Annotated in this window: 110 protein-coding genes (1 of these 110 only partly in view); 50 read left to right on the forward strand and 60 right to left on the reverse strand. The window is 67.3% G+C overall.

Going from position 1 to position 113,535, the window contains the following annotated elements; translation table 11 throughout:
* The 5 genes from SBI67_RS27565 to SBI67_RS27585 form a co-directional block, all read left to right on the forward strand.
* The coding region (locus SBI67_RS27565) for an MMPL family transporter (protein WP_318983626.1) at positions 1-429 on the forward strand (429 nt) is incomplete at its 5' end.
* Between the two features lie 104 nt (positions 430-533).
* Entirely contained in the window at positions 534-896 is a 363-nt protein-coding gene (locus SBI67_RS27570) for a DUF732 domain-containing protein (RefSeq protein ID WP_318983731.1), read from the forward strand.
* A 15-nt stretch (positions 897-911) separates the two neighbouring features.
* Entirely contained in the window at positions 912-1,358 is a 447-nt protein-coding gene (locus SBI67_RS27575; protein ID WP_318983732.1) for a DUF5078 domain-containing protein, read from the forward strand.
* A gap of 58 nt (positions 1,359-1,416) precedes the next feature.
* Positions 1,417-3,426 carry an SDR family oxidoreductase gene (locus SBI67_RS27580; protein ID WP_318983627.1) on the forward strand — a complete coding sequence of 670 codons (2,010 nt, stop codon included), beginning with the start codon at positions 1,417-1,419 and terminating at the stop codon, positions 3,424-3,426.
* Positions 3,427-3,450: 24 nt separating this feature from the next.
* Positions 3,451-4,500, forward strand: coding sequence for a nucleoside hydrolase (locus SBI67_RS27585; RefSeq protein WP_318983628.1), 1,050 nt, complete (start codon positions 3,451-3,453; stop codon positions 4,498-4,500).
* A gap of 34 nt (positions 4,501-4,534) precedes the next feature.
* Here the strand turns inward: SBI67_RS27585 and SBI67_RS27590 are convergent, their stop codons facing one another.
* On the reverse strand, positions 4,535-5,260 hold the full coding sequence (locus SBI67_RS27590; protein ID WP_318983629.1) for a glucosamine-6-phosphate deaminase: 726 nt from the start codon (positions 5,258-5,260) through the stop codon (positions 4,535-4,537).
* A 112-nt stretch (positions 5,261-5,372) separates the two neighbouring features.
* Between SBI67_RS27590 and SBI67_RS27595 the strand changes: the two genes are divergently transcribed.
* Complete coding sequence (locus SBI67_RS27595; protein WP_318983630.1) at positions 5,373-6,227, forward strand: GntR family transcriptional regulator; 855 nt, start codon at positions 5,373-5,375, stop codon at positions 6,225-6,227.
* A gap of 13 nt (positions 6,228-6,240) precedes the next feature.
* Here SBI67_RS27595 and SBI67_RS27600 read toward each other — a convergent pair whose 3' ends face one another.
* Genes SBI67_RS27600 through SBI67_RS27610 form a run of 3 tightly spaced genes read right to left on the reverse strand, consistent with a single transcriptional unit; the run spans position 6,241 to position 9,820 of the window.
* The gene (locus tag SBI67_RS27600; RefSeq protein WP_318983631.1) at positions 6,241-7,920 is read right to left on the reverse strand and encodes a dipeptide ABC transporter ATP-binding protein; all 1,680 of its coding nucleotides are present in this window, start codon (positions 7,918-7,920) and stop codon (positions 6,241-6,243) included.
* Positions 7,917-8,867, reverse strand: coding sequence for an ABC transporter permease (locus SBI67_RS27605; protein ID WP_318983632.1), 951 nt, complete (start codon positions 8,865-8,867; stop codon positions 7,917-7,919). The genes SBI67_RS27600 and SBI67_RS27605 overlap by 4 nt, the downstream gene beginning before the upstream one ends.
* Positions 8,864-9,820, reverse strand: a complete 957-nt coding sequence (locus SBI67_RS27610) for an ABC transporter permease (RefSeq protein WP_318983633.1) — start codon at positions 9,818-9,820, stop codon at positions 8,864-8,866. The genes SBI67_RS27605 and SBI67_RS27610 overlap by 4 nt, the downstream gene beginning before the upstream one ends.
* A 157-nt stretch (positions 9,821-9,977) precedes the next feature.
* On the opposite strand from SBI67_RS27610, the gene SBI67_RS27615 reads away from it, so the two are divergent.
* Genes SBI67_RS27615 through SBI67_RS27640 form a run of 6 tightly spaced genes read left to right on the forward strand, consistent with a single transcriptional unit; the run spans position 9,978 to position 18,922 of the window.
* A complete protein-coding gene (locus SBI67_RS27615) occupies positions 9,978-11,630 on the forward strand; it encodes an ABC transporter substrate-binding protein (protein WP_318983634.1) in 1,653 nt (550 codons plus the stop codon).
* On the forward strand, positions 11,627-13,117 hold the full coding sequence (locus tag SBI67_RS27620) for a leucyl aminopeptidase family protein (RefSeq protein ID WP_318983635.1): 1,491 nt from the start codon (positions 11,627-11,629) through the stop codon (positions 13,115-13,117). Before SBI67_RS27615 ends, SBI67_RS27620 begins: the two co-directional genes overlap by 4 nt.
* 56 nt (positions 13,118-13,173) lie before the next feature.
* Complete coding sequence (locus SBI67_RS27625; protein ID WP_318983636.1) at positions 13,174-14,523, forward strand: aspartate aminotransferase family protein; 1,350 nt, start codon at positions 13,174-13,176, stop codon at positions 14,521-14,523.
* Entirely contained in the window at positions 14,513-15,985 is a 1,473-nt protein-coding gene (locus tag SBI67_RS27630) for a xylulokinase (protein WP_318983637.1), read from the forward strand. Before SBI67_RS27625 ends, SBI67_RS27630 begins: the two co-directional genes overlap by 11 nt.
* Before the next feature lie 2 nt (positions 15,986-15,987).
* Complete coding sequence (lysA, locus tag SBI67_RS27635) at positions 15,988-17,274, forward strand: diaminopimelate decarboxylase (RefSeq protein WP_318983638.1); 1,287 nt, start codon at positions 15,988-15,990, stop codon at positions 17,272-17,274.
* Positions 17,267-18,922 carry a serine hydrolase domain-containing protein gene (locus SBI67_RS27640; protein ID WP_318983639.1) on the forward strand — a complete coding sequence of 552 codons (1,656 nt, stop codon included), beginning with the start codon at positions 17,267-17,269 and terminating at the stop codon, positions 18,920-18,922. Before lysA ends, SBI67_RS27640 begins: the two co-directional genes overlap by 8 nt.
* A 20-nt stretch (positions 18,923-18,942) precedes the next feature.
* Here SBI67_RS27640 and SBI67_RS27645 read toward each other — a convergent pair whose 3' ends face one another.
* Positions 18,943-20,490 carry a DNA polymerase Y family protein gene (locus tag SBI67_RS27645; protein WP_318983733.1) on the reverse strand — a complete coding sequence of 516 codons (1,548 nt, stop codon included), beginning with the start codon at positions 20,488-20,490 and terminating at the stop codon, positions 18,943-18,945.
* Between the two features lie 28 nt (positions 20,491-20,518).
* Positions 20,519-21,214, reverse strand: coding sequence for a DnaE2-dependent mutagenesis accessory factor ImuA' (locus SBI67_RS27650; protein WP_318983640.1), 696 nt, complete (start codon positions 21,212-21,214; stop codon positions 20,519-20,521).
* 348 nt (positions 21,215-21,562) lie between these two features.
* Here SBI67_RS27650 and SBI67_RS27655 point away from each other — a divergent pair, with 348 nt between their 5' ends.
* From SBI67_RS27655 to SBI67_RS27665, 3 genes are read left to right on the forward strand one after another with little or no spacing between them, the layout of a single operon-like run.
* A complete protein-coding gene (locus tag SBI67_RS27655) occupies positions 21,563-21,817 on the forward strand; it encodes a hypothetical protein (protein ID WP_266046455.1) in 255 nt (84 codons plus the stop codon).
* Between the two features lie 53 nt (positions 21,818-21,870).
* Positions 21,871-23,481, forward strand: a complete 1,611-nt coding sequence (locus SBI67_RS27660) for a S53 family peptidase (protein ID WP_413232580.1) — start codon at positions 21,871-21,873, stop codon at positions 23,479-23,481.
* Positions 23,481-25,430, forward strand: a complete 1,950-nt coding sequence (locus SBI67_RS27665) for a zinc ribbon domain-containing protein (RefSeq protein ID WP_318983641.1) — start codon at positions 23,481-23,483, stop codon at positions 25,428-25,430. Before SBI67_RS27660 ends, SBI67_RS27665 begins: the two co-directional genes overlap by 1 nt.
* Positions 25,431-25,442: 12 nt before the next feature.
* On the opposite strand, the gene guaA is transcribed toward SBI67_RS27665, so the two are convergent.
* Both guaA and SBI67_RS27675 read right to left on the reverse strand, forming a co-directional pair.
* On the reverse strand, positions 25,443-27,035 hold the full coding sequence (guaA, locus tag SBI67_RS27670; protein ID WP_318983642.1) for a glutamine-hydrolyzing GMP synthase: 1,593 nt from the start codon (positions 27,033-27,035) through the stop codon (positions 25,443-25,445).
* A 9-nt stretch (positions 27,036-27,044) separates the two neighbouring features.
* Positions 27,045-27,629 (reverse strand): TetR family transcriptional regulator, encoded by a 585-nt coding sequence (locus SBI67_RS27675; RefSeq protein ID WP_318983643.1) that lies wholly within the window; start codon positions 27,627-27,629, stop codon positions 27,045-27,047.
* A 63-nt stretch (positions 27,630-27,692) separates the two neighbouring features.
* On the opposite strand from SBI67_RS27675, the gene SBI67_RS27680 reads away from it, so the two are divergent.
* From SBI67_RS27680 to SBI67_RS27690, 3 genes are all read left to right on the forward strand, one after another.
* Positions 27,693-28,568 carry a TauD/TfdA dioxygenase family protein gene (locus SBI67_RS27680; RefSeq protein WP_318983644.1) on the forward strand — a complete coding sequence of 292 codons (876 nt, stop codon included), beginning with the start codon at positions 27,693-27,695 and terminating at the stop codon, positions 28,566-28,568.
* 83 nt (positions 28,569-28,651) lie between these two features.
* Positions 28,652-29,389 carry a beta-phosphoglucomutase family hydrolase gene (locus SBI67_RS27685; protein WP_318983645.1) on the forward strand — a complete coding sequence of 246 codons (738 nt, stop codon included), beginning with the start codon at positions 28,652-28,654 and terminating at the stop codon, positions 29,387-29,389.
* A complete protein-coding gene (locus SBI67_RS27690; RefSeq protein ID WP_318983646.1) occupies positions 29,386-31,746 on the forward strand; it encodes a glycoside hydrolase family 65 protein in 2,361 nt (786 codons plus the stop codon). The genes SBI67_RS27685 and SBI67_RS27690 overlap by 4 nt, the downstream gene beginning before the upstream one ends.
* A gap of 24 nt (positions 31,747-31,770) precedes the next feature.
* Here SBI67_RS27690 and SBI67_RS27695 read toward each other — a convergent pair whose 3' ends face one another.
* The 3 genes from SBI67_RS27695 to guaB form a co-directional block, all read right to left on the reverse strand.
* A complete protein-coding gene (locus SBI67_RS27695) occupies positions 31,771-33,507 on the reverse strand; it encodes a GMC oxidoreductase (RefSeq protein WP_318983647.1) in 1,737 nt (578 codons plus the stop codon).
* Between the two features lie 82 nt (positions 33,508-33,589).
* Positions 33,590-34,726: a GuaB3 family IMP dehydrogenase-related protein gene (locus SBI67_RS27700; RefSeq protein ID WP_318983648.1), complete on the reverse strand. Its 1,137-nt coding sequence runs from the start codon at positions 34,724-34,726 to the stop codon at positions 33,590-33,592.
* A 21-nt stretch (positions 34,727-34,747) separates the two neighbouring features.
* Positions 34,748-36,292, reverse strand: coding sequence for an IMP dehydrogenase (gene guaB, locus SBI67_RS27705; RefSeq protein ID WP_266046465.1), 1,545 nt, complete (start codon positions 36,290-36,292; stop codon positions 34,748-34,750).
* Positions 36,293-36,436: 144 nt separating this feature from the next.
* Here guaB and SBI67_RS27710 point away from each other — a divergent pair, with 144 nt between their 5' ends.
* Positions 36,437-36,841 (forward strand): DUF5319 domain-containing protein, encoded by a 405-nt coding sequence (locus SBI67_RS27710; protein ID WP_024455162.1) that lies wholly within the window; start codon positions 36,437-36,439, stop codon positions 36,839-36,841.
* A 57-nt stretch (positions 36,842-36,898) separates the two neighbouring features.
* Here SBI67_RS27710 and SBI67_RS27715 read toward each other — a convergent pair whose 3' ends face one another.
* The 3 genes from SBI67_RS27715 to SBI67_RS27725 form a co-directional block, all read right to left on the reverse strand.
* Positions 36,899-38,182, reverse strand: coding sequence for an anti-sigma-D factor RsdA (locus SBI67_RS27715; RefSeq protein ID WP_318983649.1), 1,284 nt, complete (start codon positions 38,180-38,182; stop codon positions 36,899-36,901).
* Positions 38,175-38,753: a sigma-70 family RNA polymerase sigma factor gene (locus SBI67_RS27720; protein ID WP_266046467.1), complete on the reverse strand. Its 579-nt coding sequence runs from the start codon at positions 38,751-38,753 to the stop codon at positions 38,175-38,177. The genes SBI67_RS27715 and SBI67_RS27720 overlap by 8 nt, the downstream gene beginning before the upstream one ends.
* A gap of 91 nt (positions 38,754-38,844) precedes the next feature.
* A complete protein-coding gene (locus tag SBI67_RS27725) occupies positions 38,845-39,648 on the reverse strand; it encodes a hypothetical protein (protein ID WP_318983650.1) in 804 nt (267 codons plus the stop codon).
* A 411-nt stretch (positions 39,649-40,059) separates the two neighbouring features.
* On the opposite strand from SBI67_RS27725, the gene SBI67_RS27730 reads away from it, so the two are divergent.
* Both SBI67_RS27730 and SBI67_RS27735 read left to right on the forward strand, forming a co-directional pair.
* On the forward strand, positions 40,060-40,350 hold the full coding sequence (locus SBI67_RS27730) for a WhiB family transcriptional regulator (RefSeq protein WP_036404241.1): 291 nt from the start codon (positions 40,060-40,062) through the stop codon (positions 40,348-40,350).
* A gap of 120 nt (positions 40,351-40,470) precedes the next feature.
* Positions 40,471-40,914, forward strand: a complete 444-nt coding sequence (locus SBI67_RS27735) for an OsmC family protein (RefSeq protein WP_318983651.1) — start codon at positions 40,471-40,473, stop codon at positions 40,912-40,914.
* Between the two features lie 17 nt (positions 40,915-40,931).
* Here the strand turns inward: SBI67_RS27735 and SBI67_RS27740 are convergent, their stop codons facing one another.
* Positions 40,932-41,330: a VOC family protein gene (locus tag SBI67_RS27740; protein WP_318983652.1), complete on the reverse strand. Its 399-nt coding sequence runs from the start codon at positions 41,328-41,330 to the stop codon at positions 40,932-40,934.
* A 188-nt stretch (positions 41,331-41,518) separates the two neighbouring features.
* On the opposite strand from SBI67_RS27740, the gene SBI67_RS27745 reads away from it, so the two are divergent.
* Entirely contained in the window at positions 41,519-42,841 is a 1,323-nt protein-coding gene (locus tag SBI67_RS27745) for a S1C family serine protease (protein ID WP_413232581.1), read from the forward strand.
* Positions 42,842-42,912: 71 nt separating this feature from the next.
* Here SBI67_RS27745 and SBI67_RS27750 read toward each other — a convergent pair whose 3' ends face one another.
* The gene (locus tag SBI67_RS27750) at positions 42,913-43,626 is read right to left on the reverse strand and encodes a cutinase family protein (RefSeq protein WP_318983653.1); all 714 of its coding nucleotides are present in this window, start codon (positions 43,624-43,626) and stop codon (positions 42,913-42,915) included.
* Between the two features lie 214 nt (positions 43,627-43,840).
* On the opposite strand from SBI67_RS27750, the gene SBI67_RS27755 reads away from it, so the two are divergent.
* The 5 genes from SBI67_RS27755 to SBI67_RS27775 all read left to right on the forward strand — a co-directional run bounded on the left by SBI67_RS27755 (position 43,841) and on the right by SBI67_RS27775 (position 46,778).
* The gene (locus SBI67_RS27755; RefSeq protein ID WP_318983654.1) at positions 43,841-44,050 is read left to right on the forward strand and encodes a hypothetical protein; all 210 of its coding nucleotides are present in this window, start codon (positions 43,841-43,843) and stop codon (positions 44,048-44,050) included.
* Between the two features lie 108 nt (positions 44,051-44,158).
* Positions 44,159-44,323: a hypothetical protein gene (locus tag SBI67_RS27760; RefSeq protein ID WP_318983655.1), complete on the forward strand. Its 165-nt coding sequence runs from the start codon at positions 44,159-44,161 to the stop codon at positions 44,321-44,323.
* A 58-nt stretch (positions 44,324-44,381) separates the two neighbouring features.
* Complete coding sequence (locus SBI67_RS27765; protein WP_318983656.1) at positions 44,382-45,692, forward strand: carboxylesterase family protein; 1,311 nt, start codon at positions 44,382-44,384, stop codon at positions 45,690-45,692.
* A gap of 187 nt (positions 45,693-45,879) precedes the next feature.
* The gene (locus SBI67_RS27770; RefSeq protein ID WP_318983657.1) at positions 45,880-46,374 is read left to right on the forward strand and encodes a hypothetical protein; all 495 of its coding nucleotides are present in this window, start codon (positions 45,880-45,882) and stop codon (positions 46,372-46,374) included.
* Between the two features lie 107 nt (positions 46,375-46,481).
* On the forward strand, positions 46,482-46,778 hold the full coding sequence (locus SBI67_RS27775) for a DUF732 domain-containing protein (RefSeq protein WP_318983658.1): 297 nt from the start codon (positions 46,482-46,484) through the stop codon (positions 46,776-46,778).
* 79 nt (positions 46,779-46,857) lie between these two features.
* Here the strand turns inward: SBI67_RS27775 and groL are convergent, their stop codons facing one another.
* Together groL and groES are read right to left on the reverse strand one after the other, a co-directional pair.
* Positions 46,858-48,477: a chaperonin GroEL gene (gene groL / locus SBI67_RS27780; protein ID WP_318983659.1), complete on the reverse strand. Its 1,620-nt coding sequence runs from the start codon at positions 48,475-48,477 to the stop codon at positions 46,858-46,860.
* A gap of 87 nt (positions 48,478-48,564) precedes the next feature.
* Complete coding sequence (gene groES / locus SBI67_RS27785; protein WP_024455177.1) at positions 48,565-48,867, reverse strand: co-chaperone GroES; 303 nt, start codon at positions 48,865-48,867, stop codon at positions 48,565-48,567.
* Positions 48,868-49,138: 271 nt separating this feature from the next.
* Here groES and SBI67_RS27790 point away from each other — a divergent pair, with 271 nt between their 5' ends.
* Genes SBI67_RS27790 through SBI67_RS27810 form a run of 5 tightly spaced genes read left to right on the forward strand, consistent with a single transcriptional unit; the run spans position 49,139 to position 52,482 of the window.
* Positions 49,139-49,456 (forward strand): WXG100 family type VII secretion target, encoded by a 318-nt coding sequence (locus SBI67_RS27790; RefSeq protein WP_318983660.1) that lies wholly within the window; start codon positions 49,139-49,141, stop codon positions 49,454-49,456.
* A 1-nt stretch (position 49,457) separates the two neighbouring features.
* Positions 49,458-49,748, forward strand: a complete 291-nt coding sequence (locus SBI67_RS27795) for a WXG100 family type VII secretion target (protein ID WP_318983661.1) — start codon at positions 49,458-49,460, stop codon at positions 49,746-49,748.
* Positions 49,749-49,754: 6 nt separating this feature from the next.
* On the forward strand, positions 49,755-51,398 hold the full coding sequence (locus SBI67_RS27800) for an NAD(+)--arginine ADP-ribosyltransferase (RefSeq protein WP_318983662.1): 1,644 nt from the start codon (positions 49,755-49,757) through the stop codon (positions 51,396-51,398).
* Positions 51,399-51,448: 50 nt separating this feature from the next.
* Positions 51,449-51,994: a hypothetical protein gene (locus SBI67_RS27805; protein WP_318983663.1), complete on the forward strand. Its 546-nt coding sequence runs from the start codon at positions 51,449-51,451 to the stop codon at positions 51,992-51,994.
* A 50-nt stretch (positions 51,995-52,044) separates the two neighbouring features.
* A complete protein-coding gene (locus tag SBI67_RS27810) occupies positions 52,045-52,482 on the forward strand; it encodes a hypothetical protein (RefSeq protein WP_318983664.1) in 438 nt (145 codons plus the stop codon).
* An 11-nt stretch (positions 52,483-52,493) separates the two neighbouring features.
* Here the strand turns inward: SBI67_RS27810 and SBI67_RS27815 are convergent, their stop codons facing one another.
* Positions 52,494-52,952, reverse strand: a complete 459-nt coding sequence (locus SBI67_RS27815) for a nuclear transport factor 2 family protein (protein WP_318983665.1) — start codon at positions 52,950-52,952, stop codon at positions 52,494-52,496.
* A gap of 69 nt (positions 52,953-53,021) precedes the next feature.
* On the opposite strand from SBI67_RS27815, the gene SBI67_RS27820 reads away from it, so the two are divergent.
* Entirely contained in the window at positions 53,022-54,227 is a 1,206-nt protein-coding gene (locus tag SBI67_RS27820) for an HNH endonuclease signature motif containing protein (RefSeq protein WP_318983666.1), read from the forward strand.
* Here SBI67_RS27820 and tsaD read toward each other — a convergent pair.
* The 8 genes from tsaD to SBI67_RS27860 all read right to left on the reverse strand — a co-directional run bounded on the left by tsaD (position 54,224) and on the right by SBI67_RS27860 (position 62,002).
* Positions 54,224-55,243 carry a tRNA (adenosine(37)-N6)-threonylcarbamoyltransferase complex transferase subunit TsaD gene (gene tsaD / locus SBI67_RS27825; RefSeq protein ID WP_318983667.1) on the reverse strand — a complete coding sequence of 340 codons (1,020 nt, stop codon included), beginning with the start codon at positions 55,241-55,243 and terminating at the stop codon, positions 54,224-54,226. The two genes, SBI67_RS27820 and tsaD, sit on opposite strands and share 4 nt — an antisense overlap.
* Positions 55,240-55,689, reverse strand: a complete 450-nt coding sequence (gene rimI, locus SBI67_RS27830) for a ribosomal protein S18-alanine N-acetyltransferase (RefSeq protein ID WP_318983668.1) — start codon at positions 55,687-55,689, stop codon at positions 55,240-55,242. The genes tsaD and rimI overlap by 4 nt, the downstream gene beginning before the upstream one ends.
* The gene (tsaB, locus tag SBI67_RS27835) at positions 55,686-56,318 is read right to left on the reverse strand and encodes a tRNA (adenosine(37)-N6)-threonylcarbamoyltransferase complex dimerization subunit type 1 TsaB (RefSeq protein ID WP_318983669.1); all 633 of its coding nucleotides are present in this window, start codon (positions 56,316-56,318) and stop codon (positions 55,686-55,688) included. The genes rimI and tsaB overlap by 4 nt, the downstream gene beginning before the upstream one ends.
* Positions 56,315-56,779 carry a tRNA (adenosine(37)-N6)-threonylcarbamoyltransferase complex ATPase subunit type 1 TsaE gene (gene tsaE, locus SBI67_RS27840; protein ID WP_318983670.1) on the reverse strand — a complete coding sequence of 155 codons (465 nt, stop codon included), beginning with the start codon at positions 56,777-56,779 and terminating at the stop codon, positions 56,315-56,317. The genes tsaB and tsaE overlap by 4 nt, the downstream gene beginning before the upstream one ends.
* Positions 56,772-57,890 (reverse strand): alpha/beta fold hydrolase, encoded by a 1,119-nt coding sequence (locus SBI67_RS27845; RefSeq protein ID WP_318983671.1) that lies wholly within the window; start codon positions 57,888-57,890, stop codon positions 56,772-56,774. Before SBI67_RS27845 ends, tsaE begins: the two co-directional genes overlap by 8 nt.
* Positions 57,891-57,894: 4 nt before the next feature.
* Positions 57,895-59,049, reverse strand: a complete 1,155-nt coding sequence (gene alr / locus SBI67_RS27850; protein WP_413232582.1) for an alanine racemase — start codon at positions 59,047-59,049, stop codon at positions 57,895-57,897.
* A gap of 89 nt (positions 59,050-59,138) precedes the next feature.
* Positions 59,139-60,521: a glutamate decarboxylase gene (gene gad / locus SBI67_RS27855; protein WP_318983673.1), complete on the reverse strand. Its 1,383-nt coding sequence runs from the start codon at positions 60,519-60,521 to the stop codon at positions 59,139-59,141.
* 11 nt (positions 60,522-60,532) lie between these two features.
* Positions 60,533-62,002 carry a bifunctional ADP-dependent NAD(P)H-hydrate dehydratase/NAD(P)H-hydrate epimerase gene (locus SBI67_RS27860; protein WP_318983674.1) on the reverse strand — a complete coding sequence of 490 codons (1,470 nt, stop codon included), beginning with the start codon at positions 62,000-62,002 and terminating at the stop codon, positions 60,533-60,535.
* Between the two features lie 111 nt (positions 62,003-62,113).
* Here SBI67_RS27860 and SBI67_RS27865 point away from each other — a divergent pair, with 111 nt between their 5' ends.
* The gene (locus tag SBI67_RS27865) at positions 62,114-62,488 is read left to right on the forward strand and encodes a hypothetical protein (protein WP_318983675.1); all 375 of its coding nucleotides are present in this window, start codon (positions 62,114-62,116) and stop codon (positions 62,486-62,488) included.
* A 25-nt stretch (positions 62,489-62,513) separates the two neighbouring features.
* Here the strand turns inward: SBI67_RS27865 and SBI67_RS27870 are convergent, their stop codons facing one another.
* Positions 62,514-63,647 (reverse strand): GGDEF domain-containing protein, encoded by a 1,134-nt coding sequence (locus tag SBI67_RS27870; RefSeq protein ID WP_318983676.1) that lies wholly within the window; start codon positions 63,645-63,647, stop codon positions 62,514-62,516.
* Between the two features lie 81 nt (positions 63,648-63,728).
* Positions 63,729-64,814: a zinc-dependent dehydrogenase gene (locus SBI67_RS27875; RefSeq protein ID WP_318983677.1), complete on the reverse strand. Its 1,086-nt coding sequence runs from the start codon at positions 64,812-64,814 to the stop codon at positions 63,729-63,731.
* 187 nt (positions 64,815-65,001) lie between these two features.
* Here SBI67_RS27875 and SBI67_RS27880 point away from each other — a divergent pair, with 187 nt between their 5' ends.
* Both SBI67_RS27880 and SBI67_RS27885 read left to right on the forward strand, forming a co-directional pair.
* Positions 65,002-66,981, forward strand: a complete 1,980-nt coding sequence (locus tag SBI67_RS27880; RefSeq protein ID WP_318983678.1) for a PTS mannitol transporter subunit IICBA — start codon at positions 65,002-65,004, stop codon at positions 66,979-66,981.
* 11 nt (positions 66,982-66,992) lie between these two features.
* Complete coding sequence (locus tag SBI67_RS27885) at positions 66,993-67,751, forward strand: DeoR/GlpR family DNA-binding transcription regulator (RefSeq protein WP_318983679.1); 759 nt, start codon at positions 66,993-66,995, stop codon at positions 67,749-67,751.
* A gap of 72 nt (positions 67,752-67,823) precedes the next feature.
* Here SBI67_RS27885 and SBI67_RS27890 read toward each other — a convergent pair whose 3' ends face one another.
* Positions 67,824-68,705, reverse strand: coding sequence for an alpha/beta fold hydrolase (locus SBI67_RS27890; RefSeq protein ID WP_318983680.1), 882 nt, complete (start codon positions 68,703-68,705; stop codon positions 67,824-67,826).
* A gap of 12 nt (positions 68,706-68,717) precedes the next feature.
* Positions 68,718-70,580 (reverse strand): glutamine--fructose-6-phosphate transaminase (isomerizing), encoded by a 1,863-nt coding sequence (gene glmS / locus SBI67_RS27895; protein ID WP_318983681.1) that lies wholly within the window; start codon positions 70,578-70,580, stop codon positions 68,718-68,720.
* 65 nt (positions 70,581-70,645) lie between these two features.
* Here glmS and SBI67_RS27900 point away from each other — a divergent pair, with 65 nt between their 5' ends.
* Both SBI67_RS27900 and SBI67_RS27905 read left to right on the forward strand, forming a co-directional pair.
* A complete protein-coding gene (locus SBI67_RS27900) occupies positions 70,646-71,488 on the forward strand; it encodes a dienelactone hydrolase family protein (protein WP_318983682.1) in 843 nt (280 codons plus the stop codon).
* A gap of 336 nt (positions 71,489-71,824) precedes the next feature.
* A complete protein-coding gene (locus SBI67_RS27905; protein WP_318983683.1) occupies positions 71,825-73,177 on the forward strand; it encodes a DEAD/DEAH box helicase in 1,353 nt (450 codons plus the stop codon).
* Between the two features lie 24 nt (positions 73,178-73,201).
* Here the strand turns inward: SBI67_RS27905 and SBI67_RS27910 are convergent, their stop codons facing one another.
* Positions 73,202-73,855, reverse strand: a complete 654-nt coding sequence (locus SBI67_RS27910) for a TetR family transcriptional regulator (RefSeq protein ID WP_318983684.1) — start codon at positions 73,853-73,855, stop codon at positions 73,202-73,204.
* A gap of 164 nt (positions 73,856-74,019) precedes the next feature.
* Positions 74,020-75,576, reverse strand: a complete 1,557-nt coding sequence (locus tag SBI67_RS27915) for an aldehyde dehydrogenase family protein (protein WP_318983685.1) — start codon at positions 75,574-75,576, stop codon at positions 74,020-74,022.
* A 151-nt stretch (positions 75,577-75,727) separates the two neighbouring features.
* On the opposite strand from SBI67_RS27915, the gene SBI67_RS27920 reads away from it, so the two are divergent.
* The 7 genes from SBI67_RS27920 to SBI67_RS27950 all read left to right on the forward strand — a co-directional run bounded on the left by SBI67_RS27920 (position 75,728) and on the right by SBI67_RS27950 (position 83,300).
* Positions 75,728-75,922, forward strand: a complete 195-nt coding sequence (locus tag SBI67_RS27920) for a ferredoxin FdxE (RefSeq protein ID WP_024455202.1) — start codon at positions 75,728-75,730, stop codon at positions 75,920-75,922.
* Between the two features lie 20 nt (positions 75,923-75,942).
* Entirely contained in the window at positions 75,943-77,544 is a 1,602-nt protein-coding gene (locus SBI67_RS27925; protein WP_318983686.1) for an FAD-dependent oxidoreductase, read from the forward strand.
* A 218-nt stretch (positions 77,545-77,762) separates the two neighbouring features.
* The gene (locus tag SBI67_RS27930) at positions 77,763-78,941 is read left to right on the forward strand and encodes an aromatic ring-hydroxylating oxygenase subunit alpha (RefSeq protein ID WP_318983687.1); all 1,179 of its coding nucleotides are present in this window, start codon (positions 77,763-77,765) and stop codon (positions 78,939-78,941) included.
* A gap of 4 nt (positions 78,942-78,945) precedes the next feature.
* Positions 78,946-79,845, forward strand: coding sequence for a hypothetical protein (locus SBI67_RS27935; RefSeq protein ID WP_318983688.1), 900 nt, complete (start codon positions 78,946-78,948; stop codon positions 79,843-79,845).
* Entirely contained in the window at positions 79,842-80,594 is a 753-nt protein-coding gene (locus SBI67_RS27940; protein WP_318983689.1) for a Zn-ribbon domain-containing OB-fold protein, read from the forward strand. Before SBI67_RS27935 ends, SBI67_RS27940 begins: the two co-directional genes overlap by 4 nt.
* Entirely contained in the window at positions 80,591-81,754 is a 1,164-nt protein-coding gene (locus SBI67_RS27945) for a thiolase C-terminal domain-containing protein (RefSeq protein ID WP_318983690.1), read from the forward strand. Before SBI67_RS27940 ends, SBI67_RS27945 begins: the two co-directional genes overlap by 4 nt.
* A gap of 31 nt (positions 81,755-81,785) precedes the next feature.
* Positions 81,786-83,300, forward strand: coding sequence for a class I adenylate-forming enzyme family protein (locus SBI67_RS27950; RefSeq protein ID WP_318983691.1), 1,515 nt, complete (start codon positions 81,786-81,788; stop codon positions 83,298-83,300).
* Between the two features lie 67 nt (positions 83,301-83,367).
* Here the strand turns inward: SBI67_RS27950 and SBI67_RS27955 are convergent, their stop codons facing one another.
* On the reverse strand, positions 83,368-84,159 hold the full coding sequence (locus tag SBI67_RS27955; protein WP_318983692.1) for an SDR family NAD(P)-dependent oxidoreductase: 792 nt from the start codon (positions 84,157-84,159) through the stop codon (positions 83,368-83,370).
* A gap of 532 nt (positions 84,160-84,691) precedes the next feature.
* On the opposite strand from SBI67_RS27955, the gene SBI67_RS27960 reads away from it, so the two are divergent.
* From SBI67_RS27960 to SBI67_RS27975, 4 genes are all read left to right on the forward strand, one after another.
* Positions 84,692-85,558, forward strand: coding sequence for an SDR family NAD(P)-dependent oxidoreductase (locus SBI67_RS27960; RefSeq protein WP_318983693.1), 867 nt, complete (start codon positions 84,692-84,694; stop codon positions 85,556-85,558).
* A 32-nt stretch (positions 85,559-85,590) separates the two neighbouring features.
* Complete coding sequence (locus tag SBI67_RS27965; RefSeq protein WP_318983694.1) at positions 85,591-86,817, forward strand: cytochrome P450; 1,227 nt, start codon at positions 85,591-85,593, stop codon at positions 86,815-86,817.
* 109 nt (positions 86,818-86,926) lie between these two features.
* Entirely contained in the window at positions 86,927-87,559 is a 633-nt protein-coding gene (locus SBI67_RS27970; RefSeq protein ID WP_318983695.1) for a TetR/AcrR family transcriptional regulator, read from the forward strand.
* Positions 87,560-87,725: 166 nt separating this feature from the next.
* Positions 87,726-88,562 carry an enoyl-CoA hydratase-related protein gene (locus SBI67_RS27975; protein ID WP_318983696.1) on the forward strand — a complete coding sequence of 279 codons (837 nt, stop codon included), beginning with the start codon at positions 87,726-87,728 and terminating at the stop codon, positions 88,560-88,562.
* A gap of 7 nt (positions 88,563-88,569) precedes the next feature.
* Here SBI67_RS27975 and SBI67_RS27980 read toward each other — a convergent pair whose 3' ends face one another.
* From SBI67_RS27980 to SBI67_RS28055, 16 genes are all read right to left on the reverse strand, one after another.
* Complete coding sequence (locus tag SBI67_RS27980) at positions 88,570-89,571, reverse strand: ABC transporter ATP-binding protein (RefSeq protein ID WP_318983697.1); 1,002 nt, start codon at positions 89,569-89,571, stop codon at positions 88,570-88,572.
* Between the two features lie 78 nt (positions 89,572-89,649).
* A complete protein-coding gene (locus tag SBI67_RS27985; protein WP_318983698.1) occupies positions 89,650-89,964 on the reverse strand; it encodes a DUF732 domain-containing protein in 315 nt (104 codons plus the stop codon).
* 40 nt (positions 89,965-90,004) lie between these two features.
* A complete protein-coding gene (locus tag SBI67_RS27990) occupies positions 90,005-90,493 on the reverse strand; it encodes a hypothetical protein (protein ID WP_318983699.1) in 489 nt (162 codons plus the stop codon).
* A gap of 38 nt (positions 90,494-90,531) precedes the next feature.
* Positions 90,532-90,972, reverse strand: coding sequence for a hypothetical protein (locus SBI67_RS27995; RefSeq protein WP_318983700.1), 441 nt, complete (start codon positions 90,970-90,972; stop codon positions 90,532-90,534).
* Positions 90,973-91,031: 59 nt separating this feature from the next.
* The gene (locus tag SBI67_RS28000) at positions 91,032-91,454 is read right to left on the reverse strand and encodes a hypothetical protein (RefSeq protein ID WP_318983701.1); all 423 of its coding nucleotides are present in this window, start codon (positions 91,452-91,454) and stop codon (positions 91,032-91,034) included.
* A gap of 112 nt (positions 91,455-91,566) precedes the next feature.
* On the reverse strand, positions 91,567-92,214 hold the full coding sequence (locus SBI67_RS28005) for a hypothetical protein (protein ID WP_318983702.1): 648 nt from the start codon (positions 92,212-92,214) through the stop codon (positions 91,567-91,569).
* The gene (locus SBI67_RS28010) at positions 92,211-92,864 is read right to left on the reverse strand and encodes a hypothetical protein (RefSeq protein WP_318983703.1); all 654 of its coding nucleotides are present in this window, start codon (positions 92,862-92,864) and stop codon (positions 92,211-92,213) included. Before SBI67_RS28010 ends, SBI67_RS28005 begins: the two co-directional genes overlap by 4 nt.
* A gap of 52 nt (positions 92,865-92,916) precedes the next feature.
* On the reverse strand, positions 92,917-93,870 hold the full coding sequence (locus tag SBI67_RS28015) for an MlaD family protein (RefSeq protein ID WP_318983704.1): 954 nt from the start codon (positions 93,868-93,870) through the stop codon (positions 92,917-92,919).
* Positions 93,867-94,865 carry an MlaD family protein gene (locus SBI67_RS28020; RefSeq protein WP_318983705.1) on the reverse strand — a complete coding sequence of 333 codons (999 nt, stop codon included), beginning with the start codon at positions 94,863-94,865 and terminating at the stop codon, positions 93,867-93,869. Before SBI67_RS28020 ends, SBI67_RS28015 begins: the two co-directional genes overlap by 4 nt.
* Complete coding sequence (locus SBI67_RS28025; protein ID WP_318983706.1) at positions 94,862-95,956, reverse strand: MlaD family protein; 1,095 nt, start codon at positions 95,954-95,956, stop codon at positions 94,862-94,864. Before SBI67_RS28025 ends, SBI67_RS28020 begins: the two co-directional genes overlap by 4 nt.
* Positions 95,956-96,936, reverse strand: coding sequence for an MlaD family protein (locus SBI67_RS28030; RefSeq protein ID WP_318983707.1), 981 nt, complete (start codon positions 96,934-96,936; stop codon positions 95,956-95,958). The genes SBI67_RS28025 and SBI67_RS28030 overlap by 1 nt, the downstream gene beginning before the upstream one ends.
* Positions 96,924-97,928: an MlaD family protein gene (locus SBI67_RS28035; protein WP_318983708.1), complete on the reverse strand. Its 1,005-nt coding sequence runs from the start codon at positions 97,926-97,928 to the stop codon at positions 96,924-96,926. Before SBI67_RS28035 ends, SBI67_RS28030 begins: the two co-directional genes overlap by 13 nt.
* Entirely contained in the window at positions 97,925-99,037 is a 1,113-nt protein-coding gene (locus SBI67_RS28040; protein WP_318983709.1) for an MlaD family protein, read from the reverse strand. The genes SBI67_RS28035 and SBI67_RS28040 overlap by 4 nt, the downstream gene beginning before the upstream one ends.
* A gap of 10 nt (positions 99,038-99,047) precedes the next feature.
* Positions 99,048-99,896, reverse strand: coding sequence for an MlaE family ABC transporter permease (locus SBI67_RS28045; protein WP_413232583.1), 849 nt, complete (start codon positions 99,894-99,896; stop codon positions 99,048-99,050).
* Positions 99,896-100,762, reverse strand: coding sequence for an ABC transporter permease (locus tag SBI67_RS28050; protein ID WP_318983711.1), 867 nt, complete (start codon positions 100,760-100,762; stop codon positions 99,896-99,898). Before SBI67_RS28050 ends, SBI67_RS28045 begins: the two co-directional genes overlap by 1 nt.
* Before the next feature lie 819 nt (positions 100,763-101,581).
* On the reverse strand, positions 101,582-101,830 hold the full coding sequence (locus SBI67_RS28055; protein ID WP_318983712.1) for a hypothetical protein: 249 nt from the start codon (positions 101,828-101,830) through the stop codon (positions 101,582-101,584).
* A gap of 370 nt (positions 101,831-102,200) precedes the next feature.
* On the opposite strand from SBI67_RS28055, the gene SBI67_RS28060 reads away from it, so the two are divergent.
* The gene (locus tag SBI67_RS28060; protein WP_318983713.1) at positions 102,201-102,530 is read left to right on the forward strand and encodes a DUF732 domain-containing protein; all 330 of its coding nucleotides are present in this window, start codon (positions 102,201-102,203) and stop codon (positions 102,528-102,530) included.
* Between the two features lie 33 nt (positions 102,531-102,563).
* On the opposite strand, the gene SBI67_RS28065 is transcribed toward SBI67_RS28060, so the two are convergent.
* The 10 genes from SBI67_RS28065 to SBI67_RS28110 form a co-directional block, all read right to left on the reverse strand.
* Positions 102,564-103,046 (reverse strand): MaoC/PaaZ C-terminal domain-containing protein, encoded by a 483-nt coding sequence (locus tag SBI67_RS28065; RefSeq protein ID WP_318983714.1) that lies wholly within the window; start codon positions 103,044-103,046, stop codon positions 102,564-102,566.
* Positions 103,047-103,052: 6 nt separating this feature from the next.
* Positions 103,053-104,519, reverse strand: a complete 1,467-nt coding sequence (locus SBI67_RS28070) for an aldehyde dehydrogenase (protein ID WP_318983715.1) — start codon at positions 104,517-104,519, stop codon at positions 103,053-103,055.
* Positions 104,516-106,915 (reverse strand): CaiB/BaiF CoA transferase family protein, encoded by a 2,400-nt coding sequence (locus SBI67_RS28075; RefSeq protein ID WP_318983736.1) that lies wholly within the window; start codon positions 106,913-106,915, stop codon positions 104,516-104,518. Before SBI67_RS28075 ends, SBI67_RS28070 begins: the two co-directional genes overlap by 4 nt.
* A 209-nt stretch (positions 106,916-107,124) precedes the next feature.
* A complete protein-coding gene (locus SBI67_RS28080) occupies positions 107,125-107,712 on the reverse strand; it encodes a TetR/AcrR family transcriptional regulator (protein ID WP_318983716.1) in 588 nt (195 codons plus the stop codon).
* 287 nt (positions 107,713-107,999) lie between these two features.
* Positions 108,000-109,220, reverse strand: a complete 1,221-nt coding sequence (locus tag SBI67_RS28085; protein WP_318983717.1) for a hypothetical protein — start codon at positions 109,218-109,220, stop codon at positions 108,000-108,002.
* Positions 109,217-109,513, reverse strand: coding sequence for a type VII secretion target (locus tag SBI67_RS28090; protein ID WP_318983718.1), 297 nt, complete (start codon positions 109,511-109,513; stop codon positions 109,217-109,219). Before SBI67_RS28090 ends, SBI67_RS28085 begins: the two co-directional genes overlap by 4 nt.
* A gap of 51 nt (positions 109,514-109,564) precedes the next feature.
* Positions 109,565-110,899, reverse strand: a complete 1,335-nt coding sequence (glmM, locus tag SBI67_RS28095) for a phosphoglucosamine mutase (RefSeq protein ID WP_318983719.1) — start codon at positions 110,897-110,899, stop codon at positions 109,565-109,567.
* Between the two features lie 98 nt (positions 110,900-110,997).
* Positions 110,998-111,489, reverse strand: coding sequence for a 30S ribosomal protein S9 (gene rpsI, locus SBI67_RS28100; protein ID WP_413232584.1), 492 nt, complete (start codon positions 111,487-111,489; stop codon positions 110,998-111,000).
* 26 nt (positions 111,490-111,515) lie between these two features.
* Entirely contained in the window at positions 111,516-111,959 is a 444-nt protein-coding gene (gene rplM / locus SBI67_RS28105; RefSeq protein WP_024455524.1) for a 50S ribosomal protein L13, read from the reverse strand.
* Positions 111,960-112,144: 185 nt separating this feature from the next.
* Positions 112,145-113,535, reverse strand: partial view of a propionyl-CoA synthetase gene (locus SBI67_RS28110; RefSeq protein ID WP_318983738.1) — the 3' portion only. 493 nt of this gene lie beyond the right edge of the window; only the last 1,391 of its 1,884 coding nucleotides appear in the window; the start codon falls outside the window, past its right edge — the gene reads right to left on this strand; its stop codon occupies positions 112,145-112,147.

Below are 113,535 nucleotides of genomic sequence, written 5' to 3' on the forward strand. Positions count from 1 at the left end.
CCCCTGACGAATGACGCAGCCCAGCCGCTGTTCAGCGCGGGCAACGATATCGGCGTCAACGGGGGCCGCACCGCACACACCGTACTTCAGCGACGCTCCCGATACCGCGAAGAGCTGTCGGCGGGCATTCGCACCGGCCTGATCCGCACCATTGCCGGCTCCGGCAATGTGGCTGTCACCGCCGCCTTGGTTCTCGCCGGCACCATGCTCGCCATGCTGTCCAGCGACGTGGTCAACATCGGCCAAGCCGGAGCGACGATCTGTATCGGACTGGTCTTCGACATGATGATCGTGAGGCTGTTCCTCGTCATGCCGCTGGCCCGGGTCCTCGGCCCGTGGTTCTGGTGGCCCCAGAAAGTACCTACTCGTCGAACCGCGCGATTCGGTGAGCACTCGAACGTCGCAGCTGGAACCGGTGAATCCGGATGATGCCGGCAGTGTTCATCGACGTGGTCAACAAGACCCGGGCCCGCGGATCCGGCAGCGACAGCAAGGGCTCATCGGAAGTACTCACCCTCGACGAAGGACATTCAATGCACCGGTTCCTTGCGAATGGTATTGCGGCGGCGGCGATCATCTCCGGATTCACGCTGGCTGCACCCGCCCAAGCCGATCCGGCCTATGACCGGGATCCGGACACCAACTTCGCCCACGAATTGCACACCTACGGCATCTACGGCCAAAAGGACTACAACGCCTGGATCGGCAAACTGGTCTGCAAACGCCTGGCCAACAACGTCGACCACGACGCCTACGCCTCAGCCACATTCATCGGCGACAACCTCGACCGCCACAACACCACCGAACAGAACTGGCAGTTCCTCGGTGCCGCCCTGAACTACTACTGCCCCGACAAACGCGTCATCCTCGACCAGGTCGCGGCCGCCCAGCACTAGGAAGGAACGCCCATGATGCACAAGACCATCCGATTCGGTGTCGCCGCCGCAGCCCTGGCCGGCACCCTGGCCACCCCCGGCATCGCCTCAGCCGACGCCACCGACGACTACCCCATCCCCAACCGCATCCTCAAAACTCCCTGCACCGCCGAACAGATCATGGCCGCCGCCCGCGACGTCGAACCCGTCTACTACGAGCGCTACATGATCGACTACAACAACAAACCCGCCGCCGACCAACAAGGCGCCCAAGACCGCATCCACTGGTTCTTCTCCCTGGACTACGCCGGACGGCGCCAATACTCCGAAGACACCGCCACCAACGCCTTCTACGAACAAATGTCCTGGCGCTGGCCCAACTGGGCCAAACTGTTCTTCAACAACAAAGGTGTGGCCGCCCACACCACCGACATCTGCCAGAACTACCCAGCAGGCGACATGTCCGTCTGGGACTGGCACTGAGACGCGGTCCCGAAAACCCATGGTTGACGCGCGCCGCCACAAGGACGACCATGACCGCATGAATTATGTCGTTACCGGCGGTACTGGGTTTATCGGCCGCCGCATCGTGTCACGGCTGCTGCAGCGCGATGACCAGGCGCAGGTCTGGGTGCTGGTGCGGCGGGGGTCGCTCGGCCGCTTCGAGCAGCTCGCGCAATCCTGGGGGTCGCGGGTCAAACCACTGGTGGGAGATCTGGCGGCACCGGGCTTGGGGCTCACCGACGACGTGCTCGCCGAGCTGGGGCCCATCGACCACGTGGTGCACTGCGCGGCGATCTACGACTTCACCGCCCCGGCCGCCCAGCAGCGGACGGCCAACGTGGAGGGCACCGCCGCCGTCATCGAACTGACCCGGCGGTTGGGTGCCACCTTGGAGCATCTGTCCTCCATCGCGGTCGCCGGCAGCTATCCGGGGGTCTACACCGAAGACGATTTCGACGTCGCCCAGGATCTGCCCACGCCGTACCACCAGACCAAGTTCGAGGCCGAACAACTGGTCCGGGCCAGCGGGCTGCGATACCGGATCTATCGGCCCGCGGCGGTCGTCGGCGACTCCCGCACCGGCGAGATGGACAAGGTGGACGGCCCGTACTACTTCTTCGGGTTGCTCGCAAAACTGGCGGCACTGCCCCGCGTCACCCCGATGGTGCTGCCCGACGTCGGGCGCACCAACGTCGTGCCGGTGGACTATGTCGTCGACGCCGTCGTCCATCTCATGCACAGCCCCGGCCGCGAGGGCGAGACATTCCACCTGACCGCGCCGAAATCGATTGGTCTGCGCGGCATCTACCGTGGGGTGGCGAGCGAGGCGGGCCTGCCGCCCCTGCGCGGCGCGCTCCCCACCGTGACGGTGACACCGGTGCTCAAGGCGACCGGGCGGGCCAAGATCCTGCGCAATATGGCCGCCGTGCAGCTCGGGATCCCGGCCGAAATCCTCGATGTCGTCGACCTCGCCCCCACCTTCACCGCCGAGCGCACGGTAGAAGCACTGCGCGGCACCGGCATCGAGGTGCCCGAATTCGCAACGTACGCACCGAAGCTGTGGCGTTACTGGGCCGAACACCTGGACCCGGACCGGGCCCGCCGGGACGACCCGGACGGTCCGCTGGTCGGACGGCACGTCATCATCACCGGAGCCTCCAGTGGTATCGGCCGGGCATCCGCGGTCGCCGTCGCACAACGCGGGGCAACGGTTTTCGCCCTGGCCCGCAACGCCGATGCGCTCGACGAGCTGGTCGACGAGATCCGTGCTGCCGGTGGGAAAGCCCACGCCTTCACCTGTGACGTCACCGACTCGGCGTCGGTGGAACACACCGTCAAGGACATCCTCGGCCGGTTCGGGCACGTGGATTATCTGGTGAACAACGCCGGACGGTCGATCCGCCGGTCCGTGGCGGCCTCCACAGACCGCCTGCACGATTACGAGCGGGTGATGGCGGTCAACTACTTCGGCGCGGTCCGCATGGTGCTCGCGCTGCTACCGCATTGGCGGGAAAGGCGTTTCGGGCACGTGGTGAACGTGTCGAGCGCGGGTGTCCAGGCCAACAGTCCGAAATACAGCGCCTACCTGCCGAGCAAGGCTGCCTTGGATGCCTTCGCCGAGGTGGTCGGCACCGAGACGCTCTCGGATCACATCACCTTCACCAACATCCACATGCCGCTGGTGAGCACGCCGATGATCGCACCGTCCAAACGGCTGAACCCGATGCCGCCGATCACCGCCGAGCATGCCGCCGCCATGGTGGTGCGCGGCCTGATCGAGAAGCCGGCCCGGATCGACACCCCGGTCGGCACGCTGGCTGATCTCGGAACCTACTTCACCCCGCGGCTGTCGCGGCGGGTGCTGCATCAGATCTACCTGGGTTACCCGGATTCGGCGGCCGCCAGGGGTGAGGCCGTACCCGCACCGAACGCCGATGCACCGCCGGTGACACGCCAGCCCAAGCGCGCCGTCCGTGCCCCCCGGACCGCGCGAGTGCCCCGGCCGGTCAAGCGAGCCGTCCGGCTGATACCGGGGGTGCACTGGTAACAGTCGCGTCCTAGGGTGGGCGACGTGACAGGCGCAACGAGGCAGCCGGTGTTCGCCGACGTGGACACCGGTGTCGATGACGCGATGGCTCTGGCGTACCTGTTCGCCAGTGCCGACGCCGAAGTGGTGGGCATCGCGTCGACGGCGGGCAACGTGCCGGTGGATCGGGTGTGCGCCAACAACCTGGGCCTGCTGGCGTTGTGCGGCGTCACCGGGGTCGAGGTGTCCAGGGGCGCCGAGAATCCGCTGAGCATCCCGTTGCGCACGGCCGAGGACACCCACGGCCCAGAAGGTTTGGGCTACGCCCGGTTACCGGCCGCCGATCAGACACTGACGCCGTATGACGCCGCCGAAGCCTGGGTGGGCGCCGCTCATGCGTATCCCGGTGAGCTGATCGGGTTGGTCACCGGGCCGCTGACCAATCTGGCGCTGGCGCTGCGCAAGGAACCGGCGCTGCCGAGGCTGCTGCGCCGGCTGGTGATCATGGGTGGGGCGTTCGACTATCGCGGTAACACCACGGCCGTCGCGGAGTGGAACATCAGTGTCGATCCGGAGGCCGCGGCCGAGGTGTTCGCCGTCTGGGGTGCGGCGTGGGGTCTGCACAAACCGACGCACCTGCCGATCATCCTGGGCCTCAACCTCACCGAGAACGCGGTGATGACACCGTCGATCCTGGCCCGGCTCGCGGCGGCGGCCGGGGCACCGTCGACGCCGATGAGTGTGCTCGACGATCGCGGTACCCGGTCCACCGCGGCCAACCCGTTGATCCGGGTGCTCGAGGACGCGATGCGGTTCTACTTCGAGTTCCATTTCGACCAGGGCGAAGGGTATCTCGCGCATCTGCACGACCCCCTGGCCGCGGCCGTGGCCCTGGATCCGGAGTTGGTGCGCTACCGGCAGGCCACCGTCGACGTCGAATTGACCGGAACTCTGACCCGTGCCATGACGGTGGCCGACTGGAACGGCCGGTGGGGCCGCGACCTCAATGCGCACGTCGGGGTCGAGGTCGATCCGACCGTCTTCTTCGACCGGTTCATCGCGCGGGTGGGTCCGTTCGCGCAGGGGCTGGCCTGACCATCTCGGCCCGCCGCGCAGCCCGAGGATCACCTCACCCCAGTCGGGCGGCGGCCGCCTCGTCGAGCACCAGCACGGCCCGATCGTGACGCTGCAGGATGGACGCCGGACAGCATGGCGTGACGGGTCCGTCCACGGCAGCGGCCACGGCAGCGGCCTTCGCCGGACCCGTGGCGATCAGCACGGCGATCCGCGCGTCCATGATGGTGCCCAGGCCTTGTGTCACGCAGCGGTCGGGCACGTCCTGCGGCCTGTCGAAGAATCGAGCGTTGTCCCTGCGGGTCGAGTCGGTCAGCGTCGCGACCCTGGTGCGGGAGTCGAAGGGCGACATCGGTTCGTTGAATCCGAGATGACCATTACGCCCGATGCCGAGCACTTGGACGTCGACACCGCCGGCAGCGGCGATGGCGTCCTCGAAGTCGGCGCAGGCCGCCGGCAAATCGTCGGCGATACCGTTGGGCACCAGCACGTTCCGCGGGTGCAGCCGCAGCGGCTCGGTGACCGTGGTGCGGATGACGTGGGCATAGCTGCGCGGGTCGTGCGGCGCCAACCCGACATACTCGTCGAGGGCGAATCCCCGCACTGCGGTCATGTCGAGGCCCGCGGCCACCCGGGCGGCGAGTTCGGCGTAGAGACCGAGCGGGCTGGATCCGGTGGCGAGCCCGAGCACCGCCGCGGGCTCGGTGCGCACCACGTCGGTGACGATATCGGCCGCCGCGACGGCCACACCAGCGGGGTCCGGGGCAACGATGATTTTCACGTCAATCCTCATTCCTTGTATAACAATGTGTGAAGATTCGATGAGACGGCTACTCTGCGGGCACTGAAGGAAGGCCCCGGATGGTCGGTCGCCGGCCGACCCTGGAGGATTTGTGACCGAAGGCGCACCGAAGAGCGGCGCGCGATCGCGCGACAAGGGATCCCCACGCGCCCTTCGCTATCAGCACGTCTACGACCTCGTCGTGTCCATGATCGAAGAGCGCGGGATGACCGAGGGTGATCAGCTGCCCAGTACGGCCGAGCTTGCCGAGATGGCCGGGGTCAGTGTGATCTCGGTGCGCCGTGCGCTCGACGAACTGACCCGCAGCGGCAAGATCGTGCGCCATCAGGGCGTCGGCACGTTCGTGGCGCCACAGCGCCTCGTCAGCGAACCGTCGCGTCCCGGCGCGCTCTTGGAGACGCTCAAGAGCCAGGGCGACGAAGTGCAGCTCGATACGGAACTGGTCAGCATGCTGGTCGGGCTGCCCAGCCCCAAACATGCGGCAGCCCTTGGCATCGACGCCGGGCAGCCGGTGTGGGAGATCTGCCGACTGCGCCGGCTCGGCAGCGCCCCGAAGGTCCTGGAGAAGGCCGTGCTGCCGCTCAGTATCGTGCCGGCGCTCGACGAGAATCGCCTCGCCGACGGTGAGTCGCTCTATGACTTCCTCGCCGAACGATACGGCTTCACCGACGACTTCGTCGAGCAGGTCTTCGAGGTCGATCACCCCAATTCGTGGGAACGCGAACACCTTCGGCTTGCCACGAAGGATTACGTGGTGCGGATTCGGGGGGTCAGCGTCAATGGCGCCGGCGTGGCGTTCGACAGCTTCCAGCAGACCTACCCGGCCCGCGAATTCCTGTTCTATGTCTCGGGCAGTTCCAGTCCACGGCTGATGGAACCGGACAACAACGGGCCGTGGTCGGTTCGTCCGCTGGGCACTCCCCCACCGGCAGCTCGCTCGCGTTGACGGCACGCTGCCGTCAGGACAGGTGATGGTGTTGCGGATCGGGGCTGGGGACACTGTCCAACAATTTCCTGGTGTAGTCGGCGGTGGGCTCGTTGACGATCCGCCACGGTGCACCTGACTCGACGATTCGACCGTCGCGCATCACGACGATCCGGTCCGCGTAGGCCGCGGCCGTCGAAAGATCGTGGGTGATCATCAGGATGCCCATCCGATGCTCACGCCGGAGATTGTCGAGGAGTTCGAGCACCCCGGTGCGCACCGACACATCGAGCATGGAGACCGGCTCGTCGGCCAGCAGCAGACGCGGGCGCAACACCAAGCTCGCGGCTATCGCGACGCGCTGGCGTTGCCCGCCGGAAAGCTCGTGCGGGTAGCGCTGGGCGAGTGCCTCCGGGTCGAGGCCAACATCGCGCAGCGTCTCGGCCACCAGGGCACGACGCTGTCGCCGATCACCGCCCATGCGATGCACCACAAGCGGTTCCAGCACGGTGTCCTCGACCCGTAGTCGCCCGTCGAGTGCCTCGTAGGGATCCTGGTAGATCATCTGGACGTTACGACGGAGCGGCCGCCAGGCCCGCGGCCCGAGATCGGTGATCTCGACCCCGTCGATGCGGATGGAGCCCGACCGTACCGGTTGCATTCCCAGAATCGCTTGCAGGGTGGTGGTCTTGCCGCAGCCGGACTGGCCGACCAGGGCGACCAGCTCCCCTTCGGCAACCGTCAGGCTGACATTGGCCACCGCGTCGGAGGGCGCGGCCGCGGTCGGCGCTGGCGCAGCCCGCCTGGACAGCCATCGGCGGCCCGGCCGGAGCGCGAGGTCGCCGTAGGTCACCCGCAGGTCGGTGACCTCGAGCAAGGGAGCTTTCGCATCGGGCGCTTCGGCCAGTGGGCGGACATCGGCGAGGTTAGGTGTGGCCTCGAACAACGCCCGGGTGTACGGATGAGCCGGACGCCGATAGAGATCGTCGACCGAGCCTTCCTCCACGATCTCGCCGGCCCGCATCACCGCGGCGCGGGTGCAGGCCTGGGCCACCACCCCGAGATCGTGAGTGACCAGCACCAGCGCCAGTCCGAGTTCCGTGCACAGCCGGACCAGCAGGCGCAACACCTGGTCCTGGACCACGACGTCGAGCGCCGTGGTCGGCTCGTCGGCGAGCAAGACCTTGGGTTCGCACGCGAGCGCCATCGCGATCACCGCCCGCTGCTTCATCCCTCCGGACAGTTGGTGCGGGTATTTGGCATCAGTGCCCGACGGGAGTCCGACCAGGTCGAGTAGTTCCTTGGTCCGCTCGAGTGCGGCTGCGCCCCGGGCGATTCCGTGCACCTCGAGCGCCTCCCGGATCTGCCAACCGACCGTCTTCACCGGGTTGAAGGCACTCATCGCACCCTGGAACACCATGGCGATGTCGGTCCATCGATGCGGCCGGATGCCGGCTTCCCCGTCGGCGATGACATTGTGGCCGTCGACACGCACTTGCCCGCCGACTGTCGCGGACGCGGGGAGCAGCCCGATGGCGGCCAGGATGGTCGTGGTCTTACCGCAGCCGGATTCGCCCACCAGGCCGACCCGTTCGCCGGGTGCGACCTTCAGCGAGACGTTCTTGACCGTGTGAATCGGGTTGTCGCGCGGGTGATCCCGCGGATCGAACCAGACGTTCAGGTCCACCAGCTCGAGTGCGTTCGACTCGGTCACAGGGCGTCCTCTCCGCGGCCGACCAACGGCCGCAGTCGCCACGATGTGGTCGACAGATAGGAAGATCGCAGCCGCGGATTGAGTCCGTCCTCGATGGAATTGCCCACCAGGTAACAGCCGACGATCAGGGCGGCCACACACAATCCGGCGGGAACGATGGACCACCAGGCCCCAGTGCTGACCGCACCCCGCTCGAACGCGTGCTCCATGATGGTTCCCCAGGTCACGGCCGTCGGATCGGACAGGCCGAGGAACGCCAATGCCGTCTCGTTGAAGATGGCCAGTGTGATGGCCAGGACGGTGTTGGCGATCAGCAGCGGACCGAGTTGAGGGACGATGTGCGTCAGGATGATCCGGGTGTGCCCGGCCCCGATCGACACCGCCCGCCGCACGTATACCCGCTCGCGCAGACTCTTCACCTGAGCCCGGACCACCCGCGCCGTGCTGGTCCACATCAGGAAGCCGATCACCAGGATGACGTGGCTCAGGCTGGGCCCCCACACCGCGGCGACCACGATCATCAGCACGATCTGCGGAATAACCATGAAGTAGTCGGTGATTCGCATCAGGACGGTGTCCACCCACCCGCCGAAGTAGCCGGAGAGCACGCCGAACACCGCTCCGATCACGATGGCGATGACGGCCGCGGTGAAGCCGACGAACATGGACACCTGACCGCCCTGCAACACCAGGCTGAGCATGTCGATGCCGCCGTCGTCACACCCCAGCCAGTGCCGGGCCGACGGTGGTTCGAACACCGCACAACTGGGCAGCGAGGTGCTGTACGGCTTGATCAAGCCGGAGAACACCGACACGATCAAAAACAGCCCGATGACCACGAATCCGATGATCGCGGCCGGCGTGCCCGACGCGGTGCGCAGCGCCGCCCAGGCGCCCCGGCGCGGCGCCGGCATCGACGATGTGGCCACGATCGATTCCTCGCTCACTGCCCGACCCGCGGGTCGAGGCGGAAGTACAGCAGATCGGCAAGGTAGTTGAGGACGACCACGGTGACCGTGATCGCCAGGAAACCGCCCTGAAGCATCGGATAATCCCGTTGCAGGACAGCGTCATACAGTGCCCGACCGATACCCGGCCAGGAGAAGATCACCTCGACCAGGATGGAGCCGCTGACCACCGCGCCCAGCGACAATGCCACCTGGGTGATGGTCGGCAGGGCCGCATTGCGCAGGGCGTACGCCCAGATGATCCGGCGTCGGGACAGACCCTTTGCACGGGCGGTCAAGATGTAGTCCTCACCGAGCGTTTCCAGCATCGCGGACCTGACGATGAGGGCATTCTCGGCATACAGCGTCAGGACCAGGGTGAGTGCGGGCAAGGTCATGTGCCGAACGACGTCGAGGAACTGCTCACCAGGGGAGAGCGCGACCGCGAACGGGTCCGCCATGCCCACCGAGGGCAGCACGCCGGCGAACAGGATGAGCAGCATCATGCCGAGAAACTGCGTCGGGAAGGCGTAGAACGCCACCGCGATTCCGGTGGATAGGTGATCGCCGACGGTGTTGCGCCGGACCGCCCCGTAGACCCCGACCGCGATACCCAGGACGATGGCGATCACCGTGCCGGTTGTCACCATCGGCAGGGTGTTGCCGAACGCCTCCACCAAGTTGTCCAGCACGGGTTGGCGGTTGGTGAAGGACACGCCAAGATTGCCATGAGCGAGCTGCTCCAGGTATCGCAGGTACTGCTCCCACAACGACTTGTCGAGCCCGAACTGAGCTTCGAGCGCAGCCCGGAGCTCCGGTGAGGCGTTGGGCACGCGGGACACCCGGGTGACGGCGTCGCCGGGGAGAACCCGGAACAACACAAAATTCACGGTCAGGGCGACGAAGATGGTCAGCAGCGCGAAAAGTGTGCGCTTCCAGAGGTACCCCGCCACCGGCAGCCCTTCCTGTTGACGACACTTGAGCTAGTCATCATACTAAGCACGCCAAGTGAACCACGTGTTACGAACTGTCACGTAGGTCGAGGCCTTCAGCGGCGAAGAAAATCAACCGGTCGCCGGGCCCCAGCCCGCAGGACGAGGGAAGGTCCAGATGAAGTTCCGCCGAATATGTGCAGTGGTCTCGATCGCCGCGGCAGCCGCCGCACTGGCCGGCTGCGGGGGCTCCACCAGCTCCCAGGAGTCGAACGCACCGGTATTGCGCATCGGGGTGAGCGCCTCGATCGACTCACTGAATCCGTTCGTGTCCAGCTCGGACTACAGCAACGTCACCTACCAGTACGTGTATCCGCACCTCACCGAATACGACACCAAGGACCTGTCGTTACAGCCGTCGTTCGCGACCGCCTGGCGCACCTCGCCCGACGGTCTGACGTGGACGTTCGACACCGTCAAGGACGCCAAGTGGTCCGACGGTCAACCCCTGACCGCCAAGGATGCCGCCTTCACGCTGAACACCATCAAGCAGTTCCAGGACGGCCCCACCGGCATGCTGGCCGGATTCATCCACAATCTGGCGTCCGCGACGGCCACCGGAGACAACCAGCTGACCCTCAGCTATACGGCACCGGTCTCCAATGTGCTGGCCCAAATGCAGCAGGTGCCAATCCTTCCCGAACACATCTGGGCGCAGTACGCCACCGGTGACGGCAAGGCGATCACGACCTTCGACAACGGTGCGCCCATGGTGTCGGGCGGCCCGTTCCGGCTCACCCAGTACAAGAAGGACCAGCTCGCCCTGTTCGAGCGCAACCCGAACTGGTGGGGCGCCACCAAACCGCAGATCGGCGGGTTCGGCCTGCAGATCTTCGCCAACTCCGATGCGATGGTGACCGCCCTGCGCACCGGGCAGGTGGACATGATCGGCGAATCGACACCGGCGACCACGGTCCCGTCCCTCAAGGACGCCGGACAAGAGGTCGGGACGACGGCAAGCTCGGGCTTCTACGAGCTGATCATCAACACCAACCCGAAGAAGAAGAACCACCCCGAGTTGTTGAACCCGCAGGTGCGCAAGGCAATCGAGTACGCCATGAACCGCGACGAGATGGTCAGCACGGCCTGGCTCGGGATGGCGACGCCGGGATCGACCATCGTCGCCCCCGCCACCGGATGGCACGATGCTTCCATCAAGGCCCTGCCGTTCGACATCGGCCAGACCAATGCGATTCTCGACGGCCTCGGATACCGCAGGGGCCCCGATGGCATCCGGGTGGCCAACGGCGTGCCGATGTCCTATGACGTCATCTTCCCGACCGAGATCAACGGTGCGGGCGACCGGATGTTCCAGACCGCGCAGAACAGCTTGCGGGAGGCCGGCGTCAACCTGGTCATGCGCAAGATGGACACCGACGCCGCCAGCGCCGCGATCATGGGCGCCGACAACACCTACGACGATTTCGACGTGGCGATGTGGGACTGGATCCCCCCGGTGGATCCCGACTTTCAGCTCAGCGCCCTCACCTGTGCACAGTGGGGCAACAACAACGACAGCGGGTACTGCAACCCCAAGTACGACGAGCTGTACACGGCACAGGGCGTCGCCCGCGATCGCGCCGAGCGGCAGCAGATCATCAACCAGATGCAGCAGATCGCCTTCGACGACCGGCCGTACATCGTGCTCGCCTACCAGAATGTGATCGAGGCGCACTCGCCGAAGTGGACGGGGTTCTTGCTCTCCCCCCTCGTCGGATCGGTGAACAACCTCTCGACCCAGACCCTGCTGCAGGTGCACCCGGTCCCGTGACGGACACTCCGCTGACCCGGCTGCGACCGGATGCGCTGGCCGGCGCGCTGGCCGGCGGTCAGGACATCGACGTCGTGGTCGGTGTGTTCGCCACGGGTGACGGCGTGCGTGGCGGCCGGGGGGCCGCCGCACTCGTCGAGGCGCTGGGCGTGGATGTGGTCGGCCTCGCCGCAGCGGACCCGGATTTCGACGCCAGCCCGGCGGCCCGCTCGGTCGTGGTGCTCGACCGCCCGACAGGTCCCCTGCGAATCGTGTTGGTGGGTTTGGGATCTCGGGTCGAATCGGCCCACGCCCTGTTCGACGCCGCGCTGGCCGCTCGGTGCCCGCGGTCCGTCGCCTCGACGCTCGCGCTGGAATCCAGCGGTGTGCTCGGCGCCGTCGCGCAAGGCCACGCGCTCGGGCGGTGGCAATACCGGCGAACCCCGGAGGCGGTGCTGCCGGGCGGGTCGATCGAGATCGTCGACGATTCCCCGGCCGACGCCCTCACGCCCCTGGCCAGGGCTGCCGTCGTTGCGCGCGCAACGGCCTGGGTGCGACAGCTGGTTCAGACGCCAGCCAACCAGCTGTGCCCCAATGATTTTGCCGCTCAGGTGACCGACTTCGCCGCTCAGCTGGCACCAGACGCGGTCACCGTCACGGTGTGGGACGCCGCGACCCTGCGGACCCGTGGCTTCGGCGGGACTCTAGGGGTGGGTGCCGGCAGCGCGCAGGCCCCGCTCGTCGTGGAGCTGCGGATCGACGGCGCCGGGCCCACAACGGCCTTGGCCGGAAAGGGCATCACCTTCGACTCGGGTGGCATCAACCTCAAACGGGACGCCGGCGAACTCGGTTGGATGAAATCGGATATGGCCGGGGCGGCGTCGGTGGCGGCCGCCGTGATCGGCGCCGCCGCCCTGGGACGACGCGCACCGGTGGTCGCCATCCTGCCGATGGCCGAGAACATGCCGGGACCGGCCGCGCTGCGGCCCGGTGACGTGGTGTCGCACCCCGGCGGGCGCACCACCGAGGTGCTCGACACCGACAGCGAAGGCCGGCTCGTGCTGGCCGATGCGCTGGGTTGGCTTGCCGCGCAACGCCCGGCGCACCTGATCGACGTGGGAACGTTGACCGACTCCGGCGGGCTGGGTCCGGGGTTCTGGGGCTGTTGGGCCACATCGCCCGAACTGGGGGCGGCCGTCGTCGACGCCGGGTCGCGGGCCTTCGACCGCGGCTGGCTGCTGCCCCTGCCGCCGCCGTACGTATCGACCCTGGTGTCCCGCGTCGCCGACACCGCCAACATCTGCCCCGGCATACCCGATACCGGTCAATTGGCGGCTGCGTACTTGCGCACCTTCGTCGGCGAGGTGCCGTGGGTGCACATCGACAACGGTTCGGCTGCGTGGCTGGAGCACGACGCGCATCCGTGGCCGGCCGGCCCTACCGGTACCCCGGTGCGGGCTTTGATTGAATTCCTGTACCCCGCTTCCGCATTCGCGGACGACCACTGACATATGCTTAGTATACTGAGTATGTTTATTACTCAGGACGCGAGGAAAGGCACCCCATGACGACGTTCGACACCACCTTCGCCGAACGGACCGCCACCACCAGGACCCTCTACGAACGCGCGTGCCGCACCATTCCCGGCGGCGCCGGAAGCACGGCACGGCTACCACGCAACGGCTGGAAACCGTATCCCCTCTTCATCTCCGAGGGCCGCGGCTCACGCCTGCGCGATGTCGACGGCAACGAGTACATCGACTACCTGCTCGGCCTCGGCCCGATGATCCTGGGCCACCGGCACCCCGAGGTCACCGCGGCCGTCGCCGGCGCCATCGCCGACTACGGGACCTGCTTCGGCCTGCCCTACGAACTGGAGATCGAAGCCGCCGAGAAGGTGGTGGCCACCGTCCCCGGCCTGGAACAGGTCCGGTTCACCAACTCCGGTTCGGAGGCCGTGGGAACGGCGGTGCGACTGGCCAGGGCCACCACCGGCCGCCGGCTGATCGTCCGCTTCGAGGGCCACTATCACGGCTGGCAGGACACCGTGTATTGGTCCAACCACGTGGACCCCGACCTGGCCGGACCCGCCGACCGGCCCCGGCCCGTCGCGATGGGGCGCGGTGTCCCGGCCGAACTGGCGGACACCCTGGTGGTACTGACCTGGAACGACCCGGACAGCTTCGTCAAGCTGATGACCGAGCGGGGCGATGAGGTGGCGGCGGTGCTCACCGAACCGGCCGTCTTCAACACCGGGTGCATCCTCCCCGAGCCGGGTTACCTCGAACTGCTGCGCGAGCAGACCACCAAACACGGTGCCATGTTGATCTTCGACGAGGTGATCACCGGGTTCCGCTTCGCGCGCGGTGGCGCCCAGGAATGGTTCGGTGTCTACCCGGATCTGACCACCTACGCCAAGGGCATCGGTGGCGGCTTCCCGGTGGCCGCCGTGGGCGGCACGAAGGACGCGATGCGCCTGATCGCCGACGGCACATACTCACACTCGGGCACCTACAACGCCAATGTCGTGCAATGCGCCGCGGTATCGGCGACCATGGACGTACTGGCAACCCCCGGTCTCTACGAGCGGCAGCGCGCACTGGGCGACCGGTTGGGCCGCGGCCTCAAGGCCATCGCCGACGAGAAGGGTATCGACGCGTACGTGGAAGGGATCGGTACGGTGTTCCAACTGTGGTTCACCGACCGCCCCATCAAGAACTGGCGGGACGCGGCGGCACACGCCCGAGAGGATGTCTTCACCCGCTGGTATCAGGAGATGGTGGTGCGCGGGGTGTTGTTCCACCCGCTGCAGTTCGAGAACCTGTTCGTATCGCTGGTGCATACCGATGCCGATATCGACGACACCCTCACCGCGGCCGACGCCGCGCTCACCGTGGTGGCGCGTGAGCGGTAGCACACTGGCGATCGGCATCGACCTCGGGACGAGCAGTCTCAAGGCCGTGGCCGTCGACGCCACCGGTCGCTGCGTCGCGCGGGCCCGCGCCGAGTACCCGACGGCCCAGCCGGAACCCGGTGCAGCCGAACAAGATCCGGCGGATTGGTTGACCTCCTGCGATACCGCGGTTGGCCGGCTCGCCGAGCTGACCGAGCCGCGGTCGTGGCGGGCCATCGGCCTGTCGGCCATGTTGCCCACCCTGGTGAACCTGTCCGGTGACGGCACCCCGGTCGGTGCCGCCGTCACATGGAAGGACGGCCGCGCCGAAGTCGACGGGGACCTCATCGCCGAACGGGTTGGCGCGGATGTGCTCTACCAGCGCACCGGGCAACGGTTCGACGGCCGATATCTGCTTGCGATGCATGCCAGGCGGGTCCGGCTGGGCTTACCGGCGGCCACCATGGTCGCGGGCGCGAAGGACTACCTGTTCCAGGCCCTGACCGGGGAACTGCTGACCGACCCGAGCACGGCGGCCGGTTACGGCGCCTACGATCTGCACACCGAAACATGGGATGGTGCGGTTCTTTCGGCTGCCGGTGTGGCGGCGGTCCCCGACGTCACACCATCGTCGGAGCACCGCCCCCTGACGGCGGCGGTGGCCCGCCGCTGGGGTGTGGAGGCCGGCATCCCCGTCGTCGTCGGAGCGGCGGATTCCGTGCTGGGCGCCTACGGCCTCGGCGTGCACGGCCCCGGGTCCGTGGCCTATATCGCCGGAACCAGCAATGTGATCCTCGGCTGGTCCCCTACCGTGGTCACCGATGCGGCCGGACGCTATCTCGTGACACCGATGGCCGGACCCGGATACGGGCTCGAAATGGATTTACTGGCAACGGGTTCGGCGATGCAGTGGCTGGCCGACCTGCTGGGTGTCGATGCCGGCCCGGCCGCGCTGGCCGAGCTCGCCGCGAGCGCCACGCTGGAGTCCGCACCGTTGGTGCTGCCCTACCTCTCACCGGGAGAGCAAGGGGCGCTGTGGGATCCGCGACTGGTGGGAGCCGTCGAAGGCTTGACGCTGGGCACCACCCGCGCGGAACTGGCGCGTGGATTGCTGGCCGGCATCGTGCTCGAATCACGGCGCTGCCTCGACGTACTGGCGCAGGCCTGCGGAGTGCGGGGAGACATCAGGTTGAGTGGTTCCGGCGGCGCCGCAACGACCTTCCGCCAGGATCTGGCCGACGCGACCGGCCGCACCGTGACCTTCGATCGCCACGAACACGACCATTCGGCGCTGGGCGCGGCCCTGTTCGCCGGACGATCGGCGCTGGGCTGGCCGCACACCGCAGCGGTAGCGCACCACCGGCCCGACATCGTCGAACCCGACCCCGCCATGGCCGCTGTATGGGCCGCGCGATTCGACCGGCACGATGCCGCATGCCAGTCCCAACGCACCAGGGGCGCCTCCCCCGGCCAGGAAAGGTAGCGATGACCACGCTGCGAACGCCCACCGATATCGACCTGTCGCTGTACCCGCAGGGCGCCGCCCTCGATGACCGACAGCGGCTGCTCATCGGCGGGTGCGCCGTGGCCGACCTCGCCGAACAGTACGGCACACCGGCTTATCTGATCGACGAAGGCGCCCTGCGGCGCACGGCCCGGACCTATGTCGAGGCCTTCGGTAGCCGCCATCCCCGCTCGCTGGTGTTGTTCGCCTCGAAGAGCTTCCCTTCGGCGTCGGTGATCGGGGTGGTGGCCGAGGAGGGCTGCGGCGCCGATACCGCCGCCGCGGGTGAGCTCGGGTTGGCGCTGGCCGCCGGAGCCGATCCCGCGCGGATGGTCTTCCACGGCAACGCCAAGACCGACGACGATATCCGCGCCGCCGTCGACGCGCGGGTGCGCTACATCGTCGTCGACAATCTCGATGACGTCGAGCGCATCGCCCGCCTTGCGCGCCAACCGGTTCCGGTGCTGCTGCGGGTGAGCCCGGCCATGGACGCCAAGACCCATGCCGCCATGATGACCGGGCACGACAGCTCCAAGTTCGGCATCCCGTCGGACCAGGTCGCCGAGGTGATCCGGCACATCCGCAACGAGCCGATGCTCGATCTGCGTGGTCTTCATGCGCACGTCGGGTCCCAGCTGCTGGATCTGGACCAGTTCGATGCCGCCGTGCAGGCGCTCGCGGAGTTCGAGCGGTTCGGCGTCTACGATTTCGGCGGCGGTCTGGGGGTGCGCTACACCAGCGCCGATACGGCGCCGTCGATCGACGAGTACGCTCAGCGGCTCGTCTCGGCCGTGCATCGCCATCTCGGTACCGATGTGGAGCTGCTGGTGGAGCCGGGCCGGTCGATGGTGGCCCGCAATGGGATCACCGCCTATCGCGTCGTCACCGTCAAGCGCGGCAAGCGAACTCACCTCGCCGTGGACGGCGGCATGGGCGACAATCTGGAGGTCTCGCTGTACGGGCAGGCCTTCCAACCGTCGGTGATCGACCGCAGCGGGCCCCTCGAGATGGTGGATGTGGTGGGCCGACACTGCGAATCCGGGGACGAGATCGCCCGGGATGTGCCGGTGGTCTCCCCGGTGGTGGGCGACCTGGTCACCGTTCCGGTGACGGGTGCGTACTGCTACACCATGGCCAACAACTACAACACCGCGCTGCGGCCACCCGTGGTGTTCTGCCGCGACGGCAGCTCGCGGCTGGCCGTGCGCCGGGAGACGTTCGACGACCTGCTGCGCCGGGAACAGCTGCTGGCGCGGGCGGATGGCTGAGTCCGCGCGGGCGGTCGCGGCTGCCATCTGCGAACACTGGGCGGTTCCCGGGTGCGCCGTGGTGGCCGTCGATCGGCACGGTGTGGTGTTCTCGCACCGATTCGGGTTTGCCGACCTCGTGGCGGGCACACCGGTCGAACCGCAGCACCGCTTCGAGATCGGTTCGATCAGCAAGGTTTTCACCTCGATGGTGATGCTGCGGCTGGCGCGGCGGGAGTTGATCCGACTCGCCGATCCCGTCGGTGCGGTGCTCGACTGGCTGCCGGAACCGCTGCGCGGGGCCGACATCACCATCGAGCGGCTGCTCAACCACACGGCGGGTCTGGTGGCCGGGGTCGATGCCCTGCCCGACGAGCTCGGTCAGGCCGCGGCCTTCGGCGGCGAGGTGTCCCCTGCCGAACCGGGAACGTTCTTCCACTACTCGAATCTGGGTTTCATCCTGGCGGGCCTGGTGGCGCGGCAGGTGTCGGGGCGTCCGTTGCCGGATCTGGTACGCGACGAGATCCTGCGTCCGCTGGGGATGACGAGCACCATCGCGCGGGTGACGCATGACGATTACCCGTCCTTGGCGCGCGGCTATCAGCCGCTGCGTGACGACCGTCCGTGGATCCCGGGCGACCCGCTGGTGCAGGCCCCCTGGCTGGAAGTTGCCGGTGCCGACGGCAATATCGCCGCCACCGCATCCGATATGGCTCGGTTTGCCCGAATGTTGCTGGGCCGGGGCACAGTGGATGACACGACGGTGTTGGATGCCCACGACTTCGACATCATGGTGAGCAGCACCGCCCCCGACGGCGAAGACATCCCGGTCCTGCCCGGCGTGCCGGCGAGCGACGCCAGCCGCTACGGCCTCGGCATCAACACCGAACGCAACGGTGGGCGCATGGTGCTGTCCCACGGCGGCGGCATGGTGGGCTACGCCTCGTTCCTGCTGGCCGATCTCGACGACGGGATGGCCGTCTGCGTCCTCACCAACGCCAACGGTGATTCCCCGGTCGCCGAGGCGATCGCCCGCAGCGTCGCCGCGGAGTTGCGGCGGCCCGGCACGGTGCCCGTTGGCGGGCTCGACCCGCACTGGTGGAGTGCTGACGACACCCGGGAACTGCTCGGTGAATTCGCCGGTCCCGGCGGGCAGCGCGTGCGGGTCGGTGTCGAGGAACGCGACGGCGACCGGGTCCGGCTGGCCCTGGAGCATGTGGATGCACATGCGGTGGAACGGGCGGCATTGGTACGCACGTGGAGCCGCGGCGCGGTGGCTCGCACACCGTCGCTGGACATGTTCACGTTGGTCTTCCGAGACGGCGTGTGGATGTGGGGCCCGAAGGTTTTCGGTGGTCCGCACCCGGCGGCGGGCACCGAGTCCGATGCCGCGGCGCTGGCACCGTTGTGTGGGCATTACCGCTGCTACTCACCGTGGTTCACGAATTTCCGCGTGGTGGCACGCGGTGGCGGTCTCGTGCTGATCGCCGCCGGCGGGGTCGAGGCCCCCACCGATCACGCCGAACTGGTCGCCGTCGGTGGGTCGACGTTCCGGATCGGCACCGATACGCGGTTGCCCGAGCACCTCGTGTTCGGGCCGGTGATCGGTGGTGTGGCCGCCTGGGTGGATCGCGATGGCTGCCGGTACTCGCGGGCATTCACCGATTAGTCCTGCGCCGCTGCGCACCATCACTCGTAGATCCCCTCCACATACCAGCGGCGCTGCCGGTAACACAGCAGCATGGCAGGCCCCGGCTCGGTGCGGCCGCCGAGCAGCACCTGCGCCCGTGCGGTTCGGCCGGCGCGCGCCGAACCGGGATCCCACCACCGTTCGTCGACCGGCCATGGCCCGGCCCACCACTGCAACACCGCGGAATGTCCCGGTGTTCTCAGCTGGGCCGGGTCGGCGGAGAACAGTCCGCGAGCCGTCACCCGCACCGGATCGCCTTCTGCGTCAAGCAGTTCCACCGGATCGTCGAGCAGGACCGCAGGCGCGGGCTCGGGCAATTGTCCCGGCCACGGCTGGTCCGGGTCGGCCGCGGGCACCGGTTCGTCACCCAGGGCCGTGAAGGTGATGCGCTCGGCGGGTCCGCGCCCCCCGCTGAGCACCGGCACCTGCACCGCCTCCGGCCCCAGCAGGCCCTGCACCCGCACCAGCGCCCGCCTGGCCCGCAGCCGGTCGTCGTCACCCGATGATCCCCACAGCGGCAGCTGCAGCGCACCGGCCGACACCACCTCCACCGGATGCAGCCGCAGCGTGGTGATCGGGCCGGTGGGGCCCGGCCCACCGAGCGAACGCCGCGTGAGCCAGCCGTCAAGTTGCCAGCGCACCCGATCGGCGGTGGCGTCCTCGGTCAGCGGTTCGGCGCACCGCCAAACCCGGTGCAGTTCCTCGCCATTGGCGGTGACCGCTTGGATGGCCAGCCGGGTGCAACCCACACCGGCGGACTCCAGGCTGCGGTGCAGCTCGCCGGCCAACGACCGGCCGGCGAAAGCCGCCGCGTCCACCCGGTCGATCGGCGGATCGCAGTGCAGCACGGCATCGAGGTCACGTTCCGGTTCGCGCCCCGACGGCCCGCGGGACGACTCGCCGCAGGCGAATCGGTGCGCGATGATCGCATCCGCGCCGAACCGGGAGGCCACATCGGTGCGGGACAGTTCGGCGAACTGTCCGATCTTTCGGATTCCCATGCGCCATAACAGGTCGGCGAGATCTTCTCGCCCGGGTGACGCCAGGCTCGGTTCGGTGGCCAATTCCCGAATGGACAGATCGGACAGGAATGGCGCATCTTCCCCCGGCTCGACGATCCGGCCGGCCCGCGCCGCGAACACCGCCGTGGCCAGTTGGTCGGCAATCCCGGTCTGGCATTCGGCCCCGGCCGCCGCGACCGCGTCGACCAACCGTTCCGCCGCGGCATGCTCGGATCCGAAATAGCGGGCCGCACCGCGCACCGGCATGACCAGCAGGCCGGGCCGCAGCACCTCCGCGCGGGGCACCACCTCGTCGACCGCCGCCGTCACCCCTTCGAAATGGCGGGCGTCGCGGGCCGGGTCGGCGGCGCTGACGGACAACTGCGGGCACCGGGCCTGGGCCTCCCGCCGGCGCAGACCGCGCCGCACCCCGGCGGCCCGCGCCGATGCCGAACACGCGATGACCCGGTTGGCCAACGTCACCGCGATCGGATCGGTGGCTGCCAGACCGGCGGCCGAGGCCGCGGCCACCGCGGGCCAATCCATGCACCAGAGCGCGAGAACCCGGGACACGCTAGCCACCCACGGCACGGGCCAGTCCGGGGATGCGACCGCGGCTGCGGGTCACCAACCGCACCCGGCCGATCCGCCCGCACCCGGGCACCGGTCCGGCAGCACCCGCGCCGATCACCTCATATCCACTGACGGCGGCATCCAGCCGGGCCTGCGCCCCCGGCCAATCCCCACCGGTGACCAACAGCGTGCACCCCTTCTGCCGGGCCCGCGCCGTCACCGCTCGGGCCCGGGTCGCCGGAACCACCCGGCCGGCCAGGTCCAGAACCACCAGATCCAAACCGTCCAGCAGGACCGCGGCCACCTCGACCGGATCGGCACCGGGGTCCGGGATGACCGCGATCCGGCTCAGGTCCGCCCCCATCTCGGCCGCGGCCAGCAGGCAGGCCCGGGGTTGCCCGACGATCGCGGCATGCCCGCCGGCTGCCGTCACCGCGGCCACCATGCTCAGCGGGAGCGACCTGGCCCCGGTGAGCACGGCCGCGGTCCCGCGCGGCAACGCCACCGGAAGCCTCCCGGCAAGGGTTTCCGGGATTGTCAGCAAACTTTCCGACTCGGGTTCTGGGGTATCCGCACGCACCCCGCCCCGACTTCGGGAGCCGACCCGGGCCGAAACTTCGGCTATTCTTCGCCTCAGGTGTTCAACCTGGTCATCGCGATTTATGCGCTGCACGTCCAGGCCGGAAGACACTGTCACAGCAGCACCTCCCGCACCATCAGTTTCAGCCGTATTCGAACGCATGTTCGATCGCTCGAGTAAACACTTCTCCGGAATCACCGTCAAGCGCAACCCGACGGCTTGCCCCAACCCCCGCGCAGCCGCGCCGACGGCCGACTAGGCCACGGGGCGAGGCCCTGTGTAATGCCTGTGCGCCCACCTGGGCGCTGCGCTAAAGTCTGGGCACCAGAACCCGCTTCGGGAGGGGACTGATGCACGGGTGCACAGCGAATCACCAGGTAAGATGGCCGTGAACCGTGCGGGATCGACAACGATTCCCCGAAGGCCGGCTCATACACCACTCGGGGGAGAGGTAAGGACCGCATCATGAATTCACATCTGACCCGCCGCGTCTCGGCGGCCATCGGGGGCGCTGCCATCCTCGCGATGATCGGCTTCACCGCCGCCTGTAGCTCCGAGGAGAAAAAGTCTCCCGAGACGTCGACCACCACCACGACCACCACCACGACGGCCCCGTCGGTCGAGCCCACCGAGAAGTCGATCAGCCCCTCCGGCGGTAACAAGTTCACCCCCACGGTGAAGGCCCCGCCGGCGCCGACCGCCATCCCCGGGGACAACTGACCCGCCGGTACGAGTGAGCCGGGCCCGCAATACGCGGGTCCGGCACCTCGAACGTGAACCGACACCACACGGGTATCGCCCACTGGCTACCGGCGCTCCTACTGGCCGGTGTGCTGGTCTTTGCTTCTGATCTGCCGATCAGCCGACATTTCTTGGGGGCCAACCTCATCCAGGGCCCCTATGCGTCGCTGCTGGCTGCCTCCACCGACCTCGGCCCGGCCCGGCAGCAGCAGATCCAGCTGACGGCGGCGCTCACCGGTCATCAGCGTCCCGACGATCTGATGACCTGGACCCAGGCCCGGGGACTCACGGTCTCCTGGCGCCCGAGTGACGACTGGGCCATTGTCGAGGGCAACCCGGACGCCATAGCGCGCGCCTTCGACGTCACCGTGCACGACTACCGGGGCAAGCAGGGCCAGCAGTTCTACGCCTCGCCCCAGCAGCCTCAGGTGCCCGAGGCGCTGCGCAGCGAGGTCACCGAACTCGGACGGATCCTGGGCTACACCCCGCACCACGTGTCCCGTCCCGATATCGCGCTGGACGTCCCCGACCGCGGTCTGACCCCCAGTGCCCTGCTGACCACCTACAACGCCGACAAGCTCGTCGCCGACGGCTTCACCGGTAAGGGCACCACGATCGTCATCTTCGCGTTCAGTGGTTACGACCAGAAAGACCTCGACACCTTCGCCAACCTGTTCTCCCTGCCCACGTTCACCCCGGACACGTTCGGTGACCCGCTCCCCGTCGCACACGGCGAGACGACCATGGATCTGCAAGTGGCACACGCCGTTGCACCCGATGCCCGCAAGGTCGTGGTCAACGCCCGGCCGACCGTCCAAGGGGACGGCGCCTACCAGAAGATCGGCAAGCTGTTCGAAGACGTCGACCGGGCCTACCCCGGCGCCATCTGGAGCCTGTCGATCGGCTGGGGCTGCGACAAGTTGCTCACCGCGGCAGATCTGGCCCCGGTGCGGTCGGCGTTGCGGACCGCACAGTCTCATGGCACCACCGCCTACAACGCCAGCGGCGACCTGGCCGGGCTGGAGTGCAAGGGCGGCAGCGACTGGGACTCGGTGCCCGGCCCCGACGACATCGGCCTGGATTCGGTGTCTTCGATCCCCGAGATGACCAGCGTCGGCGGCACCACCCTGTCCACCGACGACCGCGGCACCTGGTTGGCCGAACAGACCTGGTTCGATGTCCCGCTGTCACAGGGCACCGGCGGAGGCGTGTCCACCCTGTTCGACCTGCCGCCGTGGCAACGCGCCGCGGCCGGCCAGGTACCCCCGGCCCGCAACACCGGCAAGCGGATGACACCCGATATCTCCGCGGTGGCCGATCCGTTCACCGGCGTGAAGATCGTGCTGAACGGCGATCTGGTGATCGGCGGCGGCACCTCGCAGTCCGCCCCCATCTGGGCCGGCCTGACCGCGATCATGGACCAGTACCTACTGGCCAACGGAGGCACCCTGATCGGCGAGATCAACCCCCTGCTGTACCGGATCGCGCAGGGCGCCCCCCGGCCCGCCTTCCGGGACATCACCCTCGGCGGCAACGCCGTGGATATCGCCACCCCGGGTTATGACCTGGTCAGCGGACTGGGCACCCCCGACGTAGACAACCTCGCCCGCAATCTGCTCATCGCACAACGAGTCCAGGCCTGATGACCACCACAGACGACACCGGAACCTCTTCCCCGGCACCGGGAATGGTCGAATGCCCGGTCTGCCGGGTCGACGTCCCGGCCGGCAAATACTGCGGACTGTGCGGGGTCCCGCTCGCCGAGCACCAGGCCGGTGACGGACCACACTGGCTGCGCGCCAAGACCTTCAGCGCCGCGCCCGGCCAGCACCTGTTGACCCCGTCGGTCACCAGTTCGTTGTTCCCGCACCTGTCCCCGCGCTCACGCAAGGCCTTCCTCCTGGGACTTGGGCTGCTTCTGGTGGCGCTGACGCTGGCGACGGTGTTCCGGCTGCCCGCCGCGCTCATCACCGTGGCCTCCCTGGGCCTACCGCTGCTGTTCCTGATGTATCTGCGGGAATCCGACCTGGCCGAGGACATTCCGCGCAGCACCCTGGCCTATACGGCGGCACTGGGCATCGGCCTCGGCGTCCTCTGGGTCCTGCTCACCGGCGCGGCGGTGGCCCGCGCCTACGGGGTACCGCTGGGCGCGGGAATCGCCGGAGCGCGCATCATGCGCGACGGTATCGGCATTCCGGTGGGCGCGATGATCATCATGCTGGTTCCCGCCGTCGTGGTCCGGCTGAGCCGTCCCGGGGTCCGGGAAGCGCTGGACGGCTACGCCATCGGTGCTCTCGGTGCCCTCACGTTCACCGGCGCCGCGACACTGACCCGGCTAGCTCCGCAGTTCACCACCGGCATGGTGGCCCGGGCCCGGCCGTTGGACGGCCTGTTGGTCGAGGCGGGTATCCGCGGCATCGCCGTCCCCATCACCGCCGCCGCCGTCGGTGGATTGATCGGCGCCGCACTGTGGTTCACCCGACCACCGACCAAGGCCGGCAACAACCGCGGGTTCGTGCGCCTCACCCTGATCTCGATCGCGGTGATCGTCGTCGCCGTCTATGCCGCGATCGGCCTGATCGACGTGGCTCGCGTCCCGCAATGGCTGCAACTGGCCGTCCATCTGACGCTCTCCATGCTCGCACTGCTGTCGCTGCGCATCGGCCTGCACCTGGCGCTGTTGCACGAGGCCCAGGACGATATGCACGCCGACGAGCCGCTGCTGTGCACCGAGTGCAACCATGTGGTGCCGGATGCCCCGTTCTGCGCCTTCTGCGGTGCCGCGATGCACGCATCGTCGCGCAAATCCCGCAATTCCCGCCGCCAGGAGCGCCCGATCCGGCTCGCCGAGGAGCAGGCCACCGGACCCATCGTGGTCGGACTGGCGCCCGGGTATTCGCTGCACGCCGGGACCTTCGCCGCTCCCCCGCCACGCAAGACGTCGTTCCGCTGGCTGGCCTTGGTGCTGAGCGTCACGATCGTGGTGGTGGCCGCCGGGCTGGTCGGTCTGTCCGGGCTGCTGGCCAAACCGTCGGCCCGGTATGTGTGCCCGCCGGACTGCGGTCGGCCGCCGATGGGACAGCCGGTGACCATCAATCCGCGCTTCACCGCCGCGGACGGCTCCTTCTCGGTGTCCTATCCGTCCCCCGATTCGGCCTACAAGGTGACCACCACCGACAACAGCGTGACAGCGGTATTCGAGGCCAGTGACGGCGGCACCCTGCGGCTGTTCAGCGAGCCGGCCAACGGCCGGTCCCCCCGCGATATCGCCAACGCGTTGGTCAAGAAGACGTTTCCCGACACCAAGATCGCCTACGAGATCCCCAATGCGATGGTCGGATACCAGCCCGGCTACGGCCTGGTCGCCGACTGCTGGCCGCAGGGCGCCATGAGCAGCTACACCCGGATGCGGGTGGTGGTGATCGCGGCCGTCAAGAACGGCGTCGCCCTGGTGGCCGGAGCGGTCGGGCCGTACCACGCCTTCGGACCCGACTTCGGCTCGGGGAAACCCTCGGCGGTCGGCCTGGAGATCGCGCTGGACATGGGCAAGTACGTCAACAGCTTCAGCTGGCGGGGCGACCCGCCGCGCTGAAACCGGTGGCGCTCATTCCCATTCGATGGTGCCCGGCGGCTTGCTGGTGATATCGAGCACCACCCGGTTCACCTCGGGCACCTCGTTGGTGATCCGGGTCGAGATCCGCTCCAGCACGTCGTAGGGCACCCGGGTCCAGTCCGCGGTCATGGCGTCCTCACTGGACACCGGGCGCAGCACGATCGGATGCCCGTAGGTGCGACCGTCGCCCTGCACGCCGACCGAACGCACATCGGCCAGCAGTACCACCGGGCACTGCCAGATCTGGTGGTCCAGCCCGGCCGTGGTGAGTTCTTCGCGGGCGATCGCATCGGCGCGGCGCAAGGTGTCCAAACGCGACGCGGTCACCTCACCGACGATGCGGATACCCAAACCGGGACCCGGGAACGGTTGGCGCGCAACGATTTCCTCCGGCAGACCCAATTCCCGGCCGACGGCACGCACCTCGTCCTTGAACAGCAGCCGCAGCGGCTCGACGAGTTTGAACTTCAGGTCCTCGGGCAGGCCGCCGACGTTGTGGTGGCTCTTGATGTTCGCGGTGCCGGCGCCGCCGCCGGATTCGACGACGTCGGGGTACAGCGTGCCCTGCACCAGGAAGTCGACGTCCCCGCCCGACACGTCGACCGCGTCGCGGACCGCGCCCTCGAAGGCCCGGATGAACTCACGGCCGATGATCTTGCGCTTGCCTTCCGGGTTCGTGACGCCGGTCAGCGCCTCCAGGAAGCGGTCGGCCACGTCGACGGTGACCAGCTTGGCCCCCGTCGCGGCGACGAAATCGCGCTGCACCTGTGCCCGCTCCCCCGCCCTCAGCAGTCCATGGTCGACGAACACACAGGTGAGCCGGTCACCGATGGCGCGTTGCACCAGGGCCGCGGCCACCGCCGAGTCCACCCCGCCGGACAGCCCGCAGATGGCGCGGCCATCCCCGATCTGTTCGCGCACCGCCTCGATGAGCTGGTCGGCGATATTGGCCGGGGTCCATGACGCGCCGATGCCGGCGAAATCGTGCAGGAACCGACTCAGCACCTGCTGGCCGTGCGGCGAATGCAGTACCTCGGGGTGATACTGCACACCGGCCAACCGGCGGGACCGGTCTTCGAAGGCGGCGACGGGCGCTCCGGCGCTGGTGGCCACGACCTCGAACCCGTCCGGCGCCGCGGTGACGGCGTCACCGTGGCTCATCCACACCGGCTGCGACGCCGGCAACTCCGAATGCAGTTGTCCGCCCGCCACTTTCAGTTCGGTGCGACCGTATTCACTGGTGCCGGTGTGCGCCACGGTGCCGCCCAGCGCCTGGGCCATGGCCTGGAAGCCGTAGCAGATCCCGAACACCGGCACATCGATGTCGAACAGCGCGGGGTCCAGCTTGGGCGCCCCCTCGGCGTACACGCTGGCCGGCCCGCCGGAGAGCACGATGGCCTGCGGGTCGCGGGCCTTGATCTCGTCGACCGTCGCGGTATGCGGGATCACCTCCGAGAACACCCGCGCCTCACGGACGCGCCGGGCGATCAGCTGGGCGTACTGCGCGCCGAAGTCAACGACCAGGACGGGGCGAGACTGCGATGAGCCGCTTGCGCGAAGAGCGTCTGCCGAAGCGTTTTCCACCTGAACAGTCTAAGAGTTGGGCCGCTGCGCGCCCGGTCGGCCTCCGCCGGGGCTCAGGATCCGGTCCATCTGGGCATCGACGACGTCGCGCAGCTGAGCGTCGGTGACGTCGTCGAGTCCGGTCGACGAGCGCAGGAACGGCTCGAACAGGCGCCAACCGAGTTGCAGGGCAACGGCGTTGGCGACCGCCAACCGGGCGGCCCGGTCGTCGTCGCCGTAGCCGGGCCGCACCGTCTCCAGCAGCGAGGCCATGTTCGGGTATCTGGTCTGCAGCTGGCCCACCGGATATCCGTCCAGCAGGGCCCTGGCCAGCACGCGGATGTGCCGGTCGGTGGCGTGTTCGATATCGGCGGCGGACGCCCCGTCCGACATCAGCGCCAGCAGGCCGGCACCCAGATGTTCCAGCACCGCGCCGACCAGGCGTTCCTTGGTGCCGAAGTGGCGGTACACCAGGCCGTGGTTGACCCGGGAGCGGGCCGCGATGTCGCGGATTGAGGTGGCCGAGGGTCCACGTTGGGCGAACAGGTCCGCCGCGGCATCCAACACGGCGGCCACCACTTCGTCCCGGCCGGCCGGTGGCGAGCTTGTAGTCACCTGACTACAGTAGCGGTGTAGTCAGATGACTACACCCGCTCAACACCCCCTCGAAGGACCGCTATGACCATCACCGTCACCCAGCTCGGCAGCCGTATCGGCGCCCGCATCGACGGCGTCACCCTCGGTGGCGACCTCGACGCCGCCACCGTCGCCGCCATCCGCGCCGCCTTGTTACGCCACAAGGTGGTGTTCTTCGGTGGCCAGCACGATCTCGACGACGACCGCCAGCAGGCCTTCGCCGGACTCCTGGGCACCCCGATCGGACACCACGCCTTCAAGGGCGCCGGTGTCATCGCACCGATCGATTCCGACTACGCGAAGGCCACCCGCTGGCACACCGACGTCACCTTCCTGCCCGACTATCCGGCGATCTCGGTGCTGCGGGCGGTGACCCTGCCCCGTTACGGCGGCTCGACGCTGTGGGCCTCGACCGCGGCCGGCTATGACGCGCTGCCGGATGCGCTCAAGCGCCTCGCCGAGAACCTGTGGGCGCTGCACAGCAATCGGTATGACTACGTCGCCGCTCCGGTCGACGAGGCCACCGAGACCCAGCGTGCGCTGCGGGAGATGTTTCAGAAGCCGGACTTCCGCACCGAGCACCCGGTGGTGCGAGTGCATCCCGAGACCGGCGAGCGCACCTTGGTCGCCGGTGATTTCGTCCGCGGTCTGCTCGGGCTGGACAGCCACGAGTCCCATACCCTACTGGACCTGTTGCAGCGACGGATCACCCTGCCGGAGAACACCATTCGGTGGACCTGGGCGCCGGGTGACGTCGCCATGTGGGACAACCGGGCCACCCAGCATCGCGCCGTCGACGACTATGACGACCAGCGCCGGGTGATGCACCGGGTCACCCTGGCCGGTGACGTCCCCATCGACGTGTACGGCCGGCGCAGTCGCGCCGTCGGGGACGGGATGCAACGCCGGGCCGGCTGAACTCACAGTCGGGACAAGTATGAGATGAGCCAGAAACGGGCATGGTGGACTAGAGCTATCCACTAAGCGAAAGCGAGGCCGCCATGCTGGGCCTGCCCGAGGGCGTGCACGCCTGCCTGTTCGACCTGGACGGCGTGCTCACCGACACCGCCAGCGTGCACAAGCGGGCGTGGAAGACGATGTTCGACGACTATCTGCGTCGGCGCGACGGTGACTCGTTCACCCCGTTCGACATCGACCACGACTACCTCACCTATGTCGACGGCAAGCGCCGCGAGGACGGCGTGCGCGCCTTCCTGAACAGCCGCGGCATCGACCTACCCGACGGTGACCCGGATGATCCGCCGGAGGCCGAAACCGTCGCCGGCCTCGGCAATCGCAAGAACGCGATGTTCCAGCAGGTGCTGCATACCGACGGGGTGCAGGTGTTCGAGGGGTCGCGGCGTTACCTGGCCGAGGCTGCCGGGGCAGGGCTCGGCGTGGCGGTGGTGTCCTCCAGCGCCAACACCCGGGAGGTGCTCGAGGTGACCGGGCTGGCCCGCTACGTCGCGCAGCGCGTCGACGGCGTCACGCTGCGCGAGGAACACCTGCCCGGCAAGCCGGCGCCGGATTCGTTCCTGCGCGCGGCGCAACTGCTGGACGTCGAACCCGCCGCCGCCGCCGTCTTCGAGGACGCCCTGGCCGGGGTGGCCGCCGGTCGCGCCGGAGACTTCGGCTGTGTGGTGGGGGTGGACCGAGTCGGCCAGGCCGACGAATTGCGCTCGCACGGCGCCGATATCGTGGTCAACGACCTGGCCGACCTGTTGCGGGACGGCCGATGATCACCCACGACGCATTTCCCGTCGAGCCATGGCAGATCCGCGAGACGCGGCTGGATCTGGACATGCTGGCCCAGGCGGAGTCCATCTTCGCGCTGTCCAACGGGCATATCGGACTGCGGGGCAACCTCGACGAGGGCGAACCGCACGGCCTGCCGGGGACCTACCTGAACTCGTTCTACGAGACCCAGACCCTGCCCTACGCCGAGAGCGGGTTCGGGTACCCGGAAGCCGGCCAGACCATCGTCGACATCACCAACGGCAAGATCGTGCGCCTGCTCGTCGACGACGAACCCTTCGACGTCCGGTACGGCGAACTCATCGACCACGAGCGGGTACTGGATCTGCGGGCCGGCACGTTGGCACGGGTGGTCCAATGGCGCTCGCCGGCAGGCCAACAGGTCAAGGTCACGTCGACCAGGCTGGTGTCACTGACCCAGCGCAGCGTGGCCGCGATCGAATACGTGGTCGAGGCCGTCGATGAATTCGTCCGTCTCACAGTGCAATCCGAGCTGGTGGCCAACGAGGACCAACCGGAGCGATCCGATGATCCCCGGGTGGCCACCCGGCTGGAGCATCCCCTGCAAGCCGTGCACCACGAACACACCGACACCGGCGGGCTACTGGTGCACCAGACGACCTCCAGCGGACTGATGATGGCCGCGGCGATGGATCACGAGGTCGACGTTCCCGGCCGGGTCGAGATCACCACCGATTCCCGACCCGATCTGGCCCGTACGACGGTGATCTGCGGCCTGCGCCCCGGCCAGAAACTGCGCATCGTCAAGTATCTGGCGTACGGCTGGTCCAGCCTGCGCTCGCGCCCGGCCCTGCGCGATCAGGCGGCCGGGGCGCTGGCCGGCGCCAAGTACAGCGGCTGGCAGGGTCTGCTCGACAGCCAGCGAGCGTATCTCGACGAGTTCTGGGACGCCGCCGATGTCGAGGTGTTCGGCGACCCCGACTGCCAGCAAGCGGTGCGATTCGGGTTGTTCCATGTGCTGCAGGCCAGCGCGCGCGCCGAACGCCGGGCTATCCCCGGCAAGGGGCTCACCGGTACCGGTTACGACGGCCACGCGTTCTGGGACACCGAGGGTTTCGTGCTTCCGGTGCTCACCTACACCAAACCGCATGCCGCGGCCGATGCGCTGCGCTGGCGGGCGGCCACTCTCGAGCTGGCCAAGGACCGCGCACGCCAGCTCAGCCTGGCCGGCGCCAGCTTCCCCTGGCGGACCATCCGCGGCGAGGAGTGCTCGGCCTACTGGCCGGCCGGTACGGCGGCCTGGCATATCAACGCCGATATCGCCATGGCGTTCGAGCGCTACCGCGTGGTGACCGGTGACGACAGCTTGGAACGCGAATGCGGGCTGGCGGTGCTCGTCGAGACGGCGCGGCTGTGGCTGTCGTTGGGGCATCACGATCGGCACGGGAGGTGGCACCTGGACGGTGTCACCGGTCCCGACGAGTACACCGCCCTGGTCAGCGACAACATCTTCACGAATCTGATGGCCGCGCACAATCTTCGGGTGGCCGCCGCGGCATGCGTGCGCCACCCCGAGGCCGCTCATGCGATCGGCGTCAGCACCGAGGAAGCGGCCGCCTGGCGCGATGCGGCTGCGGCGGTGTACATCCCGTTCGACGAGGAGCTCGGCGTGCATCCGCAGTGCGCCGGCTTCACCAACCTCGCGGAGTGGGATTTCACCGCCGAGACCCGGTACCCGCTGCTGCTGCACGAACATTACGTGCGCCTCTACCCGACCCAGGTGCTCAAGCAGGCCGATCTGGTCCTGGCGATGCACTGGCACAGCCACGCCTTCTCCCCCGCCGAGAAGGCCCGCAATGTCGACTATTACGAACGCCGCACCACCAGGGACTCGTCGTTGTCGGCGTGCACCCAGGCGGTCATGTGCGCCGAGGTGGGGCATCTGGAACTGGCCCACGACTACGCCTACGAGGCCGCGCTCATCGACCTGCGGGACCTGCATCACAACACCCGCGACGGCCTGCACATGGCGTCGCTGGCCGGTGCGTGGACGGCGCTGGTCGCCGGATTCGGTGGACTGCGCGACGACCAGGGCATGCTGGCGCTGGATCCGCACCTGCCCGACGGCATCACCCGGCTACGTTTCCGGTTGCGCTGGAAGGACTTCCGACTGACGGTCGACGCCACCCACCACAAGGTGACCTACGGCCTGCGAGACGGGCCGGATGCCAAGCTGATCATCCGGCACGCCGGCGCCGATCTCGAACTCACCACGCAGGAACCGACAACCGTCGACGTGCACCCGCGCAAACCGTTGCTGCCGGTACCGCCGCAGCCCATCGGCCGGGAACCGATGCGGCGCCACCTCGTCACCGAGTGAACGTCTCCTGAGTGAGCGCCCCGGTCAGCCCGCCGAGCTGACCGGAGTGATCGGCAACCGCCGCAACGCACCCGGCGCGTCGGCAGGCACCACCGGACGCACCGGTGCGATGGGCGACAGCCGCTGGTAGGGCTCGCCCTGGGCCGGCCGCTGGTCCTGTTCACCCTTGTTGGGCCACAGCGACGCGGCCCGCTCGGCCTGCGCGGTGATCGAAAGCGACGGATTCACACCGAGATTCGCCGAGATCGCGGCGCCGTCGGTGACGTAGAGCGTCGGGTAGTTGTACACCCGGTGATACGGGTCGATGACGCCGCTTTCAGGGCTGTCACCGATGGCCGCACCGCCGAGGAAGTGCGCGGTGAGCGGGATGTTGAACAGCTCGCCCCACGTGCCGCCGGCCACCCCGTCGATCTTGGCGGCGATCCGGCGGGTCACCTCGTTGCCGATCGGGATCCAGGTCGGGTTCGGCTCGCCGTGGCCCTGCTTGGAGGACAGCATCCGCTTGCCCAGCGGACCGCGCTTGGTGAACGTGGTGATCGAGTTGTCCAGATGCTGCATCACCAGCGCGATGACGGTGCGTTCGCTCCAGTGCTGCGGGTTGAGCAACCGGATCAGATTCTTCGGGTCCTCCCCGGCCTTGGTCAGGAACTGGCGCCAGCGCGGGATGTCGCTGCCCAGAGGTCCGGCGCCGTCGGTCATCAGGGTCTGCAGCAACCCCATCGCGTTGGACCCCTTGCCGTACCGACACGGCTCGATGTGGGTGTCCGCGGTCGGGTGGATCGACGAGGTGATGGCCACGCCGTGGGTGAGGTCGCGGTCCGGGGAGACCGTCAACGTCTGGGCGCCGACGATCGATTCGGAGTTGGTCCGGGTCAGCACGCCGAGGCGCTGCGACAGCTTGGGCAGCGTGCCAGTGTCGCGCATCTTGAACAGCAGCTTCTGCGTGTTGTACGTACCGGCCGCCACGATGAGGTGGGTCGCGGTGTACGTCTTGCGCTTACGCCGCACCTTACTGCCGGTGCGGGCGGTGCGGATCTCCCACAGCCCGTCCGGCCGCTGGCTGAAGCTGGTCACCGTCGTCATCGGATGCACCTGCGCGCCTGCCGATTCGGCCAACCCCAGGTAGTTCTTCACCAGGGTGTTCTTGGCGCCGTGCCGGCAACCGGTCATGCACTCACCGCATTCGATGCAACCGGTCCTGGCCGGCCCGGCACCGCCGAAATAGGGATCCGGGACGGTCTTGCCCGGCGCTTTCTGCCCGTCCGGGCCGAAGAACACCCCGACCGGGGTGGCAACGAAGGTGTCGCCCACCCCCAGGTCGTCGGCGACCTCTTTCATCAGCCGGTCGGCGTCGGTGAAGGTCGGGTTGGTCACCACGCCGAGCATCCGCTGCGCCTGCTCGTAGTGCGGCATCAACTCCGACCGCCAGTCGGTGATGCCCGACCATTGCTTGTCGGCGAAGAACGGCTCCGGCGGCACGTAGAGGGTGTTGGCGTAGTTGAGCGATCCGCCGCCCACCCCGGCGCCGGCCAGGATCATGCAGTTGCGCAGCAGGTGGATGCGCTGGATGCCGTACATGCCCAGGTGCGGCGCCCACAGGAAACGGCGCAGGTCCCAGGAGGTCTTGGCGAAATCCGCATCGGCGTATCGCGGGCCGGCTTCCAGGACTCCCACCCGGTAGCCCTTTTCGGTGAGTCGCAGCGCGCTGACGCTGCCCCCGAAACCCGAGCCGATGATCGCGACGTCATAGTCAGGCTGCATGTGACCAGTATGACGCTACCGGTAGGTAACTTCTAGACAGGAAGGCCTAACTTGTAAAGGAAAGTCTCGGACTCACCCTGCCTCATCCGCCGACGGTCAGTCCGACCTTCTGGAATTCCTTGAGATCGCAGTAGCCCGCCTTGGCCATCGACCTGGCCAGCCCGCCGACCAGATTCAGCGAACCGAACGGGTCGTCGGACGGGCCGTCGAGCACCTGCTTGAGCGACGGCCGTTCCCCCAGCGCCACCTGCAGCAGCGCGCCGCGTGGCAGCGACGGATGCGCGGCGGCCGAGGGCCAGAACCAGCCGCCGCCGAGGGCCTCGTCCGCAATGGCCAGCGGGGTGCCCAGCACCACGGCGTCGGCGCCGCAGGCGATGGCCTTGGCGAGGTCGCCGGAGGTGTGGATATCGCCGTCGGCCAGCACGTGCACGTACCGCCCGCCGGTCTCGTCGAGGTATTCGCGGCGGGCCGCGGCGGCGTCGGCGATGGCGGTGGCCATCGGCACGCTGATGCCGAGCACCTCGTCGCTGGTCGTCACGCCGTGGGTGGAGCCGTAACCGACGATGACACCGGCGGCACCGGTGCGCATCAGATGCAGCGCGGTCCGGTGGTCCAGCACCCCGCCGGCGACGACGGGGATGTCGAGTTCGGAGATGAAGGTCTTGAGGTTCAGCGGCTCGCCATCTTGGGCGACCCGCTCGGCGGAGATGATGGTGCCCTGGATGACCAGCAGGTCGATCCCGGCGGCCACCAGCGCCGGAGTCAGCGCCTGCGCGTTCTGCGGGCTGACCCGCACCGCGGTGGTGACCCCGGCTTCGCGGATCCGCGCCACGGCGGCACCGAGCAGCTCGGGATCCAGCGGGGCCGCGTGCAGCCGCTGCAGCAGCCGAATGGCGGCCGACTCGTCGTCGGACGTCGCTGCGGTCTCCACCACCTGCGCGATCTTGGCCTCGACATCGGCGTGCCGCCCGATCAGTCCCTCGCCGTTGAGCACGCCGAGGCCGCCGAGGCGGCCCATCTCGATGGCGAACTCGACCGATACCAGGGCGTCGGTGGGGTGTGCCACCACCGGGATCTCGAATCGGTAGGCGTCCAGCTGCCAGGCCGTGGAAACGTCCTTGCTGGATCGGGTGCGCCGCGACGGGACGATGTTGATGTCGTCCAGTTCGTAGGTGCGGCGGGCGGTTCTGCCCATGCCGATTTCAACCATGTCGCGCATTTGCTCGTGAATCCCTAACCGCTAGCGGGCGTAGTAGTTCGGCGCTTCGACCGTCATGGTGATGTCGTGCGGGTGGCTCTCCTTGAGCCCCGCGGCCGTGATCTGGACGAACTGCGCCTGCTGCAGGTGCTCGATGGTGTCCGACCCGGTGTATCCCATGGCGGCACGCAACCCGCCGGTGAGCTGGTGGATGACCGTCGACAGCGGGCCCCGGAACGGTACCCGGCCCTCGATGCCCTCGGGCACCAGCTTGTCCTCGGAGAGCACGTCGTCCTGGAAGTAGCGGTCCTTCGAGAAACTCTTCTGCGTGCCGCGGCCCTGCATGGCGCCCAACGAGCCCATGCCGCGGTAGCTCTTGAACTGCTTGCCGTTGACGAAGATCAGGTCACCGGGTGATTCGGCGGTGCCCGCCAGCAGCGAGCCCAGCATCGCGGTGGACGCACCGGCGGCCAACGCCTTGGCGATATCACCGGAGTACTGCAGGCCACCGTCGGCGATCACCGGCACGCCCTTGGGCGAGCAGGCCGCGACGGCCTCGAGGATCGCGGTGATCTGCGGGGCCCCGACACCGGCGACCACGCGGGTGGTGCAGATCGAGCCCGGTCCGACACCGACCTTGACCGCGTCGGCGCCGGCCTCCACCAGCGCGGCGGCCGCGGCGCGGGTGGCCACGTTGCCGCCGACCACGTCGACCCGTTCCCCGACGACGGACTTGAGGCGGCTCACCATGTCCAACACCAGTCGGTTGTGCGCGTGCGCGGTGTCGACGATCAACACGTCCACCCCCGCGTCGACCAGCGTCATGGCCCGGGTCCACGCGTCGTCACCGATACCGACGGCGGCACCGACGAGCAGCCGGCCGTCGCTGTCCTTGGTGGCCAGCGGGAACTGTTCGGTCTTGACGAAGTCCTTGACCGTGATCAGGCCGGTCAGCTTGCCGTTGCCGTCGACGATCGGCAGCTTCTCGATCTTGTTGCGCCGCAGCAGGCCCAGCGCAGCCTCGGCCGAGACGCCTTCCTGCGCGGTGATCAGCGGCGCCTTGGTCATCACCTCGGCGACCGGCTTGTCCATGTCGACCTCGAACCGCATATCGCGGTTGGTGATGATCCCGACGAGGGAGCCCTTCTCGTCGACGACCGGAAGACCGGAGATCCGGAACCGGGCGCACATCGCGTCCACCTCGGCCAGGGTGTTGTCCGGCGAGCAGGTCACTGGATCGGTCACCATGCCCGCCTCGGAACGCTTGACCGTCTCGACCTGGCCAGCCTGCTCGGCGACCGAGAGGTTGCGGTGCAGCACCCCCATACCGCCGGCGCGGGCCATCGCGATGGCCATCCGGGATTCGGTGACGGTGTCCATCGCCGAACTCACCAGCGGAACCTTCAACCGGATCCGCTTGGTCAGCTGGCTGGATGTGTCCACGTTGGCCGGGACGACATCCGAGGCGGCCGGCAGCAGCAGGACATCATCGAATGTCAGCCCGAGCATCGCGATCTTGGTCGGATCATCGCCACCGGTGGACACCGGCACGGCGAGGGGGATGCTGCTGCTTTCAGCAATTGACATGGGTGGAGCCTCCAGGAACCAACAGGCGTGGATCTAAAGGGCCATCTTATCGGCACTGACCTCGATGCTCGTGACTACACCCGCCGGGTCTCGCCAAGGGCGAACGGCTGGCGCGGATGTGGCGGGGCTGCGTAGGCTAGATGCGTGCGCGATGACTTCCCGCCGGGGCTGCCGCCTGACCCGTTCGCCGATGACCCGTGCGACCCGTCGGCCGCGCTCGACGCGATCGAACCGGGCCTGCCGCTCGATCCGCAGGAGCGAAGCGCCGTCGAAGCCGATCTCGCCGATCTGGCCGTATACGAGGCCCTGCTCGCCCACAAGGGAATTCGCGGGCTGGTGGTGTGCTGCGACGAATGCCAGCAAGACCACTATCACGACTGGGACATGTTGCGGGCGAACCTGCTGCAGCTGCTCGTCGACGGCACCGTGCGTCCGCACGAGCCGGCCTACGACCCTGAACCCGACGCCTACGTGACGTGGGATTACTGCCGCGGCTATGCCGACGCGTCCCTCAACGAGGCCACCTCGGAACCCGACGGATACCGCTGATCTCCTGATCCGCCCGCGCGGTGCGCCGCGTCGTTGCTGTCGGTGCCGTCCGCGCTGTCAGTGCCCGCTGGGCGGCCCGACGGGCACCGTCGTCGTCACCACGACCTCCGGCGACCGCTGCTGTGGCGCCTGCGCTTCTTTGGTGGCCTGCACCGTCTCCTGGGCAGGCGCCGGGGTGCGTGCCGGCGGTGCGCTCGGTTCCTGCTGTTGCACCGGCGGTGCCGCCGAGGGCGGCGCCTCCGCTGCCGGGGCGACCGTCGTCGTGGTGGCCGGGCGCGCCACGGTCGCCTGGGTTGTCGTGGTGGTGGTGGTCGTCGCGGTCGTCGTCGCGGTGGTGCTCGGGGCGGCCGTCGTCGTGGTGGTGCTGGGCGCCACGGTCGTAGTGGTGGTCGTGGCGCTCGGGCTCACCGTGGTGGTCGTCGCACTCGGGGTGGCCGACGTGGTCGTGGGCGATGCGGTGGTGGCCGACGTGCTGGTCGTCTCCGACGGTGCCGACGTCGTGGTACCCGGCTCCGACGTGGTGGTGGATGCGTCGGCGCTCGGCGATGTCGTGGGCTGCGACGGGGATGTGGTGGTGACGGTGACCTCGGAGCCGGGTGTCGACGGCACACTGGTCACCTCGGGCGGTGTCGACACCGCCGTGGTGTCGGTGCGGCTCTCGATGACCGGCAGCGGCAGCAGCGTCAGCGGCGAAGACGGCAGCGCGGGCATCGGTTGCCCCGGCGGCGGCAGCGTGGCGGCCGGATCCTGCTCGACGACCTTGTAGGTCAACGCATTCCACTGCTGGATGAGCTCGGACTTGCGCTCGACGGTCTCGACGCTCTGCACCTTGGTCGACAATGCGGTCAGCCGCTCCTGGGCCTGGTCCCACTGGCCGTTGTCGATGAGCTGCTGCACCTGCTGCATCTCGGTCTGGGCGGCCAACACCACCGCGTCGTCGCGGGTCTGGCGCTGGTCACCGAACAGCATGGTGTGCAGGCCGTAGAGCCCGTCGCCCGGATCGGCGCTGTACACCATCGACCCGAAGCCGCCGAGGCACAGCACCGCCGCGGCGGCAGACCCGATGACCGCCAGCGATCGCCGGTTACGTCGCCGCGAGGAGAAATCCAATGCGTTCCGCAGCGCGGACTCGGCCTCCAGGGGCGGCACCACATGGTCGATGGGTACCTGGCGCACCTCGTCGCGCCAGCCGGACAGCAGGAAGGCCAGTTCGGCGTCCGCGCGGTCGGTCGAATAGACCGGCTGCTCGGCGGCCAGCGCGTCGAGGAACTTGTCGGCGCGGTTGATGTCGTTGAGCGAAGGGTCGCCGCCATTGGCGGTCCAGCGGCCGAAATCAGGCATAGTCGCCTCCGACCGCGGTGATCTCGGACTTCAGCTTGGCCAGCGCCCGGTGCTGCGCGACGCGCACGGCCCCCGGTGTGCTGCCCACCGCTTCGGCCACCTCTTCGGCACTCATCCCGACGACGACACGCAGGATGATGATCTCGCGTTGCTTCTCGGGCAGCGTGGCGAGCAGGCGGTCCATCCGCGCCGAGGCCTCGGAGTCCAGCGCCCGCTGTTCGGGGCCGGCTTCCCCCGAGAGCCGCTCCGGCACCACATCGGTGGGTTCGGAGCGGTTACGCGCCGATGCCCGGTGGGCGTCGGCGATCTTGTGCGCAGCGATGCCGTACACGAAGGCCAGGAACGGACGTCCCTGATCCTGGTAGCGCGGCAGCGCCGTGATGGCGGCCAAGCACACCTCCTGCGCAATGTCATCTGCCGATAGACCACTTCGTTCTGCTGACCCGATCCGCGCCCGGCAATACCGGACGATGATCGGGCGGATGGTCTCCAGCACCACCCGAAGCGCGTCCCGGTCACCGGCCACCGCATCAGCGACGACAGCATCGAGACGTTCTCCCGAAATTGTCATCGTGGGTGATATCTCCAGCGTTACGTGAGGGACACATCCAGGCAGGGTGTGCGTCAGATAAACACTAACGATCCGGCGGTGCCGATCCGCTTCAGCGACGCGTCCACACGCCGCCTCTGCGTCGCACTGTATCGGCGGCGGCGTCCCGAACGGCCGCGACGTGCGCGGGCGGATGCACCGTACTTCCGATGTCGGCCAGCAGGCAGGCCAGCGCCCACCGCAGCGGAACCAGCCCGAGCCGTTCGGTATCACCGAAGGCCTCGTCGGCGATACGGCGGGCATCCGGGAGCCGACCGGCGCTGCACAACGCGGCGGCCAGCACCACGGCCGATTTCACCGCATGCCGCGGCGACCCGGTCGATTCAGCCAGCTCCGTCGCCCGCTCGGCATGGCCGACGGCGACCGCGCCGGCACCGCCTGCCATGTTCAGTTCGGCCGACACCCAGTGCAGCCGCACAGGCAGCCGGGCCGGTCCGGACCCGTCGATCAGCCGTTCCGCCCGTTGCAGCAAGGTGGCCGAGAGCGCGAACCGTCCCACGCCGAGGGCGTCGGCAGCCAGCCCGATGAGCGCGTCCGCGCCGGCCTCGCGGTCCTGGCCGGCCGCTGCCCAGGCCCGGCCGTCCCACCCGCGGGCGAGGTCGTGCCCGCCGAGCTGGCGCAGGAAGGACGCACGGGTGCTGTAGGACAGGGACAGCAGTGGCTCACCCCCGGGGCCCGGCGCGGTGTGGGCCGCCAGATGAGCAAGGTCGGTCAGGGCGCTGGCGTAGCGCCCCTGGCCACCGGCCGCGACGGCGCGCAGCCACCGATCGCGCTGTGAGGTCGGCGCGGGCAGGGGCCAGAGGTCCGGCCGGGGACCGAAAGCGGCCTCGGCCAGGCATGTTGTCGCGGACGTCATCGAATTGCGACGGTATCAACGCCCCGGGCAGGGCCCGAGCGCGCCCCGAGACACGTGATCAAAGCAACCTTGGTTAACACTTGATGGTCACCATGTTTCCGTCAGATCACCGACACCCGCGGTACCGGATAAAAGTAAATTCGGCGAACTGCGGAAATACGCATGCGTGTCCGCGCGGCGCCGTTTCTTGAACACTCTTCTCGTTGCATGCGGGTCGCATTGATGAACGTGATGTAAATTCTCACGCTGCGGCTATGTGGTTACGCACAGGACCTGGCTATTGACGTTTTTTCGGTAGCCCTTCTACGTTGTGTGCACACGAGTGGTCATCGGTGACAAGTGCTCGGATCGGTTCCGCGACTCACGCACCTACGCGTTCGCGAATTGGGTGTGAAGAGAGGGGTTTTCCACATGCCACAGCCGCAGCAACTTCCCGGACCAAATGCCGACATCTGGGATTGGCAAATGCAAGGTCTTTGCCGGGGTGTCGATTCCTCGGTGTTCTTCCATCCCGACGGTGAGCGCGGCCGGGCCCGCGCCCAGCGCGAGATGCGCGCCAAGGAAATGTGCCGCAGCTGCCCGGTGATCACCCAATGCCGCACGCACGCGCTCGCCGTCGGCGAGCCCTATGGCATCTGGGGCGGCTTGAGCGAATCCGAACGCGAAATGTTGCTCAAGCGCGGAATCCGCCGCACCGCCTGACATACCAGCCGACGAAAGGCCTCGCCCGCGCAGCCGGGCGGGGCTTTTCTGCACCTTGAGCCGGGCATGCGATGGTAAGCCTGGACCGTCCGCACGCGTCCCCGGTAGCCAGGAGGTCCCATGCCCACCGATCCATCGACCGAAGGCACCGTGATCGTCACGGAGACCGGCGCGGGGACCTATACCCAGGAGATCATCGCCGGGTCGCACCAGCTGACCGCCGACGAGCCCCAGCCGGTCGGTGACGACGACGGCCCGACCCCGTACGATCTGCTGCTCGCCGCGCTGGGGTCGTGCACGTCGATGACGGTGCGGATGTACGCCGATCGCAAAGGGTGGCCACTGGATCGCGTGCGGGTCACGCTGCGCCATTCCCGCATCCATGCCAAGGACTGCGCCGACTGCGAAACCACCAAGGGCTGGATCAGCCATATCGACCGGGAGCTGGAACTGATCGGTGACCTGGACGACGCTCAGCGCCAGAAGCTGCTGGACATCTCCGAGCGGTGCCCGGTTCATCAGACGCTGACCGGCGAGGTGCGGATCGCCACGGCGCTGCGCTAGCGGGTTACCCGCGGCGATCAGAACACCCGGCGCGGTACCAGCACCACGCGCCAGCGGTCCGGGTCCTCGAACGTCAACGCGCCCACCTTGGTCCAGTACGGATTCTCCGGTTCGACCGGCTCGTGCCCGGCGGCCGCAAGACGTTCGACCACGTCGTACATCGGAGCCTCGCCGTGGAAGTACAGCACCAGCAGATTGTCCAGTGTCGGTGCCGGACAAGGACTTCCGTCGACATGGGTGGTGAACTCCAGGTGGTACTCGGTGCCGGGCAGCCCCAGCATGACGCCGGTGTAGCCGTCGTGGTCCTCGAACCGGTAGAGGACGGGTAAGCCGAGGTGATCGGCGTAGAACCGCTGCACCTCCGCCAGCTGATCGGTGGGCCGGGCGACGCGTATCTGGGCGAGCTCGATGGTCATGCCCGCCAGTGTCCGACCTCAACGGCGGTTGAGGTCAAGCCTGCCGTCGCGGTGTGGCGTTACCGGAATGGCCCCGAAATCTCGGAATCGCCTGGGCAAACTCTCAGTTCCGTCTCAGTCACCGCCGGAAAATGGTGGTTAAGCAACTGTGCTGGTTGATGATCGAAGAAAGTGATGCACACACCACAATGACAAACCCTGAGCGGCAACCCTTTCAGTCTCCCGATCCGAATGCTCCTCTGACCCAGCCGATTCCACGCGTGCAGGACTGGCGGTACGCCACCCAGCAACCGGTGCCGCCGTTCTACCAGCGTGCCCCGCACGCCAATACGGCACCCGCCGGCCCGAAACGTCCGCGGGTGGCACTGCTTGCCGCCGGCGCTCTTGCCGTCGCGGTGGCCGGCGGCGGGATTGGGGCCACCGCAGCCTGGATGGCTCATCCGCAGAGCCCCACCGCCCCGCACGCGGTCGCCGCGCCGGCCAACGGGGCCCAGGTGCCGGCGTCGAAGCCGGCCGCCTCGACCGCACCCACCGGTTCGGTCGAACAGGTCGCGGCCAAGGTGATGCCGAGTGTGGTGAAACTGCGGATCGACATGGGACAGGGCGAGGCCGAGGGTTCCGGTGTGGTGCTCAGTCCCGACGGCCTGATCCTGACCAACAATCACGTCGCGTCGGCCGGTTCGGAGGGGTCCGACGGTGCTCAACCCGCCGCGATGGGCAGCAATGGGGCCGGCGTGACCAGGACCGTGACCTTCTCCGACGGCCGGTCGGTGCCGTTCAGTGTGGTCGGCACCGACCCCACCGGTGACCTGGCGGTCGTGAAGGCCGAAGGTGTGTCCGGTCTGACCCCGATCGCCATCGGCTCGTCCAAGGACGTCAAGGTCGGCGAGCAGGTGGTGGCCATCGGGTCACCACTGGGTCTGCAGGGCACCGTCACCACCGGCATCGTCAGCGCGCTGAACCGGCCGGTGGCTGCCGGGGACGGGTCGGGCGGCGGTCAGGCTTCGGTGCTCGACGCCATCCAGACCGATGCGGCCATCAACCCCGGCAACTCCGGTGGTGCGTTGGTGAACATGAAGGGCGAGCTGATCGGGATCAACTCCGCGATCGCCACGCTGGGCGCCGGACAGGGCGGTCCGGGCGGCGGTGGCGGCGAGAGCGGTTCGATCGGGCTTGGCTTCGCGATCCCCTCGGATCAGGCCAAGCGCATCGCCGACGAGTTGGTGTCCACCGGCACGGCCAGCCATGGAGCGCTCGGCGTGCAGCTCAGCGCCAATCCGTCGGCGGGCAACGGGGCCGCCATCGCCGGAGTGGCCGACGGTGGACCGGCCGCGGCGGCGGGAATCCCGGACGGCGCGGTGATCACCAAGGTCAACGATCAGGTGATCGACGGGCCCGAGGCGCTGGTCGCCGCGGTGCGTTCGAAGGCACCCGGGGACAGCGTCGCGCTGACCTACCTCGATCCCTCCGGCGCGTCCCAGACCGCCCAGGTGACGCTCGGAAAGGCGTGAGCACCAGCTGATCCACCCCGACCGACGGCCGCCGCAATGCCCCCTCCCCCTCATTGCGGCGGCCGTTTCGGTCATACGGACTGCTGAGCAGACGGCGCCGGCGCGCCGAGTTGCCGGACCACGAAATCAGCCGCCTGGTCGGCCATTCCGTTGTCCTTGTAGGCGCTGTGCGCGGCCCGGTCGAGGCTGATGCCCGGCGAGCACACCGGGTCACCTGGCGCGCACAATTCGAGCGTCTTGGCCTGATAACGACCGCCGATCTCGATGGGCGGCGCCTGCCGATCTGCGAGACCGAGAAACAGCGGCGACGGGGTGCCGAAGAGCACGACGGCGTCGACATGTGGCGCGACCGACGCCGGCATCGGACCGGAAAGGCCGGCAGGCAACACGAATCCGGCCGGCACGCTGTCGGCGGTGGTGTACGCCGCGACCGCAGCACCCTGCGAGTACCCGCCGAGCACGATCTTGGTATTCGGGCAGCTGGCGGCCGTGGACTCGATGGTGTCGGCGGCGTCGGCGACGCCCTGGGCGGCCTCTGCGAAATCCAGTGACGCCGGGTAGTTCACCGCGTACGGACTCACCGATTCACCTGGCAACCGGGCGGTGAGCGCATCGACGAAGGCCTGGCCGGTGGCGCCGACTCCCGGCGCCTCGAAGGTCCCGCGGGCGAAGACCACCTGCACGTCGGGGCACGAAGGGGCGGCGGTGGCGGTTGCCTGCGGCCCCAACAGGGCGGTGGCGGACAGGCCGGCCGCGACGAGCGTGAATCCGGTGATGAGCTTCATGGTGGAACCTCTCAGTGGTGGCGCGCGGCAGTTGTCGTGGACTTAGGGGGTGGTGGACCCAGCGTCCCGTGCCCGACGCGGTGTACGCATCGCAGCTGGCAACAAGCTGTGAGTACCTGCTACCCGGTAGTGCAGACGGCGGCCAGCCAGGATGTCCCGCGGGCCGACTCGGGTCGACGATGGTCATATCACCGACCACCACGAAGGAAACGACATGAAGGTCAACCTTTTTCGAGCATCGGGCATCACCGCAGCCGCCGTCGCGGTGGGTATCGGACTGGCTCCCGTCGCCGCCGCCGCACCCCAGCCGGCGTGCGACCGGGCAGGCACCACCTGCGCCGGCACCGGTGACTACAGCGCCAACTTCAGCGAACCGGTATCGCAGCCGGATCCCTATGGCTTCCTGTTCTGGCAGCAGCCCTAGGCCCGTTTCCGCCAACTATCGACAATATCGCGCCAGCCTGGAATGACCCTCCACCACAACAGGTTTGAACATTCAACGCAGTATTCACCACGAAAGAGGATGATCACCATGAAGAAGTTCGGAGTCGCCACCCTGATCGCCACCGGAATGACCGCCGCCGTTCTGGGCCTGGCCGGCCCTGCCGCAGCCGCCACCCCCACCGGCCCGCACTACAGCGTCGACAACCAGGACGAGGTGAGCACCACCAACGGTTTCGTCGACCAGGCCTTCTGACACCACGTCGAGACGCCCCCGGCCCGCCAGGCCGGGGGCTCTTTCGTAAGGTGATCGCGTGCGGACGCGACGCATCGGCATCGGCAGCGCCTCGGTGCTGGTCACCGAGGACGACGACGTGTCCGTGGCACGCGGCATCCGGTACGCGACGGCCGAACGGTTCGCCGTCCCGCAGCCGGTACCGGTCGGCGCGGGGCCGATCGACGCGACCGTGCGCGGCCCGGCCTGCCCACAGTTGCCGTCCCGGCTGGAGTTCGCCACCGGCCCGGTGGTCGATGGCCTGCAGATCAGCGAGCACTGTCAGGTGCTCAGCGTCACCGCACCGACCGGTGCGGTCCGGCTGCCGGTGATGGTGTGGTTTCACGGCGGGGCGTACGTGTCCGGCGGCGGCGAATCGGCGAAATACGATCCGCATGCACTGGCCACCGAGGGGCAGGTCGTGGTGGTGACGGTCACCTACCGACTGGGCATCTTCGGGTATCTGAACCTGCACGATCCGCAGACCCAGAACCTGGGCCTGCGTGATCAGCTGTGTGCGTTGCGCTGGGTTCGGGACAATATCGCCGCCTTCGGCGGGGATCCGGCCCGGGTGACGATCTTCGGGCAGTCGGCGGGCGGCGATTCGGTGATGGCCCTGATGCTGTGCGAGGAGTCCGCGGGCCTGTTCACCCGGGCCATCCTGCACAGCGCCCCGCTGGGACTGCGGGCCGACCGATCGAAGTTGACGGCCACCATGCGCGATGCGGCGCTGACGTCCCTCGGCAGGGTTGCGGCCCTGGAAGCCGATGTCGAGCAGCTGCTCGACGCGCAGGTCGCCGCTGCGGCTGCCGCCCGGCGGTTCGGCCGGCTGGGAATGATGCCGTTCGCTCCCCTTCTCGGTATGGCGCCGCTGCCACCCGCCGGTGAGATCCGGGCGAGGATCGCCGATGCGGCATCACGGATCGACATTTTGGTGGGTTCCACCCGTGACGATGGACGGCCCTTCGTCACGATCGACCCGCGGACCAGCCGCCTGCACCGCCTCGGTCCGCCCGGCGCCCTGCTCGCCGCGGCCGTCGGGCGTACCTTCACCAGGCAGGTATTCGGCCGTCCCGCAACCGAATTGGCCGACGACTGGGTACGGGCGGGGGGACGTTCGGCGAGTTTCCGTGTCGACTGGGCTCCCCCGCACGCGCCGCTGGGCGCCTGCCATTGCATCGAGCTTCCGCTGCTGCTCGGATCACCCACGGCTTGGGCGAACGCGCCGATGCTCGGCCCCGATCCCCACCCGATCGACGACACGGTGGCCCGCCGGATGCGGGCGCTGTGGAGTGGTTTCGCCCACGACGGTGCTGCCGCGCTGGAAACGGCCTCGCTGACCATCGGGTGATCGGAGACTGGGGCGTCGTGCCTGTCGGTTCGATGCCGCCGGCCAGGACTCCACACAGTCGTTTCCCGAAGGCGATATCACCGGCGATATCGCCTTCGGGAGTCACCTCCTTCCGGTGCGGACCCGTGCTGTAACTCGGGCGGTGGATATTCCGACATACCGGCAGTAACTGAGGGAAGGAGTGTCGATGGCTCACCGTTGCTGCGGCGCAGTGGCCGTCTCGATGCTGGTGCTGCCGATCGTCGTCACCGCTACCCCGGCGCAGGCCGCTCCCCTGCCGGACTTCTGCACGTCGGCGGTGGGCGACGTCTGTACGACGCGGTTGACGTCGGTGACGGCCGACGCGGTCGACGGGACGATCACCGGCACACCGATCGGCGGCGCAGCACCGGTAACGCTTGCCGGACAGGGCGACGCCTACCTGAAATCCACCGGATTCGGCGTCGCAGCCCCGGAGCCCGTGCAGGACTGGGACGCGACGATCGACCGGGTCGGCGGCCTCAGCGTCGACCCCACTGACCCGAGCTGGTATGGCAATGCGAAGGCCCGGGTGTTCTTGCCGAGGACCCTCAACGAGTTGGCCACTCGGTTTCCGCCCGACAGCCTGGTGGTCCGGTTCGCGCCCGATGACGGCCAACCGGGGGTGTTCCGGCTGGTATCCATACAGCCGACAGCCCGATAACGACAACACCCATGGACCGCACGTCATAGTGTTGAGCAGATAATCACCACGTGCCGCAGTCAGCACTGCGGTGGGGGAACGGGGGGAAGATGCGAAAACAGCTCGTCATGGGAATCGGGGTTGCGGCGGTGCTCGCCGGGGGTTTTGTCGGGGCGCCGCGGGCCTACGCCGACGATCAGTCATTTCTGAATGAACTGCGGGCCAACAACTTTCCGGGCCTGACCTTCGCCGGCCAGCAGATGCCCGATGCGGCCGTCATCGCACAGGGCTACATGGCCTGTAATCGGATGCATCTGGGGCAGTCGGCCGACGATCTGATCGCGCAGGTGAACCCGGCCGATGCCACCATCGGTCGCATGTTGGTGCGCGCCGCGCAGCACAATCTGTGCCCCGACACGCTGTGACGCTCAGCTGACGTCTCGGGGCCGGTAGCGAAAACGCCCCCGGCCCAAGCGGACCGGAGGCGTTTCGCGACGCTACGAACTAGTGCGCGTGGCCGTGATGGCCGTGGCCGTGATCTTCCTCCTCGGCCGGCTTGTCGACGACAGCCGTCTCGGTGGTGAGCACCATCCGGCCGACCGACGCGGCATTGAGCACCGCCGAACGGGTCACCTTCGCCGGGTCCACGATGCCCTCGGCGAGCAGGTCGCCGTAGGTCAGCGTGGCCGCGTTGAAGCCCTGGCCGTTGGGCAGTTCGCTGACCTTGTTCACCACAACCGAGCCATCGAGCCCGGCATTGGTGGCAATCCAGTACAGCGGGGCCGACAGCGCCTTGGCGAACGCCTCCAGGCCGATCAGCTCGTCGCCGGACAGCGAAGACCGCAGGCCGTCGAGCGCGGCACCTGCCTGCACCAGCGCGGCACCGCCGCCGGTGACGATGCCCTCTTCGACGGCGGCCTTGGCTGCCGCGACCGCGTCCTCCACGGCCTCCTTGCGCTTCTTCAGATCGGTCTCGGTGGCCGCACCGACCTTGATGACCGCCACGCCGCCGGCCAGCTTGGCCAGCCGTTCCTGCAGCTTCTCCCGGTCCCAGTCCGAATCGGTGTTCTCGATCTCGCTGCGCAGCTGAGCGATGCGCCCGTCGATGTCGGCCTTGGTGCCGCCACCGTCGACGATCACGGTGCTGTCCTTGTTGACCACCACGCGCCGGGCCGAACCCAGCACCTCGAGGCCGGCCTCACGCAGCAGCAGACCCACATCGGGGTTGACCACCTGGCCACCGGTCACGATGGCGAGGTCGTCGAGGAACGCCTTGCGGCGGTCACCGAAGAACGGCGCCTTGACCGCGACGGCCTTGAGCGTCTTGCGGATGGCGTTGACCACCAGGGTGGACAGGGCTTCACCCTCGACGTCCTCGGCCACGATCAGCAGCGGCTTGCCGGCCTGGGCGACCTTTTCCAGCAGCGGCAGCAGGTCAGGCAGCGAGCTGATCTTGTCGCGGTGCAGCAGCACCAGCGCGTCTTCGAGCACCGCTTCCTGGGAGTCGAAGTCGGTGACGAAGTAGGCCGAGATGAAGCCCTTGTCGAAGCCGACGCCCTCGGTCACCTCCAGCTCGGTGTGCAACGTCGAGGATTCCTCGACGGTGACGACGCCGTCGTGGCCGACCTTGGTGATGGCCTCGCCGACCAGCTCACCCACCTCTTCGTCACGCGACGACACGGTGGCAACCTGCACGATGGCCTTCTTGTCCGACACCGGGGTGGCGGCGGCCAACAGCGCCTCGGAGACCGCGTCCGCGGCCTTGGAGATGCCCGAACCCAGCGCGATCGGGTTCGCGCCGGCCGCGACATTGCGCAGGCCGGCCTTGACGATGGCCTGCGCCAGCACGGTGGCAGTGGTGGTGCCGTCACCGGCGACGTCGTTGGTCTTGGTGGCCACCGACTTGACCAGCTGGGCGCCCAGGTTCTCGAAGGGATCCTCGAGGTCGATCTCGCGGGCGATGGTGACACCGTCGTTGGTCACGGTGGGCCCACCGAAGGCCTTGGCCAGCACCACGTGGCGGCCGCGCGGGCCCAGGGTCACCCGGACGGCGTCGGCAAGCTTGTCGACACCGGCCTCCATGGCCCTGCGCGCAGTCTCGTTGAATTCGATCTGCTTGCTCATGAATGTCCTTTAGGGAGAAGAACGCATACCGCCCCGGATATCTCCCGTACGCATACGGGGATCTCCGGGGCGGGACACGAGTGCTTGTTACTTGGAGACGACAGCCAGCACGTCGCGGGCCGAGAGGATCAGGTACTCCTCGCCGCCGTACTTGATCTCGGTGCCGCCGTACTTGCTGTAGATGACGGTGTCGCCCTCGGCAACGTCCAGGGGGATCCGCTTCTCGCCATCCTCATCCCAGCGGCCGGGGCCAACTGCGACGACGGTGCCTTCCTGCGGCTTTTCCTTGGCGGTGTCGGGGATGACCAGACCGGACGCGGTCGTGGTCTCGGCCTCGTTGGCCTGAACGAGGATCTTGTCCTCGAGTGGCTTGATGTTCACGCTCGCCACGATGGAGCCCTCCACTTGTTGGGTATGAGTCCGGTTACCCGGGTCCTCGGTTTTTCAGGTGTTCGGCATACGTCCGTGCCCTCGCTCCGTCGTCGCGGGTGCCGGCGCTGGGGCTGGCCGCTGCCACCTAGCACTCTATACACGCGAGTGCTAGCACTCAAGGATGGGCTCTGATTACCCGCCCAGGGGTGGGGCCGGCGGGTTCGACGATCGCGCCCCGGCGGCAAAAACTCCCAGCGATCTGCCAGGAAACCGGTCCTACGGTGAAAATATGACGGGGGATGCAGTTCTGGGGGTTTCGCCGGAGGACGTGCAGCGGGTATCGGCGGCCGTCTCGGCCCACGCCGATGAGCTGGTCAGCGGACTACGAGCACTGGACACCGAAGTGTCCGATTTCGTGGGCAGCGGATGGACGGGGTTGTCCAGCGGGTCCTTCGCCCAGTCCTTCTGGCGCTGGCACGAGGGCGCGATGCAGGTTCACGCGGGTCTTGCCGAGATGGCCGACCTGCTGAACACCGCGGCCACCGCTTATCGACGACAGGATGACGCCGGCGCCGCGGCCTTGTCCGGTGACGCTGGGGGTCTGTGAGATGTCCGATGAGTTCGGAGTCAACACCGACGAGTTGATGGCGATCGTGGCTCGCATCGCCGACTTCGAGAAGCGGATCGAGGCCATGATCGCCGACGTCGACAGCCAGGTGGCGGGTCTGCACGCGACCTGGCACGGCACCGGGGCGTCGGCACAGGCCGACGCCCACCGCCGCTGGACCGAGGGTGCTCAGCAGATGCGCGACGCGCTGAAGGAACTGCACGAGGCGGGCACGAAAGCGCACCGGAATTACACCGGCGCGGCCCGGGCCAATCTGACCATGTGGTCGTGATCCGCGATGGCACCGCCGATCGTCGTCGACCCCAAGGCGCTGGACTCGGCTGGTCACACCATGACCACGCAGGCCGGTGACCTGGCGAAGGCAGTGCACGCGCTCGGTGGCGCGCTGGCCGGTTCCGCCGGCATGAGCGGCAACGATCCCGCCGGCATCGTCCACGGACGCTCCTACGACGCGTCGGCCAAGTCGCTGCTGGAAGCGATGATCGATCTGACCAACGGCATGGCGCGCACCGGTGATGCGGTGCGAACCAGCGCGGTGAACTATTCGCTCGCCGAAGTCGCGTCCAACACGCACGGCAATGGTGGACCGCCCCTGACGGCGGTGACGCCGACCCCACCGGCCAGCGCATCTTTACCCCCGTCGGCGCAGGGCAACTTCGACAGCGCTCCCCCGGGTTGGGCGCTGGTCGAGCCGTTCCTCGGCATGATCTGGCCGAATGGCGACTCCGGGCGGCTACGCGCGGCGGCCGAAGCCTGGTCCGCCGCCGGCTCGGCCTTCCTGGCCACCGAGGCCGAGATGATCAGCGCATTCGGTGTCGTTGCCGGGCAGCACATTCCAGAAGGCGCGAAGATCGGCCAAGCCGTCAACGCCTCGAGCACCAACTCGACGACCCTGTTCAACCAGTGCGTCACCGTGTCCGCGAATCTCACCGACTACGCCGGGAAGATCGACGCGGTGCACGCGGCGATCCTCGACCTGCTGTCCCGGGTCGTCAATCCTCTCACCGGGATTCGCGAGGTGTGGGACCTGATCACCGGCGACGACAACGACGAGATCAAGAAGATCGCCGACGATATCCGGGTTGTGATCGACAACTTCAAGGCCGAGGTCTCGGCGCTGGCGCAACTGCTGGCTCCCATCGTCGCCGCCGCCGAGACCGTGATCTCGGCGATGGGCCAATACCTCAAGTTGGAGTTGGAGCAGTTCGGCGACGCCGCCTACAACGTGCTCGCCGATGTGGTGAACGGCGCGGCGAGTTTCGGCAATGCGGCCCTGCACAATCCGCTCGATGCGGCCGCGATGGTCGGTGGCGCCGCGATGATGGGACTGGGCGCCGGGCTCGAGGTGCCCGGCACGCTGCTCGACGCCACCGGCGTGGGCGCCATTGGTGGTGTTCCCCTGAACCTCGCCGGTGCCGGACTGATGGCCGGTGGCGCCACCATCGCAGGTGGCGGTGCGCTGGACCTGTCTCAGCATGTCGCCGAGAACGGCGTGATCGTGATGCACGCTCACATCGGGCGCCCCGGCGAGGGCGTCGATCGCGGCGACGGTCGAGACCCGTACGGGCACATCACCGGGCGGCAGGGCGGCGGGTATGCGCGGCAACGGGAGGCCGAGGGGATTGAGCAGTACAAAGATGACAACCCAGACAACTGGGTTACCACCGAGCAACGCAAAGCGACGGTGGAAGGCGGTGCCAGTGGCGGGCGGTTCTACGATGGCTTGGGCCGCCTACCCGACGGCACCTACGAAGGCATCGAGGTCAAGTCAGGCGGCGCATCGCTCTCCCCCGGCCAGCGCGCCTTTGATGGGCTTGTCTCACCGGACAACCCTGCGTACGTCACCATCACGAATGAACAAGGAGTCGTCGAAACCGTGAAGATCACTCAGGTTCGCGTCGAAACGGTGCCGGGCGAATGAGACTTGACCGACCTTCGCACATCCGGAAGTCGAATCGCTCGTCAGGATGGATGAGCAATTTCACGGAGCAGATCCCGGGTCAACTGGCCGCCGGGATAAATCGGCTCGGCGACGGAAAATACACTTCCTACTCCATCTATCCGCTGCCGCCGGACGCCGCCTATGACGAAGACGTCCATCCCACCGAGTGGATCCAAACCACCGGCATCGCCCCCGACCGACTAACCGTAGAGATCAAACAGCGTGATGCGGCGGGCGTGCATCGGCTCTACACCATCGGCCACCCCGAAGCCGCCACCGAAACCGCCGAAACCGAAACCATCCACAACGGCGACAACGAATACCACGTCCGCCCCGCCGAAGTACTCACCGCCACCGAAGCCATCGAACTCTTCCAGCACTACTACGACACCCACACCATCCCCACCGGATGGCACCTGCGCGAACAACCCGAATTCGCCGACACCGCAGTCCAAGAGCACCTCGCAAGCCAAGCGGCGACAGGTGCAGACACCACGGCCCGTGGCCGCGCACCGGTCGCAGACAAGGGCTCCAAGGAGGAGAAGGCTCGGCAGAAACCGCGACGGAGCGAGTGAGCCAGCAGCAGGGCTCTTTCATCTTGGCGTCGAACAAAGCCAAGATGCGCATGAGCGACCTCCCTGACGAGATTCCCGCTCAACTCGCTGCCGGAATCAATCGGGTCGGCTCACGGGGTTACACCCTGTACTCGATCTATGCGGTTGGCCCGGAGGTTCCCTACGACGAGTTTCCCCACCCCACCGAGTGGATCCAAACCACCGGCGTCGCCCCCGACCGACTGACCGTCGAGATCAAACAACGCGACAACACCGGCGTGCACCGGCTCTACACAATCGGCCACCCCGAAGCCGCCACCGAGACCGCCGAAACCGAAACCATCCACAACGGCGACAACAAATACCGCGTCCGCCCCGCCGAAGTCCTCACCGCCACCGAAGCCATCGCACTCTTCCAGCACTACTACGACACCCACACCGTGCCCGCCGGATGGCGCCTGCGCGAACAACCCGAATTCGCCGATAGGGACGACGGCGAATCCTGCTGAGCGACAGCGGGTTACCGTCCGTAAGCCGCAGGGTCGACATTGAGATGGGCGGACACGTCGCCCACCATCTCGACGTCGACCAGACGCTGCGTGAAATACCAGCCGTCCGCGGCACGAGCGAAGGTGTCGGCGTACCGGCCCACCACGATCGGCTGCAGCGGCACCGCCTCGGTGTGCTGGACCACCACGAAGGTGGACCGCGCCGTCGCCGCATCACCGTCGACATCGATGATCGGGTTCAGCACCAGGTGGCGGGTGCGCGGACGGTTGCCGTGCTCGGGGTAGCGTCGCGTGGTCATCGCGAACAGTCCGGCGATATTCTCGGCCCCCGACACGGAACCGGAAGCCGGTCCGCCGAACGAGGCGCGTCCCAGCAGTTTCCCGACGCCGTCGAAGTCGCCCGCATCGATCAGTTCGGCGTAGGTGTAGAGCAACTCGGCAATGGCCGTTTTGTCCTGCGGGTCCGCCATCGGGCCACCTTAACCCACGGGCCGGCGCAGCGGTCCGTACTTGTCGGACCCTGGTGCGACAATGGAGATATGCCCACCACCGCAGCATCTTTGGAACCCAAAGAGCGGCTGGAGGGACTCTTCGACGAGGTCGCCGAACTGATGGGCCAGCGCAACGCCATCGACAGCCGGCTGGTCGAAATCGTCGCCGAGATCGACCGCACCGACCTCGCCGGCATGACCGGCTGCCGCTCCATCAACGCACTGGTCGCCTGGAAGACCGGCATGTCCGAACGCAACGCCGAGGTCATGGTCGCCGTCGCGCACCGCCTCGACGACTTTCCTCGCTGCGCCCAAGGCATGCGGGAAGGCAAACTCTCGCTGGACCAGGTCGGCGTGATCGCCGAACGCGCCGCCGACGGCTCTGATGCCCACTACAGCGAACTGGCCCTCTCGGCCACCGTCAGCCAACTGCGCACCGCGATCAACTTCGTGCCCCGCCCACAGCCCCAAGGCAAAACCGAACCGACACCACAGATCACCAAAACCGAACACGGCGAGCACACCACCTACCGCATCACCCTGCCCCGGCTAGAAGCCGCCACACTCGACGCCGCCCTCCAATCGCGCCACGACGCACTGATCGCCGAACACCCCGGCGACCAGACCCCATTGCCCACCCGGGTCGACGCGTTCATGAGCCTGGTGCACGCCGGCTGGGACACCGACGTCGCCGCCCGCCCCCACGGCCAGCACACCACCGTCATCGTGCACGTCGAGGTCGACCGACCCGCCGCCCTGCACCTGGGCCCGGTCCTCACCGACAACGAGCGCCGCGAACTGCTCTGCGACACCACCTGCGAAGTTTGGTTCCAACGCGACGGCCGCCCGATCGGGGCCGGGCGGTCCACCCGCACCATCAGCCGCCGGCTGCGCCGGGCGTTGGAGCACCGCGACCGGCACTGCGTGGTGCCCGGCTGCGCATCCACCCGAGGCTTGCATGCGCATCACCTCGTGCACTGGGAGGACGGCGGCCCCACCGACCTGGACAATCTGGTCCTGCTCTGCCCGCGGCACCACCGGATGCATCACCGCGGGGAGATCACCATCACCGGCCCCGCCCACCGCCTCGTCGTCACCGACGCCGACGGCGACCCACTGCACGGCGGATCACTCGCACACCCACCCACCACGGCGCCACCGACCGTCGCCCCCTACAAGGGCCCGACCGGCGAACGCGCCCAATGGTGGTGGTACAACCCCTTCCAACCGCAGCCACCGCCGTCGCCGAATTAGGCCACCTGCCCCTTGACCACCGGCAGGCCCGGATCGCTGGCCACTGCCAGCGAGGACGGCGGCGCTCCGGCATCGATCAGATGCGCGGCGAACGACGCGATCATGGCACCGTTGTCGGTGCACAGCCGTGGCCGCGGCACGCGCAGCGTCAAACCGGCTGCTGCACAACGCTCTTCGGCGAGCTCCCGAACCCGCGAATTCGCGGCCACCCCGCCGGCGATCAGCAGCGTCGACACCCCGAGATCAGTGGCCGCCCGCACCGCCTTCGCGGTCAGCACATCGGCCACCGACTCCTGGAATCCCGCCGCCACATCGGCAGCCGAAAAATCGGCGTTGCGCTCCAAGTAGCGAGCCACCGCGGTCTTCAGGCCGGAGAAGCTGAACGCGTAGGGATCGTCACGCGGGCCCGTCATCCCGCGTGGGAACACGATCGCGGTCCGATCACCGGTGCGGGCCAACTCGTCCAGCGGCCGTCCGCCCGGGTACCCCAGGCCCAGCAGCCGGGCCACCTTGTCGTAGGCCTCCCCCGCCGCGTCGTCGACGGTGCTGCCCAATTCCACGATGGGCTCCCCCAGCGAGCGCACGTGCAGCAACTCGGTGTGCCCGCCAGATACGAGTAGCCCCACACATTCCGGAAGCGGGCCATGGTCGTACACGTCGGCGGCCAGGTGCCCGCCCAGATGGTTCACCGCATAGAAGGGCACGTCCCAGGCTGCGGCATAAGCCTTGGCGGCGGCGACGCCGACCAGCAGCGCGCCGGCCAGGCCGGGTCCGATGGTGGCGGCGACCACGTCGGGCCTGCGCACCCCGGCCGCGTCCAGGGCCCGACGCATGGTCGGGCCGAGCGATTCCAGATGGGCGCGGGAGGCGATCTCGGGCACCACGCCGCCGAAGCGGGCGTGCTCGTCGACGCTGGAGGCCACTTCGTCGGCCAGCAGGGTCACCCTGCCGTCAGCCAACCGGGCAATACCGACTCCCGTTTCGTCACAGGAGCTTTCGATGGCCAAGACGATCATCTGGGATCTCGCTTCATGGTGTAGGCATCGGCGCCACTGACCTTGTAATACCGCTTGCGCAGTCCGACGGTGACGAAACCGACGCTCTCGTAGAGAGTGATCGCCGCGTCGTTGTCGGTGCGTACTTCCAGGAACACCACACCGCGGTCGGCGAAGTCCAACAGGTCGTTCAGCAACATCCTGCCGATCCCGTTGCCCTGGTAATCCGGGTCGACGCCGATGGTGTGTACCTCGTACTCGAACGGTGGGATCCGGCCCAGCCGGGCGATGCCGGCGTAGCCCACCAAACGGCCACCGTCGCGCGCGGCCACGTAGTGATTGTGTTTGACCTCCAGGGCCTGCAGGAACGCCGACGGCGGCCACGGATCGTCACCGGCGAACAACTGGGCCTCGAGTTCTGCGCACCGATCCGCATCCAGTGGGGTCAGCGCGTCGATCACGGTCACGCCAAACCCCGTTCGGCCAGTGACTTGGCGTCCGGGCGGCGCAGGTACAACGGCACCAGCGGCTCGGGTTCGGCGGTCCAATCGGTAACCACCGCAGCCAGTTCGGCGGACGACGGGTATTCCGGACCGATCACCGGCAAGCCGAAAGCGGCGGCGTGCGCGGGCGAACCGGCCACCGCGTCCAGTCCGTCGACGGGCACGTCGGCGGCGGCATGGACCTCGGGGCCCGCGACGCGCACCCCGTCGCGGTAGCGCGCCCAGTAGACCTCACGGCGCCGGGCGTCGGTGACCACCAGAACCTCGCCGCGGGTCGACCGGCCGATGGCATCCAGGCTGCACACCCCGAAAACCGGGATGTCCAGTGCATGACCGTAGGCCGCCGCCGTGGCCATCCCCACCCGCAGACCGGTGAACGGGCCCGGCCCGCACCCGACCACCACGGCATCCAGGTCAGCCATCGATCTGCCGCTGTCGGCAACTGCGGCAAGGACATTCGGGGTCAGGCATTCGGCGTGTGCGCGGGCGTCGACGGTGATCCGCTCGGCCAACGTCGTCACCTCGGCGCCGACGAGGACGACGCCGGCCGTCACGGCGGGGGTGGCGGTGTCGATGGCCAGTACCAGAGTCATAACCTGCTCCATTGCCAGGTCGCGGTGCGCGCGTCGGTGTCGGTGTCACGGTCCAGTCGGACATCCAGGTGGTTGTCGGACAACCGCTCGGCCAGCCCTTCACCCCATTCGACCACCACCACCGCATCCTCCAGGTCGGTGTCCAGATCCAATGAATCCAGCTCCCCGAGAATGTCATCGGTCTGATCCAGCAACCGGTAGATGTCGACGTGGATCAGGGCGGGGGCACCGGCCCGGCGGGCCGGATGCACCCGAGCCAATACGTACGTGGGCGAGGTGACCGGCCCGTCGACATCCATGGCGCGGGCTATTCCCTTGGTCAGCAGCGTCTTTCCGGCGCCCAGCGGCCCGGACAACACCACCACGTCACCCGCACGCAACTGCGCCCCCAACCGCACCCCGAGCGCCATGGTGTCGGCTTCACTGGCCAGCACCGCGGTGCCGTCCTCGCGCTCAGCCATGCCGGGTCCGGTCTTTCAGCCGCCGGGTCAGGGCGACCAGCCGCGACGGAGTGGCCCGCTCCACCAGGCGCACCAGCGCGTCGTCGATCACCTCGGGCTGCTCCAGCTGCACCAGGTGACCGGCTCCCTCGACGATCACCAGCTCCGATTTCGGCAGTGCCACCGCCATCTCCTGCGAGTACTCCATCGGGGTAAGCAGATCATGGTCGCCGCACGCGATCAGCGTCGGGACCTTGGCCAGCGTCGTCAACCCCTCCCGCTCATCGTGCACCTCCAGCGCGTGCAGGAAACCGACCATGGTCGTCATCGGGGTCTCGTGCATCATCCGCTGGGAGAACGCCACGACACTGCGGCTGACCTTCTCGTCACCGTAGGACGCGGCGCGCAGCACCGGACCGAGCACCGAACGCGCGGCGCCACGCCCGCGGTTGACCAGCCCGGGGGCATAGCGGACGGCGAAGCGGGCCGCTTCCAACGCCGGATTCTTCAGGATCTCCCCCAGCGGTGAGCGCGAAACCCCTTCGGCGGCAGAAGCTATCAGTGCCGCGCCGACGATCCGGCCGCTGTACCGCTTCGGGAATTGGCGGGCGTGCGACAGCACCGTCATGCCGCCCATGGAGTGCCCGACCAGCACAATGGGCCCGCGGGGAGCCACCACCGCCAGCACCGACTCCAGGTCCTGCCCCAGCTGCGGAACGGTGAACGTGTCAGGCGGGGCATCCCCGGACAGCCCATGGCCACGTTGGTCGTAGAACACCATGCGCACCTGATCGCCCCACTGCTGCGCCAACCGCGCCCGCTGAAAGTGGAACGCGCCCATGCGCAGACAGAATCCATGGGCGAACACCACCGTCAGCCGCGCATCGGGTGGGCCCACCTCACGCACCGCCAGCGGTACACCGTCGGGCGTGGTGACCACGGCCCTGCGGTCGGCGTGCAGGAGTTCGAAGTTCTCGTCCACGTAGGGGTCGTCCATACCGGGTCGCCTGCCGACCGACCGCGCGACCGACACCCCGGCCACCGAGCCGACCGCCGCCAGTCCGGCGAGCCCGGCCAGCCACGGCACCTTGCCCCGGTCCGGGTGCGGCGGCCGAACGGCGTCGTCGGTCACCGCGTCAGCCCGCTTCGCCCTTGTAGACCCGGGTGACGCGGCCCCGCGGGCTGGTGACCACCTCGTAGTTGATGGTGCCGAGCAGGTCCGCCCAGTCCTGGGCCGTGGATTCACCGTGGTCCCCGGGACCGAACAGGATCGCCTCGTCGCCGACGGTCACATCGGTTGCGCCGGGACCGAGGTCGACCAGGAACTGGTCCATGCAGATCCGGCCCACGTTGGGCCGACGGCGACCGTTGATCAGCACCTCGATTCGACCGCTCAGCGGCCGGTACACCCCGTCGGCGTAACCGATGGGCAGCAACGCCAGCGTGGTGTCGTGGGGCGCCACCCAGGTGTGCCCGTAGGACACGCCCTGCCCGGCCGGCACGGAACGGACCAGCGCGACAGGGCATTTCAGCGTCATCACGGGCCGCAGCCCCATATCGCCGAGTTCGGGGATGGGGCTCTGCCCGTAGAGGGCGATACCGGGCCGGATCATGTCGTAGGCCAGGTCGTGGCGCGTCATCGCGCCCGGCGAACTGCACAGGTGCGCGATCTCGAAGTCCACCCCGGCCGCCCGCGCCGTGGCACGCATGGCGTCGAAGCGCTCGGCCTGCCGGTCGGTGGCCTCCGGGTGGGCCGGGTCGTCGCCGTTGGCCAGATGGCTCATGATGCCGCGCAGCCGCAGTGCGCCGTCGGCCGCGCCGCGACCCAGTGCCGTCAGCACCGCGGGCAGGTCGGCCGCGGCCACCCCGTTGCGGGTCATCCCGGTGTCCACCTTCAACGTCACCACCGCGGTCACCCCGGTGCGCCGCACCGCGTCCAGCACGTCCTCGATCTGAGTCAGCGAGGACACCGCGATCTGGACGTCGGCGGCCACCGCGGGCCCGAAATCGGTGCCGGGGGTGTGCAGCCAGGACAGGACCGGTGCGCTGATGCCGTCGTGGCGCAGGGCGAGCGCCTCGTCGACGGTGGCCACCCCGAGCTCAGCGGCGCCCGCTGCCAGCGCCGCCCTGGCCACCGGCGTCGCGCCGTGCCCGTAGCCGTCGGCCTTGACCACCGCCATCACCTCGGCGGAACCGGCGTGCTCACGCAGAACGCCCACGTTGTGGGCGACCGCATCGAGATCGATGAGGGCCTGTGCGCCGAGAACATCGGTTGTCTGCATCGCCACCATTTTCGCATGCCCGCGAACGTGAGCCGGTTTGCGGAGACCGCCCGAGACCTCGATCACAAGGGCACGTTCGGCGGCGCACCGTCACAGGTTCAGTGCGCGAACGGCTGTACCTCGTCGAAGTGCCCGTTGGGCTTGAGCTCGTCGAGATGGCCCAGGGCGGTGATGGTGTCCTCCTTGAGGGCGCGGGCCAGGTCGGCCGAGAAGCCTTCCCGGACCACCACCCGCAGCACCGTGACGTCCTCGGCCCCCTCCGGCATGGTGTACGCGGGTACCTGCCAGCCGTAGGCCCGCAGCGCGTGCGACACGTCGAACTCGGTATAGCCCGGGTCGCCCTTGAGCCGGAAACTGACCACCGGGATGGCCGACCCGTCGGTGATCACCTCGAAATGCTCGCTGGCCCGCAACTGGTCGCCCAGCCACCGCGCGGTCTGCGACAGGCACTGCATCACCTGGGTGTATCCGGCGCGGCCCAACCGCAGGAAGTTGTAATACTGGCCCACCACCTGGTTACCGGGCCGGGAGAAGTTCAGGGTGAAGGTGGGCATGTCACCGCCGAGGTAGTTGACCCGGAACACCAGATCCTCGGGCAGGTGCTCCTTGTTGCGCCACACCACGAATCCGATACCCGGATAGGTCAGCCCGTACTTGTGGCCGCTGACGTTGATCGACACCACTCGCGGCAGCCGGAAGTCCCACTGCAGGTCCGGATGCAGGAACGGCACCACGAACCCGCCGCTGGCCGCGTCCACATGCACGGGCACGTCCACGCCACCGTCGGCAGCGAGCGTGTCCAGGGCCGCGCAGATCTCGGCGATCGGCTCCAACTCGCCGGTGAACGTGGTCCCCAGGATGCCGACCACGCCGATGGTGTCCTCGTCGACCGCCTCGACCACCTGCTCGGGCGTGATGACGTAGCGGTCCTGCGCCATCGGCAGGTAGCGCGGTTCGACGTCGAAGTACCGGCAGAACTTCTCCCACACCACCTGCACGTTGGAACCCAGCACCAGGTTGGGGGTGCGCGTCTTCCAGTCCTTGCCGACCTTGTCCCGCCACCGCCACTTCAGCGCCAGTCCGGCCAGCATGACGGCCTCGCTGGAACCGATGGTGGACACCCCGACCGCGGTAGCCGGATCGTCATCACGCAGGTCCTCGGCGTGGAAGAGGTCGGCCACCATGGCCACACACCGCGACTCGATGGCCGCGGTGGCCGGGTATTCGTCCTTATCGATCATGTTCTTGTCGAACGTCTCGGCCATCAGCTTGTCGGCCTCGGGTTCCATCCACGTGGTGACGAAGGTGGCCAGGTTCAGCCGGGAACTACCGTCGAGCATCAGCTCGTCGTGGATGAAGCGGTAGGCCGCCTCGGCCTCCATCGAGTCGTCGGGCAACCGCAGCGACGGCACCGGGTCGGTGGACAACCGCCCGGTGTAGGCCGGCGAGATGGACGGTCCTGGCGTGTGCCGTGCTGGCATGGGGGTCCCTTCTAGAGTTGCGCGACGGATGAACGGATATGGGCCAGAATGCCTTCCGCCGAAGTGGGCACCGCACGCGGTCCCGGGTCGGCGGCGGACAGTCCGGCGGCGCGGGCATGCACGTAGGCCGCCATCGCGGCGGCTTCGGTGGGCGGCAGGCCGGACGCCAGCAATGCGCCGATGATCCCGGACAGCACATCGCCGGAACCGGCTGTGGCGGCCCACGATTGGCCGGCGGGGTTGAGGTAGCTGACATCACCGTTACTCCCCGTCGCTTCGCTCGCCCCGGCGTCAATTCCCGTCGCTTCGCTCGCCCCAGGGCCGGCGATGACGGTGACGTTGCCCTTCAGCAGCACCGTGGCGCCGAGCCGCTGGGCCAGTTCCCGTGCGGCGGCGACCCGGTCCGGCCCGACCGGATGCCCGGCCACCCGTTCATACTCCCCGGCGTGCGGGGTGAGAACGGTTGGCGCGGAACGGTTTTCCACCCATTCCGGGTGAGCGGCCAGCAATGTCAGCCCGTCGGCGTCGACGATGACCGGCAGGTCGGTGTCCAGCGCGAAACGCAAAGTCTCGGTGGCGGTTTCGTCGGTGCCCAGTCCTGGTCCGACGACCCAGGATTGCACCCGGCCGGCGGTTTCTGGCCGGCCGGTGGCGATCACCTCGGGCCAGTGCGTCACGACGTTGGCTGCCGCGCTGCCGGCATAGCGCACCATGCCCGAGGTGGCGGCCACGGCCGCACCGGTACACAGGATCGCCGCCCCCGGATAGGTGGCCGAGCCGGCCAGGATGCCGGTCACGCCCTGGGTGTACTTGTCGTCGTGCGGCCCCGGCACCGGCCACCGTGCGGCGACGTCGGCCGCCTCGAGCTCCCGCACCGCGCTGGGCGGCAAGTCCAGCCCGATGTCGACGAGTTCGACGCGCCCGCATTCGCCGAGCGCATGCACGGGTTTGTAGCCGCCGAACGTCACGGTGAGCGCGGCCATGACATGTGGCCCGTCGGCGGCACCGGTGTGGACGTCGACACCGCTGGGGATGTCGACGGCGACCACCGGTGCGGCATTGGCGCCGAACACCGCGGCGGCGGCAGGGCGCAGCGGGCCGCGGCCGGAGATGCCGACCACACCGTCGATCACCAGATCCGTGGCCGCCGGGATCTCGGCGACGGTGTGTCCGCCGGCCCGGCGGAACGCCGCAAGGGCCGCAGCATGGGTGTGCTGCGTGTTGAGCAGCACGGCGCTGATGGCGACACCACGGCGGCGCAGCAAGGTGGCCGCCCACAGGGCGTCACCGCCGTTGTCGCCGGAGCCGACCACGGCGCACACCCGCCGGCCGGAAACCCCACCGGAGCGGGCGCGTAACTCCTGCGCGATGGCCGCCGCCAGTCCGTAGGCGGCGCGTCGCATCAGCACGCCGTCGGGTAGGGCCGCCAATAGCGGCGCCTCGGCGGCCCGGATCGCATCTGCGGTGTAATAGTGGCGCATCGACTCCCGTCCGCTCGATTTGGCCGCGCGCCAACACGTTACGCGTCGCAGCGATCGAGCGGGTCCAATCCCGGCCACGCGCGTCGCCTCGCAGCGCTAGAGTCACCGCTCATGACGTACGGCTACCAGCCGTTCCCGGCACCTCCGCCGGCGCGGCGGCCGCGTTCGGGTGTCGACCTCGGGGTGTCCATCACCCTGCTGGTACTGACCTATGCCGGCGGGGCCGCGGCCGCCGTGCTCGGTGTGTTCATGATGGCGTTCACCGATTACTGCCCACCGGCCACCTGCGATATCGACGCGGGCGTGACCGCGGCGATGACCGGCTTCGGCGTGGCAGCGCTGATCACCCTCGCCGGGACCGTAGTCACCATCGTGGCGCTGGTACGCCGGGCGCGGGGTTGGCCGTGGGCGCTCGGCACGATGGTGGTGTGCGGGGCGGCGTGCGGGCTGGCGCTGGCAGGGTATGTCACAGCCGTGGGCGGCTAATCAGGCACCAGCCGTGGGCGGCTAATCAGGCACCAGCCGTGGGCGGGTGGGCCGCGAAGACCACCTTGTCACCGCCGTCGCGTTTCGCCGCGAACATGGCGTCGTCGGCGCGGGCGATGAGGTGGCCGAGCACCCCGACCGGATCGTCCCCGGCGGCGAACCGGGCCGCCGACAGCCCGGTCGCCCCGACGCTGGCGGTGACCGCCGGATCGGTGTGATCGGCCAGCGCCGCGCGCAGTTTCTCCGCCGTCGGCTCGGCCTCGCCGGGCGCGACGATGTCGACGACGACGAACTCCTCACCGCCCACCCTGGCCACCAGGGCGCTGCCGGACACCACCGCTTCCAGCCGCCGGGCGCTGCGGACCAGCACCTCGTCACCGGCGGCATGCCCGTAGGCGTCGTTGATGCCCTTGAACCGGTCCAGGTCGAGGACGGCCACCAGCACCGTGCGCTCGCCTTTGAGACGACGGCGCACCAGGCCGTCGATGTGCATGGACAGGCCACGGCGATTCAGCAGACCGGTGAGCGGGTCGGTGGCCGCCTCGTTGGCATCGGTACGCAAAACCCAGATGGCGAATTGGACGGCCGCGGGCGCGAAGGCCAGCGCGATACCGGCCAGCGCCCTGGCCAGCACCAGGGCAATATCGCCGTGTAACTCGGCCCCGATCCGCACCGCGACCGCGACCATCGTCACCACACACCACAAGCTGTGCAGGACAATAACTTTCGGCCCGTCGAAAAAGACGATGTAGAACGACACCAAGGTCAATGCACTCAGCGCGAAGCTGCCCGACAGCGCCCGGGTGTCCAAGAGCGACACCAGCAGGATGCCCACGTCGAAACCGACGATGCAGGCCCGCGACAGCAGCCGCGACGGCCACGGCGCCAACCACCAGGCCAGCGCACCGGCGAACGTGCACACCGCGAACGCCAGGGCGGCGGCACGCGCGTACGGCGGTGCCGGCGCGACGGCGGACAGCTGGGCCACCAGCACCACACAGCCGATCACGGTCGCGGCGGCCCCGATCAGCACTCGGATCAAGCCCGCCAGCGACCGCTTGGCGAAGTATCCGACTTGCCCGTCGTAGTCCACGGGCGTGGTCCACCACTGCACCAGCGCACGGCCGACGGCGCGGCGAGCCTTGGCATCTAGCAGCAACCCGTTGCCCCCACGGAGTCGACGTCGGCGGACGCCTAAACCTAGAGCAAGCCGGCGGTTCCCGGAAGAGCCGGCGCGGGTCTACCCCGCGGCGCCGACGGCAACGGTGCTGGGCTCGACCGTCACCTTGATGGCCTCGCCCTTCTGCACGATGTCGAAGGCGTCGAGCACGTTGTCGATGGGGATGTGCCGGGTGATGAGGTCCTTGACGGGCACTTGGCCGGTCGAGATGTACTGCAACGCGCGCTTGTTGTGGATCGGTGCCGATCCGTTGGCGCCGTGGATGTGCAGCTGGCGGTAGTGCACCACGTTGGAATCGCAGGTGATGGTGGGGTTGGTCTTCGGCAGGCCGCCGAAGAACGAGATCCGGCCGTTGCGAGCCGCCATCGCGATGGCCTGTTCCTGGGTGATGTTGGCGGCGGTCGCGGTGATGACCACGTCGGCGCCGCGCCCGCCCGTCAGCTCCATGACCCGCTCGACCACGTCGACCTCGGCCCCGTTGATCACCTCGTCGGGGGCGACCGCGTCGGCCGACATCTGCAGTCGGGCGGCGTTGACGTCCACCAGGTACACGGGTCCGCACTTGTGCACACCGCGGGCGATGCGGATGTGCATGCAGCCGATCGGCCCCGCACCGAACACCACGACGGTGTCGCCCTCTTCGATACCGAGCAGATCCTGGGCATTGATGGCGCAGGCGAACGGCTCGGCTGCCGAGGCCTCGTCGTATCCGACGTTGTCCGGAATCCGGTTCAGCCCATCGACTTTGAGCACCTGACGCGGCACGATCATGTATTCGGCGAACCCGCCGTCGTACTGGTAGCCGATCGATGTCTGGTTCTGGCACACCGCCATCCAGCCCTTGCGACACTCATGGCATTCGCCGCACGGCACGGCGGCGATGACCTGCACCCGGTCGCCGACCTGCCAATCGGTCGCGTTCGCCGTGTTTACGTTGGCGCCGACCTCAACGACCTCACCGGCGACCTCGTGACCGAGGGTGCGCGGCGGCGTCAGGTTCTGGTGCCCGTTGTGCAGGATCTTGACGTCGGTGCCGCAGGTGGAGCAGTTGCGCACCCGGATCTTGACCTCATCGGGCCCGCATTGCGGTTCCGGCACGTCCTCAAGGCGGACGTCCTCAGGCGCGTAGTAACGCAGGGCTTTCATGACGGTCCTCCTGTGTCGGGGGTTACATGTTGACTCGACTCTACCGGAAAACGGTCATAACTCCACACTATTTTGTGCCCATTTGCGTCTGATTGCTTGCATTGATGCCCGGTTGTGCGGTTAACTTGCAGTCATGTGACCGGCGTCACCACGCGTCGGCAGGCACCGAGACAACCCGGAGGTCACCATGTCCCTGGTCGAAACCCCTGCAGCGCCGTCCGGCGGGGCACCACGCGGCGGCGCCCGCGTGCGGGTGCAGAAACTGGGCACCGCGCTGTCGAACATGGTCATGCCCAATATCGGCGCATTCATCGCCTGGGGCCTGATCACCGCCCTGTTCATCAAGGCCGGCTGGCTCACGGGCATCTTCCACAACCTGCAGGATCCCAGTGGCTGGGTCGCGAAGATCGGCGGCTGGGGCGACTTCGACGGCGCCGGGATCGTCGGCCCGATGATCACCTACCTGCTGCCGATCCTGATCGGCTACACCGGCGGGCGGATGGTGCACGGCAACCGTGGTGCGGTGGTGGGCGCGATCGCCACCATGGGTGTGGTCACCGGAGCCGACGTGCCGATGTTCATGGGCGCGATGATCATGGGCCCCCTCGGCGGTTACTGCATGAAGCGGCTGGATGCACTGTGGGAGGGCAAGATCCGGCCCGGCTTCGAGATGCTGGTGGACAACTTCTCGGCCGGTATCCTCGGGCTGCTGCTAGCCGTCTTCGGGTTCTTCGGCATCGGACCGATCGTCGAGGCGTTCACCAAGGGTGCGGGCAACGCGGTGAACTTCCTGGTCGACAACGACCTGCTGCCGCTCACCTCGATCCTCATCGAGCCGGCGAAGGTGCTGTTCCTCAACAACGCCATCAACCACGGCGTGCTGACTCCGCTGGGCACCACGCAGGCGTTGGAGACCGGCAAGTCGATCCTGTTCCTGCTGGAGACCAATCCCGGCCCCGGGCTCGGCGTGCTGTTGGCGTTCATGTTCTTCGGCCGGGGCGCGGCCCGCGCCTCTGCCCCGGGCGCGGCGATCATCCAGTTCTTCGGCGGCATCCACGAGATCTACTTCCCGTACGTGCTGATGAAGCCGAAGCTGATCGCGGCCACCATCCTCGGCGGTATGACCGGCGTCTTCATCAACGTGCTGTTCGGTTCGGGGCTGCGGGCCCCGGCCGCGCCCGGGTCGATCATCGCGATCTACGCCCAGACGCCGGGCAGCAGCTTCCTCGGCGTGACACTCGCCGTGGCGGCCTCGACCGCGGTGTCCTTCGCCGTGGCGGCCCTGCTGCTCAAGACCGACCGCAGCACCGACGAGCCGGACCTGGCCGCCGCGACCGCCGAGATGGAGGCCCTCAAGGGCAAACGCTCCAGCGTGGCGTCCGCATTGACCGGTGCCGACCCCGGCCGGATCAGCAGCATCGTCTTTGCCTGCGACGCCGGGATGGGATCCTCGGCGATGGGTGCCTCGGTACTGCGCAAGAAGGTGCAGGCGGCGGGCTTCGGGGACGTCAAGGTGACCAACCAATCGATCGCCAACCTGACCGACAGCTACGGGCTGGTGGTCACCCACCGCGACCTGACCGACCGTGCCCGGCAGCGGACCGGCTCGGCCATCCATGTGTCGGTCGACGATTTCATGAGCACGCCGCGCTACGACGAGATCGTGGAGTTGCTGCAGCAGACCAACGGCACGGGCACCACGACCGCCCCCGCATCGGAGACGCCCACCGAGACCGGCCACGATGTGTTCGGGCTCGAGTCCATCGTGCTCGACGGTTCGGCAGCCAACGCCCACGATGCCATCACCGAGGCCGGGCAGTTGCTGGTGGCGGCCGGTGCGGTCGACCCGTCCTATGTCGATGCCATGCACGAGCGGGAGAAGTCGGTATCCACCTACATGGGTAACGGCCTGGCCATCCCGCACGGGACCAACGAGGCCAAGGGAGCCATCCGCAAGACCGGGATCTCATTCGTCCGCTATCCCGAGCCGATCGACTGGAACGGCAAGCCCGCCGAGTTCGTGGTCGGCATCGCCGGCGCGGGTGATGACCACATGGCCCTGCTCACCCGGATCGCGCATGTGTTCCTGGACAAGGAGCAGGTGGCCCGGCTTCGTGCGGCGGGCACCGCCGAGGAGATCCGGGCGGTGTTCAGCACCGCCGGGTAAGAATGGCAGCCGTGGATTCAGAGACCCGCCAGAGCCGCATCGTCGAGTTCGCCCGCACCAGGGGGCGGGTCGAGGTGCTGGCGCTGGCCGAGGAGCTCCAGGTGGCGTCCGAGACGATCCGGCGCGATCTGAAGGTGCTCGCCGGGCGCCGGCTGCTCAAGCGGGTGCACGGCGGTGCCGTCCCGCTGGAAACGGCGGCCTTCGAATCCACCGTCGAGTACCGCAGCCAGGTCGACCTGGCGCAGAAGCACCGGATCGCCGCCGCGGCGGCAAACCTGCTGCACGGCGCCGAAACCGTGTATCTGGACGAGGGATTCACCCCCCGGCTGATCGCCGAGAAGATCGCCGGGCGGGAGCTGACGGTGGTGACGTCGTCGCTGCTGGCCGCCGAGGCGCTCGCCCACAGCGACACCGTCACCGTGCTGCTCCTCGGCGGCCGGATGCGCGGCAGAACCCTTGCCACGGTAGATCATTGGGCTGTGGAGCGGCTGCGCACGCTGGTGATCGACGTGGCGTATCTGGGCACCAACGGGATCACCGTCGAGCATGGCCTGACCACCCCTGATCCCGCGGTGGCCGCGGTCAAGCACACCGCGGTGACCGTCGCCACCCGACGGATTCTGGTCGCCGCCCATTCCAAGTTCGGTCAGACCAGCTTCTGCCGGTTCGCCGAGGTGGCCGATTTCGAATCGATCGTCACCGGATCCGAACTGTCCAGCACCGAAGCACACCGCTATGAGGCGTTGGGGCCCAGCGTTATTCGGGTCTGACCGCGGTGCGTTTGTGCGGTTTCGTCCGCGGCTCGCCGGTCCGGCGGTATGACGACGCACAATGGCGGCGCATCACCCGTCGACGCCGTCCCAGAACCGGTGCGCACGCGCGGCGATCTCGTCGGGGAACTCCCCGGTGATGGCGTGTGACGCCGACGTCCACAGTTCCACCTGGCCGTGCCGCAACGTCGCGCGTGCGGTGTCCGCGGCGCGGCGGCCGTCGTGGATGACGCTGCGCCCGGCGATCAGCGCCAGCACGGGCACTTCCAGCGCGGCCAACTGAGCCCGGCTGAACCGGGTGGGCGCCGGCTGGTGCAGCTCGAAATCGGCGGTCCCGGCGTCGATGAGCGCGGCCACCGGGCTGCCCTCGTCGACCTCGGCGCCGCCGGTGATCCAGCGCAGGATCCGGCGGCGCAGCCATTGCGGCGTCCCGGCCAGACCCATCGGGGCGAAGGCCGCCATCGTGCGAAGCGGTATCGGCGCGAAGGTCAGCACCGGATCGAGCAGCGTCAGTGACGCCACCCGCGCCGGCTGGTGCACGGCGTAGTTGACCGCACTCCAGCCACCGAACGACACCCCCAGCAGATGCACGGAGTCCAGCCCGAGGCCGGCGAGCAGTTCACCGAACCACCACGCCTGATCCCCCGGTCCAGTCATCGGCAGCTGCTGCACGGACAGCCCGGGCTCGCCGAGCAGGTCCACGCAGTACACGGTCCGTCGCGCGAGCAGACCCGGCAGATTCTCCGCCCACATGGGTGTGGCCGCGTTGCGGCCGGGCAGTAGCAGCACCGGACGCCCGGCGGGACCGCCGAACCGGTAGGCCCGCACCGTCCCGAATGTCGTTGGCACGTCGAAGGTCTCACCGGCGCGAGGCAGCGCCGCCAGCGCGGCGTCGTAAGCCCGCAGGTAGTGGGCGCGGGCGGACTCGCTGCGCCAGCGGCCTACTGCACCCACTCGACCAAGCCGCTACTCGACGGTCACCGACTTGGCCAGGTTGCGCGGCTTGTCCACGTCGTAACCACGCGCCTGGGCCACCCCCGCGGCGAACACCTGCATCGGAATCGTCGACAGCAGCGGCTGGTAAAGCGTCGACACCGCCGGGATCTCGATCAGGTGGTCGGCATACGGCGCCACGGTGTCGTCGCCCTCCTCGGCGATGACGATGGTCACCGCGCCGCGGGCCTGGATTTCGCGGATATTGCTGAGCAGCTTGGCGTGCAGGGTGGCCGAGTTCTTCGGCGACGGCATCACCACGATGACCGGGAGGTCGTCCTCGATCAGCGCGATCGGTCCGTGCTTGAGCTCACCGGCGGCGAACCCCTCGGCGTGCATGTAGGCCAGTTCCTTGAGCTTGAGCGCACCTTCCAGCGCGACGGGGTAGCCGACGTGGCGGCCGAGGAACAGCACCGCGGACGACTGCGCGAACCGGTGCGCCAGGTCGGTCACCGGCTCCATGCACGTCAGCACCCGCGCCACCCGGTCGGCCATCGCCTCCAGGTCGTGGTACTCGCGGGCCACCTCGTCGGGATACTTGGTGCCCCGCGCCTGCGCAAGGGCAAGGCCGACAAGGTAATTCGCCGCCACCTGAGCCAGGAAGGTCTTGGTGGAGGCCACCCCGATCTCCGGCCCGGCCCGGGTGTAGAGCACCGCGTCGGCTTCCCGCGGGATCTGGCTGCCGTTGGTGTTGCAGATGGCCAGCACCTTGGCCTTCTGCTCCTTGGCGTGCCGCACGGCTTCCAGCGTGTCGGCCGTCTCGCCGGACTGCGAGATGGCGATCACCAACGTGCTGCGGTCCAGCACCGGGTCGCGGTAGCGGAATTCACTGGCGAGTTCGACCTCGACCGGCAGCCGGGTCCAGTGCTCGATGGCGTACTTGGCCAGCAGGCCCGAGTGGTAGGCGGTGCCGCACGCGACGATGAAGACCTTGTCGACGTCGCGCAGTTCCTGGTCGGACAGCCGCTGCTCGTCGAGCACGATGCGGCCGTCGACGAAGTGGCCGAGCAGGGTGTCCGACACCGCGGCGGGCTGCTCGGCGATCTCCTTGAGCATGAAGTAGTCGTAGCCGCCCTTCTCGGCAGCAGACAGGTCCCAGTCGATGTGGAACTCCCTGGCAGGGGCGTCCGCGCCGGCGAAGTCGGTGACCTTGTAGCCGTCGGCGGTGATGACGACAGCCTGGTCCTGACCCAGTTCGACGGCGTCGCGGGTGTGCTCGATGAAGGCGGCGACATCGGATCCGACGAACATCTCGCCTTCGCCGACCCCGACGACCAGCGGGGTGGACCGGCGGGCGGCGACGATGGTGCCGGGATCGTCGGCGCTGGCGAACACCAGCGTGAAATGGCCTTCCAGCCGGCGCAGCACCGACAGCACGGACGCCACGAAATCACCGGCGGTCTCGCCGCCGCCGTGCGCCCGGGCGACCAGGTGCACGGCCACCTCGGAGTCGGTGTCGCTGGCGAACTCGACGCCATCGGCCTCCAGCTCGGCGCGCAGCGCCGCGAAGTTCTCGATGATGCCGTTGTGCACGACGGCGAACTTGCCGCTCGCGTCGCGGTGCGGGTGGGCGTTGCGGTCGGTGGGCCGGCCGTGGGTGGCCCACCGGGTGTGCCCCATTCCCGTGGTACCGGCGAGCAGCGCAGCGTCCGTCTCAGCGACGGCTTCCTCCAGATTGGCCAGCCGGCCGGCTCGGCGACGCACCACCAGACCGCCGTCGCCGTCGAGCAGGGCGACGCCCGAGGAGTCATAGCCCCGGTATTCCATCCGCCGCAACGCGTCGACCACGATCCCGCAGGCGGGGCGCCGTCCGACGTAACCGACGATTCCACACATGGTTACCCAGGGTAGTGCAGCGACGGGTCTGCCCCGGCCGCGCGCCCGCGCGCTAGGGTCATCCCGTGGCCGGCACCAAGAAACTGTTCGCCGCGCTGACCCGGCGCGGCCCGCATCGCGTACTGCGCGGCGACCTGGCCTTCGCGGGCCTGCCCGGGGTGGTCTACACCCCCGAGAACGGGCTGGGGCTGCCCGGGCTGGCGTTCGGGCACGATTGGCTCACGGGCGCCGGCCGTTACGCGGGCACGCTGGAGCACCTCGCCTCCTGGGGCATCGTCGCCGCGGCGCCCGACACCGAGAAATCGCTGGCCCCGTCGGTGCTCAACACCGCCGTGGACCTGGGCACCACGCTGGACATCATCGCCGGCGTGCGGCTGGGCCCCGGCAAGATCAGCGTCCATCCCGGCAAGCTGGCCGTCGCCGGCCATGGCTTCGGCGGTTCGGCGGCCGTCTTCGCCGCGGCGGGGATGCAGAACAAGCTCGCGGCTGCCGCCGCGGTGTTCCCCGCGGTGTCCAGCCCGCCGGCCGAGCAGCCGGCCGCCGGTCTGCGGCTGCCCGGGCTGATCCTGCGGGCACCGTCGGACGGCACCGGTATCCGGTCCAACGCCGACGCCCTGTCCGGAGCCTGGACGACCGCCACCACCCGCACGGTCGCCAAGGCCGAACCCGGCGGCCTCGCCGAGGGCAGGCGCTTGGGCAGGGTGGTGGGCCTGCCCGGTGCCGACAAGGGCACCCAGAAGGCGGTGCGCGCACTGCTGACCGGATATCTGTTGTTCGTGCTCGCGGGCGACAAGACCTACCGGGATTTCGCCGACCCGGCGATCACGCTGCCCAAGACCGTGGCCCCGGACCCGGACGCGGTGGCACCGACCCTTGAAGACAAGGTGGTAGCGCTACTCAAGGGCTGAAGTATCCGTTCACCACGCGCGGTTGTGCCGTCTCATCCGCACCCACCGGCGAGTCGCGTATGACGCCGCACACAACCGCCTTTCTGCGCAAACGCTGAGAGTGTTCGGCACCCGACCGACGCTCTGGCGCGGACGTGACGCACGCCTCATGATTGGGACGGACGGCGCGTCGTTCGGTAGGCTCTCATCAGCGGCATCGTCTGTTCTGCCTTTTGCCGCTTCGCTTCGCCGGAATCACGCGCAGGCGAAGGTCGATTTTCTTCGATCGTCACACCGAGCGCCGCGGAAACCACCGCGCCGGGCAGGACGACCACACACGACCTCTGGAGTTCATCCGTGTCTACGTTCGCCGACCTCGGCCTGCCCGAAGCCGTCGTCACCACCCTTGCCGGCAACGGCATCACCACCCCATTCCCGATTCAGGCTGCGACACTGCCGGATTCGCTGGCGGGCCGCGATGTGCTCGGCCGCGGTCGCACCGGATCGGGTAAGACCTATGCGTTCCTGCTGCCCCTGGTGAGCCGACTGGCCGCCAACCCGGTTCCGCGGCGCCCCAAGGCTTTCCGCGCCCTGATCCTGGCCCCGACCCGCGAACTGGTCACCCAGATCGACGCCTCGCTGGCCCCGCTGGCGCAGGCGACCGGCCTGCGGTCGGCCACCATCTTCGGCGGCGTGAGCGCCAACCCGCAGATCGACAAGCTGCGCAACGGCATCGATATCGTGATCGCCTGCCCGGGCCGGTTGGAGGACCACGTCAAGTCCGGCCATGCCGACCTGTCCGGTGTGCAGATCACCGTGCTCGACGAGGCCGACCACATGGCCGACCTCGGCTTCCTGCCCCCGGTCAAGCGCCTGCTGGACCGCACCCCCAAGGACGGTCAGCGGCTGCTGTTCTCGGCCACCCTCGACAACGGCATCGACGTGCTGGTGGACCGCTACCTGCACGACCCGGTGGTGCACAGCGTCGATTCCGAGCAGTCACCGGTGACGGCGATGTCGCATCATGTGCTGCATGTCGACGGCGCGGCCCGGTTCGACGTGCTGACCGACCTGGCCGCTGCGCCCGGTCGCACCATCGTCTTCGCCCGCACCAAGTACGGCGCCAAAGGCCTTGCCCGCAAGCTGAATTCGCGTGGCGTTCCGGCAGTCGAGTTGCACGGCAACCTGTCCCAGAACGCCAGGACCCGCAACCTGGCCGCCTTCTCGGATGGTTCGGCCACCGTGCTGGTCGCCACCGATATCGCCGCCCGCGGTATCCACGTCGACGACGTGAGCCTGGTGGTGCATGCCGACCCGCCGGTGGAACACAAGGCGTACCTGCACCGGTCCGGCCGCACCGCCCGCGCCGGCAACGACGGCACCGTGGTGACACTGATGCTCGACGACCAGGTCTCCGACGTACGGGGCCTGACCCGCAAGGCCGGCATCAAGCCGACCGTCACGAAGTTCAGCGGCACCTCGCATCCGGTGCTGCAGGAGATCGCGCCCGGCGAACGGACTTTCAGCGGTCCGATCGTGCTGGCCGGCGCGGAGCCGGCCGCGACCCGTGCGCCGCAGCAGCCCGGTCGTCAGCCAGGGCAACGGTCCGGCCGACGGGGCACCCGCTCGGGCGCCAACGCCGGTCGCAGCGGTCACGGCTCTTCCGGCGGCAACCGTTCCCGCCGCGGCGGCGCCGGCCAGCACCGCTAGCCCGCGCGGGCCTGAAGGGGTCAGTTATGCCGACTCTTCGTCGATCCCACGACGACTCTCATCGCCGAGAATCACACCGTAGAGAAAGCTCCTGATCCGTTCCGCGAACATCTCCTTGACGGACAGCTCATTTGCCGCGACCGCCTCGGCAAGGTGCGGATGCGCGTCGGCGTCGATACCGGGGAAAAGGCTGCGGGCCCCCGCGGGCCGGCGCATGGGTTCGGCCATGACAGCACCGATGCACAACATCTCGATGCCATCGAGAATCTGCAGGTGCAGATGGACCGGCACACCGGAATCAGCGAGAAATCGCGCTGCGTCCTCGAAGCTGTCGATCAATACCTCCCGCGGGAGATGCTCGACCAGGATCGGTGCAGCGTTACGGTGCCGCAGGACCGACTGACGGAAATTCAATGCCAGACTGACGAAGTACTCCGGCCAGTCGGGGCCGGGCTGACGCCTGGGCTTGATCACCGACTTGCCCGCGATGTGGCGGGCGATCGCCGTGAGGATCTCGTTCTTGTCGGCAAAGTGGTGGTACAGCGAAGGAGCCCGAACGCCAAGGTGTTTGGCCAAGCGGGGCAAGCTGAATGCCTCGAGTCCCTCGGTGTCGATGATCTCGATCGACGCCGCGACCGCCGTCGCCCGGGTGATCAACGGTGTGGACGGTCGCGCCATGCCATACTCCCCGGTGTTTAACCTAACGGTACTCGTTTAGCATACAGCCGAACGCGACGAGGACGGGTGCTCCGCGCCGCCGTCGGGAACGCACGACCACGGCGAACGGCCACACGTAACCTAAGGACGCGAGTTTTCGGCGGACATCGCAAAAGCCGGCCGTGCTACCGCGACGAGCGGCCGACACCCAGACGCCGACGCCAGTCGTGGGCACCCAACAGCCGGGCAGCCTTGGCGATGATCTTCGACTTGGCGGGTATGACCGGGTACCACAACGGCTCGGACTTCAGCGCGAACCGCTCTTCGACCACCGACTGCTGGCGGCAGTACTTCAGCACACCGTGCGCCCCGCCGAACCGGGTGCCCAGGCCGGAATTCTTCCAGCCGCCCATCGGAATCGGCATCTGGAACGTCGCCACCAAAGCATTGTTGACCGACACCGAGCCCGCCTCGATCCGTCGCGAGAGCCGGTCCGCCCTGGCTCGATCACGGGTCCACAGGCTGGAGCTCAGTCCGTACTCGGAGTCGTTGGCCAGCGCGATCGCCTCGTCTTCGTCGCTGACCCGCATGATGGCCAACGTCGGACCGAAGGTCTCTTCTCGCATACATCTCATGGTGTGGTCCACGTCGACCAGCACGGTGGGCTCGAAAAAGTTCCCCTTCGGGCTGCGGTGACCTCCGGTCAGAATCCGTGCGCCCTTGGTCAGCGCATCGGCGACGTGGTCGGCGACGATATCGACCTGCGCCGGTGTGACCATGGCGCCGATGTCACAGGTGAAGCTGCCCGGCTCGTCCATACCCTGGCGAAGGGCCGACACTTTCTCGGCCACCAGCGTCACGAACCGGTCGTAGACGGGCGCCTCGACGTAGACGCGTTCCACGCCCACACATGCCTGCCCGGAGTTCGTCATGCCGCCCCACACCGCCCCGGCAGCGGCCCGCTCGATATCGGCATCGGCCAATACGATCAGCGCGTCCTTGCCCCCGAGTTCCAGGCTGCACGGGATGAGCCGCTGCGCGCAGCGCACCGCGATCGCACGACCCGTCCGCACCGACCCGGTGAACATCACCATGTCCGCCTCGTCCACGACCGCGACACCGGTAGCGCCGGCTCCGTTCGCGCATCCCAGTACGGGCGGAGCGCCGATCTCCTCGTTCCACCCTCGCACCGCCTCCGTCCACGCCAGCGGCGTCACCTCCGATGGCTTGCACAAGACGGCAGCACCGGCCACCAGAGCGCCGACGACATCCATCATCGGTCCCGCCAAGGGCCCGTTCCACGGCGTGATGAGTCCGACCAGCTGATAGGGCCGAACCTGAACCCGCAACCTGCGCATCGCGTTGGCAGCCCCAGCCGGTTTGACACGGCGGTCTGCCATGAACTTCGCACCGTTGGCCGTGAAGTAGTTGATGACGTCGATGACAACAGCCATCTCCAAAGACGCATCGGCCCAGGACTTCCCCGTTTCCTGCTGGACGAGGGTAAGAAGCCTGCGCTCGTTGTCGAGCAGCCAGTCCAGCCAACGCAACAGGTGCGCACTGCGACCGCGGGGCCCCAGGGCCTCCCAAGCAGGCTGCGCGGCCCGTAGCCGGCGAGCGATGACGGCCACCGCCTCGGCGTCCATGTCCGGCACCGAGCCCACTACCTGTCCGTCTCCCGGACACCGGATGGTGATCGCCGGTGCCGGATCAAGCGCTGAGGCAGTGGTGGTTTCATCCATGAACAGAACTTCTTCCTTCAGGTGGTCGACGCGCTATATCTAAAAGAGTAAGTTTTTTGGCGGTCGTTGACCACTATGGACTCCCGACCACCTAAATCTTATAGTTTTGACACTCCCATCGTCCCGATTCGCCAGCCAAGGAGGCATTTCCATGAAGGTCCGACTCGAGCGAGCCAAGTGCGCCGGCCATGCTCAGTGCTACGCGGTCGATCCCGACCTGTTCCCGATCGATGACGACGGATACTCCATCCTCGAGCCGCACGCCGTCGACCCCGCCGATGAGCAGGCCATCCGTGCCGGTGTCGCATCCTGCCCCGAACTGGCCCTCATCATCGAAGAGGACTGAACCGCGCGAATCGGCATCCCATGAGCCACGTCATCACCCAGAACTGCTGCAAGGATGCCAGCTGCGTGCCGGTGTGCCCGGTCGACTGCATCCGTCCGGCCCACCCGCGGGACCGAACGGCTACCACCGAAATGCTGTTCATCGACCCGGACACGTGCATCGACTGCGGCGCCTGCATGGAGGAATGCCCGGTCGACGCGATCTACTACGACGAGGACCTGCCCGCCGAACTGGAGATCTTCCGCGACATCAACGCGCGCTATTTCGCCCAGCATCCTTTGGAACCCTCGGTGCCCGACCGGCCCGACGATCACGACGGGGTGGATCGGGGCGCTCTCCGAGTGGCGATCGTGGGAGCCGGACCGGCCGCGTGCTACGCGGCTGCGGCACTGATGCGCACCGACGGCGTCGAGATCGACGTCTATGACCGGCTGCCCACCCCGTTCGGCCTGATTCGGGCCGGCGTGGCGCCCGATCACCAGCACACCAAGTCGGTGGTCGACATCTTCGGCAGAATGCTCGGCGACAAGCGGGTGGCCTGCCACTTCAACGTTCAGGTGGGCCGCGACGTGTCCCACGACGACCTGGCCTCCCACCACCACGCGGTGATATACGCCGTCGGTGCGGCCCGGAGCCGACGCCTGGCGATCGCGGGTGAAGACCTGCCCGGCAGCCACCCCGCAGCCGATTTCGTGAGCTGGTACAACGGTCACCCCGAGCACTCAGGGCACACATTCGACCTGTCCGGCGAACGAGCCGTGATCGTGGGGAACGGCAACGTGGCCTTGGACGTCGCGCGTGTGCTGCTGCGCCCGACCGAGGATCTCGCCACGACCGACATCGCCCAGCACGCCCTGGACGCGCTGGCGCGCAGTTCCATTCGTGAGGTCGTCCTCCTGGGTCGACGCGGTCCCCGCCACGGCGCTTACTCGGTCGGTGAGTTCGCCGCGCTGGAACACCTTCCCGGGATCGACATCGTGGTCGAGGCGGACGAGACCGGTTCCTCGCCGGACGACGATATCGAGACCGCACTCAAGCTCGAACTCGCCCATCGCTATGCCCGCCGCGCGCCTACCCCCGGAAACAAGCGAATAGTGTTCCGATACAACGTTTCTCCGAGAGAAATCGTCGGACCCGGCCACGCAGCCGGAGTGGTGATCGACACTGCCGACGGAACGTCGGAGACGCTCACCACCCGATTGATCCTGCGGTCCATCGGCTATCGCGGCACCCCGATTCCCGCCCTGCCGTTCGACGAGGACTCCGGCGTGATACCCAACGACGGCGGGCGGGTACTCGACGACGCCGGCGCACCCGTGGCCGGTGTGTACGTGACAGGGTGGATCAAACGGGGTCCGCGTGGTGTCATCGGAAGCAACCGCGCCTGCGCGGAGGAGACAGTCGAACGACTCTGGCAGGACTTCGACCGAGGCCTGCTCAGCCGCCCCCTGCCCGATCGCGGGGCCATCGGGCAGCTGTTGAGTACACGCGGAGCCGAGCGGGTCGGGTGGGAGCAATGGCGTGCGATCGACTCCGAGGAACGACGGCGCGGCAGCGCTGCAAAACGGCCCCGCGTGAAGTTCGTCGACGTCGCCGAGATGCTCGCCGAGGCCCGAAAATAGAAGACTGAGCAGGGCAAAGAAGTCAACCGCGCAATCGGAGAGCGATTCTTGATTGACGTTGTATACCTATCCACGTAAGGTTTTTAGCATCGGTTCGCCGGACACAGGTCGTGCCGGCCCATCGTTGGCGCGACCCGGTGCGCGCAGGGACGCGAACCTGCGGGCTCGCGATCGCGCTCGGCGCCCGGTCAATTCATCGCAGAGAGTGAAGGCAGATCATGACGACATCGCTCCCCAGGCAAGACCGCATCCGTCGAGCGCTCGAGCTGTTGCGCAACGAGACCACCGACAAATTCGAAGACGTCGTCGAATTCACCGCTGAAGAGTTCACCGACCCGGTACTGGCCCAACAGGAACGGGAATACATCTTCGGCCGGGTGCCGTCGATCGTGGCGCATGGTTCCGAGCTCGCGAAACCGTTCGACTTCCTGACCGTTCAGATGCCGCGCAACAACGTCATCGTGGTCCGCCAGCGTGACGGCGGGATCAAGGCATTCGTCAATCTGTGCCGGCACCGCGGCGCCCTGCTCGAGGAGAACGAAAAGGGGCGGTGCCGGTTCTTCTCCTGCCAGTATCACCGGTGGTCCTACGAACCGGACGGCGCACTGCGAATGATCACCCGCGACAACACCTTCGGCGAAATCGATCGCAAGGAACACGGACTCATCGAGCTGCCCTGCGAGGAACGCCACGGCTTCATCTGGGTGGTCGACAACGCCCAGGCCCGTATCGACGTGGCCGCCTGGCTGGGCCCGGAGATGGATACCATCCTGGCCGACTACCACCTCGACGAACTGCACTGTGTCCGCTCGGCAGGTTTCGACGAGCCGACCAACTGGAAGATCATGCAGGACGCCTTCCTGGACGGTTACCACATCCAGTACGCGCACCCCAACACTGCCGGCAAGATCATCCACACCAATGTGATGGCGTTCGAGGACTTCGGCCGGCACTGTCGTTTCATCGCCCCACGCAAGTCCATCGACCGTTGGCTGGAGGAAGACCCCGGCGACCAGAATCTGGACCGCTACGTCACCGAGACGCACTTCCTGCTCCCCAACAGCACCCTGCTGCGCCAGCCGGATCATTTCCAACTCCTGACATTCCGGCCGGACATCAAGGACCCCACCAAGTCCCGGATGGAGCAGCGCCTGATGGTGCCACCGGTCGAGAAGTCGGGCATGACCGAAGAGCATTGGAACAAGCTCTGGGACAAGAACTGGCAGATCCTGCTGGCCGTGCTGCACAACGAGGACTTCCCCCTGCTGCGCAACTCACAACGCGGTATGGCCAGTGCCGACGCCGGGGATATGCTGCTGGGCCGCAACGAGACAGCGAACCAGGTGTTCCGGCGCGAGACGAAAAGACTGCTCGCCGAAGGCGCCGCAGAGTCGTGAGCAGATGATCAAATACGAATGGCGGGCCGCCCTGAGCGACGAAGAGTCGGCCCAACTGGCCGACCTGCTGCAACGGGCGGCCGACTACGACGCCGAAGCCGAATACAGCACCATCGCGTTCGCCGACGTCGAGAACGCAATGACGAGCGCCGATCCGCGCTACCGGCATCTGCTGGTGTGGATGCTGCCCTATGCGACAGCGCTGGGAGCTCCCGAGCACCCCGAACGCATCGCCGGTCTGATCCGCCTGAAAGTCGACGACGACGGCACCGCGGAGGCTTCCGGCGTGGTGGATCCCCGGCTGCGGTCGATCGGCATCATGACCTTGCTGTTCGAGCGGATCGGGCTGGACACCGCGCACCCGGGAGGGTGGCAGGGCACCGGTGCGCATACCGTCACAGCGTGGGCCAGGGGAAACCACCCGGCCGTCGGCCGGATCAGCAACCGGTTCCTGATCCCGCGCACCCGCCGGGTGTGGAAGCTGATCAGATCCACCCATTCCGCCGAAAGCGCCACGAGGGCCCCTGTGCTGGAACCGATCTCGACTGCCGACCTTGCCGAACTCGGGTGGGCATCGGCGGCAACCACCACCCCCGGCCCCCGACACGCGCTGCGGGAGGGCGGCCGCGTGGTCGGCGCCGTCGACGTCGACCTCACCCCGGTGGAGTCCGAGGAATTCGGTCGCTGCGGGACCCTGCAAGCGCTGGCCACCACCCCGCAGGCGGACGCCGACACCCGCAAAGGCCTGCTCAACGGCGCGGCGGCGCTCGCCCACCAGGCCGGCCTCACCGGCCTGGTGATCTACGTCGACGCCGACGACGCCGCCTGGGTCAATGCCTGCCGGTTGGTCGACTTTCAACACGACCGCACCGACGTACTGCTGCAACTTGGAGGTCACCGATGAACGTCGATCCGGGTGCGCTGCCCGCCGACCTCGCCGCCACCGTCGAAGCCCACGGCAAGGCGGTGGCCGCCGCCGACAATCGGGCGGTGCTCGCAGATTTCCTGCCCGACCGCATCGGGCAGCTCATCGCGTCGGCGGATGTCCCCACCGTGCTCAAGGGGGCCGAGGTACGCACCATCTCCGATGCGGGCGACGGTCGCTACGACGCGGTCATCCGGTACACCAAGCCCGATGACGAGTGGTTCGAACTGCGCAGCCGCTGGGTGCGATTCGACGACGGCAGCTGGCGGGTTCTCAGTGTGCGCAACATCCCGGCCACCGCGCCGTGGATGGATCTCACCGGCCCCGGCGAGGACGGTTTGGACACCCCGCACTGGGACGGACTCCGCGAGGGCGTGCTGAAGATCCAGCGCTGCGGGCAGTGTCGCCGGTGGATCTGGTCGCCACGTCCCATCTGCCCGTCCTGTCATTCACTGGACAGCCGGTGGGAGGCCGTCGCACCGGTCGGCACCGTCTACTCCTGGACGCGAACCTGGCAACCATTCACCCCGGAGAGCACCGGTCACCTACCCTACGTCGTCGTGCTGGTCGCACTGCCGGGCGCCGACGATGCGCGGGTGGTCGGCGTGCTTGCCGACGCCGACGGCGTCACCCCAACCATCGGCGCGCGAGTGAGGGGCATCGTCGAACCGCCACCCGACGATCAACACTGGCCCTTGCTGCGCTGGCATCTGGAGAACCCCCTGTGAGCTTCCGCGGATCCACCGCCGTCGTCGGCGTCGGCTCGACCGGCTACTACAAGCGCGGCACCAGTCCCCTGACGTCAGCACAACTGGTGCTGACGGCGATCCTGCGGGCCTGCGAGGACGCCGGGGCCGATCCCCGCACCATCGACGGATTCGTCTCCTATGGCGGTGATTCCAGCGAGGGTCTGGCCATCGGCGCGGCCCTGGGCGTGCACGAGGTCCGCTGGTCGACAGAGGTATGGGGTGGCGGGGGTGGCGGTGTCGCCGCCGCCGTGAACTGTGCCGCCGCCGCCGTGTACAGCGGTCAAGCCGACTGTGTTGCGGTCTACCGCGGGCTGTCCGAGGGCACCGATGGCCGCCGCGCCTTCGCCAAGGGCCATATCGGGTCGTTGTACGCGGCGCATGGTGTGCTCGCGCCGGCCCAGATATGTGCGCTGCGCACCCAGCGCCTGCTCGAGTTCGAACGGGTACCTCGGTCCGCGATGGAAGCGATCTCACTGGCCGGCTACCACCACGCGCAGAACAACCCCGATGCGGTGGCGTTCGGCAAACCCGTTGACCACGAGCGCTACGAGCGCAGCCGGTGGATCTCAGAACCGCTGCACCTGTTCGACTGTTCCCGCGAAAATGACGGCGCTGCAGCGATCCTCGTGGTCAGCGCCGAGCGGGTCGGCGACTATCGCGGCGTGCCCGCTCTCATCCTGGCCGGCGTTCAGGGCGCCGCCGCCGGCTGGACCGAATCGGTGGAGAACGAGACCGACTACAGCAGCGCGGGGTTCCACCCCGCGATGGTCGCCCGCCTGTGGGCCGGCGCCGGGATAGGACCTGACGACGTCGACGTCACTCAGGTCTACGAGAACTTCACCGGGCCGGCTGTCGCCTCCATCATCGACCACGGCCTGTCACCCGGCGGACCGGCGGCCGGAGAAGTCCTCACCGTGGAGAATCTGACCGTGGAAGCCGGCAGTCTGCCCATCAACACGGCGGGTGGCAATATAGCCGAGGGTTTCGTGCACGGTATCGGACTGGTGGTGGAGGCGGTCCGCCAAATCCGCGGCGGCTCACCTAATCCGGTCGCCGGTGCGGACATCTCACTGCTGATCGGGGGCCCGATGGCCCCCTTGGTGAGTTCGACAGTCTTCGGGTCCCTGGCGACAGCCTGAACCGGATCTCAACCTTGGAACGAGGAGCAAGATGGCAGCGAGCGTCGGATCCGCACTGAGTTGGTGGGCCAGGACCAAGGGCCAGGAAACAGCCCTCGTCGTGGCCGAGGACCAGCTGACCTTCCGCGACGTGCACGACTGGTCCAGCCGGTTGGCCCGGCGGCTGGCCGACGAAGGCGTCAAACCCGGCGACCGGGTCGGTCTGCTGGGCGCCAATGCCCTGGCATGGCCGATAGCCGCACTGGCCATCATCAAGACCGGTGCGGTCCTGGTACCGCTGAATGCCCGGCTCAAGCCGGCCGAGATCCGTAAGGTCGCCGACGATGCCGGGCTGAGCATGATCCTGGCCAGCAAGTCGCATGTGCCCATTGCGCAGGACGCGCGGGCCGGGGGGCACGACTTCACGGTGCTCGACTTCGGCCTCGTCGAGGCGGAACGCAACGGCGTACCCGACGACTTCAAGGTCGACCGCGCCCCCGACGAGGCGATCGCCGTCATCTTCACCAGCGGATCCACCGGGCTGTCCAAGGGCGTCATCCTCACCAACGCGACCCTGTTGTCGATCGTCTTGGAGAACACGCTGACCCAAGAGGGCTTCCGGCCCGGCACCGTGACCCTGCTGGTGCTCCCGCTGGCGTTCACCCCCGGCCTGGTCTACGGACTGCTCATGACGACCGTGCTGGGCGGGACTCTCATCGTGGAGCCAGAACTGAACCCTTCCCGGGCAGTCGACATCATCGAGCACCACGGTGTCCGAGCCCTTTTCGGTGTGCCCCTGATCTTCGAGGCCATGTCGAAAGCGCCCGAATTCGCCGAGGCGGATCTGAGCTCACTGCAGACGGCCATCATCGGTGGCGCCGCGGTGCCGGTGGAACTGCTCGGCAGGTGGGCCGACAAGGGCGTGCTGCTTCGACAGATCTACGGGATGACCGAAGCCGGCGGGGTGGCCACCGCGACGCTGCCTCACGAAGCCCTCGAGCACCCCGGCTCCTGCGGCATCGGCTCGATCTTCACCGACGTCCGGGTCATGGGCGAGGACGGGGAGCTTCGCGGCCCCGGCGAGCAGGGCGAGATCGTGGTGCGCGGCCCCCTGGTGACCCCCGGATACTGGGACGACCCGGCTTCGACGGCGCAGGCGATTCGGGACGGCTGGTTGCACAGTGGTGATCTCGGCGTCGCCGACGAGTCCGGCCGGATCACCTTCGTCGACCGCATGAAGGATCTCATCATCTCGGGCGGGATCAACATCTCACCCGTCGAGCTGGAATCGGCCATCGGCACCCTCGAGGGGGTCGACGAGGTCGCCGTCATCGCCGCGGCCGACGCCCGGTTCGGTGAGACTCCAGCGGCCATCATCACCGGCAGCGTGGCCGACCGGGAAACAGTGATCTCGCACTGCGAGACGCTGCTGTCGGATTACAAGATCCCGCGCTATGTGGTGCTCCGCGACGAGCCGCTGCCACGGCTTCCCAGCGGAAAGCTCGACAAGCGGGCCATCCGCGCCGAGTACCACGATGTCCCGCAACGGTTTCCGCGGGTTCGGTGAGCGCTGCGAAGGCATAGCCAGCCTCGGGCCGTATGGCGGGCCTACTGCCGTCGGTATCCGAGGTCGATCAGTGCCCCGAAGTACCCCCATCGACGGCGATCGTCGATCCGGTGACATAACTGGACGCCCGGCTGGCGAGGAAAACCACCGCGGCGTCCATCTCACGCTGCGTGCCCACCCGCCCCAGCGGGCAGGCGGCGAGGAAGCGGGCCAATGTTTCGCCAGACATCTCACCGATCATGTCGGTCTCGACGAAACCGGGAGCGATGGCGTTGACCCTGATGCCCTTGCGGGCCGACCACTGATTGGCCAGATCCCTGGTCAGTCCGATCAATCCCGCTTTACTCGCGGCGTACGCCGCCTGAGGCAGTACGGACTTCACCAGACCCAGCATGCTGGACACATTCACGATGCTGGCGCCGGGCTGCATGACGCGCGCACACGCCTGCGCCGCCCAGTACGCACCCAACAGGTTCACCTCGAGCACTGCCCGAAAGTCTTGCGGCCGCTCAGACGTCGCCGGCGCAACATGCGAAACCCCGGCATTGTTCACCAGCACATCCACCCTCCCGAACTCGGCCAGAGCGGTGTCGGCCAGCTCGGCACACGCTTCGGGTTGTGTCACGTCGGCGGTAACCACCAGACAAGAACGGCCGGTGGCGCGAACGGTCGCCGCGGTCGCCTCGAGCTGCGCCCGGCGCCGGCCCGCGACGACGATATCCGCTCCGGCTTGCGCGAGCGCTCGGGCGAATCCCGCACCGAGCCCGCTGCCCGCCCCGGTGACGATCGCCACCGAATCCGTCAGGCAGAACAGGTCGAGTACCGATTCGATCGGCTCAGGTGTGGTTGTCGATGACACCGCATCGTCCTTCCGTTGTCGTGCCGCCCACTAATCTAAAGGCATTAGCCTAGACGAGGCCACAGGACGCGCGGCGCGGGAGGGTTGAGCACCCGGACCGCCCGCCGCGGGCGCATGCACAGCTAATATTCAGCGACACCGGTTCACCCAGGGTTACCCGTGACGTCCGCTACCACCGGCCGCCACGGCAGATCGGCCCCCACCCCGCCCACGATGCGCGCTCGACCAACCGCTGGCCGCGCCCGCACCCCGCGGGCACCCCGGCCACTCACCCTGGGAACCGGCCCACGGACGAACGCCACACCACGATCACCGCCGCGACGCGGTGGTGCCATCCAGCTTCGCCAGCCACCGGTCGAATACCGGTCTGAACTGGCTTTATTGCACTTAACTTGTCGGCTGACACTTTTTGATTGACGTCTCATATCTATCGGCGTAAGGTTTGCCGCGCAGGTGTTGCACGTCACAGTGCCACCGTGATGTGAGCGGCCCGGCGAGGCGCGGGGTCCGCGGGCTGAACCCAAGGAGGATCATGAAGCTGCAGAACAAGGTTGCGCTCATCACCGGCGCCGGGTCCGGCCTCGGCCGTCGCAGTGCGCAGATGTTCAGCGCCGAAGGCGCCCGGGTGGCGATCGTGGACATCGACGGCGATCGCGCTGAGCAAACGGCCAAACTGGTGCACGAAGCCGGCGGGGACGCGATCGCGATCACCGCCGACGTTGCCGTCAAGGCGCAGATCCAGTCGGCGGTCGACCAGACCGTGGCTCATTACGGCACGTTGGACATCGCCTGGGCCAACGCCGGGGTGGTGTCGCGCGGCGGCGTTCCGTCCGTCGCCGGCGGCGAGTACGTCGCGTTCGAGGACCTGACCGAGACAGACTGGCAGCACGTGCTGGGCGTCAACCTGTCCGGTGTCGTGTACACCGCACAAGCGGCCATTCCGAGTCTCAAGGCCAACGGCGGCGGCACCATCCTGGCGACCTCCTCGGCCGCATCGCTGGTGGCTTACCACAACATCGCCATGTACTCGGCCACCAAAGCCGGGGTCAACGGCCTGGTCCGCGGACTCGCACTTGACCTCGGCCGCTGGGGAATTCGCGTGAACGCCATCGCGCCGACGCACGGGATGTCGCCGAACTTCCTGATGCCCCCCGGGACCCCGGTGGTCGGCCAGTCCTACGAGGAGGTCGCCGGCCCGTGGAATCCGACCGTGTCACCCATCCCACTCAAGCTGCAACGACCACCGTCGATCGACGACAACGCCAAGGTCGCACTGTTTCTGGTGAGCGACGATTCCGCCTACATCTCCGGCGCCACGATCGGCGCCACCGACGGCGGCACGCTCTCCCGCGTCGGGATGTGGTTCGACGAGGACCTGAACCCGCAGCCTGTTTCCTGATCACACCCATACACCGGAGGACAGCCCCCAACATGACCGCAGCAGCCAGCGTCCCGACCGAATTGGTCGTGGACTTCGACGTGTACGACCCCGCCCTGGCCAGCCCCGTCGACGTGATGCAGGACAAGGTGGCCGAGTTGGCAGCGATAGGCCCCGTCGTCTATTCGCCTGCCTACGGCGGACACTGGATTGTCACGCGTTACAAGGAGATCCAGCAGGTCCTCACCGATCCTCAGACATTCTCCAGCTACCCCAACAATCTGGTCACCAGTGACATCGGCAAGTTCATCCCCCTGGAGTTGGACCCGCCCGAGCACACCTCTTACCGGCACGCGTTGCAGCCGCTGTTCAGCCCGCAGCGAATGAAGAAGCTGTCCGACGACATCCGGGCCGTGGTCAACGAGCTGCTCGACGAGTTCGCGGGCAAGGGCGAGGTGGAATACGTGTCGGCGTTCGCCCACGAGTTGCCCGCCAGGATCTTCCTGGCCCTGATGGACTGGCCCCTCTCGGATGCACCGCTGTTCACCGAGGCCACCGACACCATCCTGTTCGGCAAGCCCGGTGGCACCGAAGAGGAATCCAATCAGGCGCGAATGATGGCCGGCCTGAAGATGTTCGGCTACTTCCAGAACATCATCGAGACTCGCCGCGCCAATCCGGGCACCGACATCACCTCGACGCTCATCAACACCGAGGTCAGTCTTCCCGACGGGACCCGGCTGCTCAACGACGAAGAACTCAACCGAATGTTCTTCCTGCTGTTGATCGGAGGGCTGCACACCGTGCAGGGGTCGCTGTGCTGGGCGATCGTGCACCTGACCAAGAACCCCGAACAGCGTGCCGCGCTGATCGCCGACCGGGACCTGATCCCCAAGGCGGTCGAGGAAATCCTGCGGATGGAGGCAGCGATCATCCCGGGCCGACGCGCAACCAAGGACGTCGAACTCGGAGGCGTCACCATCGCCGAGGGCGACCAGCTCATCGTCATGCTTTGCGGCGCCAACCGGGACGCCAACGAATTCCCCGCTCCGACCGACTTCGACATCGAGCGTCATCCCAACCGGCACTTGTCCTTCGGTGCCGGCGTGCACCGCTGCCTGGGATCACACCTCGGCCGTATCGAGCTTGTCATCGCGTTGGAGGAGATCCATCGCCGGATCCCGGACTACGAGCTGATCGAGTCCGATCCACCGGTCTTCCATTCCAGCCAGGTTCGCGGATGCGCGCGCCTGCCGATCCGGTTCACTCCACAGACGTAGGCGATCGGTTCGAGGGCAGGGTGTTATGCCGGCGTTTCGCCATTGCGCCGGCAGAACACCCTGCCTTGTTAGAATTTCGAGTTCACCGAATCGAGCGACAGGAGACGAGATGGCGCGCCGCAGGAGCGGCACCGGCCTGAGTTCTGACGCCGACGAAGCTCGCCAACAGATCCTCGCCGCCGCCGAGCGGGTGATCACTCGCTACGGCGTACCGAAGACGACCATGGACGATATCGGTAAGGAAGCCGGGGTGTCCCGGCCCACCGTGTACCGCTACTTCGGTGACCGCGACGCACTCTTGGGAGCTCTCATCGAGCGACGGTCGCGGATGCTGTTCGCACGTGCCCATGACTTCATCGTCAGTCACGCCACATTTGCCGATCAACTCGTCGAGGGCTTGGTCTACCTGGTCGACCACGGTCGCCGCGATCCGGTCGTGCGAATCCTGGTCAGCCCCGAACACATGGAATTGGCGGCCCCGATCGTCGGCGGCGCCGACCTGGCCACCAATCTGACCGCTGAGATGTGGGAGCCCGTGTTCCGGCAGGCGATGACGCGCGGCGAGATCAGGGCAGATCTGGATATGAAGGCCGTCTCCGAATGGCTTGCGCTGGTGCAGTTCATCCTCGTCGGGCGCCTCGATTTCTCCTCCGCAGATGATCCTGGACATCGGAAGATGCTGCGGGAGTTCGTCTTACCGGCGTTCTCCCCCGTCACCGCGCCAACAGGCGACGTCCACTGATCAGAGCCTCGCACCTGGAACTGCGGACCGTCATCGAAGTGACCCATCTCGATGAGCCCGCTAGGTACGCGCAGCGAGTCTGCAACGACACACCGCGCTCATGAAGGGAACCCCGGCGCGACCCGGCCGTGATGTCCTCATCCGAAGCACAGGAGGTAGCGCAGCAATGGTATTCACCACGATCACTTATGACACGGCAGATCAGATCGCCACCATCACGTTGAACCGACCCGAGGCACGCAACGGGTTCACCCTGACGATGGCCGACGAACTCAACGCGGCCCTGCTGGCTGCCGACAACGACGATCACGTTCGCGCCGTCATCCTGCGTGCGGCCGGCAAGCATTTCTGCGTCGGGATGGATATGGCCGGCGGCGATCCGACCATAGGTGATCCCGACGACCCGCACTGGGACGAACCGGCCACCCGGGTGGCCCGGCCGATGACCAATCTCGACAAGCCCGTCATCGCGGCCATCCAGGGTGCTGCTGTTGGGGTAGGGCTGTCCATGACGCTGGCTGCCGACTTCAGGCTCGCCGCCGATGACGCCCGGTTCGGATTCGTCTTCGCCCGCCGCGGACTGTTCCCCGAAGGCGGCTCGCTGTGGTTCCTGCCGCAGATCGTCGGACTGGCCAAGGCCAAGGAGTGGATGATCACCGGCCGGGTTTTCGGCGTCGGCGAAGCCGCTGACGCCGGATTGGTCACGAGTGTGCATCCCCGCGAAGAGCTGTGGGCCGCGGCCGACGCACTGGCCCGCGAAATCGTGGCCAACGTCGCACCGGTATCGGCGGCGGTGATCCGTCGAGGTCTCACCGTCATGGCGGCCCGTGGCAATCCCGAAGCCGCCTTTGCGATCGACCGCCAGACGATCTCCTACGCCTTCACGTCCCCCGATATGGCCGAAGGGGTGGCGGCCTTTCTGCAGAAGCGGCCCCCGGAGTTCACCGGCGTGGCGCGCCACGAGGTGTCGCGCTTTCCTTGGCTGCGCTTCGATCGGCAGTGACGACTGCTCATCCGCTCGGAAGGCGCTTGTGGGTGCCCTCAAGGTCATCGAGGATCGCGGCCTGGGCGGCTTCGGGCAGGGTGTGCAGGATCTCGCGCACCCGCGCCTGCCGACGCGCCACGCCCTTGCGCTCGGGCATCCCCGGGGTCGCGGTCAGCTGCGGCGGCACACCCTCGATCTCCTCCACACCGCCATCGCTCTGACCGGCCTCCATCATGGCCTGCTCGGCCGCCGCGGTCGCCTCGTCCTTCTCCTCCGACATACCGATCGGACCGATACGACGACCGTTGAGGAACTGCTTGACCACCGGCTCATCCGAGGTCAACAACACCTCACGCGGACCGAACATCACCAGGTGCTTGCGGAACAACATGCCGATGTTGTCCGGCACCGTCCTGGCGATGTTGATGTTGTGCGTCACGATCAGCACCGTCGCATCGATCTGAGCATTGATATCGATCAACAACTGCGACAGATACGCCGTACGCACCGGATCCAAACCCGAGTCCGGCTCGTCACACAAGATGATCTGCGGGTCCAACACCAACGCCCGGGCCAGACCGGCACGCTTGCGCATACCACCAGAAATCTCACCAGGGAACTTATGCCCGTCATTGGGCATACCGACCAGTTCGAGCTTTTCCATCACGATCTTGCGGATCTCGGACTCGGACTTCTTGGTGTGCTCACGCAACGGGAAGGCGGTGTTGTCGTAGATATTCATCGACCCGAACAACGCACCGTCCTGGAACAGCACACCGAACAGGGTGCGGATCTCGTAGAGCTCCTTGGCCGAGCACTCCAAGATATTGGTCCCGTCGATGACGATCGAACCCTTCTCCGGGCGCAACAAACCGATCAACGACTTCAAGAACACCGACTTACCCGTACCCGACGGGCCCAGCAACACGCTGACCTCACCGGCGGGAATCGACATCGTGACGTCTTCCCAGATCTTCGACGACCCGAATGACTTGCTCAACCCGGTCACGTCGATTTGGACGCCCATACGAATTCCTTCCTGGTGGGAGCTGACACCCACCAGCCTGTGCTTGTGTGACAGAGCCTCGGGTGTGGATCGAGCAGCTCAGTCGGCGAACAGTCCACTCCATTGCGGACACCACTCGTTGGCTGACACCAACGAGAACCGGCGCGCCTGATCCTGGTCGATGACGAAGTTCCTGGCGATCTTGCCGCTGATCTCGGCAGGGGGCCGATTCCCCAATCGCAGCACGTAGCAGACCGATCGGCCCGCGCTGATGATATTGACATCGCTGTTCGAGATGCCGAGCTCATGGGCGGCACGAATGACGCTGGCGTCGTCAGCGTGTGCAACCGGCGCCGCCGCCAAGGCCACCATCACGCCGACAATGCAGCTGATTACATGGGAAGAATCAGGCATACGCGTTCCGTTTCGTTGTGGTGATTCGTTGCGGCGAACATCACGGCGGGCTCAACCATGTCCGCGTCGGCGTGACGAAGAACCTGAATGGACCACGCGCACAGTAGGTACTGGAGTCGGCCATCGTGGCGCACCGCGTGCCGTTGTACTCGATGTAACTGCGCGGAGGTAACTCTCGTTCGGCGCGTCCCGCCGGGAACTGAACTCCCAGCAACCAGTCATATCGGGTGACGACGTTCCCGTTCACCCAGCCGATATTCGTCGTGCCGGGAGGTGCGCCACGGATGTCGCCGACGCATCCGAAGCTCCCTCGATCCCAGATCCCACAGTTCAGTCCCAATGGGGTCGAAAACCACACTCCTCCAGCGCTACTGGTGAAATAGTCGTCGTACTTCACCTTGTCGTAGTAGTCGAGGATGAGGTAGGTGGAGGGGTAAGGACTCGTCGCGGAGCCCCCGTTGGGCTCCGCACGAGCGCTCGGCGCGACAGTCAGCAGCGAGACAGCGGCCGAAGCGAGAACACCGAACACGATGCGGGCTCCTCGCGATGCGAACCTCATTCGGCCCGTCATGGCAGGTTCCCGGGTGACGACTCATTCTCGGCGGCGTGCGGCACGCTGCCGTAGCAGGTGGCATTTCCGAGATCGAGGATGCTCTCACAGAGAATCTGTTGCCCCCTGGTGATACGTACAGTCACGAAGTGGCCCTGTAGAACTCGCGCCACCGTCGCCGCGGTACGAAAGTTGGGTCGCCAGTCGGCGCGCAGCTCGGCACCATCGGCCGTGGGGCTCGTCGCGTCGACCACGGGAACCGTGAGGGTCCACGGCAGGGGAACGTCCTGCAGCAGATGTTTGCCTGCCGTGTCGCGATATTCGACGCCGGCCAATTCGCCGACCGAGTCCGAGAAGATGTCGTAGGTGACGGTGTCCTCGGCGTGGGCTGCAGGCAGATGGATCGAGCCGAACAGACACATCACCATCGAGACAACCGCCCATCGAATCAGATTCATGCAACTCCCTTCACCCTCGACCGACAGCCTCGGACTCTCGTGCTCATCGGGTTGTCCCGTCACGCGGCCAGTACGACGGTGGTCAGGATCATGTCCTTCTTGGCGTTGTACAGGGTGCTCACGCCGAAGTCCTTGTACGAGCAGTCCGGAAGCTTGTCGAAACCCTGAATCAGCGTCGCCTTGATGGCATTGGCCGGGGACGTCGCAGCACCGGACAAGATCGACGCCTTGGCGCCGGCGTACCCGAGATCCTGCAGCACCGGAATCGCATTGGTCTCCGGTACGGCACGTGCCGTGTTGTTGATCCATCGGTCGGTCGTCTGGTTGATCAACTCGGCAGCCTGGTCGACCACCGGGTCCGGCTGCAGTGGGCACGTCGCCGGCCGGGCGGCGGCCACCGCCGCGCGTAGCTGATCGGTGGTATCCGCCACGGCTGCCGGTGCCACGCACACGCCGGTCGCCGTCAGTACGGAGGCAACCATCACGGCGCCTACCAGAACCCGAACGTTCGGATCGAATCGTCCTGCCGCACAGGCTGTCCCCGCCGCAAGATCCTGCCGGGTCCTCATGTCGCACACCTCACAATTGACGTCGTCACAGCTCGCACACGCGCGAGCGATAGATATCGCTGCCCCAGCGCTGGGCCTTCTGCACAGAAGGTGCGGTGAACCAGTCCGGTTGATGCGCCAGGATCCCCGCATTGACGTTGGACAGCTGCTCCCACAGCTTGTAGAACGCCTCGCCCTTGTAAATGGGAAAATAGCGATCACCGTACGGGTTCTGGGCCTGGGTCAGCGCCTGCACACGGGGTGTGAGAAAGTCGAGGGCCTGACCGATGTTGGCCGTGACGATATCCACCTGCTGCTGAACATTGTCCCGCGAGTAGTCGAAGTCCTTGCCGTCGGGACCGATCCTGTTTGTCTGAAGTCGCGCGATCTGGGAACGAAGCGTGGCGTACTGAGCGTTGTACCACTGGCACATCTCACTCATCGCCGTCACATCGGCCGGGGTGACCCTATCTCTGGTCTGGTCATACGGGAATGGGAACTTCGGTGCCCAGCTCGAGGTTGTCGGCGTGATGACGGGCAACGGTCTGATCAACGAACTATCCGATGGCGGACCAGGAATGGGGATCTCGGCGTTGGGGTCGGCACCGGCCGGCGGTCCGGTCAAGAACGCCGCTGCACAGAAGGTCATCGTCGAGCACAGCAGATACGTGCTGCGCCAGATGCGATGGCTCACTTCGACCCCATCGCCGAGCCGATACCGCCGACATCGGTGATCAACCAGTTGTTGTTGCTGTCGATGGTGGTGCTGTAGGTCGCCGTCGACTGCAGCGCTTCGGGAGCCTGGACGGTCTTGGTTTGCACGCTGACGAAACTGTCGACCACGTAGATGCCGCCAGTGGACGATCGGACCTTGGCGACCAGAGGTTTGGCGTTCGAACTCCACTGCAACGGGACCAGCACCTGCTCCATCGAGGTGCCGGCGTCGGACAACTTTCTGGTGAGCTCCGGAGTGGTACCCGCAACGAGTTTGACGTGCCAGGCCTGCAGGTCCTTGAAGTCCATCGTCGCGGCGTTGACCGCGTAGTCCAGCGCAATCTTCTCGGCGCGTGCGTTGTTCGCCGACTGAGCGACCTGATCGTCGACTTGGTGACGCGCACCCGTGTAGAGCCAGCCCAGGGTCGCGACGGCAACGACGAGTGCCGCGATGACCGCGCCGAGCATCAGATCCTTGAGACTGAGCGATACCGACCGTGCTCCCCTCCGCGTCGTCGCGTCATCGGCATCCGCCAGCGCCGTCGCCGCCGGCGATGAGTTCGCCTCTGCCGACACCTCTGGGAGTACGGCGTCGGACGTCTCCTGAACGTCGGTGTCATTGATGGTCATTGCGTTGCCTTTCTCTGCAGGGATACCGATGGGCAACCGTTCGCCCGGGTGGTCATGGCCGCACTCGCAGCGTTATCAAGCCGTCGGCGGGCACTTGCTGGAGGAAGTGGTCCAGGATCTGCCCGCTGTCGAAGTTCATCAACGTCGCGGCAATGGTGTTGAGTTTCGGCTGGAAAGCCTCCCCCAACACCTTGAGATCACCGCCACTGGTATCGAGCAGGCCTTGCAGACGCGCCACGAGTTTGTTCAGCCCCGCAATGCTTTCCGGCTCGTTGCGGCTCATCAGGATCGGGAGGTGCTTGTAGAAGTCCTGCCAGTTGACACCCGCCTTGGCCGCCACCGGGGTGAAGGCGGTCAAATCTGGATTGACCCATTCGGAGTTGTGGATGAGCGTCCCGAAATTGCTCAACAGCTCTCGGCCCTGCCCGTCCAGACCGTTGAGCATGTTGTTGAACGAATTGCTGGCGCGCGACAGGTTGGGTAGCACCGTGACGGGATCAGGTAGGGCGGCATCGGACTCGCTGATGATGCGCGCGAGCGCGCCGGGGTCCATCTGATGGAGCACGCGCACGACGCTCGTCGCCAACTCCGAGATCGACGGTGGCTGGACCACCGACTCCGTGGAAATATGCTGGTTGTCCTTCAGCATCGGACCGCCGTCACTGCGCGGGACCAGTTCGATATAGGACTCACCCAGGGCCGACAGGTTCTGCAACTGCACCTCGGTGTCGACCGGAATCTGATACGGCGCCTCGACGTAGAACCCGATGGACGCCGCATTCACCGACGTCGCGGTACTCGTCACTTTGCCGACGGGCACCCCTCGCAGGAGCACATTCGACTCGACCACGAGGCCGTTGACGTCGGGGACATCCATGGAAAGGTTCGTCCGGTGCGACGGCGGCTGGAGGCGAAGACCCAGCGATGCGAAGTAGCACAGGACGATTGCGATGATCACCGCGAACACCAAGTAGGAGATGACGTCTTTGACCTTGATGGCGTTCATGGTGTGGCCCCCAGAATCCGCAGCACATCCTGGACGTTGCCGGACAGCTCACGGCCGTCCGGCCCGATGATCGACGTGATGTTGATGGCCGGGTACTTGTCGACCGGCAAGAACATGTCGGTGAAGACCTTGCGGTACTTGGGTATCTCGGCCTCCCCTGCCACCTTCGACTCCTGCAGCGCGCCGGTGGCGTCGGCAAGTGAATTGAGGAACGGCACCAACCAGTAGCCGCCCAGCGTGATGCTGCCGACGCTGGGCAGGATGGTGCCGATGTAGTTCAAGACGGCGACCAGATGCTCGAAGCCCAACTGCCCCTTCGGTGAGAAGAGGTACTGCAGGTCCGGAACCCTGTCCCGGACGACCGCGGCTGACTTGGACACCCCGTCGAGCAGCCGATCCACCGAATCGAGATTCCCGGCCAAGGCGGCAAGGTCTGTTTCGACCCGGCCGGTCAGGACCCGCACCTCGTCACTGGACGGCATGACACGGTTGAGCCGGATGATGGTGTTCTGCGCCCGCTGGATGGATCCGCTGGACACGAAATTGGCGAGGCTGGCGATGGTGTCTTCCAGCTGCGGCGGAGATGTGGTCTGGGCGACCGGGATCACCCCGCCGCCGGCCAACGCCGGGGCCGGCGCGTCATCCGTTGCCGGGCGCTCCAACGCCACGTAGATGTCGCCCAACACGGTCGCCTGTTGCAGTACGGCATGAATATTGGATGGAACCGTGACACCGCGCTTCATCCGCGCGGTCACGTCGACGTCTCCGCTCGTGAGGGTCATCTTCGACACGACGCCGACGGTCACACCATCGAGAACCACTTTTGCGCGATCGGGCAGGTTCAGGACGCTGTCGAACTTCATGACGATGTCGTATCCGTCGTCGTACGACGGGCCTGGCTGGGGTAACGCGTCGACATTCACTGCGGCGCAGGAAGACACCGCAAGGACTGCCGTGGTCATGACACTGGCCAGCAGCCGGGAACGCTGTGTCATTTGTTCGCCGCCACGGTCAGCACGTACTGCAGGAGCGCCACATCGACCGCGTAAGGCGTGCCTTTGACGTTGGCGCAGCTGCCAGGCACCGACGCATTCATGATGTTGCACTGGGCGACACCGTCGGGTGTGCGAATCCGGTACAGCGGTGGCCGGTAGTGCAGCGTGAAGTCGTGGTTGTTGGCAAGGTTGATCAGCCCGTTGAGCACCCGCGGGGCCACATTGAGCAGGCTCGCATAGTACGGTGCCCGCGGACTGGCCTTCCTGAGAAAGACGGACACCGCGTCGAGTAGCTGCTGGATCTGCGGACCCAGCTCCTTCTCGATGGCTCCGGCGGCTTCGATGACAGGAATGATTCCCTCCATCGTCTTCGAGGCTCCTTCGAGCGTTTCGGCGGCGTCTTCGCCTGCCGAGTTCGCCAGATCGTCGAAAACCCCGTGCAGGGTCGGCTCGACCTGTACCAGCGTGGTGGTCAGTTGCCTGAGATTGCGGGTCACCGAGCCGAGGTCGCCGATGGCCTGATCGGGTGCGTCGACCACCGACGACGCGGTGGTGAGCAGCTTGTTGGCTCCGGCTCCCTGCCCGCGCAGCGCCTGGTCGATCCCCGTGACCACTTGCCCGACGTTGTCCGAGCCGGCGGGATTGATCGAATTGATGAAGTTCGTCGAGGATCCGATGACTTCGGACAGGCTCTTCGGGGTCAACGATCGGCCGAGCGGGATACAGCTGTCCGGGGAGAGCTTCTGCGGCTGTTGGTAATCGCCGACGAGTTCCAGTGCGCGATCGGCAAGGATCGATGTCGACCTGGTTACCGCTTTGACGTCAGCGGGAATCTTCCTTCCGTCGTCGACGGTGAAGTCCACTCGGACAGACTGTGCCGACGCAGTGACGGCGGCGACCTTCCCGATCGGGAAACCCAGGTGGGTGACGGGGTTGTCGACATAGAGCCCGACGCTGTCCGGCATGATCGCGCAGTAGTGAGCGGCTTCCGACTTGGCAGGCGACGTGCACGACGAGCAGGTCACCACGGCGGCCGCGACCAGCGACGCCGATGCCAGTCGGCGGATATGGTGTGCGCGCAAGGAGGGCATCAGCAGGCGCTCCCGGGAACCGGGACGCACAGATCGGTCGCGAGCAGACCCGGGTCCGCGTTCTGCGCGTTGAGGATTCGGTCGAAGAGGTTCTGCACCCGCTTGAGGGCACGGATGGTCAAGCCGTTGCGCTCCACGAACGACCGGCCTCGCTCGAGGAAACTTCGGATCTTCTCCACGAATTCGGCTTGGTGGGCTTCATAGGCGTCGGCCAGTGGTTTGATGGCGAGCAGGACCTCGCCGAGACCTTGCAATGTCTGGGAGACGCCCTTGTCGTAGATGACCATCGTCTGGGTCGCAATGGAGATCTTGCGCACCAGCTGTGCGAACTTGTCCCGGTACTGCGCCAGCGCCCTAATGTATTCGTCGGAGAGGTTGAGGATCTCGGTGACCTGACCGCGCTGCCGTTCGACCGTCGACATCAACGCGTTGCCTGCGTCGATGGTGGCGGCCACCACCTGAACGTTGGTACCGCTCAAGCCCTGCGAGATCTGGTTGAGCGACTCGTTGACCGGTTTGGTGTCGACGTGCTCGGTGATCTTGGTGGTGTCGGCCAGTGTACGAATCAGGCTGTACGGCATGGTCACCCGCGAGGCCGGAATCACCGCCTCACCCAGCGGCATGCTACCCATCGACGCGACATTGACGTAGTAGCCTCCGACGACGGTCAGCATGCGAACGTCCACTTGCGACTGATCGCCGACAAAGGCGTGGTTGTCGACCTTCGCCTGAACCAGAACCTGATTCGGTTCCAGTGTCAGTGCCGTCACCGTGCCCACCTTGATGCCGGCCATCCGCACCTCATCTCCGACACGTATCGCGTTCGCGTCATCCGTGTAGAAGGAGACTGGCTGCTCTTGGCTCGGCGGGTGGTAGTACACGTAGGTCAACACCAGACCCACGACTGCCGCGACGACCATGGTCGCAACACCCCAGGACACCGGACTCCGAAGCAGACGACTTGCCCTCAGCGATTGCATAACACCACCCGTTGACCGTTCAGCAGCACATCCATCGTTTCGGGGAGCTGGAAGTTGCCCCGCGAACAGGGCTCCACTTCGGTCCCGTCGTTGCCCGGCGGCGGGATGTTCTCGTTGATCACCGGGACCAGCTTGAAAGCGTCGAAGAAATTGTCGAGGTTGCTCGATGCCCGGTCCAGCGCATCGTCGACGTTGTTTCCATTCCTGAAGCCGGCATTGTGCAGCAGGCGGGTGACCGGATCGAAGAAGTCCTTGCTGTAAAGGAGGTCTTTGCGGAACTCATCGAGAACCGAATTCACCTTGTCCACAGGCTGGTTCACCAAGTCGATGATGTGGATGAATCGTTCGGAAGCACCGCCGATCCCGTTGGCGATCTTGGAGAGATTGTTCATCAGCACCGCAACGACCTGCTGTCGGTCGGTGACGAATTCCGTGAGCCGGCGAATGCTCTGTAAGAGCGGAGCCAGTCCGCTGCCGTCCCCTGTCAGAAAGGAAGCGGCGTTGGCGGTGAACGTGTTGATCTCCTCGGGGCTCAAGGTGGCCAATACCGGCTGGAGACCATTGAAGAGAGCCGTCACGTCGAAGGAGGGCTGGGTCATCGAGGTGGGGATCTGTTTGACGAGATCCGCGTCGGCATAGTTCTCGGCCGGGTTCGTCACGTCCACGTAACGGACGCCGGTCAGTGCCTGGAATTTGATGGCCAGCCGGGTATCGCGTACGACGCCGTACTTCTTGTCCAAGGTGAACCTGACCTGAGCGACATTCTGACCGTCGACTCGGGCCAGGTCGACCGCCTCCACCTTGCCGACCCGGACTCCCCGCACCCGCACGTCCCCGTCCTGGTGCAGTCCGGAGGCATCGGTGTATTCGGCTACATACGTTCGTGTTTGGACATCGACGGGGTTGACGAGGGTGTTCGACAGCAAGATGAAGAGCACGATCGACACTGCGAGTGCGACGCCGATCCGCCACGTGGCCGCCAGTGGTTTCACGGGGTACCTTCCGTCGCGATCCCGACCGAGGAGGCCACAGCGGGCAGACTGTCCAGCAGGATCCGGACCGAAATTGCATGTTGGGTGCCGTTTCCGGCATACAGGCTCTCGAACCGCGACCGCAGTTCCGATAGCTTTTGGGCCACGTCCTGCGGTCGCAGCAGAACAGGTCCGGTATCGGTGATCGCTTTGATACCGCTGATCAACGGGGTCAGATCATCCACGTGACTGCTGACGAGCTTGCCCACCGCACCGAACAACCCGTTCTGTGCGAGGCTCAGGAAGGCGTCCCAGTGCGACATGTAGAACTCCGGAGAGATGTCGCCGAGGCTCGGGGTGTCGACATCGGTGAGGAACGGGAACTCCAGTTTCGGTCCGCTGGTGGCCGCGGAGCCACGGATCTGCCCGGGATAATAGCTGTAGTCGATGATCCGTCTGCCGGCGATGATCGCCTCGTTCACGAACGGCGGTGCGGCCTCGACCGCAGAGGACAGCTTCACCAGTTGCTCGTCGGTCGGGTGTATCTGGACGGCTTCAACGGCCCGCGCAACCGTCACCGCAGTTTCGAACAACGGGTTCAATCCGTCGGTGTAGCGGGTCACACGATCGATCACCTTGATCAGCTGCGGCGTCAGGGACGCTTCGGACACGTTGCCGAGTTGGTTGAGCAGCTCCGAGAGGGTGAAGTTCCCCGAGGGCTTCAGAGTGAGCCTGCTGCCGTCCGTGAGCTCACCCCCGCCGGGGTTCGGTACCAGATTGATGCCCGGTACACCGAAGTAGTTGATCGGCCTGAAGTCGATGCTCACCTTGTCGGTAAGGCCTCGGGTGGGCTGTGTCTGCAAGTCGGTGTCCAGCTGCACTCCGCCATCGGCCATGTTGGTCACGTTGGTGACCTGCCCCACCTTGACGCCGTGCAAGACGACAGCGGTGCCCGCCTCCACCCCCTGCCCGACGTACGGTGTCGAAATAACCACGGAGTAAACCCCTTTGGCCCGACCACCAAATGGATTGACGACAACGACCGAGACCGCCACGGCAATACACAGCACCACCGCACCGCCGATGGACAGCAGTACCCGCTCTTGACGCTGGGCAGATCCTCTCAGCATGAGATCCCCTCTATCCCTTGAAGATGAACTCGGGCTGCAGCCCCCACAGCAGCACGGTGGTCGTGAAGTCGAGGACCACGATCGTCACGAGACTGGCACGCACCGCACGACCTGATGCCATGCCGACACCAACCGGGCCCCCTGACGCGAAATACCCGTAGTAGCAATGGATCAATGTCACGGCTACGCAGTAGATGCTCAATTTGATCGTCGAATAGAGCAGATCGATCGGGCTGAGGAACATGGCAAAATAGTGGAAGTACGTGCCGCCGTGTTCACCGTTGAAGACGACCACCACCGTTTGGATCGTGTAGAAGACCCCCATGAGGGTCAGCAGGTAGCCAGGTATCACGCAGGTCAACGCGCCGATCAGGCGAGTACCGACGACGAACGGAATCGGCCGCAAGCCAATGGCCTCCACGGCGTCGATCTCTTCAGCGATACGCATGGCTCCGATCTCGGCGGTCATGCGTGTACCCGCTTGGGACATGAACGCAATGCCGGCGACGATGGGTCCGAGAATGCGGACGGCCCCGATGCCGCCGATGATGCCCGACAGGGAACCGAATCCCAGGATGTCCAACACCGCGAGCGCTTCGATGCCCAGAGACGCACCCGTGGCCACGCCGAGCAGGAGCAGGACACTGATCGTGCCGCCGTCGACGATCAGCGACCCCCGACCCCAGGCCATGTTGATCGTTGCGGCCAGCGTCTGACGCGAGTAGCGACGCACGGTGAGCGGCAGATAGTAGAACACTTGACCGATGAACAAAGCCCATTGCCCGAATCCGGTCAACGGCTTCTTGACCGTGCCGGCGGTCGCCGCACGGGTGCGTGCCAACGTCGACGGTGCCGACATCATGCCACCGCCGTCGGGAAGAACATCGTCGATATCTGGGTGATCACAAGGTTTGCGAACAAGATGAGAACGACGTTGATCACGACTGCGGCGTTGACGGCATCCGCGACACCGCGCGGACCGCCCTTGGCCTCCATACCCCGCATCGAGGAGATGATGGCCACGATGGCGGCGAAGACGAGACCCTTGCCGATCGCGAAATATACGTCGGTCATCTTCGCGAACGTTCCGAATGAGTTCCAGAAGCTGCCCGGCGCGACCCCGCTCACCGTGACCGACAGCAGGAATGCAGACGCCGTGCCCGACACGATGATGACCAGGGTGAGCATGGGTGCGATCAGCAGCAGCGCCAAGAACCGGGGCACCACGAGGCGCCGAACCGGGTCCACGCCGAGGACCCGCATGGCGTCGAGTTCCTCGCGAATGGCCCTCGCCCCGAAGTCCGATGCGATCGCCGACGCTGCAGCACCACCCATCAGGAGGCCCGCCGTGACGGGCGCCCCCTGCCGGAGCACGCCCACCCCACTCGCCGCACCGAGGAGGGCCGTTGCTCCCACCTGGGCCACCAGCCCCGAAACGACCACGGTGACGATTCCGCCGATCGGTATGGCCATCAACACGGCCGGCGTTGCCGTGACCTTGAACAGCGCCCAGGCTTGCCAGACGAACTCGCCAACCGGCAGCCGGCCGGTAACGGTGTCCTGCACGGCGTAGCGCACGACCGAGATGGCCAGGGCAACGCCACGGCCGGTAGACCCGGCTGCCGCCGCCGGCGACTTGGCGAGTCTCGACGCGTTTCGCTTCGCCGCGCGCAGCACGCCGGCACTTCTATGTCGCTGGACCGCCACTCCCGTCGGATCAGCCAAGGCGGGACGGTCCGCGACGCCTACCATCGGTCCACCCTGAACCTGGCCGGCGTCCCGGCGTGGGTGCGGCAGCGTTCGACATCCCGGAAGCGCCCTACTGGATTTGACCACGACATCATGGACGCGCACCTCGACGCTCGGCGACTGCCAGCCTCGGCTGAGCCACTCCTGCTCTCCCATCGTCGTTCGTGAAATTGCGGCCGGCAAACCGGTTCGCGTTGTGAGGTCGCTCGTGGACGTCGTCGACGTCGTGGCCGTTGTGGCCGTCGTCGACGTTGTGGCCGTCGTGGACGTTGTGGACGCTTCCCGATGAGGCGCTGGATCGCATATGCCCCTCCGCCACTTTGACCTCGAACAACTGGTTTGTGGGCCGCGACGCTAAACCTATAGCAAAGTGGTTTTGCTCACAGCGAGTAACAACCTATACCTAATAGCTTTAGTTGCCAAGCCCCAAAGTCGACGGCTTTATTTACGTTGCCGTCACAGTCAGCCGGTGACATTCCGCACCGGAGTGGTCAGCACATCATCGAGCCGAGGCCAGGCGTCGGGGCAGCGCTGACCACCACGCCCCACCCCCACGCAGACAGGTCTTTCCGGGCAAGAACGGAACCTAAAGCGCTCTCACAGTGGATCTTTCGGGGCTGCATCGACCACAGGGGAAATGACACGATTCGCCAGCGTGCTCGTGGGCACGAATGATTGGCCAGAAGTCTCACTAGGCCAGTCGATCCAGCCCCAGCTCGGACGTGCGCCACCCTCTCGACGGCCGCTACGTTACGGACGGGCAACCCCGAGGCGTACCAAAATGCCGGGAATTCGTCACGGGCACAGGTAGATAAAGGCCAGTTGGGTGAGCGCCGGAGTGACCAAGGTCGCCTCGGTCCCGACGAAACCTGCGGCACGCTTGTCACAGGCATACCAACCATCACTCAGCAACTGACCGTCGCTACGGAAGGCCGCTGGGTTGTGGCTGGCCGCAAAGACGCGACGTGCCTGGTCCAGGAAGCTGATCTCGGCCGGCGTGGGCGGGACCAGCGGATCGGCGTGCACTGACTGCGCACCCGTCATACCGACAGCGAGCGCTCCGATAAACACACCCAACGAACGCTTGTACGTATCCAAGGCTGTCCCCTCATGATGCTCCCGGTCCACGCGCCGACACCGGCGCGACGGCCCTGCACGCAGCGCGGAACGATCCCGCGTCGGCACCACCAGGCAGGGAGCAGCCTGCCGTTTCCGATTGGAGCGCCGGGGCCAGCAAAGCTACAGCGTGCGCCGTCCACAACCTTATGGTCGTAGGATTATGGTGTCAACTGCCGGTCGAGCCGAGGCTATTGCTGCTAGTTTTACTGGCCTGATCCGGCGGAGCGCCGAACACTGTCACACGGGCAGATCAAACGGCAACGCAGCTGAGGACGAGGAGCCTAGAGTGCCTGGTATGTGGAGAAACCTTGCGGTTGGCCTCTTTTCACTGTCACTTGTGGTTTCCGAGATTCCGGCGAGCGCCCAGCCGGATAACGTCGACTCCAGCGCCAACTACTCCGTGTTCCTCCAGGCGATCGCCGGGGACGGCGTCGTGATGAACGGCCGGCAGGCGGTCCTGGAAGGACAGGCGGTATGCGAACTCATGCAACCGCCGGACGGCGGTTCGCTCTGGGACGCCGGACGTCACGTGCTGTCGATGCATCCCGACTGGGGAATCGGGTTGGCCCTGCACTTTGCCGACCGGTCTGTCCAGAACATCTGCCCGCACCGGGGGTCGTTCTGACCGAGCGGATTTCGCGGCTTTCGCCGCCCGGCTCTAGCCTGCTGCCGACCGCCGGGCTACGACGGCGATCCCGCGGAAACTCAGGACCACCCGCCCTTCCTCGTCGGTCAGGGTAGCCCGGTAGGTCACCTCCGCCCTGGTGACCTGTTCGACGATATCGGCAATCTCGACGGCACCGGTCAGGGTTGCGCCCGGCCGCACGGGGAACGGAAGACGCAGCTGTTCGATTCCCTTGCCCGCCACCAGCGCAAGTCGTGGAATGAACTGACGCGAAGCCAGACTCGAGAACAAGGCCAGGGTATGCACACCGCTGGCGATGACGCCGCCGAACACCGGGTTCGTCTCGTCGAGATGAATGGGCAGTGGGTCGAATCGGGCGGCGAACGCCAGCACCTCATCTCGGTGCACCTGCGCGGCGCCCAGGTCCATCCAGTCGCCGACGCGCAAATCTTCGACATGCCACGGTGCGGTAGCGATCTGGGCAGCCAGATCACGCCCCTGGGGGACCGTCCTCATCGTGTCCTAACCCGTGACCGGGTCGGCGCAGTACATCGACTTGGTCACCCGATAGGCGTCCAGTCCCTCCGGACCGAGCTCACGACCGAGACCGCTGGACTTGACTCCACCGAACGGCGACTGGATATCCAGTTGATAGTGATTGACCCCCACCGAACCGGTATGCATCGCCCGGGCCACATCAAGTGCGCGCCCGGTGTTGGTCGACCAGACCGTTCCGGCCAGACCGAACTCGGTATCGTTGGCCAAGCTGATCGCCTCGGTCTCGTCGTCGTAGCCGATGATCGCGATCACCGGACCGAAGATCTCCTCCTGGGCGATACGATCTCCGTTGTCGACATCGGCGAAGACGGTGGGGGCGACAAACCACCCGCGTGGCCGATTCGCCGGCACCGCGCCGCCGGCGACGAGCCGGGCACCGGAGTCGCGGCCGATCTCGATGTACTCCAGCACCCTGTCCCGCTGCCGGGCGCTGACCAGCGGACCGACATCGGTTGCGTCGTCCAGCGGATCTCCCACCACGAGGCTTGTGGCCAGATCCGCGATGGCGGTGACAAATTCGTGGTAGCGAGTGGTGGGCACCAGTATGCGCGAGCTCAGATGGCACGTCTGCCCGTTGTTGACGAACGATGCTGTCCGCAGACCGGCAACGGTCGTATGCAGGTCCGCATCGTCGAGAATCACAGCCGCCGACTTGCCACCGAGTTCCAAGGTGACCGGCTTGATCAGCCGACCACACTCGGCACCGATAACCCGGCCGGCGTTGGTCGATCCCGTGAACGCCACCTTGGCCACCCCGGGATGGCTCACCAGGTGTGCGCCGGCAGCTGCATCACCAGGCACCACACTGAGCACGCCCGGTGGAATGCCCGCCTCGACGGCGGCGTCGGCAAACACCAGGGCGTCCAACGCCGTCTCGGGGGCTGCCTTGAGAACCACCCGGCAACCGGCGGCAAGGGCAGGCGCAATCTTCATGATCGCCAATGCCTGCGGGTAATTCCAGGGCGTGATGGCCCCTACCACACCGACCGGCTCCCGGCGGACCACGGTGTGCCCCACCAGAGCCGGACGGATCTCCTCGGCCTCCGACGCCTTCACCAGTTTCGCGTAATAGCCCACCAACGCCGAGGGAAAGATCCCGTTCACCGCACGGGACAGCGTAATCGGCATACCGTTCTCCCGGCTCACCAGCCGCGCAGTGGCATCGGCACGAGACCGCAAGGCCAGGGCGTACCGCTTGAGCACCTCCGAACGCTCCTCGGCGGGGGCCGCCGCCCACCTCAGCGCGGGCTCCTCGTGCGCGGCAGCAACCGCGTCGTCGATGTCGGATGTCGTGGCGTTGGGACCGTCGCCGAAGACCTCCCCCGTGGCGGCCTCGATCATCGGCACGGTGTGTTCGGCTACGCGGTAGGTACCGCCGACGAACAGGCGGGCGGCGTCGGTGCGCGTCGGTGCTGCGCTGGACGGTGTCATGCTGGTTGTACCTTCACAGTCGATGTCGGTGCGAAGAGGGCACCGGCAGCGATCAGCCGATCCACCTCCGCGGGGTCCATCTGCAGATGTCGGGTGCACACCGCGACCGTGTTCTCACCGAGAAGCGGGGCCGGCTGTAGCTCGGCCGGTGGGATACGCCGATACCGGGCAGGCCCGGTCTCGGTCGGCAACGGCACGTCGAACAGTGGATGGGTCATTTCCGAGTACAGTCCCCGCGCCCGCACCTGTGGCTCATCGATGATGTCGCTTCCCCGCAACATCGGCGCGGCAAGGACTTTGGCATTCTGCAGGGCCACAGCGATGTCCTGGGCGCCGCACCGGCGAGTGAAATAAGCCAGTGCACTGCGCATTTCGTCACGATGCTGCCAGCGGCCGTCAGCCGATACAAACCGTGGGTCGGCCTCCAGACTCGAGGCGTCGAGTATTCGTAGGACGGCGATCCAGTCGGAGTCGGAGCCGATGGTCACGACACACCATTCGTCATCTCCGGCGCACGGATAGACACCGTGCACGGTCATGTCCTCGGTCACGGCGGTCCCGTCGGCCTGTGCCCACGACACCGTGTAAAGCGCGTCAAGCTGACTGACCGCGGTCTCGGCCTGCGAAATGTGAATGCGGCTCCCGACACCGGTGCGGTGCCGCCGGATCAGGGCGGCCAGCGTCGCCACCGCAGCCAGGCGTGCCACCAGGTGATCGGGAAACACCGTCACCGCATCGGAGAACGGATACTGTGCGTCGGGCCGCGGCGGGTCCTCGGTGGCCCACAGCGCAGTGATACCGGTCGACGATCGCACCAGGGGGCCGTAGCCGAGCCGGGAGCGCCACGGACCATCGTCACCGAAGGCACTGCTTTCGGTGACGACCAGCCTGTCGTTGATCTGCTTTAACCGTTCGAAGGAAAAGCCCAGCGCGGAAAGGGTTCCCGGCTTGAAGTTGGCGAACACCGCGTCGGCGCCGGCGACCAGCTCGGTGAATACCTGGGCGCCACCCGCGGTGCGCAGATCCAGCCCCAGGGACGCTTGGTTGCGGTGCGTCCAGGCGAAGGATTCGCTCATGATCTGACCCGGCCTCGCCTGCCGCAGCCCATCGGGATAGGAGGGGCTCTCGATCTTGATGACCTCGGCGCCCATATCGGCGAACAGTCGGCCCAGCTCTCCCCCTGCGACGATGACTCCCAGATCGAGAACCCTCAAGCCACTGAACGGGCGTATCGGTGTCTCCGCGGTGGCCACCATTGCCGGCCGATCCGGCCAGGCCGGCTCGGTCTCTCCTGCAGGGCCGGCGAGCCATCGCACACCGGCCCGCTCCCCGTCGACGACGACGCAGCCGTCGGGAACCGTCACGGTCGTTCTGCCGGCCAACTCCGCGTTCTTCCAGGCCGACACGGCGCGGAAGTGTGCGCAATCCCTCACCTCCGCGGGAGCCAGGATGGCCGCGACCGGGACGCCCCGCGCGGCACCCTCGGCGACAAGGTGCTCCGTCGAGTGCTGGGCGAAGAGTTCCGCGATCAGCGTGCGAATGCGATCGAAAGCCGCCGCGCGTGCGCTGATGCTGTCATATTCGGCGTCTTGGAATTCAGCAGGCTCACCCAACCACGCCCGCATCGCACGCCACTGCCGAGGTGACAGGATGCAGATGCGTATCCAGCCATCGCGGCATGCGAAGATCGGATACGAGTCCTGGTTCTTCGGCCTGCCCCGACGCGCGGCGCTGAGCCCACGGGCCGCCGCCGCCTGTCCTTGCGCGCCGAATGGCGGGTCCAGAGCCTGCAAGACCGCCTCGTAGCGGGAGAAGTCGATGTAGTCCCCACGTCCGGTACGCAATCTGTGGAAGTAGCCGATGAGCACCGCCCACGCCGCCTGCGCCGCCGCCGTGGCCGAGGCGATACCCGCCGGGGGCAGAACCGGTGGGCCATCGGGTGCTCCCGAGCGCGATAAGACCGACGACATCGCCACCAACACGGCATCGTCGGCGCGCCAATGCGCGCGCGGCCCTTCGGTGCCGAAGTCGGTCACCGACATCGCGACCAGATGTTCGTAACGGTCGGCCAATGCTTCAACGGACACCCCGAAAGTGCTGACCTGGCCGGGATTTCCGCTGTCGACGATGATGTCGGCACCTTCCACCAGAGCCAGGAACCGTTCACGGTCGCCGGCGTCCGAGGCGTCCAGGATGACACTTCGCTTGTTGGCGTTGTGCAACGCGAAAGCGACACCGTGCCCGTCGATCAGCGGCGGCCGAAGACGTTCCGGGCATCCTCCCACGGGTTCGACCTTCACGACGTCGGCGCCCAGATCGGCCAACAGACGGGTCGCTTGGCTCACGTCGCCGATCGTCGTGTCCACGATCCTCAGCCCGGCCAACGGTGCACCCATCGACACCCACGTCACTGTCTTTCTCCTCTCAACCAACCGCCGCACCGGGTGCACGATGAGACAGCATCGACGCCGGGATTCGGCCCGGTCGGCGGTCGCATACGTGCCGCACACGGGCTTCACACGATGCGCGGCACGGTCCGCGATCACAGTAGGCGGCCGCCCGCAACGGCGTCAATACCTCACGCCATTAGGTAAACCAACCGCCATCACCGAGGTCGTCCTGCCCGTGCCGCGCCCGAAAGGAAGGCTCGCACCTTACCCTCGAACATGGCCTCGGCGTCCATGCGACAGGCTCGAAGCGCATCGGACACCGCGGAGGCTGGTTCGAGACCACAACCGTGAAAGCTGTTCCGCCCGTCGTACACCGGGCTCATCACCTCGCAGATGATGGCCCCGATCATCAGCGTCTCCATCCCATCCAGAATGCGGATGTGCAGCGACACAGGCACTTCGGACTGCTTCAGGAAGACGGCCGCGGCCTCGTATCCGCCCGGGAGCAGGTCACGCGGACGATAGCGCAGCAACAACGGTGTGGCATTGGGGTGGCAGAGAAACGAACGACGGAAGTTCACGGCGAGCGTCACGAAGAAGTCCGGCCAGTCCGGACCAGGCACGACATCGGACGACGCCACTGCGGTGCCCGCGACATATTGCACGACTGCGAGCAAGACATCATCTCGATCCCGGAAGTGGTGGTACAGCGACGGCACCCGGATACCGAATTCTTCGGCCAGTCGGGGCATGGTGAAGGCATCCAACCCCTCGGCGCCGATGATCGACACCGCGGCGCGCACCGCGCTGGACCGACTGACCCGTGGCTCAGCGGGACGGGGCATCGTCGACTCCCGCGACACTTGGATTCGACACGTATCGTCGGCGCTGCGCGCTCATGCGACCCCTGACTCGCCGGCCATGCCGTGCGGCCTCGCACCGAGCGACGGCTGGTCTGAGCGCTGCCACCGACTCACACGTTCCGGATGACAGCGTTTTACCTACTCATATTAGGTCATGGACATCTGCTTCGCCCAGCATTCGATTCACTGATCGTGGATCGATCGAGCGACTGTTTCCATCACCGCCATCAGCCACCGGCCTGCGGCAACTCGTCGGCGGCGATCTCACAGGGGGTGCGCGGCGGCTCCGGGAGCGCATCGGGTGCCGGGGCGGCCGGCGGAGCCACGGCCTCGGCCACCGGTTCGGGCACCGAGGTGGGGACTGGCGGGTCTGACTGTGCGGCAACGGATTCGGTGCTTTCCGGCGCGTCAGCGGGCGGCCCCGCAGACTCTTCGGTCGGCTCCTGTTCGTCGCCGGTGGCATCATCTGCGGGTTCTTCGTCGACCTCCTCGTCCTCAGGCTCGTCGGTTTCGTCGTCGGTTTCGGTGTCGGTTTCGTCGTCGGGGCCGACGCGATCCCCGTCCGGCTCGTCGAGGTCCAGCGATTCGGTGCCGGTGCCATCGGACGCCGTATTCAGCAGGCTGCCGATGAGATCGGCGATCTGCTGCCCGATACCGGTCACACCGGAGCCCATCGGTGACAGGCCCGATCCCAGATCGCCCGCCGGCACCGTCGCGGGTGTCGGCACCGCGGCCGGTTCGGGGGCCAACGCCGGTGCAGGTGCCGCCGCGGCGGGGGTCGTCGCCGCGGCGGGCGCACCGAACCCCGGCGGATCGGCCGAGATCCCCACTGCCGCGGCGTCGTACGCATCGCGGACCGAACGCTGAGTGGACTGCATGACATCGGCCCAGTCGGAACCGATCGCGACCGTCACGAACGGGTTGACCTTGCCGTCGACGATCTCACTGGCGGTGTCCTGGGCGCCCGCGCCGCTGGCCACCGCTCGCGCCGCCGGCCACCACTGTTCCCGTTGCGCCCGGTCCTCGATGTCCTGGACGGCAGCCACCTTGCCGCTCACCAATTCCCATAGGGTGTCCCGCAATTGGCCCAATGTGTCGCCGACCCGACGCAGCGCGGCCGCCGCCAGCGCCGACGACTGCGCATGCTGCCCGATGACCGCGGCTGCCGCGTCGGCACCCGGGCCCTGCCACACCCCGGCCAGCGTCACCCGCGCGGCATCTTGTAACCGGACCGCCTCGTCCACCACACCCAACGCCGCGGCGACAGCAGCGCAGTCGGCATCCAGTGCACCCAGATCCATGCCGTCCTCGGCGGTGTACGCGTCGTGCAGTTGTCCGGGTTCGGCGGCGGGATGGCCGAGCGCGCGGCAGGCCGCGACATAGTCGGTGAGCACCTCGACGGCCGGCGCACCCCGGGCGAGTGCACCGTCGACGTCCTGGCCGGTCATCCGAGCCGGCCCGCCGCGCGGCTGTCGGCGTCGGTGTAGTCCTGCACCGATGTGCGCAGCAGGACGGCAATTTCCCGCGCCGCCCGAGACCAGTCAGCCAGCTGGGCGCAGCTGCGTTCGACCGCGCGGCGGACGGCGTCACCGGAGTCGGCGTAGGACCGCCCGGCGCGAGATCCGTCGAAGCTGAGCCGCGCCAGATGTGAGTGCAGCGCCGATTCCAGCAGGCCGGCCGCGGTGTCATAGCGCTGCGCGGCCTCGAGCACCGCGCCGGGGTCGATACGCGTGTATCCCATGCTGGTTAGGACGCGGCGGACACCCGATCGGTTCCCTGCGGAGCGGAGAAACTACTTGTGCCCGCTCACCGATTCGGCGACCCGCACGGCCAACTGACGAGCGGTGTCCTCGTCGGCGGCTTCCACCATCACCCGGACCACCTGTTCGGTTCCCGACGGACGCAACAGGATTCGCCCGGTATCACCGAGTTCGGCCTCGGCGGCAGCCACCGCCGTCTGCACCGACGGCGCCTGCGCCACCGTGGTCTTGTCGGTCACCGCGACGTTGATCAGCACCTGCGGCAACGTCTGCATGGGCCGGCAAAGCTCGGCCAGGCTGGCTCGGGTCTGGGCCATCCGCGACATCAAGCGCAGCCCGGTGACGATCCCGTCGCCGGTGGTGCCGAAGGCGGGAAGCACGATGTGACCGGATTGCTCACCGCCCAGGGAGAACTCGCCGTTGCGCAGCTCTTCGAGGACATAGCGGTCACCGACCGCGGTGGTACGCACCTCGATCCCGGCTGCGCGCATCGCCAGGTGCAATCCCAGGTTGCTCATCACGGTGGTCACCAGGGTGTTGGACGCCAGTTCGCCGGCGTCCTGCATGGCCAGCGCGAGCATCACCATGATGGCGTCGCCGTCGACGATCTCACCGCGGGCGTCGACGGCCAGGCAACGGTCGGCGTCACCGTCGTGGGCCAGGCCCAGGTCGGCGTGGTGGGCGAGCACCGCGTGCCGCAGGGTGTCCATGTGGGTGGACCCGCAGTGGTCGTTGATGTTGAGGCCGTCGGGTTCGGCGTGCAACGCGATCACGGTGGCACCGGCGGCGCGGTAAGCGCGCGGTGCGGCCTGGAACGCGGCGCCGTTGGCACAGTCGACGACGACGGTCAGCCCGTCCAGCGGGGTGCTCACGGCCTTCTGCACGTGTCGCAGGTAGCGCTCCAGCGCGTCACCGGCGTCGACCACCCGCCCGATACCGGCACCGAGCGGCCGGCTACCGGGGCCGGCGTTGACCAGTTCCTCGATGCGGTCCTCGGTGGCGTCGTCGAGCTTGTGCCCGCCGGGGCCGAAGATCTTGATGCCGTTGTCCGGCATGGCGTTGTGCGAGGCCGAGATCATCACGCCGAAGTCGGCGTCGTAGGCGTTGGTCAGGTACGCCACCGCGGGGGTGGGCAGCACACCGACCCGAAGCGCGTCCACGCCCTCGGCGGTGAGGCCGGCGATGACGGCCGCTTCGAGCATCTCACCGCTGGCCCGCGGATCCCGGCCGACCACGGCGATCCGGCGGCGGGCGGTCTCGATGTTGCCGAGCCGGGCGGTGGCCGAACCCAGCGCCAGCGCCAGTTCGGCGGTCAGCTCGCGATTGGCGACACCGCGCACTCCGTCGGTCCCGAACAGTCGGCGCATCTTCGTGTGGTCCTCCTCGCGTGCGGCTGCACTCTTCCATGAAATGCCGAAGGCGGGCGTGTCCATACTGCGACACGCCCGCCGACGAGCGGAAACGATCAGCGCTTGCTGTACTGAGGCGCCTTACGGGCCTTCTTGAGGCCGTACTTCTTGCGCTCGATGGCACGCGGGTCGCGGGTGAGGAAGCCGGCCTTCTTCAGCGCCGGACGGTCCTCGGGCTGGACCAGGATCAGCGCCCGGGCGATGGCCAGGCGCAGCGCGCCGGCCTGCCCGGACGGGCCGCCACCATCGAGGTGCGCGTAGATGTCGAACTGGTCGACGCGGTCCACCGTGACCAGCGGGGCCTTGATGAGCTGCTGGTGCACCTTGTTGGGGAAGTAGTTCTCCAGCGTGCGGCCGTCCAGGTGGAACTGGCCGGTGCCGGGCACCAGGCGAACGCGGACCACGGCCTCCTTGCGGCGGCCGACGGTCTGGATCGGGCGGTCGATGTAGACGGGCTCACGGGGAGCGGCGTCCTCGATGACCGCTTCCTCGTAAACCTCGGTGGTCTCACCGGTCTCGGGGGACTCCTCGAAGACCTCTTCGGTCACCTCGGTCTCGGTCCCAGTCACTTCGGTCACTGTGCCACCTGCTTGATTTCGAACGGAACCGGCTGCTGCGCGGCGTGCGGATGCTCCGGGCCGGCGTACACCTTCAGCTTCTTCTGGATCTGACGGCTCAGCTTGTTGTGCGGCAGCATGCCGACGATCGCGTTCTCGACGACGCGGGTCGGGTGCTTCTCCAGCAGCTCGCCGATGGTGCGCTTACGCAGACCGCCCGGGTAACCCGAGTGGCGGTAGGCGAACTTGTTGTTGAGCTTGTCGCCGCTGACGGCGACCTTCTCGGCGTTGATCACGATGACGAAATCGCCACCGTCGACATTGGGCGTGAACGTCGGCTTGTGCTTGCCACGGAGCAGCTTGGCTGCTTCCACGGCGAGTCGGCCGAGCACCACGTCCTGGGCGTCGATGACGTACCACTGACGCGTGGTGTCACCCGCCTTCGGCGTGTATGTAGGCACAGTCCCTACCTTCTCTTCTCGGGTTGGTGTTGCCGGTCCGGTGTGCGCCCGTCAAATCCCAGCGACCGACGTTGACCTGGGAACCACCTCCCCGCATGGGGGCGGCGCACACCAACGGAGCAGCTTACCGGGCGCCGTCACCGCAGGTCAAAACGCCCGAGCCGGGTGCGGTGCGGCGGTCCCGCTCAGGGGGCCAGGATCGGCCGCAGCGCGTGCAGCACCGCCGGGTCCTCGATGGTCGACGGCAGCGGCTCGTCCTTGCCGTGCGCGATACCGCGCATGGCCTTGCGCAGGATCTTGCCCGAGCGGGTCTTGGGCAGCGCGGGCACGACGTCGACCGATTTGAAGCTGGCGACCGCACCGATCTCGTTACGCACCAGGGCGATCAGCTCGTCGGCCAGGGTCTCGGCCGACAGCTGCCCCGCCACGTTGGCCTTGAGCACCACCAATCCGCGCGGCACCTGCCCCTTGATCTCGTCGGCCACCCCGATGACCGCGCATTCGGCCACCGCCGGATGGGTGGCCAGCACCGCCTCGATCGCGCCCGTGGAGAACCGGTGCCCGGCGACGTTGATCACGTCGTCGATGCGGCCCATGACGAACAGGTAGCCGTCCTCGTCGAGGTAGCCGCCGTCACCGGTCAGGTAGTAGCCGGGGTACTCGCTCAGGTAGGACGCCGCGAAGCGGGCGTCGTCACCCCACAGGGTGGGCAGCGTGCCGGGCGGCAGCGGCATGCGGATGCAGACCGCGCCCTCCTCCCCCGGCCCGCACGGCACCCCGTCGGCGGTCAGGATCGTCACGTCGTATCCGGGCATCGGGACCGTCGGTGAGCCCGCCTTGAACGCCAGGCGCTGCACCCCGACCGGGTTGGCGGCGATGGCCCAGCCGGTCTCGGTCTGCCACCAGTGGTCCACCACCGGGATCCCGAGCTTGCGCACCGCCCAGTGATAGGTGTCGGGGTCCAGCCGTTCACCGGCCAGGAACAGATGGGCCAGCGAGGACAGGTCGTAGCGGGCCAGGTAGTTGCCGTCCGGGTCTTCCTTGCGGATCGCGCGGATCGCCGTCGGAGCGGTGAACAGCACCTTCACCCGGTACTCGTCGACCACCCGCCAGAACGCGCCCGGATCGGGGGTGCCGACCGGCTTGCCCTCGTAGAGCACGGTGGTGGCGCCCAGCAGCAGCGGCCCGTAGACGATGTAGGAGTGGCCCACCACCCAGCCGACGTCGGAGGCCGCCCAGAACACCTCACCGGGTGCCATGTCGTAGATGTGGCGCATGCTCCACAACAGGGCCACCGCATGGCCGCCGTTGTCGCGCACCACCCCCTTGGGCTTGCCGGTGGTACCCGAGGTGTAGAGCACGTACAGCGGGTCGGTGGCAGCGACGGGGACCGCGTCCTGCGCGGTGGCGGTGAACATCGCCTCGTGCCAGTCCACGTCGCGGCCGGCCACCAGCTCGCACGGCGCCTGGTCACGCTGCACGATGACGCAGTGCGCGGGCGGATGCGCCGACGCCTCCAGTGCGGCATCGAGCATCGGCTTGTAGGCGACGGTGCGCGACGGTTCGATGCCGCACG

Source organism: Mycolicibacterium chengduense, assembly GCF_033741155.1.
Classification (GTDB): domain Bacteria; phylum Actinomycetota; class Actinomycetes; order Mycobacteriales; family Mycobacteriaceae; genus Mycobacterium.

What these genes read in the sequence shown, in the direction of transcription:
- SBI67_RS27570 (WP_318983731.1), top strand. Translation starts at nt 534, where the DNA reads ATGCACCGGTTCCTTGCGAATGGTATTGCGGCGGCGGCGATCATCTCC.
- SBI67_RS27575 (WP_318983732.1), top strand. Translation starts at nt 912, where the DNA reads ATGCACAAGACCATCCGATTCGGTGTCGCCGCCGCAGCCCTGGCCGGC.
- SBI67_RS27580 (WP_318983627.1), top strand. Translation starts at nt 1,417, where the DNA reads ATGAATTATGTCGTTACCGGCGGTACTGGGTTTATCGGCCGCCGCATC.
- SBI67_RS27615 (WP_318983634.1), top strand. Translation starts at nt 9,978, where the DNA reads ATGAAGTTCCGCCGAATATGTGCAGTGGTCTCGATCGCCGCGGCAGCC.
- SBI67_RS27625 (WP_318983636.1), top strand. Translation starts at nt 13,174, where the DNA reads ATGACGACGTTCGACACCACCTTCGCCGAACGGACCGCCACCACCAGG.
- lysA (WP_318983638.1), top strand. Translation starts at nt 15,988, where the DNA reads ATGACCACGCTGCGAACGCCCACCGATATCGACCTGTCGCTGTACCCG.
- SBI67_RS27640 (WP_318983639.1), top strand. Translation starts at nt 17,267, where the DNA reads ATGGCTGAGTCCGCGCGGGCGGTCGCGGCTGCCATCTGCGAACACTGG.
- SBI67_RS27645 (WP_318983733.1), bottom strand. Translation starts at nt 20,490, where the DNA reads ATGGATTGGCCCGCGGTGGCCGCGGCCTCGGCCGCCGGTCTGGCAGCC.
- SBI67_RS27655 (WP_266046455.1), top strand. Translation starts at nt 21,563, where the DNA reads ATGAATTCACATCTGACCCGCCGCGTCTCGGCGGCCATCGGGGGCGCT.
- SBI67_RS27665 (WP_318983641.1), top strand. Translation starts at nt 23,481, where the DNA reads ATGACCACCACAGACGACACCGGAACCTCTTCCCCGGCACCGGGAATG.
- SBI67_RS27680 (WP_318983644.1), top strand. Translation starts at nt 27,693, where the DNA reads ATGACCATCACCGTCACCCAGCTCGGCAGCCGTATCGGCGCCCGCATC.
- SBI67_RS27685 (WP_318983645.1), top strand. Translation starts at nt 28,652, where the DNA reads ATGCTGGGCCTGCCCGAGGGCGTGCACGCCTGCCTGTTCGACCTGGAC.
- SBI67_RS27690 (WP_318983646.1), top strand. Translation starts at nt 29,386, where the DNA reads ATGATCACCCACGACGCATTTCCCGTCGAGCCATGGCAGATCCGCGAG.
- SBI67_RS27695 (WP_318983647.1), bottom strand. Translation starts at nt 33,507, where the DNA reads ATGCAGCCTGACTATGACGTCGCGATCATCGGCTCGGGTTTCGGGGGC.
- SBI67_RS27700 (WP_318983648.1), bottom strand. Translation starts at nt 34,726, where the DNA reads ATGCGCGACATGGTTGAAATCGGCATGGGCAGAACCGCCCGCCGCACC.
- guaB (WP_266046465.1), bottom strand. Translation starts at nt 36,292, where the DNA reads ATGTCAATTGCTGAAAGCAGCAGCATCCCCCTCGCCGTGCCGGTGTCC.
- SBI67_RS27715 (WP_318983649.1), bottom strand. Translation starts at nt 38,182, where the DNA reads ATGCCTGATTTCGGCCGCTGGACCGCCAATGGCGGCGACCCTTCGCTC.
- SBI67_RS27720 (WP_266046467.1), bottom strand. Translation starts at nt 38,753, where the DNA reads ATGACAATTTCGGGAGAACGTCTCGATGCTGTCGTCGCTGATGCGGTG.
- SBI67_RS27725 (WP_318983650.1), bottom strand. Translation starts at nt 39,648, where the DNA reads ATGACGTCCGCGACAACATGCCTGGCCGAGGCCGCTTTCGGTCCCCGG.
- SBI67_RS27730 (WP_036404241.1), top strand. Translation starts at nt 40,060, where the DNA reads ATGCCACAGCCGCAGCAACTTCCCGGACCAAATGCCGACATCTGGGAT.
- SBI67_RS27735 (WP_318983651.1), top strand. Translation starts at nt 40,471, where the DNA reads ATGCCCACCGATCCATCGACCGAAGGCACCGTGATCGTCACGGAGACC.
- SBI67_RS27740 (WP_318983652.1), bottom strand. Translation starts at nt 41,330, where the DNA reads ATGACCATCGAGCTCGCCCAGATACGCGTCGCCCGGCCCACCGATCAG.
- SBI67_RS27745 (WP_413232581.1), top strand. Translation starts at nt 41,519, where the DNA reads ATGACAAACCCTGAGCGGCAACCCTTTCAGTCTCCCGATCCGAATGCT.
- SBI67_RS27750 (WP_318983653.1), bottom strand. Translation starts at nt 43,626, where the DNA reads ATGAAGCTCATCACCGGATTCACGCTCGTCGCGGCCGGCCTGTCCGCC.
- SBI67_RS27755 (WP_318983654.1), top strand. Translation starts at nt 43,841, where the DNA reads ATGAAGGTCAACCTTTTTCGAGCATCGGGCATCACCGCAGCCGCCGTC.
- SBI67_RS27760 (WP_318983655.1), top strand. Translation starts at nt 44,159, where the DNA reads ATGAAGAAGTTCGGAGTCGCCACCCTGATCGCCACCGGAATGACCGCC.
- SBI67_RS27770 (WP_318983657.1), top strand. Translation starts at nt 45,880, where the DNA reads ATGGCTCACCGTTGCTGCGGCGCAGTGGCCGTCTCGATGCTGGTGCTG.
- SBI67_RS27775 (WP_318983658.1), top strand. Translation starts at nt 46,482, where the DNA reads ATGGGAATCGGGGTTGCGGCGGTGCTCGCCGGGGGTTTTGTCGGGGCG.
- groL (WP_318983659.1), bottom strand. Translation starts at nt 48,477, where the DNA reads ATGAGCAAGCAGATCGAATTCAACGAGACTGCGCGCAGGGCCATGGAG.
- SBI67_RS27790 (WP_318983660.1), top strand. Translation starts at nt 49,139, where the DNA reads ATGACGGGGGATGCAGTTCTGGGGGTTTCGCCGGAGGACGTGCAGCGG.
- SBI67_RS27795 (WP_318983661.1), top strand. Translation starts at nt 49,458, where the DNA reads ATGTCCGATGAGTTCGGAGTCAACACCGACGAGTTGATGGCGATCGTG.
- SBI67_RS27800 (WP_318983662.1), top strand. Translation starts at nt 49,755, where the DNA reads ATGGCACCGCCGATCGTCGTCGACCCCAAGGCGCTGGACTCGGCTGGT.
- SBI67_RS27805 (WP_318983663.1), top strand. Translation starts at nt 51,449, where the DNA reads ATGAGCAATTTCACGGAGCAGATCCCGGGTCAACTGGCCGCCGGGATA.
- SBI67_RS27810 (WP_318983664.1), top strand. Translation starts at nt 52,045, where the DNA reads ATGAGCGACCTCCCTGACGAGATTCCCGCTCAACTCGCTGCCGGAATC.
- SBI67_RS27815 (WP_318983665.1), bottom strand. Translation starts at nt 52,952, where the DNA reads ATGGCGGACCCGCAGGACAAAACGGCCATTGCCGAGTTGCTCTACACC.
- SBI67_RS27820 (WP_318983666.1), top strand. Translation starts at nt 53,022, where the DNA reads ATGCCCACCACCGCAGCATCTTTGGAACCCAAAGAGCGGCTGGAGGGA.
- tsaD (WP_318983667.1), bottom strand. Translation starts at nt 55,243, where the DNA reads ATGATCGTCTTGGCCATCGAAAGCTCCTGTGACGAAACGGGAGTCGGT.
- tsaB (WP_318983669.1), bottom strand. Translation starts at nt 56,318, where the DNA reads ATGACTCTGGTACTGGCCATCGACACCGCCACCCCCGCCGTGACGGCC.
- tsaE (WP_318983670.1), bottom strand. Translation starts at nt 56,779, where the DNA reads ATGGCTGAGCGCGAGGACGGCACCGCGGTGCTGGCCAGTGAAGCCGAC.
- alr (WP_413232582.1), bottom strand. Translation starts at nt 59,049, where the DNA reads ATGGTGGCGATGCAGACAACCGATGTTCTCGGCGCACAGGCCCTCATC.
- gad (WP_318983673.1), bottom strand. Translation starts at nt 60,521, where the DNA reads ATGCCAGCACGGCACACGCCAGGACCGTCCATCTCGCCGGCCTACACC.
- SBI67_RS27860 (WP_318983674.1), bottom strand. Translation starts at nt 62,002, where the DNA reads ATGCGCCACTATTACACCGCAGATGCGATCCGGGCCGCCGAGGCGCCG.
- SBI67_RS27865 (WP_318983675.1), top strand. Translation starts at nt 62,114, where the DNA reads ATGACGTACGGCTACCAGCCGTTCCCGGCACCTCCGCCGGCGCGGCGG.
- SBI67_RS27875 (WP_318983677.1), bottom strand. Translation starts at nt 64,814, where the DNA reads ATGAAAGCCCTGCGTTACTACGCGCCTGAGGACGTCCGCCTTGAGGAC.
- SBI67_RS27880 (WP_318983678.1), top strand. Translation starts at nt 65,002, where the DNA reads ATGTCCCTGGTCGAAACCCCTGCAGCGCCGTCCGGCGGGGCACCACGC.
- glmS (WP_318983681.1), bottom strand. Translation starts at nt 70,580, where the DNA reads ATGTGTGGAATCGTCGGTTACGTCGGACGGCGCCCCGCCTGCGGGATC.
- SBI67_RS27910 (WP_318983684.1), bottom strand. Translation starts at nt 73,855, where the DNA reads ATGGCGCGACCGTCCACACCGTTGATCACCCGGGCGACGGCGGTCGCG.
- SBI67_RS27915 (WP_318983685.1), bottom strand. Translation starts at nt 75,576, where the DNA reads ATGGATGAAACCACCACTGCCTCAGCGCTTGATCCGGCACCGGCGATC.
- SBI67_RS27920 (WP_024455202.1), top strand. Translation starts at nt 75,728, where the DNA reads ATGAAGGTCCGACTCGAGCGAGCCAAGTGCGCCGGCCATGCTCAGTGC.
- SBI67_RS27925 (WP_318983686.1), top strand. Translation starts at nt 75,943, where the DNA reads ATGAGCCACGTCATCACCCAGAACTGCTGCAAGGATGCCAGCTGCGTG.
- SBI67_RS27930 (WP_318983687.1), top strand. Translation starts at nt 77,763, where the DNA reads ATGACGACATCGCTCCCCAGGCAAGACCGCATCCGTCGAGCGCTCGAG.
- SBI67_RS27935 (WP_318983688.1), top strand. Translation starts at nt 78,946, where the DNA reads ATGATCAAATACGAATGGCGGGCCGCCCTGAGCGACGAAGAGTCGGCC.
- SBI67_RS27940 (WP_318983689.1), top strand. Translation starts at nt 79,842, where the DNA reads ATGAACGTCGATCCGGGTGCGCTGCCCGCCGACCTCGCCGCCACCGTC.
- SBI67_RS27950 (WP_318983691.1), top strand. Translation starts at nt 81,786, where the DNA reads ATGGCAGCGAGCGTCGGATCCGCACTGAGTTGGTGGGCCAGGACCAAG.
- SBI67_RS27960 (WP_318983693.1), top strand. Translation starts at nt 84,692, where the DNA reads ATGAAGCTGCAGAACAAGGTTGCGCTCATCACCGGCGCCGGGTCCGGC.
- SBI67_RS27965 (WP_318983694.1), top strand. Translation starts at nt 85,591, where the DNA reads ATGACCGCAGCAGCCAGCGTCCCGACCGAATTGGTCGTGGACTTCGAC.
- SBI67_RS27970 (WP_318983695.1), top strand. Translation starts at nt 86,927, where the DNA reads ATGGCGCGCCGCAGGAGCGGCACCGGCCTGAGTTCTGACGCCGACGAA.
- SBI67_RS27975 (WP_318983696.1), top strand. Translation starts at nt 87,726, where the DNA reads ATGGTATTCACCACGATCACTTATGACACGGCAGATCAGATCGCCACC.
- SBI67_RS27980 (WP_318983697.1), bottom strand. Translation starts at nt 89,571, where the DNA reads ATGGGCGTCCAAATCGACGTGACCGGGTTGAGCAAGTCATTCGGGTCG.
- SBI67_RS27985 (WP_318983698.1), bottom strand. Translation starts at nt 89,964, where the DNA reads ATGCCTGATTCTTCCCATGTAATCAGCTGCATTGTCGGCGTGATGGTG.
- SBI67_RS27995 (WP_318983700.1), bottom strand. Translation starts at nt 90,972, where the DNA reads ATGAATCTGATTCGATGGGCGGTTGTCTCGATGGTGATGTGTCTGTTC.
- SBI67_RS28000 (WP_318983701.1), bottom strand. Translation starts at nt 91,454, where the DNA reads ATGGTTGCCTCCGTACTGACGGCGACCGGCGTGTGCGTGGCACCGGCA.
- SBI67_RS28010 (WP_318983703.1), bottom strand. Translation starts at nt 92,864, where the DNA reads ATGACCATCAATGACACCGACGTTCAGGAGACGTCCGACGCCGTACTC.
- SBI67_RS28015 (WP_318983704.1), bottom strand. Translation starts at nt 93,870, where the DNA reads ATGAACGCCATCAAGGTCAAAGACGTCATCTCCTACTTGGTGTTCGCG.
- SBI67_RS28020 (WP_318983705.1), bottom strand. Translation starts at nt 94,865, where the DNA reads ATGACACAGCGTTCCCGGCTGCTGGCCAGTGTCATGACCACGGCAGTC.
- SBI67_RS28025 (WP_318983706.1), bottom strand. Translation starts at nt 95,956, where the DNA reads ATGCCCTCCTTGCGCGCACACCATATCCGCCGACTGGCATCGGCGTCG.
- SBI67_RS28030 (WP_318983707.1), bottom strand. Translation starts at nt 96,936, where the DNA reads ATGCAATCGCTGAGGGCAAGTCGTCTGCTTCGGAGTCCGGTGTCCTGG.
- SBI67_RS28040 (WP_318983709.1), bottom strand. Translation starts at nt 99,037, where the DNA reads ATGCTGAGAGGATCTGCCCAGCGTCAAGAGCGGGTACTGCTGTCCATC.
- SBI67_RS28045 (WP_413232583.1), bottom strand. Translation starts at nt 99,896, where the DNA reads ATGTCGGCACCGTCGACGTTGGCACGCACCCGTGCGGCGACCGCCGGC.
- SBI67_RS28055 (WP_318983712.1), bottom strand. Translation starts at nt 101,830, where the DNA reads ATGACGGGTGCGCAGTCAGTGCACGCCGATCCGCTGGTCCCGCCCACG.
- SBI67_RS28060 (WP_318983713.1), top strand. Translation starts at nt 102,201, where the DNA reads ATGTGGAGAAACCTTGCGGTTGGCCTCTTTTCACTGTCACTTGTGGTT.
- SBI67_RS28065 (WP_318983714.1), bottom strand. Translation starts at nt 103,046, where the DNA reads ATGAGGACGGTCCCCCAGGGGCGTGATCTGGCTGCCCAGATCGCTACC.
- SBI67_RS28070 (WP_318983715.1), bottom strand. Translation starts at nt 104,519, where the DNA reads ATGACACCGTCCAGCGCAGCACCGACGCGCACCGACGCCGCCCGCCTG.
- SBI67_RS28075 (WP_318983736.1), bottom strand. Translation starts at nt 106,915, where the DNA reads ATGGGTGCACCGTTGGCCGGGCTGAGGATCGTGGACACGACGATCGGC.
- SBI67_RS28085 (WP_318983717.1), bottom strand. Translation starts at nt 109,220, where the DNA reads ATGACCGGCCAGGACGTCGACGGTGCACTCGCCCGGGGTGCGCCGGCC.
- SBI67_RS28090 (WP_318983718.1), bottom strand. Translation starts at nt 109,513, where the DNA reads ATGGGATACACGCGTATCGACCCCGGCGCGGTGCTCGAGGCCGCGCAG.
- glmM (WP_318983719.1), bottom strand. Translation starts at nt 110,899, where the DNA reads ATGCGCCGACTGTTCGGGACCGACGGAGTGCGCGGTGTCGCCAATCGC.